Source organism: Gemmata obscuriglobus (assembly GCF_008065095.1).
GTDB classification, from domain to species: domain Bacteria; phylum Planctomycetota; class Planctomycetia; order Gemmatales; family Gemmataceae; genus Gemmata; species Gemmata obscuriglobus.
Genome location: NZ_CP042911.1, coordinates 2,583,756 through 2,698,613, shown reverse-complemented (window position 1 = coordinate 2,698,613; position 114,858 = coordinate 2,583,756). Strand labels below are relative to the sequence as shown.

At 67.3% G+C, this 114,858-nt stretch carries 101 protein-coding genes, 1 pseudogene and 1 riboswitch (2 of these 103 running past the window's edge); of the genes and pseudogenes, 47 read left to right on the top strand and 55 right to left on the bottom strand.

What is annotated here, in order from left to right:
- Together GobsT_RS11205 and GobsT_RS11200 are read left to right on the top strand one after the other, a co-directional pair.
- On the top strand, positions 1-928 hold the 3' portion of the coding sequence (locus GobsT_RS11205; RefSeq protein WP_010033936.1) for a hypothetical protein. 65 nt of this gene lie to the left of the window's left edge; the window shows 928 of its 993 coding nt (coding positions 66-993); its start codon lies off the left edge, out of view; its stop codon occupies positions 926-928.
- Between the two features lie 27 nt (positions 929-955).
- Positions 956-1,417, top strand: coding sequence for a DUF4328 domain-containing protein (locus GobsT_RS11200; protein WP_010033937.1), 462 nt, complete (start codon positions 956-958; stop codon positions 1,415-1,417).
- A 9-nt stretch (positions 1,418-1,426) separates the two neighbouring features.
- Here the strand turns inward: GobsT_RS11200 and GobsT_RS11195 are convergent, their stop codons facing one another.
- Genes GobsT_RS11195 through GobsT_RS11180 form a run of 4 tightly spaced genes read right to left on the bottom strand, consistent with a single transcriptional unit; the run spans position 1,427 to position 4,655 of the window.
- Positions 1,427-2,299, bottom strand: coding sequence for a DNA/RNA non-specific endonuclease (locus GobsT_RS11195; RefSeq protein ID WP_010033938.1), 873 nt, complete (start codon positions 2,297-2,299; stop codon positions 1,427-1,429).
- Positions 2,300-2,316: 17 nt separating this feature from the next.
- On the bottom strand, positions 2,317-2,691 hold the full coding sequence (locus tag GobsT_RS11190; RefSeq protein ID WP_010033939.1) for a nuclease A inhibitor family protein: 375 nt from the start codon (positions 2,689-2,691) through the stop codon (positions 2,317-2,319).
- An 11-nt stretch (positions 2,692-2,702) separates the two neighbouring features.
- Positions 2,703-3,545 carry a DNA/RNA non-specific endonuclease gene (locus GobsT_RS11185; protein ID WP_010033944.1) on the bottom strand — a complete coding sequence of 281 codons (843 nt, stop codon included), beginning with the start codon at positions 3,543-3,545 and terminating at the stop codon, positions 2,703-2,705.
- A gap of 33 nt (positions 3,546-3,578) precedes the next feature.
- The gene (locus tag GobsT_RS11180; protein WP_010033947.1) at positions 3,579-4,655 is read right to left on the bottom strand and encodes an NHL domain-containing protein; all 1,077 of its coding nucleotides are present in this window, start codon (positions 4,653-4,655) and stop codon (positions 3,579-3,581) included.
- Between the two features lie 100 nt (positions 4,656-4,755).
- Between GobsT_RS11180 and GobsT_RS40455 the strand changes: the two genes are divergently transcribed.
- The 5 genes from GobsT_RS40455 to GobsT_RS11160 all read left to right on the top strand — a co-directional run bounded on the left by GobsT_RS40455 (position 4,756) and on the right by GobsT_RS11160 (position 8,678).
- Positions 4,756-4,881, top strand: coding sequence for a hypothetical protein (locus tag GobsT_RS40455; RefSeq protein ID WP_010033950.1), 126 nt, complete (start codon positions 4,756-4,758; stop codon positions 4,879-4,881).
- Between the two features lie 301 nt (positions 4,882-5,182).
- On the top strand, positions 5,183-5,575 hold the full coding sequence (locus GobsT_RS11175) for a hypothetical protein (RefSeq protein WP_010033953.1): 393 nt from the start codon (positions 5,183-5,185) through the stop codon (positions 5,573-5,575).
- A 122-nt stretch (positions 5,576-5,697) separates the two neighbouring features.
- Positions 5,698-6,843 carry an ISAs1-like element ISGob5 family transposase gene (locus GobsT_RS11170; protein ID WP_010033957.1) on the top strand — a complete coding sequence of 382 codons (1,146 nt, stop codon included), beginning with the start codon at positions 5,698-5,700 and terminating at the stop codon, positions 6,841-6,843.
- On the top strand, positions 6,840-7,943 hold the full coding sequence (locus tag GobsT_RS11165; RefSeq protein WP_010033960.1) for a hypothetical protein: 1,104 nt from the start codon (positions 6,840-6,842) through the stop codon (positions 7,941-7,943). Before GobsT_RS11170 ends, GobsT_RS11165 begins: the two co-directional genes overlap by 4 nt.
- 255 nt (positions 7,944-8,198) lie before the next feature.
- A complete protein-coding gene (locus tag GobsT_RS11160) occupies positions 8,199-8,678 on the top strand; it encodes a hypothetical protein (RefSeq protein ID WP_010033962.1) in 480 nt (159 codons plus the stop codon).
- A gap of 241 nt (positions 8,679-8,919) precedes the next feature.
- On the opposite strand, the gene GobsT_RS37665 is transcribed toward GobsT_RS11160, so the two are convergent.
- Positions 8,920-9,096 (bottom strand): hypothetical protein, encoded by a 177-nt coding sequence (locus tag GobsT_RS37665; protein WP_010033964.1) that lies wholly within the window; start codon positions 9,094-9,096, stop codon positions 8,920-8,922.
- A 100-nt stretch (positions 9,097-9,196) separates the two neighbouring features.
- On the opposite strand from GobsT_RS37665, the gene GobsT_RS11155 reads away from it, so the two are divergent.
- The 3 genes from GobsT_RS11155 to GobsT_RS11145 all read left to right on the top strand — a co-directional run bounded on the left by GobsT_RS11155 (position 9,197) and on the right by GobsT_RS11145 (position 11,517).
- Positions 9,197-10,534 (top strand): Na+/H+ antiporter, encoded by a 1,338-nt coding sequence (locus tag GobsT_RS11155; protein WP_010033967.1) that lies wholly within the window; start codon positions 9,197-9,199, stop codon positions 10,532-10,534.
- Between the two features lie 52 nt (positions 10,535-10,586).
- A complete protein-coding gene (locus tag GobsT_RS11150; RefSeq protein WP_071529225.1) occupies positions 10,587-10,988 on the top strand; it encodes a TIGR03066 family protein in 402 nt (133 codons plus the stop codon).
- A gap of 124 nt (positions 10,989-11,112) precedes the next feature.
- On the top strand, positions 11,113-11,517 hold the full coding sequence (locus tag GobsT_RS11145) for a TIGR03066 family protein (RefSeq protein WP_071529226.1): 405 nt from the start codon (positions 11,113-11,115) through the stop codon (positions 11,515-11,517).
- 3 nt (positions 11,518-11,520) lie between these two features.
- Here GobsT_RS11145 and ltaE read toward each other — a convergent pair whose 3' ends face one another.
- Both ltaE and GobsT_RS11135 read right to left on the bottom strand, forming a co-directional pair.
- Positions 11,521-12,552 carry a low-specificity L-threonine aldolase gene (ltaE, locus tag GobsT_RS11140; protein WP_010033973.1) on the bottom strand — a complete coding sequence of 344 codons (1,032 nt, stop codon included), beginning with the start codon at positions 12,550-12,552 and terminating at the stop codon, positions 11,521-11,523.
- A gap of 35 nt (positions 12,553-12,587) precedes the next feature.
- Complete coding sequence (locus GobsT_RS11135; protein WP_010033980.1) at positions 12,588-13,772, bottom strand: sialidase family protein; 1,185 nt, start codon at positions 13,770-13,772, stop codon at positions 12,588-12,590.
- 148 nt (positions 13,773-13,920) lie between these two features.
- On the opposite strand from GobsT_RS11135, the gene GobsT_RS11130 reads away from it, so the two are divergent.
- Complete coding sequence (locus tag GobsT_RS11130; protein ID WP_010033982.1) at positions 13,921-14,307, top strand: hypothetical protein; 387 nt, start codon at positions 13,921-13,923, stop codon at positions 14,305-14,307.
- Positions 14,308-14,322: 15 nt separating this feature from the next.
- Here GobsT_RS11130 and GobsT_RS11125 read toward each other — a convergent pair whose 3' ends face one another.
- A complete protein-coding gene (locus GobsT_RS11125) occupies positions 14,323-15,366 on the bottom strand; it encodes an NHL repeat-containing protein (protein ID WP_029600633.1) in 1,044 nt (347 codons plus the stop codon).
- Positions 15,367-15,775: 409 nt separating this feature from the next.
- Here GobsT_RS11125 and GobsT_RS11120 point away from each other — a divergent pair, with 409 nt between their 5' ends.
- Positions 15,776-16,213 (top strand): hypothetical protein, encoded by a 438-nt coding sequence (locus GobsT_RS11120; RefSeq protein WP_010033987.1) that lies wholly within the window; start codon positions 15,776-15,778, stop codon positions 16,211-16,213.
- Between the two features lie 69 nt (positions 16,214-16,282).
- On the opposite strand, the gene GobsT_RS11115 is transcribed toward GobsT_RS11120, so the two are convergent.
- The 3 genes from GobsT_RS11115 to GobsT_RS37660 form a co-directional block, all read right to left on the bottom strand.
- Complete coding sequence (locus tag GobsT_RS11115) at positions 16,283-16,993, bottom strand: hypothetical protein (RefSeq protein ID WP_010033990.1); 711 nt, start codon at positions 16,991-16,993, stop codon at positions 16,283-16,285.
- 201 nt (positions 16,994-17,194) lie between these two features.
- Positions 17,195-17,617, bottom strand: a complete 423-nt coding sequence (locus GobsT_RS11110) for a hypothetical protein (RefSeq protein ID WP_010033993.1) — start codon at positions 17,615-17,617, stop codon at positions 17,195-17,197.
- Positions 17,618-17,627: 10 nt separating this feature from the next.
- Positions 17,628-17,780, bottom strand: a complete 153-nt coding sequence (locus tag GobsT_RS37660) for a hypothetical protein (RefSeq protein ID WP_010033995.1) — start codon at positions 17,778-17,780, stop codon at positions 17,628-17,630.
- An 88-nt stretch (positions 17,781-17,868) separates the two neighbouring features.
- Between GobsT_RS37660 and GobsT_RS11105 the strand changes: the two genes are divergently transcribed.
- The gene (locus GobsT_RS11105) at positions 17,869-18,864 is read left to right on the top strand and encodes an IS701 family transposase (protein ID WP_010033997.1); all 996 of its coding nucleotides are present in this window, start codon (positions 17,869-17,871) and stop codon (positions 18,862-18,864) included.
- Here the strand turns inward: GobsT_RS11105 and GobsT_RS11100 are convergent.
- The gene (locus tag GobsT_RS11100; protein WP_157506500.1) at positions 18,857-19,933 is read right to left on the bottom strand and encodes a TIGR02996 domain-containing protein; all 1,077 of its coding nucleotides are present in this window, start codon (positions 19,931-19,933) and stop codon (positions 18,857-18,859) included. The two genes, GobsT_RS11105 and GobsT_RS11100, sit on opposite strands and share 8 nt — an antisense overlap.
- Before the next feature lie 168 nt (positions 19,934-20,101).
- On the opposite strand from GobsT_RS11100, the gene GobsT_RS11095 reads away from it, so the two are divergent.
- Complete coding sequence (locus tag GobsT_RS11095) at positions 20,102-21,295, top strand: sugar phosphate isomerase/epimerase family protein (protein ID WP_010034003.1); 1,194 nt, start codon at positions 20,102-20,104, stop codon at positions 21,293-21,295.
- 337 nt (positions 21,296-21,632) lie between these two features.
- Here GobsT_RS11095 and GobsT_RS11090 read toward each other — a convergent pair whose 3' ends face one another.
- From GobsT_RS11090 to GobsT_RS39525, 7 genes are all read right to left on the bottom strand, one after another.
- Positions 21,633-22,265 carry an AbiU2 domain-containing protein gene (locus tag GobsT_RS11090; protein WP_010034009.1) on the bottom strand — a complete coding sequence of 211 codons (633 nt, stop codon included), beginning with the start codon at positions 22,263-22,265 and terminating at the stop codon, positions 21,633-21,635.
- Positions 22,266-22,472: 207 nt separating this feature from the next.
- Entirely contained in the window at positions 22,473-23,387 is a 915-nt protein-coding gene (locus GobsT_RS11085) for a DUF1559 family PulG-like putative transporter (protein WP_010034012.1), read from the bottom strand.
- Positions 23,388-23,589: 202 nt separating this feature from the next.
- Complete coding sequence (locus tag GobsT_RS11080) at positions 23,590-24,273, bottom strand: hypothetical protein (protein ID WP_010034014.1); 684 nt, start codon at positions 24,271-24,273, stop codon at positions 23,590-23,592.
- Positions 24,274-24,406: 133 nt separating this feature from the next.
- Positions 24,407-24,874, bottom strand: coding sequence for a hypothetical protein (locus GobsT_RS11075; protein ID WP_010034015.1), 468 nt, complete (start codon positions 24,872-24,874; stop codon positions 24,407-24,409).
- Positions 24,875-25,259: 385 nt separating this feature from the next.
- Positions 25,260-25,757 (bottom strand): hypothetical protein, encoded by a 498-nt coding sequence (locus tag GobsT_RS11070; protein ID WP_010034016.1) that lies wholly within the window; start codon positions 25,755-25,757, stop codon positions 25,260-25,262.
- A 144-nt stretch (positions 25,758-25,901) separates the two neighbouring features.
- The gene (locus GobsT_RS11065; protein ID WP_010034017.1) at positions 25,902-26,240 is read right to left on the bottom strand and encodes a hypothetical protein; all 339 of its coding nucleotides are present in this window, start codon (positions 26,238-26,240) and stop codon (positions 25,902-25,904) included.
- Positions 26,241-26,314: 74 nt separating this feature from the next.
- Complete coding sequence (locus tag GobsT_RS39525) at positions 26,315-26,515, bottom strand: hypothetical protein (protein WP_010034018.1); 201 nt, start codon at positions 26,513-26,515, stop codon at positions 26,315-26,317.
- Between GobsT_RS39525 and GobsT_RS39520 the strand changes: the two genes are divergently transcribed.
- Positions 26,478-26,705 carry an IS1 family transposase gene (locus GobsT_RS39520; RefSeq protein WP_417936404.1) on the top strand — a complete coding sequence of 76 codons (228 nt, stop codon included), beginning with the start codon at positions 26,478-26,480 and terminating at the stop codon, positions 26,703-26,705. The genes GobsT_RS39525 and GobsT_RS39520 overlap by 38 nt on opposite strands.
- 5 nt (positions 26,706-26,710) lie before the next feature.
- On the opposite strand, the gene GobsT_RS11055 is transcribed toward GobsT_RS39520, so the two are convergent.
- The 6 genes from GobsT_RS11055 to GobsT_RS11030 form a co-directional block, all read right to left on the bottom strand.
- Positions 26,711-27,853 (bottom strand): leucine-rich repeat domain-containing protein, encoded by a 1,143-nt coding sequence (locus tag GobsT_RS11055; protein WP_010034025.1) that lies wholly within the window; start codon positions 27,851-27,853, stop codon positions 26,711-26,713.
- Positions 27,854-27,974: 121 nt separating this feature from the next.
- Complete coding sequence (locus GobsT_RS11050) at positions 27,975-28,439, bottom strand: DUF7919 family protein (protein WP_010034028.1); 465 nt, start codon at positions 28,437-28,439, stop codon at positions 27,975-27,977.
- A gap of 137 nt (positions 28,440-28,576) precedes the next feature.
- Positions 28,577-28,960, bottom strand: a complete 384-nt coding sequence (locus GobsT_RS11045; protein WP_010034030.1) for a hypothetical protein — start codon at positions 28,958-28,960, stop codon at positions 28,577-28,579.
- A 337-nt stretch (positions 28,961-29,297) separates the two neighbouring features.
- The gene (locus GobsT_RS11040) at positions 29,298-29,912 is read right to left on the bottom strand and encodes a hypothetical protein (protein ID WP_010034032.1); all 615 of its coding nucleotides are present in this window, start codon (positions 29,910-29,912) and stop codon (positions 29,298-29,300) included.
- Positions 29,913-30,033: 121 nt separating this feature from the next.
- A complete protein-coding gene (locus tag GobsT_RS11035; RefSeq protein ID WP_010034033.1) occupies positions 30,034-30,471 on the bottom strand; it encodes a cell division protein FtsQ/DivIB in 438 nt (145 codons plus the stop codon).
- Positions 30,472-31,115: 644 nt separating this feature from the next.
- Complete coding sequence (locus GobsT_RS11030; RefSeq protein ID WP_148087697.1) at positions 31,116-31,391, bottom strand: hypothetical protein; 276 nt, start codon at positions 31,389-31,391, stop codon at positions 31,116-31,118.
- 972 nt (positions 31,392-32,363) lie between these two features.
- Between GobsT_RS11030 and GobsT_RS11025 the strand changes: the two genes are divergently transcribed.
- The 6 genes from GobsT_RS11025 to GobsT_RS11000 all read left to right on the top strand — a co-directional run bounded on the left by GobsT_RS11025 (position 32,364) and on the right by GobsT_RS11000 (position 39,659).
- Entirely contained in the window at positions 32,364-32,609 is a 246-nt protein-coding gene (locus GobsT_RS11025; protein ID WP_010034037.1) for a hypothetical protein, read from the top strand.
- Positions 32,606-33,187: a TIGR02996 domain-containing protein gene (locus GobsT_RS11020; protein ID WP_010034038.1), complete on the top strand. Its 582-nt coding sequence runs from the start codon at positions 32,606-32,608 to the stop codon at positions 33,185-33,187. The genes GobsT_RS11025 and GobsT_RS11020 overlap by 4 nt, the downstream gene beginning before the upstream one ends.
- Before the next feature lie 179 nt (positions 33,188-33,366).
- Positions 33,367-34,911 carry an NADH-quinone oxidoreductase subunit N gene (locus GobsT_RS11015; RefSeq protein WP_010034039.1) on the top strand — a complete coding sequence of 515 codons (1,545 nt, stop codon included), beginning with the start codon at positions 33,367-33,369 and terminating at the stop codon, positions 34,909-34,911.
- 103 nt (positions 34,912-35,014) lie between these two features.
- On the top strand, positions 35,015-35,878 hold the full coding sequence (locus GobsT_RS11010; RefSeq protein ID WP_232068345.1) for a TatD family hydrolase: 864 nt from the start codon (positions 35,015-35,017) through the stop codon (positions 35,876-35,878).
- A 740-nt stretch (positions 35,879-36,618) separates the two neighbouring features.
- Positions 36,619-38,331, top strand: a complete 1,713-nt coding sequence (locus GobsT_RS11005; RefSeq protein ID WP_010047198.1) for a DUF1549 and DUF1553 domain-containing protein — start codon at positions 36,619-36,621, stop codon at positions 38,329-38,331.
- A 56-nt stretch (positions 38,332-38,387) separates the two neighbouring features.
- Positions 38,388-39,659, top strand: coding sequence for a DUF1501 domain-containing protein (locus GobsT_RS11000; protein WP_010047196.1), 1,272 nt, complete (start codon positions 38,388-38,390; stop codon positions 39,657-39,659).
- A gap of 27 nt (positions 39,660-39,686) precedes the next feature.
- Here the strand turns inward: GobsT_RS11000 and GobsT_RS10995 are convergent, their stop codons facing one another.
- The 3 genes from GobsT_RS10995 to GobsT_RS10985 all read right to left on the bottom strand — a co-directional run bounded on the left by GobsT_RS10995 (position 39,687) and on the right by GobsT_RS10985 (position 43,931).
- Complete coding sequence (locus GobsT_RS10995; RefSeq protein WP_010047194.1) at positions 39,687-40,685, bottom strand: hypothetical protein; 999 nt, start codon at positions 40,683-40,685, stop codon at positions 39,687-39,689.
- Between the two features lie 212 nt (positions 40,686-40,897).
- On the bottom strand, positions 40,898-41,440 hold the full coding sequence (locus GobsT_RS10990; RefSeq protein ID WP_010047192.1) for a YceI family protein: 543 nt from the start codon (positions 41,438-41,440) through the stop codon (positions 40,898-40,900).
- Between the two features lie 223 nt (positions 41,441-41,663).
- Positions 41,664-43,931, bottom strand: a complete 2,268-nt coding sequence (locus GobsT_RS10985) for an ATP-dependent helicase (protein WP_010047189.1) — start codon at positions 43,929-43,931, stop codon at positions 41,664-41,666.
- Positions 43,932-44,060: 129 nt separating this feature from the next.
- Here GobsT_RS10985 and GobsT_RS10980 point away from each other — a divergent pair, with 129 nt between their 5' ends.
- On the top strand, positions 44,061-44,483 hold the full coding sequence (locus GobsT_RS10980) for a holo-ACP synthase (protein WP_010047186.1): 423 nt from the start codon (positions 44,061-44,063) through the stop codon (positions 44,481-44,483).
- A 108-nt stretch (positions 44,484-44,591) separates the two neighbouring features.
- On the opposite strand, the gene GobsT_RS10975 is transcribed toward GobsT_RS10980, so the two are convergent.
- Entirely contained in the window at positions 44,592-44,801 is a 210-nt protein-coding gene (locus GobsT_RS10975) for a hypothetical protein (RefSeq protein ID WP_029601184.1), read from the bottom strand.
- Positions 44,802-45,133: 332 nt separating this feature from the next.
- Between GobsT_RS10975 and GobsT_RS10970 the strand changes: the two genes are divergently transcribed.
- Positions 45,134-47,692 (top strand): TolC family protein, encoded by a 2,559-nt coding sequence (locus tag GobsT_RS10970; RefSeq protein WP_010047181.1) that lies wholly within the window; start codon positions 45,134-45,136, stop codon positions 47,690-47,692.
- A 314-nt stretch (positions 47,693-48,006) separates the two neighbouring features.
- Here the strand turns inward: GobsT_RS10970 and GobsT_RS10965 are convergent, their stop codons facing one another.
- Complete coding sequence (locus GobsT_RS10965) at positions 48,007-49,980, bottom strand: PAS domain-containing hybrid sensor histidine kinase/response regulator (RefSeq protein WP_010052730.1); 1,974 nt, start codon at positions 49,978-49,980, stop codon at positions 48,007-48,009.
- Positions 49,981-50,868: 888 nt separating this feature from the next.
- On the opposite strand from GobsT_RS10965, the gene GobsT_RS10960 reads away from it, so the two are divergent.
- The 3 genes and pseudogenes from GobsT_RS10960 to GobsT_RS10950 all read left to right on the top strand — a co-directional run.
- Entirely contained in the window at positions 50,869-52,233 is a 1,365-nt protein-coding gene (locus GobsT_RS10960) for an IS4 family transposase (protein ID WP_010041065.1), read from the top strand.
- Positions 52,234-52,364: 131 nt separating this feature from the next.
- On the top strand, positions 52,365-53,534 hold the full coding sequence (locus tag GobsT_RS39515) for a transposase (protein ID WP_010043403.1): 1,170 nt from the start codon (positions 52,365-52,367) through the stop codon (positions 53,532-53,534).
- Between the two features lie 303 nt (positions 53,535-53,837).
- Positions 53,838-54,135 (top strand): annotated as a pseudogene (locus tag GobsT_RS10950) (ISNCY family transposase); the annotation flags it as partial.
- Between the two features lie 563 nt (positions 54,136-54,698).
- Here GobsT_RS10950 and GobsT_RS10945 read toward each other — a convergent pair.
- Positions 54,699-55,367 (bottom strand): LON peptidase substrate-binding domain-containing protein, encoded by a 669-nt coding sequence (locus GobsT_RS10945; RefSeq protein WP_010043407.1) that lies wholly within the window; start codon positions 55,365-55,367, stop codon positions 54,699-54,701.
- Positions 55,368-55,411: 44 nt separating this feature from the next.
- Positions 55,412-56,959: a HoxN/HupN/NixA family nickel/cobalt transporter gene (locus GobsT_RS10940; RefSeq protein WP_010043409.1), complete on the bottom strand. Its 1,548-nt coding sequence runs from the start codon at positions 56,957-56,959 to the stop codon at positions 55,412-55,414.
- A 230-nt stretch (positions 56,960-57,189) separates the two neighbouring features.
- On the opposite strand from GobsT_RS10940, the gene GobsT_RS10935 reads away from it, so the two are divergent.
- Positions 57,190-57,372, top strand: coding sequence for a hypothetical protein (locus tag GobsT_RS10935; RefSeq protein WP_010043411.1), 183 nt, complete (start codon positions 57,190-57,192; stop codon positions 57,370-57,372).
- 74 nt (positions 57,373-57,446) lie between these two features.
- Complete coding sequence (locus GobsT_RS10930) at positions 57,447-58,469, top strand: WD40/YVTN/BNR-like repeat-containing protein (RefSeq protein ID WP_010043414.1); 1,023 nt, start codon at positions 57,447-57,449, stop codon at positions 58,467-58,469.
- A 9-nt stretch (positions 58,470-58,478) separates the two neighbouring features.
- On the opposite strand, the gene GobsT_RS10925 is transcribed toward GobsT_RS10930, so the two are convergent.
- The 5 genes from GobsT_RS10925 to GobsT_RS10905 form a co-directional block, all read right to left on the bottom strand.
- Positions 58,479-61,472 carry a PAS domain S-box protein gene (locus GobsT_RS10925; protein WP_010043417.1) on the bottom strand — a complete coding sequence of 998 codons (2,994 nt, stop codon included), beginning with the start codon at positions 61,470-61,472 and terminating at the stop codon, positions 58,479-58,481.
- A gap of 15 nt (positions 61,473-61,487) precedes the next feature.
- Complete coding sequence (locus tag GobsT_RS10920; RefSeq protein ID WP_010043419.1) at positions 61,488-61,931, bottom strand: response regulator; 444 nt, start codon at positions 61,929-61,931, stop codon at positions 61,488-61,490.
- A 3-nt stretch (positions 61,932-61,934) separates the two neighbouring features.
- The gene (locus GobsT_RS10915; RefSeq protein ID WP_109571149.1) at positions 61,935-63,584 is read right to left on the bottom strand and encodes a sensor histidine kinase; all 1,650 of its coding nucleotides are present in this window, start codon (positions 63,582-63,584) and stop codon (positions 61,935-61,937) included.
- A gap of 486 nt (positions 63,585-64,070) precedes the next feature.
- A complete protein-coding gene (locus tag GobsT_RS10910) occupies positions 64,071-66,128 on the bottom strand; it encodes an amylo-alpha-1,6-glucosidase (protein ID WP_010043422.1) in 2,058 nt (685 codons plus the stop codon).
- A 439-nt stretch (positions 66,129-66,567) separates the two neighbouring features.
- A complete protein-coding gene (locus GobsT_RS10905) occupies positions 66,568-67,293 on the bottom strand; it encodes a DUF72 domain-containing protein (protein ID WP_010043428.1) in 726 nt (241 codons plus the stop codon).
- Positions 67,294-67,663: 370 nt separating this feature from the next.
- Here GobsT_RS10905 and GobsT_RS37655 point away from each other — a divergent pair, with 370 nt between their 5' ends.
- The 5 genes from GobsT_RS37655 (at position 67,664) to GobsT_RS10885 (ending at position 71,942) form a co-directional block, all read left to right on the top strand.
- Entirely contained in the window at positions 67,664-67,840 is a 177-nt protein-coding gene (locus GobsT_RS37655; RefSeq protein WP_010043431.1) for a hypothetical protein, read from the top strand.
- A gap of 136 nt (positions 67,841-67,976) precedes the next feature.
- Positions 67,977-69,143 carry a hypothetical protein gene (locus GobsT_RS10900; protein WP_010043433.1) on the top strand — a complete coding sequence of 389 codons (1,167 nt, stop codon included), beginning with the start codon at positions 67,977-67,979 and terminating at the stop codon, positions 69,141-69,143.
- Between the two features lie 82 nt (positions 69,144-69,225).
- Complete coding sequence (locus GobsT_RS10895; protein WP_010043434.1) at positions 69,226-69,717, top strand: four-helix bundle copper-binding protein; 492 nt, start codon at positions 69,226-69,228, stop codon at positions 69,715-69,717.
- 417 nt (positions 69,718-70,134) lie between these two features.
- Positions 70,135-70,650, top strand: coding sequence for a thiol peroxidase (tpx, locus tag GobsT_RS10890; protein WP_010043435.1), 516 nt, complete (start codon positions 70,135-70,137; stop codon positions 70,648-70,650).
- A gap of 329 nt (positions 70,651-70,979) precedes the next feature.
- Positions 70,980-71,942 (top strand): hypothetical protein, encoded by a 963-nt coding sequence (locus tag GobsT_RS10885; protein WP_109571150.1) that lies wholly within the window; start codon positions 70,980-70,982, stop codon positions 71,940-71,942.
- A gap of 80 nt (positions 71,943-72,022) precedes the next feature.
- Here the strand turns inward: GobsT_RS10885 and rsmA are convergent, their stop codons facing one another.
- Both rsmA and GobsT_RS10875 read right to left on the bottom strand, forming a co-directional pair.
- A complete protein-coding gene (gene rsmA, locus GobsT_RS10880; protein ID WP_109571151.1) occupies positions 72,023-72,955 on the bottom strand; it encodes a 16S rRNA (adenine(1518)-N(6)/adenine(1519)-N(6))-dimethyltransferase RsmA in 933 nt (310 codons plus the stop codon).
- 188 nt (positions 72,956-73,143) lie between these two features.
- Entirely contained in the window at positions 73,144-73,746 is a 603-nt protein-coding gene (locus GobsT_RS10875) for a riboflavin synthase (protein ID WP_010044026.1), read from the bottom strand.
- A 95-nt stretch (positions 73,747-73,841) separates the two neighbouring features.
- On the opposite strand from GobsT_RS10875, the gene GobsT_RS10870 reads away from it, so the two are divergent.
- Both GobsT_RS10870 and GobsT_RS10865 read left to right on the top strand, forming a co-directional pair.
- Entirely contained in the window at positions 73,842-74,849 is a 1,008-nt protein-coding gene (locus GobsT_RS10870) for a Rieske 2Fe-2S domain-containing protein (protein WP_010044028.1), read from the top strand.
- Positions 74,850-74,943: 94 nt separating this feature from the next.
- Positions 74,944-75,531, top strand: coding sequence for a PEP-CTERM sorting domain-containing protein (locus GobsT_RS10865; RefSeq protein ID WP_010044030.1), 588 nt, complete (start codon positions 74,944-74,946; stop codon positions 75,529-75,531).
- 180 nt (positions 75,532-75,711) lie between these two features.
- On the opposite strand, the gene GobsT_RS10860 is transcribed toward GobsT_RS10865, so the two are convergent.
- Both GobsT_RS10860 and GobsT_RS10855 read right to left on the bottom strand, forming a co-directional pair.
- On the bottom strand, positions 75,712-77,481 hold the full coding sequence (locus tag GobsT_RS10860; protein WP_010044031.1) for an ArnT family glycosyltransferase: 1,770 nt from the start codon (positions 77,479-77,481) through the stop codon (positions 75,712-75,714).
- A 95-nt stretch (positions 77,482-77,576) separates the two neighbouring features.
- Entirely contained in the window at positions 77,577-78,281 is a 705-nt protein-coding gene (locus GobsT_RS10855) for a DUF4337 family protein (protein WP_010044034.1), read from the bottom strand.
- Positions 78,282-78,585: 304 nt separating this feature from the next.
- Here GobsT_RS10855 and GobsT_RS10850 point away from each other — a divergent pair, with 304 nt between their 5' ends.
- The gene (locus tag GobsT_RS10850) at positions 78,586-78,813 is read left to right on the top strand and encodes a BON domain-containing protein (RefSeq protein WP_010044037.1); all 228 of its coding nucleotides are present in this window, start codon (positions 78,586-78,588) and stop codon (positions 78,811-78,813) included.
- Between the two features lie 95 nt (positions 78,814-78,908).
- Here the strand turns inward: GobsT_RS10850 and GobsT_RS10845 are convergent, their stop codons facing one another.
- A complete protein-coding gene (locus tag GobsT_RS10845) occupies positions 78,909-79,412 on the bottom strand; it encodes a fasciclin domain-containing protein (RefSeq protein WP_162097381.1) in 504 nt (167 codons plus the stop codon).
- 106 nt (positions 79,413-79,518) lie between these two features.
- On the opposite strand from GobsT_RS10845, the gene GobsT_RS10840 reads away from it, so the two are divergent.
- From GobsT_RS10840 to GobsT_RS10825, 4 genes are all read left to right on the top strand, one after another.
- A complete protein-coding gene (locus GobsT_RS10840) occupies positions 79,519-80,733 on the top strand; it encodes a GIY-YIG nuclease family protein (RefSeq protein WP_010044042.1) in 1,215 nt (404 codons plus the stop codon).
- 144 nt (positions 80,734-80,877) lie between these two features.
- Positions 80,878-81,411: a hypothetical protein gene (locus GobsT_RS10835; RefSeq protein ID WP_148087696.1), complete on the top strand. Its 534-nt coding sequence runs from the start codon at positions 80,878-80,880 to the stop codon at positions 81,409-81,411.
- Positions 81,412-82,061: 650 nt separating this feature from the next.
- On the top strand, positions 82,062-84,137 hold the full coding sequence (locus GobsT_RS10830; RefSeq protein WP_071529312.1) for a serine/threonine-protein kinase: 2,076 nt from the start codon (positions 82,062-82,064) through the stop codon (positions 84,135-84,137).
- Between the two features lie 36 nt (positions 84,138-84,173).
- Positions 84,174-85,244: a hypothetical protein gene (locus tag GobsT_RS10825; RefSeq protein ID WP_109571153.1), complete on the top strand. Its 1,071-nt coding sequence runs from the start codon at positions 84,174-84,176 to the stop codon at positions 85,242-85,244.
- 162 nt (positions 85,245-85,406) lie between these two features.
- On the opposite strand, the gene ahcY is transcribed toward GobsT_RS10825, so the two are convergent.
- Together ahcY and GobsT_RS10815 are read right to left on the bottom strand one after the other, a co-directional pair.
- The gene (gene ahcY / locus GobsT_RS10820; RefSeq protein ID WP_010044048.1) at positions 85,407-86,828 is read right to left on the bottom strand and encodes an adenosylhomocysteinase; all 1,422 of its coding nucleotides are present in this window, start codon (positions 86,826-86,828) and stop codon (positions 85,407-85,409) included.
- 18 nt (positions 86,829-86,846) lie between these two features.
- Positions 86,847-86,935: riboswitch (S-adenosyl-L-homocysteine riboswitch) on the bottom strand.
- Between the two features lie 185 nt (positions 86,936-87,120).
- Positions 87,121-88,695 (bottom strand): deoxyribodipyrimidine photo-lyase, encoded by a 1,575-nt coding sequence (locus GobsT_RS10815; protein ID WP_010044050.1) that lies wholly within the window; start codon positions 88,693-88,695, stop codon positions 87,121-87,123.
- Between the two features lie 100 nt (positions 88,696-88,795).
- Between GobsT_RS10815 and GobsT_RS10810 the strand changes: the two genes are divergently transcribed.
- On the top strand, positions 88,796-89,779 hold the full coding sequence (locus GobsT_RS10810) for an ABC transporter ATP-binding protein (RefSeq protein WP_010044052.1): 984 nt from the start codon (positions 88,796-88,798) through the stop codon (positions 89,777-89,779).
- Between the two features lie 3 nt (positions 89,780-89,782).
- Entirely contained in the window at positions 89,783-91,402 is a 1,620-nt protein-coding gene (locus GobsT_RS10805) for an ABC transporter permease (protein WP_010044056.1), read from the top strand.
- A 278-nt stretch (positions 91,403-91,680) separates the two neighbouring features.
- Here the strand turns inward: GobsT_RS10805 and GobsT_RS10800 are convergent, their stop codons facing one another.
- Positions 91,681-92,475, bottom strand: a complete 795-nt coding sequence (locus GobsT_RS10800) for a 2-keto-4-pentenoate hydratase (protein WP_010047608.1) — start codon at positions 92,473-92,475, stop codon at positions 91,681-91,683.
- A gap of 177 nt (positions 92,476-92,652) precedes the next feature.
- On the opposite strand from GobsT_RS10800, the gene GobsT_RS10795 reads away from it, so the two are divergent.
- Positions 92,653-93,276, top strand: coding sequence for an RNA polymerase sigma factor (locus GobsT_RS10795; protein ID WP_010047606.1), 624 nt, complete (start codon positions 92,653-92,655; stop codon positions 93,274-93,276).
- Entirely contained in the window at positions 93,273-102,197 is an 8,925-nt protein-coding gene (locus GobsT_RS10790) for a VIT domain-containing protein (RefSeq protein ID WP_010047603.1), read from the top strand. Before GobsT_RS10795 ends, GobsT_RS10790 begins: the two co-directional genes overlap by 4 nt.
- A 527-nt stretch (positions 102,198-102,724) precedes the next feature.
- On the opposite strand, the gene GobsT_RS10785 is transcribed toward GobsT_RS10790, so the two are convergent.
- On the bottom strand, positions 102,725-103,513 hold the full coding sequence (locus GobsT_RS10785; RefSeq protein ID WP_010049916.1) for a hypothetical protein: 789 nt from the start codon (positions 103,511-103,513) through the stop codon (positions 102,725-102,727).
- Positions 103,514-103,820: 307 nt separating this feature from the next.
- Between GobsT_RS10785 and GobsT_RS10780 the strand changes: the two genes are divergently transcribed.
- Both GobsT_RS10780 and GobsT_RS10775 read left to right on the top strand, forming a co-directional pair.
- A complete protein-coding gene (locus GobsT_RS10780; RefSeq protein WP_010049914.1) occupies positions 103,821-104,165 on the top strand; it encodes a hypothetical protein in 345 nt (114 codons plus the stop codon).
- A 216-nt stretch (positions 104,166-104,381) separates the two neighbouring features.
- Entirely contained in the window at positions 104,382-105,917 is a 1,536-nt protein-coding gene (locus GobsT_RS10775) for a xylulokinase (protein WP_010049912.1), read from the top strand.
- 72 nt (positions 105,918-105,989) lie between these two features.
- Here GobsT_RS10775 and GobsT_RS10770 read toward each other — a convergent pair whose 3' ends face one another.
- The 6 genes from GobsT_RS10770 to purE all read right to left on the bottom strand — a co-directional run bounded on the left by GobsT_RS10770 (position 105,990) and on the right by purE (position 111,456).
- Entirely contained in the window at positions 105,990-106,373 is a 384-nt protein-coding gene (locus tag GobsT_RS10770) for a hypothetical protein (RefSeq protein ID WP_010049909.1), read from the bottom strand.
- Between the two features lie 130 nt (positions 106,374-106,503).
- The gene (locus tag GobsT_RS10765) at positions 106,504-106,989 is read right to left on the bottom strand and encodes a macro domain-containing protein (RefSeq protein WP_010049906.1); all 486 of its coding nucleotides are present in this window, start codon (positions 106,987-106,989) and stop codon (positions 106,504-106,506) included.
- Between the two features lie 64 nt (positions 106,990-107,053).
- Positions 107,054-108,820 (bottom strand): redoxin family protein, encoded by a 1,767-nt coding sequence (locus tag GobsT_RS10760; protein ID WP_010049904.1) that lies wholly within the window; start codon positions 108,818-108,820, stop codon positions 107,054-107,056.
- A 289-nt stretch (positions 108,821-109,109) separates the two neighbouring features.
- On the bottom strand, positions 109,110-109,538 hold the full coding sequence (locus GobsT_RS10755; protein ID WP_010052233.1) for a hypothetical protein: 429 nt from the start codon (positions 109,536-109,538) through the stop codon (positions 109,110-109,112).
- A gap of 246 nt (positions 109,539-109,784) precedes the next feature.
- Entirely contained in the window at positions 109,785-110,885 is a 1,101-nt protein-coding gene (locus GobsT_RS10750; RefSeq protein WP_010052234.1) for a 5-(carboxyamino)imidazole ribonucleotide synthase, read from the bottom strand.
- Positions 110,886-110,910: 25 nt separating this feature from the next.
- A complete protein-coding gene (purE, locus tag GobsT_RS10745; protein WP_010052236.1) occupies positions 110,911-111,456 on the bottom strand; it encodes a 5-(carboxyamino)imidazole ribonucleotide mutase in 546 nt (181 codons plus the stop codon).
- 139 nt (positions 111,457-111,595) lie between these two features.
- On the opposite strand from purE, the gene GobsT_RS10740 reads away from it, so the two are divergent.
- Entirely contained in the window at positions 111,596-112,063 is a 468-nt protein-coding gene (locus GobsT_RS10740) for a hypothetical protein (RefSeq protein WP_010052238.1), read from the top strand.
- Between the two features lie 124 nt (positions 112,064-112,187).
- Here GobsT_RS10740 and GobsT_RS10735 read toward each other — a convergent pair whose 3' ends face one another.
- The 3 genes from GobsT_RS10735 to GobsT_RS10725 all read right to left on the bottom strand — a co-directional run.
- Positions 112,188-113,234 carry an MBL fold metallo-hydrolase gene (locus tag GobsT_RS10735; RefSeq protein WP_109571155.1) on the bottom strand — a complete coding sequence of 349 codons (1,047 nt, stop codon included), beginning with the start codon at positions 113,232-113,234 and terminating at the stop codon, positions 112,188-112,190.
- 388 nt (positions 113,235-113,622) lie between these two features.
- Positions 113,623-114,012 (bottom strand): RNA recognition motif domain-containing protein, encoded by a 390-nt coding sequence (locus GobsT_RS10730; RefSeq protein WP_010049327.1) that lies wholly within the window; start codon positions 114,010-114,012, stop codon positions 113,623-113,625.
- Positions 114,013-114,327: 315 nt separating this feature from the next.
- Positions 114,328-114,858, bottom strand: the final stretch of a protein-coding gene (locus GobsT_RS10725) for a WD40 repeat domain-containing serine/threonine protein kinase (protein ID WP_010049326.1). Its footprint extends 3,018 nt past the window's final position; 531 of the gene's 3,549 nt are visible here — the last part of the coding sequence; the start codon falls outside the window, past its right edge — the gene reads right to left on this strand; the stop codon is at positions 114,328-114,330.

Below are 114,858 nucleotides of genomic sequence, written 5' to 3'. Positions count from 1 at the left end.
AATAGTGTCCGTCGCGGTTCTGTTCGTGGGGGCGTGCCTCGTCGGCATGGCCGGGGCCGCCGCCGCCGGCCCCGGCGGCAGGGGGAACGGCCCACCCGGCGCGCCGATGGCCGCGTTCGGCGGGATGATGATCCTGATGGTGATTTTCGCCGGCCTGTGGCTGCTCGGGGCCGTACTCGGGCTGATCGGCCGGGTGATGTGTCTCGCGGTGCCGCCGCAGGCAGCGTCGGCAAAGTCGCTCATCACCATCGCTGTGGTGATGGAACTCGGCAGCGTCGGCGCCAACCTGTTCAGCATCGCGGACAACGTCGGGGGCAACTTTTTGCCCCCGGCAGCGAAGCTTGTGCTCTCCGGGGTCACGTTACTGGGCGGACTGCTCGCGACGATCCTGTTCCTGCTGTTCACGCGGTCGCTGGCCAAATTCATCCGCTCCTCGGCTCTGGCCTCGCGGGCGATGCTGGTCATGTGGCTGGGCGTGGCTGCGGCCGTGTGTTACCTCATCGCCATCGTGACCATCTTCGCCGGGATGGGGGCCATGATGGCCGGCGGGGGGCCGGGGGGCGCCGGGGGCGGGGGCGGTGCCCCCCCCGCGGGGCCGATGGCGGTCGCCGTGATCGTCGGCGGGCTGCTGAGCATGCTCGCCTTACTCATCGCCCTCGTCGGGAGCATCTTTTACGTGATGCTGCTGGTCGGCATGTCTTCGGCACTCCGGACGTACGTCCGCCGCCGGCGGAGCGACTACGACGACGAGGACTACAGCGACGACGAGGATTACGACGACGAGAATTACGAGGACGAGGATTACGACCGGCCGCGGCGCCGCGCCCGTGATGACGAGTACGACGACGGGGATGACCGCCCGCGGCGCCGGGACCGTGATGATTACGATGACGACGACCGCAAACCGTGGGACCGCCCGCGGCGCTGACCCCCGTTCGCTCAGGTGAGCCCGCCCATGTTCGATAGCGATTTCTTCGAAGTGCTGTGCGGGCTCGGGTGCTTCGTCACCTCGGTCGTGCTGGCGATCGTTTTGGCGGCCGGGTTCTTGTCGGCGCTTCAGAAGGCGCTGCTCCGGGTGGAGCCGGAGAACCGCCGCATGTCGCCGGGGCAGGTGTGGCTGAACCTGATCCCGATCTTCAACTTGGTCTGGTGTACGGTGACCGTGGAGCGGGTCGCCGAGTCGCTGCGGAACGAGTTCCTGGCCCGCCAGATGCACAGCCGCCGCGAGACCTACGGGCGCACCCGGGGGCTCACCCTGCTCACGCTGCTGGCGAGCGGCGTGCTGTTCTACCCGGCGTTCATCACGTACCCCATCGCGTTCGTGTACGCGATCCTGTACTGGCGCCAGATCTCGCGGTACGCGGAGCGGCTGAAGCCGGGGGCGTACGCGCCGCCCCCGACCGACGAGGCGTGGTGACCGCGGGCGCTACGGCTCGCGGGCCTTCAGCGGCGCCGCGACATCATCGGGGACGAGCGGGAAGAACTTGTAACCGGTGCGCTGCTCGACCGTCGCCACGGACACCTGATACGGCTTCCACGCCTCCGGGACGCTCTGGTCGTTGGGCATCCAGACCGCCAGCATTTTGCTATCGGGGCCGGGGCGGGCGTTTCCGGCCGGGACCACCAGCACCACCTTCCAGGTCGCGCTCGGCACGTTCACCTTCGCGCCCCCGATGGTGTCGTGCGGGCCTTTCTCGCCGGTGCCGCCGGTGCCGTGCGGGCCGGCCGCGATGTGCAGTTCGCTGCCGTCCCGGGTGAGGTCGCGGCAGTGTGACTCGAACCGCTCCCACCCGCCCCGGTTGCACGCCGGCGACTGGGGGACGATGTTGGTCGTGTAGAACGTGGCCGCGTTGTTGTCCGCGCTGTCGGTGCGGTCCTTCGAGGGGCACAGGTGGCCGCGGTCGAACCCGCTGCCGGTGTAGTCGTCGTGCTTCACCTTGCGGAACGAGCCCGGCAACTCGGGATCGGGATCGAAGTGCGACAGCCGCGGGGTGTTGCCGATGTCGCCTTTCGTCAGGTTCCAGCACACCCAGTTCGCGGTCCGCTTCGTGTCGTTGTAGGACAGCGTGTACTGCGGCCGTTCGATGAGGTACGCGTCCCGGCTGTTCGGGTCGCGTTCGGCCGGCGCCGGCGTCCCGAACCGCACGTTGCGGTTGTCGCCGGTCGGCCCGCCCGGCGGCGCGTGCTTCTCCTGCTGAATCCGCAGGAGCGCGGCGATGCCGCCGATGATGAGGATCAGCACGCCGGCCACGATCCGTTGGGTCGGCGTCAGGGTATCCAGAAAGTTCTTCGAGGCCATTCCTCAGCTCCCGCGACTCACGTCTCCACGACCTTGGTCTTCACGCCCGCGTACCGGCCGTCGGTGGTGCGGCCCACGATGTACACGTCGATCTCGGTTTCGCCGACCTTGAACACCGCGGCGCCGCTCAGGTGGTGGGCCAGCACCGCGAACAGCGGCAGGAACGGGCCGCGCCCCTCGTCGGGGATGGTGCGGGTGAGGTCCGCCAGCGTGAGCCGCTCGACCGGCACCTCGGCATCAACTTTAGCGTTCGCACGAACGGCGGCCTCGTCGGGCGGGCCGTCGCCGCCGGGCCACGCGAACGCCTCCAGCGGCGCGTCCGTCTCGCTCGGGAACAGGAGCCCCTTGGCGGCCGACCGGAGTTCCTTCAGCACGGGGTCTTGCTTCGCCATTCTTCGCCTCGTTACTTTTTGTGTGGCGCGACCCGGACCGCGTCCGCCTTCTCTTTGAGCGCCGCCGCGACTTCTTCGGTGACCAGCGGGAAGAACTTCAGTTTCGTTTTCTTCTCGACTTCGGCCACGGGAACGCGGTACTTGGCCCAGTCGTATTCATCGACCGTGCCGTCGTTGGGCATCCATATCGCGATGGCGCGGCTGTGCCGGTTCGGGTTGGTGCCGCGGTCGAGCACCAGCACCACCTTCCACACGCTCGCGGGGACGGTGACGAACGGAGCGTGCTTGCCGATGGTGATCTTCCTGGTGCCGTCGCCGGCCGTGCCGCCGAGCCCATACGGACCGGCGGCAATGTACAACTCCTTACCGTCCTCGGCGAGTTCGCGGCAGTACCGCTCGAACTTCTCCCACGCGCCCTGGTTGCACTTGGGCGACTGCGGCACGACGTTGGTCATCACGAACACGGCGTCGTTGTCCGCCTCGGTGTCCGAGCGGTCCTTCGACGGGACCAAGTGGCCGCGGTCGAAGCCGCTGCCGGTGTAGACGCCGGACCCGATCGCGGCGAAATCCTTCGGCAGCCCCTTGTCCGGCGCGAACGCCCCGCGGGCGACCTTGCCGATGTCCTTCTTCGCGAGCTGCCAGCAGGCCCAGTTGGCGGTCTTGCGCTTGTCGTTGTAGGAGAGCACGTACTGCGGGCGCTCGATCAGGTACGCCTCTTTGTTGTCGGGGTCGGCCTTCGCCTCGCCCGGCATCCCGAACCGCACGTTGCGGTTCGCGAGGGGCTTGAGCGGTTGCGCGGCAGATGGCACCGCGGCCAACCCGACCGCGAGGAGGAGCAGGTAAATGCGTGTCATTGGCAACCTCGGTCCGGAGGGGCGCCGCGGGCTCTACTCGCGGGTGATTTTGAGCACGCGGCCGTTGTTCGCGTCGGAAATGTAGATGTCGCCGGTTTTCGGGTGAACGGTCACGCCGTGCGGCTGGTTGAACTCGGCCTTCAGCGGGTCGCCGCCGCCCAGGCTGTTACCCTTCTTACCGGTTCCGGCCACGGCGGTGAGGGTGCCCGCCTTCGGATCGAACCGCACGACCCGGTGGTTCTCGGTGTCGGCAATCAGGACCGTTCCGTCTTTATCGACGCAGAGGTGCTTGGGGCCGTTCATGGCGGCCTCGAGCGCCTTACCCGTGCCGCGGCCGGCCTTCCCGGTCCCGGCGACGGTGCGAATCGTCCCCTTCGGGTCCACCACGCGAAGCGCGTGGCCGCCGCGTTCGAGCACCCACAGGTTGCCGTCCTTATCCACCGCGTGCGCCCGCGGATCGACCAGCGGTTGCGTCCGCGCGTTCTCGCCGTCCTTCGGCACGCCCTTCTCGCCGTTCCCCGCGGCCGTGGTGACGGTCTGCGTCTTCATGTCGATTTTGCGGATGCGGCGGTTGTCGAGGTCCGTAACGTAGAGGTTCTTCTGCGCCGGGTCGAAGGCGACGCAAAACACGCCCCCGAACTTGGCGTCCTTCGCGGGGCCGCCGTCGCCGGAAAAGCCCTTCGTTCCGGTGCCGGCGAACGCCTTCACGGTGCCGGCTTCCGGGTCGAACACGCGGACGCGGTTGTTCCAGGTGTCGGCGAGGTAGACCGTGCCGCCGGGGCCAACGGCCAGCGAATGCATCCCGTTGAAGGTGGCTTGCGCGGCCGGGCCGCCGTCGCCCTGATCGCCCTTCTTGCCCTCGGTTCCGGCGAGCGTCACCAGCTTCCCACCTGTGACGGCGCGAAGCCGCTCGCCCTTCGCCATCTCGACGATGTAGGTGGTGCCGCGGGCGTCGAAGTCCACGCCGAACGGTTGGAGCAGCTTGGCGGTGTTTGCTTCTGCGCCGTCGGGTCCGTTACCGCCGCCGGCGACGAGGGTGATCGTGTCGGCCCACGCGGTTGACGCGGAGAGCAGCACGAGGAGCGGTGCGAGCGCGCGGGGGTATGGCACGGGAGAACCTCCGGGGTTGAGGAGAGGGTACGCGGGTCGGGCTGTCGGCGTCAACGCGCACCGGATATGCTCGTGTGAATGCGAGTCACGGAGGTGCGCGGTGTTTCACCCGGTCGAACTGGTCCTGGCCCTGCTGGCGGTCACGGCGGCGCTGGCCCTGATCGCGCGCAAGCTGAGGGTGGCGGAACCGATCTTCCTCGTCGTCGGCGGGCTCAGGGGAATGTGAGGTCAGTTCGCGGTTTGCGCGCTCCTACCCGAAACTGCCTGGGAATGCGAGAAACGCCTTGGAATCATACAACCAAGTTCCGCAACCCCACTCCGGAGCATCCGGCAGGCCGATTTCACAAATCATTATCAAAAAGCGATTTGCGACACTCGGCCACATCGAAGCGTGTCAACTGCGCAAACCGTGAACTGATCTCGTTCGCTCTGAATTAAAAAAACTTTCGTTGACTAGCTTCCGTGCGCCGGTACCATCTGACCGCTCCTCGCGGTTGCGGGGCGCATTTCACACAACGGGAACCTTAATGTTGACCTCCGCCCTGTCGTCCCTGGTTCGCCGGCTCGGCTTGAATTCCTCCCTGCCGCAAACGTCTGCCCGCAAAAGTCCCAGCAACCGGTTCCGCCCGCGCTTGGATCAGTTCGAGGCGCGCGAGGTGCCGGCGACGTTCACGTGGCTCGGGACCGTCGGCACGAACGCGCTCGACGCCGGCAACTGGGCTGCCGCGTTCGAATCTACGCCTTGGGACGAAGAGCCGTACCACCCCCTGCCCATCGCCGGGGATAGCGTGATCTTCGGGGGCGGATTGGGCGCAGGTGCGGCACCGAACTGCGACGGGTTCATTGTGTCCGGTGGCGGGACGCTCAAATCGGTCAAGATCGACTACACGAACACAGGGCAAACGCACTCAATCCCCTAGGAATCGCTGGATTCTAGCTAATTTTGAGGCGTGTGATCGAGCGGCCATCGCTCGCCTCCTGCGCATGTGCGGCCCCGCCTCCATATGATTCTGGCGCGCCCTCACCGCCTCGGAGTCTGCCGATGAGTGCCGCCCCCGGCCCACGCCCGTTAATCGAGTACCTGTCCCAGATCCCGGATCCGCGGGTCGAGTTGAAGTGCTTCCACGACTTGATTGATGTACTCATGATCGTGACCTGTGGGACGATCGTCGGGGCCGATGACTTCGTGTCGATCGCCGAGTTCGCGCGGGCCAAGGAGTCCTGGTTCCGGGACCGGCTGGGGCTGACGCTGCGCAACGGGATTCCGTCCCACGACACCCTCAACCGGGTGTTCGCGCTGGTCCGCCCGGAGGCGTTCGGGCGGTGCTTCCGGGCGTGGGTCGCGGACGCCGCCGAGGGCCTCCGGGTGCCCCACATCCCGATCGACGGGAAGACCATGCGGGGGTCCAAGCGGGTCACCGGCACGGGGGCTCGCAAGGCCACACACATCGTCAGCGCATGGGCTCAGCAGTTGGGCCTCACGTTGGCCCAGGTGAAGACCGACGAGAAGTCCAACGAGATCACCGCGATCCCGGAACTGCTGGAGCGGCTGGACCTCGCGGGGGCCCTGGTGAGCATCGACGCGATGGGCACCCAGAAGGACATCGCCCAGCAGATCGTGGCCGCCAAGGGGGACTACCTGCTGGCGGTCAAGGACAACCAGCCGCGGCTGCTCGAGGACATCCAGCGGTTGGCCGAGGGGGCCCTAGAGGCGAGCTACGCGGGCCGCTCGACCGACCTCAACGAAGGAACGGGCCACGGGCGCGAGGAGATGCGGTTCTGCTTCGTGATCGACGACCTGGAGTCGATCCGGGACCGGAATGTGTGGCCCCGGTTGCGGTCCGTCGTGGTGCTCGTCAGCAGCCGCACGGTCGCCGGTAGGACGAGCGACGAGGTGCGGTATTACATCAGCTCGCGGAAGGCATCGGCCAAGCGGTTCCAAACGTGGATCCGGGCTCATTGGTGCATCGAGAATTCATGCCATTGGGTGCTGGATGTCGCGTTCCGAGAAGACGACCACCGACTCCGTGAAGGGCACGGCCCGCAGAATATGGCCCTCGTGCGCAAGATCGCCTTGGCGATGTTGAAGAAGGCAAACGCCAAATGTGGGATCAAGAACCGGCGACTCAAGGCCGGATGGGATAATACCTACCTCGAACAGGTACTACTGAAAAATCCCGAGGATTGAGTGCGTTTGCCCTGTACACGAACACGGTCACGTTCGGCGGCCCGATTGCGACCAAAGAGTTTCTGATGGCTAGTGGAGCCATCTCACAGCCCACCTCCGGCACCGACCTCACCGTCACCGACACCTTCACCTGGACCGGGGGTACGCTGAACAGTGCGAGCACGGAATCAACCGTCTACCTGAATGGGGCGGTCGGCACGATCAGCAGCGCCGGGACGCTTACCTTGGGTAGCGCGTTGGTCGTGAACAACGGCGCCACTCTTGCCTCGGATGCGTCACTGAATTTTTCGCACGGCAGCCCGGTGACGGTCGATAACGCCACCATGACTATCAGCGCCGTCCCCATGGGCGGCATTGTATGGTCGGGTCCTGCTGGCAGCTACGATGACGGCAAGGCGAAAGTTGAACTGAAGACCAATGGGACGATCACTATTGGCACTAATGTTCAGTTCGATGCCAAGAATCGCACGTTTCTGAATAACGGCGGAAACTTGAATATAGAGGATGGTGCGTTTGCCAGCTTTGGTGCGAACCTCGCTCCTGCGAACCCTACAGCTCCGAAAAAGATCGATATCGTACAGAACAGTGGTACGATTACGATTAGCGGTGCCAATGGCACTCTCAAGAGCAAGTATGGCTCGATGAAGGTGAACGGCGGCAATCTAGTTGTCGATGTGGTAGGAGCCAATTCATCCACGGGGAAGGTGGATGCTCAGCTAACCATTGCTGGCGGGACTGTTAAGATGCTGGGTGGATATGGCACCTTGAAAGTCACCAAGGATTTGTATTGGATTGGCGGGACATTTCTATGCGGGCTAAATGTTGGCAATCAGGTAGCAGACAAGATAAGGGCCGATGAGAAGTTCTACATTGGGGGAAACGTCACTATTAGCATATACATCCCAAACTGGAACACGTTGCCACTGGGAGTGACCTTTACTGCCCGCGTTCTGGAAGCTGGAGGGGGCTTCAAGCCTGTGGTGGCGAATGAGGACATCGATATCACACTGGCTTTGCCTCCGGGGGGGCCTGGCTTGAAGCTCCAAGGCAGCACGCTTGTAATGGACGGTACAGAAGTTTACGATCTTGTGCCTGCCTAAGCTGGGAGTGATGCGCGATCTGGAGTAACTCGTATGCTGACGGGATTAACTGTTGCGATTATGTTTTTTGCCCTCCCGGTACAGGTTCCGGGGGGGCAAAAACAAGCGAGGCCGCAGGTGGAAGACCCCTGGGACTCGGGACCTCCGCCTGATCCTTCTGTTCCGTTCACGTGGAATTACTCAGGCCGTCATACTTCTGGATTTGTCCAGAAGGCAGACGCCCAAGGGATTACATTGTATTGGCCTGAGCGCCGGGTGCTCATCGAGGAGTTTAACCCCAGGACGGGTGCCCAGTTGTCGTTAAAGGAGAAGCACTATCCAGAGGTTCCGGCCAAGACATTCGCACTCGCTAGCGAGCTGGCCAAGGGTGGGTATGCCAAGACTTGGTCTGCTGACACCTACCGCATTACTGATGTTAAAGTTGGCGACAGGGTTTACATCCACTACGATCGCAAGGATGGCGTTGACACATGCAGAACCATTCGTATTCTTCGGCGGCCTGGCGGGGTTGTCCCCCCTCCGCCTGGAGAGAAAGCGTTGGACAAGGGTGAGCACCACGGTCGGATGAATGCTCACCAAGCGTGGGAGGAAAAAAGGACTCCCTACCCCCGGGAGTACATGCCCAGCTTCCTTGACAGAGATGGCCTCCTGTACGACAGCCCGTATCCGAGTGAGTCTATGACGATTGTAATCATTCCGCCCAAAGCGCCGATGCCGCGTTTGGTTCGGCCGTGATTGCGCCCATTAACCACAGTGGCTAATTACACTGTCCCGGTAGGGCAATTACCCTACCGAGTTTTTCGTTTTATTGGCTTGAGTCGAGCCTTTCGCTCGACGTGTTGTGAAAAATCGGAGCCCGGCAAGAGTTGTGATCTTGCCGGGCTCCTGCCACAACACATTGAAGCGAGCAAGAATCACGTCTGAAAAGCTCAACACATCCACGTACCCGCCGCCCCACAGATCTCCGCACCTGCCGTCAAATACGCTTCCGCCCACACCTCGCACCGCCGAACGGTTGGAGCAGCTTGGCGGTGGTCGCTTCCGCGCCGTCGGGTCCGTTACCGCCGCCGGCGACGAGGGTGATCGTGTCGGCCCACGCGGTTGACGCGGAGAGCAGCACGAGGAGCGGTGCGATCGCGCGGGGGTATGGCATGGCGGAACCTCCGGGGTTGAGGAGAGGGTACGCGGGTCGGGCTGTCGGCGTCAACGCGCACCGGGTATGCTCGTGTGAATGCGAGTCACGGAGGTGCGCGGTGTTTCACCCGGTCGAACTGGTTTTGGCCCTGCTGGCGGTCACGGTGGCGCTGGCCCTGATCGCGCGCAAGCTGAGGGTGGCGGAACCGATCTTCCTGGTCGTCGGCGGGCTGCTGCTGGGGCTCCAGCCGTGGGTGCCAGGGTTCCGCATCGACCCCCAGGTCGTGTTCCTGCTGTTCCTGCCGCCGCTGCTGTACGCGGCGGCGTTCCGGACCCCGTGGCCCGAGTTCCGAGCGCAACTACGGGCCATCACGCTGTTGGCGGTGGGGCTCGTGCTGTTCACCACGGCGGCGGTCGCGGCGGCGGCCCACTACCTGCTCGATCTGCCGTGGGCCGTGGCGTTCGTGCTCGGGGCGATCGTCTCACCGCCGGACGCGGTCGCGGCGGTCGCGGTCACCCAGCGGCTCCGGGTGCCGCGGCTGATCGTTACCATCCTTGAGGGCGAGAGCCTCGTCAACGACGCGACCGCGCTGGTCGCGTTGCGGTTCGCGGTCGCGGCCGTGGCGACCGGCGCGTTCTCCCTGGCGGGTGCCGGCTGGGAGTTCGTGCTGGTCAGCGCCGGCGGGGTCGGGGTCGGCGTGGCGGGCGGGTGGCTCGTGTACCGGTTCCACCGGTGGCTCGATCGGAGCGGGGTGGCGGACAGCAAGCTCGTGATCACGGTCACCCTGCTGACGCCGTTCGCGGTCTACCTGACCGCGGAACACCTCCACCTGTCGGGGGTGCTGGCGGCGGTGTCCGCCGGGCTGTGGATCGGGAACCGGTGCGAGGAGGTGTTCACGCACGAACTGTTCGAGGAAGCCCGGGCCGTGTGGGAGTGGATCGAGTTCCTGCTGAACGGGCTGGTGTTCATCCTCGTGGGGTTCGCGCTGCGGCAGATCCTGGAGCAGTTCGGGGACACCACCCACACGCCCCGCGAACTGGCCATCGGGGCCGCCGGCGTGTGCGGGGCGACGATCGTCGCGCGGCTGCTGTGGATGTTCCCGGGCGCGTACGTGCCGCGCTGGGTTGACAACCGGCTCGGGTGCGCGGGGCCGTACCCGTCGTGGCGGAGTGTGACGGTGGTGGGGTGGACGGGGATGCGCGGCGCGGTGTCGCTCGCCGCGGCGCTGGCGCTGCCGCTCACGACCGAAGACGGGAGACCGTTCCCGGGGCGCGACCTGATCCAGTTGCTCACGTTCGCGGTCATCTTTGCCACCCTCGTCGGTCAAGGGCTGACGCTGCCCCTGTTGATCAAGGGGTTGGGCGTTTCGGCCGTGCCGGCGCCGCGGACCGAGGACGCGGACGAGTCGGAACGGGAGTGGGAGGCCCGCGCAGACGCCGATTCGACGGACACGTAATGTGTGCTCACCGGCGCGGCACCGCGCGGCGCCCGTACACAGGAGCACGTTGATGCGGACTTTACTCGGAATCGGGATGGCACTCGCGCTGGCCGCCGGAACCGCGGCGGGAGCGGCCGACGAGAAGTTTGACGCCAAGAAGCTGATCGGCAAATGGCAGCCGATCAAGTCCAAGAAGGGCGAGGACAAGTCCAAGAAGAGCGAGAGCATGGTGGTGGAGTTCACCAAGGACGGCAAGGTCGTCCTCACCGACGGGGCGGAGGGGAAGGAAGTCAAGATCGAGGGCACCTACAAGCTGGAAGGCGACAAACTCACCTTCGCGCTCAAGGTTCTGGGTGAGGAAGTGAAGGACACGGTTACCCTGACCAAGCTGACCGACGACGAAATGGCGGGCAAGAGCAAGGACAACGAAGAGGCGGCGTTTAAGAAGGTGAAGGCGAAGCCCGAGAAGTGACCGCGGGTGACGTGAGCCCGGCTGTCGTTCCAATCCGGCGCGAGCACTTGTTCACCACGCCTCCTCGCCGCTTGACAGGAGGCGGCGGTTTGCTCCAGACTGGAGTGCCCCACTGGAGCCGGTTATGCGACACGCCTTCGTCGTACTGTGTGTGGTGTGCGGTGCTCTTGGAGCGGCCCCGGTGCCCAAGGAGCGGTCCGACGCCGAAAAGGTGGTCGGCACCTGGCGGATGACACTCGACTCGAGTGGGGGCACGAGCACCGACGTGGAACTCGACTTCTACCAGGGCGGGAAGATGGTGATCCGCCAGCGGCTCGGGAACGGCCGGGTGTCGCTGTACGAGGGCTCGTATCGCGTCGTCGGCAACGAACTCCCCTACGAGGTCAACCAGGGCGGGGCGGTGAAGAAAGAGACGCTGACCATCAAGAAGCTCACCACACACGAACTCATCGTTGTGGACCCCGACGGGTTGAAGGAAGAGTTCGTCCGGATCAAGAAGAAGCCCGATCCGAACCCGGGCGACAAGTAGCCCTCAGCCCGCGAGCGCCCGGATCGCGTCCGCGGCCTTCTGGCACTGATCGCGGGACACGTCGAGGTGCGTGACGACCCGCACCACATGCGCCCCGAGCGGGGCGACCAGCACCCCCTTCGCCTTGAGCCGTTCCGCCACCGCCTTCGCGTTCCCGTGGCGTGCGTCCACTTCGAACCACACGAGGTTCGTTTCGACCGTGCGCGGGGCGAGTGTGAATCCGGGCACCTGTTCGACCGCCTTCGCGATGACCTGGGCGTTCTCGTGGTCCTCGGCGAGGCGCTCGATGTGGTGGTCGAGCGCGTACAGACACGCGGCGGCGAGGAACCCGACTTGCCGCATCGCGCCGCCGAACAGCTTGCGGACCCGGCGCGCCTGCGCGATCAGGTCGCGCGGGCCGAGCAGCATTGATCCGACCGGCGTCCCGAGTCCCTTGCTGAAGCACACGTTGACCGTGTCGAACATCCGGCCCCACACGTCCGCGGGCACGCCGGTCTTCACGATCGCGTTCCAGACCCGGGCGCCGTCGAGGTGCATCGCGAGGTTGTGCTGCCGCCCCCAGCGGGAGATGTCGCCGATCGCATCCGGAGAGAGCACGGTCCCGCCGCCGCGGTTGTGGGTCACCTCCAGGCACACGAGCCGCGTGCGCACCGAGTGCATGTCGTCGGGGCTCACCCGGCCCGTGAAGTCGCTGGTGCTGAGCCGCCCGTCCCGCGTGGGGCTGTCGATCGGGGTGAGCGTGACCCCGCTCAGCGCTGCGGCGCCGCCCGCCTCCCACAGCCGGATGTGACTGGTGGTTTCGAGCAGCGCCTCGTCCTGCGGGCGGCAGTGGACCCGCACCGCGATCTGGTTCGCCATCGTCCCGCTCGGGACGAACAGCCCCGCTTCGAGGCCGAACAGCGCGGCCGTTCGGCGCTCCAGTTCGTTGACGGTCGGGTCTTCGCCGTACACGTCGTCGCCGACGGGGGCGGCCATCATCGCGGCCATCATCCCCGGCGTCGGCCTGGTCACGGTGTCGCTGCGGAGGTCGATCATCTGGCGCTCGCGGAAAGAGGGCGAACTCACTCGTTCTACTTCCCGCGGACCCATTCGACCGGGAACCGCGTGACCGTGAGCCGCCCGTACTTGGTTCCCTTATCGTCGGCGCGCTCGTAGAAGAGCAGCACGGTGCCGTCCTTCGCGAGCGCGAGGTCGGAGTAGGCGCTGAACCCCGCTTCCACGCTCCGCTTCGCGGCCCACGTCTTCCCGCTGTCGTCGCTAAGGCGCACGGTCAGGTTCTTGCGGTCGCGGCCGGTGCCGGGTGCCGGGGGCGACTTGGCGCCGGCCTTATCGAGGTTGTCGGGGTTGCTGAATAGCACCAGCTTCGTGCCGGGTACGCTCAGGAGCGACCCCATGCAAAGGGGTTCCGGCAGCGCGTCGTCGAACGTCGGCTGGCTCCACTTGGTGGCGCCGTCGGCGCTGATCGTGACCAGCCGCCGATTCGCCTTCGACGGGCTGCGGGCGTTGAGCATCACCGACCCGTCGGTCAGTTCGCACACCGTCGATTCGTTCGGGCTGAGAATCTCCGCGGTGCGCGGGGCCGCGACCTCGCCCGGTTTCCAGGTTTTGCCGCCGTCGTCGCTGGAAATGGTCGCCGCCACGCTGTCGCCGTGGCCGCCCCCGCCGGTCCCGAGCGCGAGCCACACCGGGACGACCAGCCGCCCGCCTTTGAGCTGAATGCCGTGGCCGGGGCCGGTCGCGATAACCTTCCAGTCGTGGGCTTTCTTGAGCGGCTCGAAGGCGGTGGCGGTGATCTCGGCCGGTTCGCTCCAGGTCCTGCCGTCGTCGCCCGACCGGGAGTGGAAGCACCGCATGTAATCGAGGCAGAACAGCAGGTGAACGGCGCCCGACCGGTCCGCGATCATCACGGGGTTGTTGTACGTGATGTCGTCCGGCTTCCCGAGTTTCTTCGCGACCGCGACCGGGTTCCGCTCCTTCGGCCCCTTCACGTCCGCGACCTTCTGCGGATCGTCCCACGTTCTGCCGCCGTCGGTGCTGCGGCGGAGCAGGATGTCGATGGTGGCCCAATCGCTGCCGGTCTTGCGGGCCTCGCAGTACGCGAGCACCGTGCCCGCTTGGGTCACCACGACGCCGGGGATGCGGTACATCGCGTACCCGCCCGTGCCGGCCGCGAACACGTCGATTTTTTCCGGCTCGGCGGCGGTTGTGGGCGCGCTGCACAGGGCCAGCGCGAGCACGGGCAGGAAGCGTAACATGGTAGCATGCTCCGTGAATCCGTTACGACCGGAACAACACGTATAACGCCCGCAGTTCACCCGCTTCACCGCCGCGAAGTGCTGTGGACCGGCCCGGCCTCGCCGCGAAATAACAAGATGGACACCCGATTCTCACGAGGTCGAACCCATGCGGCTGTTTCTGGCGGTCTTCGTGTCCGGCGTGCTGCCCGCGGCGGCACTCGCGCAACCGGCGCCCGAGCTTTCGGGGAAGTGGTCCGGGTACTGGGTGAGCGACGCTAACGGCCACACCGGCCCCCTTCACGCCCGGTTCACGCCGCAGGGTGACGACGCCTACCGTGTGACCTACCGCGGTCGGTTCGCGAAGGTCATCCCGTTCCGCTACTCGACCACGATGGACGTGGTCGGGCGGGGCGATGGCGTTGTGCTCCTCTCGGCCGAAAAGCCGCTGGGGCCGTTCGGCACGTTCCGCACCACCGCGGTCGTCACCGGCACGACCTTCGATGCGACCTTCAACAGCCGCCGCGATTCGGGCCGGTTCGTCCTCCGGCGGTGAGCGGCGCCGGCGCGCTCACACCTTGCGCAGGAGCGTGATGCGGCCGGTGCTGACCCACTCGACGACGAAGATGTTGCCGTCGGCGTCGAACGCGGCGTCGTGCGGGTGGACGAACTTGCCCGGCAGCCACTCCTTCGGCTTGGCACGGATGTTCTCGCCGAGCACCTTCTTGCGCCACGCGGCGTCATCGCCCAGGTGAACAATCGGCTTGTTCTCCTTGTCGAACAGGCTCACGCGGGCGTGCAGGTCGGGGACCAGCAGCACATCGCCTCGGGTCTTCGCGTGGGCCGGGAACAGCACCACCTTGCCGCCCTCGGTGGCGTCGATCGCCGTTCCGTCGGGGGTGAACCGTTGCAGGCGCGCGTTCGCCCGGTCGCACACCACCAGCACCGGGTTCTTGGGGTCGCGCTCGTCGAGCCACTGGCCGTGCGGGGTCTTGAACTTGCCCGGCTCGGTGCCCGCGCCGCCGAACACCTTCTGGAGCTTGCCGTCCTTGTCGTAGTTGAACATGTAGTGCGAGCCGTACCCGTCGCCGACGTTGAAGCCCCCGTCCGGCAGCCAGCAAATGTTGGTGGGGTCGTACTTCGTCGAGGGGTTCTCGTACTCCTTGCACTCGGGGCGGCCCTTTCGCCACACCTCCTCGCCCTTCAGGTTGGTCTTCACCAGCTTCGGCTGTTCCCAGGTGTTGGACAGGTAGATGAACTCCTCGCCGCCCTCTTTACGGATGGCGATCCCGTGCCCGCCGTTGATCCACTCCTTGCCGAACGACCGGATGAACTTCCCCTTGGGGTCGAACACCATTACCGTGTCACGGCTGGCCTTGGTGGCTTTCGACCCCTGGTGCGTGATGTACACGTTCCCCGCGGCGTCGAGCGCGACGTTGTGGGTCGTTTGCCACTCGTAACCGCCCGGCAACTCGCCCCAGTTGTGGACGCACTCGTACTTGTGCCCCTCAACCCCGATGACGGGGTTCTTCTCTTCCGCTTTGCGCGTCATGCCGAGCAGGATCGGGCCGGAAGACGCAGTGGCTGCGGCGGCCAGGAATTCGCGACGGTTCATGTGGAGAGCGTTGGTTGTTGGGTCGGTGGGCGGGACGGCCGAGTGTAAACGCCCGCTGCGGCGGACGCAAACGTTCGAGCGGTCGGTTTTGCCCCCCCGACCGGAACCGGTTTGCACGCTGGCGTTCCGGTGCCCACACTTCGCGGCACCTCACCCGTGGAGCCTCACCATAGCGTTGGCCGTTGCGCCCGCGCCCACGGGGAACGCGGGCGCGGCCCGGAAAAACGTCGTGCTACTCGTCGCCGCCGACCTCGGCAGCGGTCGGCATTCACTTGCCGGAGGGAAGTCCAGTCGTTGTGTTCCCTCTCACGGGCGACCTGACAAAGCAGCCAAGGGTTGGAACTCTGCGCTTGCGTCTGGTTGGCAATGTGTTACTCTACTTAATGAATTAACTTAGTGGAGTATAGGCATGGCGGCACTGACGACCCCGTCCGTTCGGCCCTCGGTTTCGAACCAATTGCCCCAGCGCGGACTGTCGGTGCTGGTGGCCGCCGACCGCGAGCGCGACTCCGAAGTTCTGGCCCTGACGTTGGAAGCTGTCGGGTGTGAAGTAGTTACGACGACCGTCGGCCCGGGGGCCGTGGACCTTGCCGTGCTCGCCCAACCGGATGCCGTTGTGCTGGTCCCGACGGGGCCGGGGTGGGAGTCCGTGCCTGCGGCGATTGCGGAGCGGTCGGCGTGGCGAAAGCCGTTCGTGGTGACTCTCACCGCCCACGGAGAGGGTCTGGCGGTGCCCGGGGTTCACGCGGCTCTTGAGCGACCGGTTTCACCCGATGTGCTTGCCGGGTTGGTGCGCCGGTTCCGCGAGTTCCTCGCCGGCCTCGACGGGTTCGATCCGGCCATTTGACCGGTGGACGTGGTTCCGAGCGGCTTGGGGAAGGAGCTGCCGGTGGTCGGTCTTCGACGACCGTCATCGTCAGCCTGTCTGTCGGATACGCAGGTCCGCGCACGCGGCGGTGTAGCTCGCTTCGAGGTCGAGCGGCACCGCGAACTCGCCCAGCCACAGCGGGAGAGTGGGCAGCGATTTCCCGATCGTTAACTCGGATGGCCACACCTGAAGCCGACCAGCTACCGCGCGGCCGATTGAGCGGTAGGAAACGGCACTCAGCCCCTCCGGCGTCCCCGCAATTTCCTTCACGTCGAGCGTTGTGAGCAGTTCGGCCTGTAGGTCCGCTCGCCGTGTGGTGACGATGTCGACCACGACCAACCCCCGCCCGTGGTGAAGATGGTCGGCGCATTTTGCCGCGAACGCTTCTCGGGCGGACGCTCGATCTTTGTTTCGCGGGCTGACCAACTCGATTGCGGCGGCCAACGGCGGGTCGCCGTCCTCGCTGCGCACCTCGACCCGCACGTCATCCGTTTCGGGCCAAGCAACCGCGACCGCGAGCTCCGGTTCGGGAGCCCACCGCGGGGCACTTTCCTGCGCGACGCTTGAGACCGAACTGCCGAGCGTGGCAACGTCGATTTCGATCGGGCCGTCGCGGTCACGGAAGGGGGCGGCGTAATACCCTGGCGGCAGCACCCCCGCGTTGAGTATTCGTGCGATCGCAACGGCCCAGGTTCCATGAAACGTCCGCCACGTGTGCGTGAGCGTTAGCGGCGGGCGGAAATGGTCGAGTAGCGGCACGGTAACCTCCGCGGAGTGCGAACGTTATTGTAACGAGAGCACGGGAGGGCCTGACAACCCGGTCAGTTGCGCCCACCGGGCTTCGAGCAGTTCGTCACGCTCCATCGCCTCCAAGCAGTCGGGGTGCCGACCGAACGGTCGTGAGAGAACAGAACGCGCGTCGCTCGTGACGGAACACCGCGATGGTCGGGCGGGCACCACTCAAGACACGGCCGTGCCGGTCCGACTTGCGCGCCGGTACAAGAACAGCTTGACCAACCCGAACGCGACCACCCCGGGGCCTTCAGAGGCCGCCCACCACCAGGGCACGCCGGCGTTCAGGTCCGCGAGGAACACGCCCGCGCCGAGGGCCGTGTGGAGGTACGCGAGGACCGGCACCATCGACCGGTACTCGCGCCAGCGGACGGTGATCGTGAACACGACCGCGCCGTGCAGCGCGTACAGCAGCGACAGCGACCGCGCCATGTACCGGGTGATGACGGCGTCGGGCAGTTCCCCCAACCCGAGCCAGTCGCGGTGAACGGTACTCATCCATTCAAACGGCAGCAGCGCGCACGGGGCCGCGCACAGCACGACGCACGCATCGAGGCGCATCAACCACCAGAGCAGTCGGTCGGCAGTCATGTGTTTTCATTCACGCGGGAGTGAACTCGAACCGGCTACCGAATCGGGCGCGAAGCGCGGCCACCATACTTTCGGACAGCGGATTGGAACTCAGGTCCAAGTTCTGGAGGTACTCGGGGTTAACCGCGGCGGCCAGCGCGGCAGCTCCGGCGTCGGTTATCATTTTGCCTCTCAGGTATAGGTAATAGGACTTACGCAGTTGCGCTGGCGCAGGATTTGCGCATGGTGTGTTGTTGGTCTATGATCGGGCCATGAACGCACCACGTGCGAGCGCCGAGGACTACATCCAATTCCTGATCGCCACCCCCAAGGTGGCGTCGGCCGCGGAAGCCGCGCGAGCCCAACCGGACCATCCGACGGCGCCCGCGCATGATGCGTTCACCCGACTGCTGCACCGGCTGGAACCGGACCCAGCGGCGTTGTGGGACGAAGCCCGGTCGTCGGTCCGCCCGGGCGGTGCCGTGGTGCTCGACGACTCGGTGCTGGACAAGCCGTTCGCCCGGCACATGGGGCTGGTGCGCCGGTGCTGGTCCGGGCGGCACCGCCGGGTGGTGAGCGGGATCGGGCTGGTGACCCTGCTGTGGACCGACGGGGCCGCCCTGGTACCGTGTGATTACCGGCTCGCCGACCCGGCCCGAGCCGAGACCAAGAACGACCACTTCCGAGCCATGCTGGCGGTCGCCAAGGGACGGGACCTGTCGCCCCGGGTGGTACTGTTCGACACCTGGTACTCGGGCAAGGACAACCTGAAGGCGGTGCGGGCCCTGGGGTGGCACTTCCTGACCCGGGTGCGGAGCAACCGGCGGGTGAACCCGGATCGCACGGGCAATCGGGCCATCGAGGGGTGCCCGATCGGGGCCGCCGGTACGGTGGTGCACCTGGAGGGGTTCGGATTGGTGAAGGCGTTCCGGATCGCCACCGGTGATGGGGGCACGGAGCATTGGATCACCAACGACCTCGACATGGACGAGGCCACTCGTGCGGTTCTGGCCGGGCACGCGTGGGGCATCGAGGAGTATCACCGGGGCCTCAAGCAGCATTGCCACGTGGACCGGTGCCAGGTGCGCATGAGCCGGGCCCAAGCGGTCCACATCGGGCTCGCGATCCGCGCGTTCCTGCGGCTCGAGTGGCACCGGCTCAAGTCCGGCGTCAGTTGGTTCGCGGCCAAGACGGCCATCGTGCGCGAAGCGGTGCGAACCTACCTCGCCGCACCTACATACCTACTTACCCAAAAGTCAACTACGTAAGTCCTAGGTAAGTGAGTTGAGGAACGAGAGGTAGCAGATGACGGACGCTGGCGTCGGTCACCCCCTCAAGCATAAGAATACGTAGCTTCGGCCACGGAGCCGAGGCGAGCGCCTCGACACTCTCGTCAAATCTGTGGCACGTGAGTGCAAGTATAATCATGTCCACGTTCGGCCGGAACGACGCATCACGAAGAGCACGAAAAACCGCGTCAGCAGGTTCACAGCCCAGGGCGGTGAAGCAGCGGAGTGACGTCAACCGTGGCGAACATACCAGGGGTATCAGGTCGTGTTGCGTGTCACGGAGCCAGAGCGTTTTGAGGCCTGACAGTAGTGGCGCCCGTAGCAGCCGGGCTGCGTATCCGCCCTGGAGTTCAAGATCGGCGTCTGAGCACTCGAGGTGGAAGTCATGCACTCCTGACCAGTGCTCTCCCGCGAGCACTTCGTCGAACACTTCAATTGCTTGGGGGGTAGGTTCGGGCGGCGCTTCGACGGCGAGCTTTTGGATGCGGGCCAGGGACGGTACGTTCAAGCGGCGCCACTGGTCCGGGGCGGTGGCCGTTCGGATGGTCAACTCCTCGACCGGCTCGCATCGTAACGCACCTGCCACGTCACCAACAGGGTACTCGGATGCGAGAAGGACGGTCGCCTGCTGCACAAAGCCGTGCCGCAGTTTGATGCCCGAGAACACGCCGGCCGACAGTTCATTCAGGTCGATTTGGCCCGAATCGAAATCGCGTTGGTAAGACGGATTGTCGAGGCGTAGTCGGCCCGTCCAATAGGCCTGAGCCGAGCGCCGCCCGCGGCGGCCGAAAACGGATTCCTGACCGAGCGCGCGACAGAACGGGTCGAACCACCGCGGGCCGTGGGTCTCCAGCAGGTTGAGAACCTGTTTTCGGAGCTGCCGGAGTTCCGCCTCGTGGGAACACGCGGCGAGTTCGTGCGACAGTCGCACGAACTCAGCGCGGTCTTCCTCGCCGTGCTCCTGGAGCCAGTCGGCGAACGCCAGCCGCACGGTGCCGTCGTCCCGGCGGGCGGCAATGGCTTCGATGAACGCTTCGCGGTCGGTCATGCGGGCTATTGTGCCCGGTCGCCGCCGCCGGTGCAATGCGATGAACCGGTCCCGGGCCGGCGGAAACCGCACCGCGGCGCGCTTGCCCCGCACCCGCGCCTGCCGTAAAGTCTGCGGTGCGTTGACACGCTTAAACGTCATCGAACACTCACTCTCCGGGGGCACCTCATGGGATTCGCGCAGACCGTTGACGAGAGCGGCAAGCCGGTTCACCGGCCCGGCAAGGGCAGCTACCACCAGATCGGGCTCGTCCGCGGCCAGTTCGGCGGGGTGCCCGAGTCGGAGTGGCTCAAATTCATCGCCGGGGCCGGCTTCGACGGCTGGGAAGAGGCGTCCTGGGAACTCGACCTGCGCCGGTGCGACACCGACGCCGGCGCCGCCGAGTACGCCAAGGAGCGGGTCGCGCTGGCGAAGGCGCACGGGCTGGAGATCTTCACCGTCGCCACGCACCTCCAGGGGCAGGTGCTGGGCGACGAGCCGAGCGCCAAGACCCTCAACTTCTGCTCCGGGAAGGGCGAGGCTCGGGGCGCGTACAAGGCGTGGCGTGCCGCCGGCAACAACCCGCCGCGCACCAACCCGATGTACGTGCCCGACGAGGTCGGCGCGCTGATGCACAAGGAGGCGCAGCGCGACCTGCTGGCCGCGGTGCGGTACGCCGGGCACCTGTCCAAGTTGCAGAACCGCCGCGTCGCGGTGCCCGGCTTCGTGGGCAGCCCCGCCCACTGCTGGAGCCACTGGTTCCTGTTCCCGTGGCTCCCCGGCGAGATCGACGGCCACGCCCTGCCGGACGTGTACCAGGTGTCGCTGGAACTGCTGGTGGAGCGGTTCGGCCCGGTGTGGGACGAGTGCAAGAAGCAGGGCGTGACCTACGACCTGGAGTGCCACCCGTCCGAGCGCGCGATGGGCGACCTCGAGAGCGCCGTGGATTACATCAACCACATGAACAAGGCTGGGTACGAGGGCGTCGTGGGGTTCAACCTCGACGGCTCGCACATGGAATGGCAGAACGTGTCGGTGATCCAGTTCATCCGCGAGTTCCAGAAGTACGTCCACTGCGCGCACGTGAAGGGCGTGCAGGTGGAGCGCGAGCACTGCCGCGGCGGGCTGCTGGGCGGGCACCGGTCGATGGGCCACTGGACCAACGGTTGGAAGTTCGTGACCGCCGGCACACAGCGCGACGCCAACTCGCTGGAGGAGATCTTCATCGAGCTGAACCGGGTCGGGTACGAGGGCGCGGTGAGCATCGAGTGGGAGGACAACGACGCGGACAAGTTCGCCGGCGCGAAGACGGCGCTGGCGAACTGCCGGAAGGCCGACCTGCCGCCGAGCTGGGGCCGCCACGACGACGCGCTGAAGGCGTAACGTGGTTCGCGACGGGGGGGTTCGGCCCCCCGTTCTGTTGACCGCGGGTGGCATCGTGCGGTCAGGAGGCGACACGCGAGCAAGGTGATTCTCGACGCCGCGATGCGGGGCAAACTGAGCGGGCTGGGCCAACCGGTTCAACTGTGCGACGAGTCCGGGGCGGTCACCGCCTGCGGTTCCTCGACAGCATCGACGCGATGTTCTCGCAAGCGGTGATCCACGGGACCCGGTCCGAAGGGATCGAACCCCTGTTCGGCGTGGGTGCGTGAGAGGCGGCGACGAAAAGCGATGCGGCCCAGGCCGGTGCGGTGCCGGGTTCGACCTACGAGCAACTCGGCTACAAGCCTGCCTCAGCAATCCTCAACCGCTCACGGCTGGCCTGATACATCGGGCGCACAAATGCAAGCAACTGGTCTGCGGCCCCTTTGTACGCAGGCCGATAGTCTGTTATTGGGCTATCCAGAGCCTCGCACACTCGGTTCATCAGCTTGCCGAGAACTGCGAGCACAGTGTTGACCGCTTCACGATCGACCTGAGCGATCGGTTCGAGCCCCATTGCCACCGCATGATCACGATGCGCGTGATACTTGTCGCGCCACCGCCGCAGAGGTTCGAAGTGGTTGCGAGCCTCTGCGAGCTCAACCCGCATGCCGTCTGCTTGCTCTGGCCGCAGCGTCTCAACGTGGCTGACCATCCGCTCTACAGTCAGGTTGTGCCTCGGCTGCTTCTTGACCCGATCAACTGCAGGGTCCAACAACCTGCCAAGACCGACAGCGATCTCGGTACGCACCGCTTGGTGGATCAAGCCACCGGCACCGCGGTTGAACGCCCAGGCAAGGATCTTCACCGTGTCTTGATCCGCGAACAGGCCGGTGAAAAGGTTCCAATGCCCGAAGACGTCCCAGACTTGGTCCCGGACGTTCTTTAACTCTACTAGGACAACGGGGGGGATCGGCGAAGGTTCAGACATCGGCGAGCCTCGGGGAGTCGCAGGTAACCAGAGCAAGATCTAATGACCCGCAACAACGTTTTGAGGTTCGCACCGGAGATTCGTCAGCGGCGGCCGAACAATCAAACTCACCTGCACCGGCATCACCGGACGAGCGATGCGGCCCAGGCGGGTGCGGTGCCGGGTTCGACGTGCCTGTGCAGCGGCCCGCCCGGACGTTCGGCCCGCTCACCAGTCGCTGCCGATGACCTCGCCGCCGGCCGGAGTCACCGCCGCCCAGAAGGTCTCCACGCTGGCCGATCGGCCGACGGTGCGGACGCTCCCGTCGCCCAACCCGACGAGCATCCCGCCCTCGTGCGGCGTCTGCGGGAGGGATGGGTCGCAGTCCCCGGCGCCGGGCGGCGGAGGCGGGCTTGCGCTCAACGGCTTCTCAGAGGCCCAGAGTCGGGGCCGAACCTGGAACGTCACGCCGTCCCGGCTCGGCCGGGTCACGGCGGGTGTGCCGGAGGTGACGGGATACACGTCACCGGGGTTGACCCCCGCCAGGACCGGGCCGCCGTCTGCGAACGTCGCCCGCCGGATGAGGTGCCTATCGGGATCGGCGGAGCTGTACGTGAACGAGCTTTTGGCGCAGGCCAGGTAGTGTTCCGCGAAGAACATGGTCTGGGACAGGCCGTCCGGGGCGACGCGGTCGAGCGACGTGCGACCGACGAACACCTGCGCGTTGGCCGCGTACGACGTGTGGTGGAACAGGGCCGCCGGCCCGTCCGGTGGGTAGAGGGCGGCCGACGGGTCGGCCGGGCTGCGGTACATCGGCACGCTCGGGTACGCCTGGTCCTGCCGATAGCCGGAGGACTCGATGTGCGGCAGCAGCGCCATGAAGACCAGCGGGTCGGACTGCCTCCCCCAGACGCCGAGCGATTCGATGTAGACCGGCCGCGGGTTGCCATCGATCGTCGGCAGCACCCGGCGGTCGCCCGCGTAGTTGTGCAGTGCGAGGTTGATCTGCCGGATGTTGTTCGCGCTCCTGGTCCGGATGGCGGCGGCCCGGACCTTCTGCACGGCCGGCAGGAGGAGCGCAATGAGGACCGCGAGGATGGCGATCACGACGACGATCTCGATCAGGGTAAACCCGCGCCGCATGGGATCTCCTCCGGTCGCTGGAAGTGCAAACGGTAAAACGGCGGCCGGTCTCGCGCGCCCCGGGCCACGTCGGAGTGCGACACCCATTCCGCACCAGCGACGCGGTCACCCGTCTGCCGCGTCGCCCCTCCGCGGGGCTCGCCACACTGCCGAACGATAGCCCACTGGCACCGCCACCACCGGACGAGCGCTGCGTCCCGAATTAGTCGGCGGTGCCCGGTGCAGCGCCGGGCTCGGCGTCTTGTCGGCCGCTCGGGGCAGGCGTCACCCGCGACCGCAAGTCCGCGATCGCGTGCCACACCTGTTCGTTATCGGCGTCTTGATCCGCGGCGATCTGCGCGAGCGTGTTGGCTCGCTTGAACACGATGAGCAGCGCCGCGTTGACACAGAAGGCCAGCACGCCGGCCACGACAACCGCGCCGCGAGCGACCGAAATGCCCGCTGCCGCTTGGCCGACCCGAGTGTCGCCGGCCCGGCCAGCGCGCTCGATCACCTGCTCGGCCTCGGACAACTGCCCAAGTTGGTACACCACGCCGATCGGGACGGCGATACACGCCAGCGCCGCCACGAACTGCCCGACCACCAACAGCAGCCAGGACGCCCCGCCACCGATGAAGTACGAGGACAGCCACCGGCCGGGGCCGGGCGGCCGAGCGGTTTCGGGATGAACCGGCGACGGGGGCTCCTCAAGCAGTTCTGCCAATGTTCGCCAGCGGGCCTGAGCCCCGGATCGTTGGAACCGGCTGAAGCTGCGCCCATCGGATTCGGTGGCGAATAGTGCCGCCCGGAGCTCGCCCGACGCGAGCCGCGCTCGAATCTCGCCGAGCGTCCATGCGCCCACGAATTCGCTGTTCGGACGCCGCGTGACGAAGTACACGGTACGCAATCGCCGCACCCTCGTGTTGCCGAACGGGCAAAGAGACCGCCTGCCGCCGGTGCGCCAATCACCGACCCTAAAACAGGTAATGCTGCAAAGCGCCGATGAGCCGGCGGTCGGGGGCAGTGTCCGGTTCGGCGGGTCAACTCCACACCCAGCGGCAAATCGTCACGACCCCGACCCCGAACACGAACAGCAGGGCTCCCCCCGCCACCACGCACCCCAAGAGTGCCCACCGGCTCAGGGGGGCCGAGGAGTTGCGGGCCTGCCACGCCGCGGCCTCCTCCTCGCTGGGCATGTCCTCGGGCCGGTTGAAGAACTCCCCGTGCCCGCTCTGCACCCGCGCCCCAAGCCGGCGGGCCATTTGCAACATCTTGGCGACCGTCGGCCGGTCCGGGCCCTTGGTGTAAACCGCCCCCTCACTCCAGGCGAACCACGTCCCGTCCGGATACTTGCACGGGCCGGGCCACAGGGCTTGGAACTCGTGGTCGGGGTCGGGTCGCAACTCCGGGTCGGACGCGATGACCGCTAGCCACTCGTCCGGAGTGATCGGGTAACGATCGCTCTCGGCCCACGTGTCGGCTCGGTGGATGTACACCTCGTGGCCCACTGCGTCCCGCCTCCCTCGCCGAACTTGCCGCTCGCCTGCACCGCCATCACACGATGAGCGGCAGGCCCCGGATCAGCGGCGGTGTCGGGTGCCGCGCCGAGTTCGGCCTGCCTTTGTGTGTCCAGGACACGGCGCACCCGAACTCCGGTCGAGACAGACGGGAATGAGGGTTGCGGGCTACAGGCTCAATCATCGAATCGCTCGTCACCAGTCGGAGCGGGAACCTTGCGGCTTGAGATCGGTATCCGCGTCCGGATCGGGCACGTTACGATTGTGAGGTTGCCACGTGGCCGGCGGTTGCCCGCCGACGGCCGCCCGCGCGGGCGGCCCAACCTCGATGCCTGCCCCGGCCTTCGTCCGACGAACGCCGTGCCTGGCCGGTGGATCACCGGATCGCGTCCGGTGGCGGATCGGAGTCCGCCAGCAGGGACGCCTCGACGGCGATCAGTGTGCGGTGGTTGAACCGGTCCAGTTCGTCCTGGAGACGGTCGATCTCCCTCTCCACCCGCCGGACTTCCGCGTCGATGTCCGGCTTGCGGAATTGGGCCACGTAGTTCGTCCTCGCGCCCGTGAATCCCTCGACCGACGGCCCGTGCCGGGTGTTCACCTTACCGAGCATGGCGACGAGCGCCTTGCACTCGGCCAGTTCAAAGATCAGACCCTGGATCGGCTGGTTGGCGGCGTTGATGGCCACCTTCAGCTTGACCAACTGCTCGGCCAGCGCCATCCGGGCTTTGTAAAGCTGACGCACATCGTACTCTTGGTTGTCTTCGATCACGCTGTTGTACGTCGCGATCTGGGTGTCGAACTGCGACAGCCGGTGGACGACGCGGTTCTTGAGCTTCAACGCCCGCGACAGGTTGATCTGCGTCGGCTCGGCCACGTGCGCCCCTCCTTCACCTTCAGCCGCCGAACTTAAAGCTCACCGGCCCGGCCGGGATCACAACCGGCTATACCGAAGTGCGGTGAGCAGCGAGAAACGAATTACGTGACCGGGTCAGGTGCAGCGACCGGTTCGGCGTTTGGGTTACACCCCGTCGTAGGTGAGCGCGAACCCAAGCAGTATCCACAAGGCAATTCCGATCCCACTGACCAGCCCGGTAAGCCCGCCCGGCCGCGCCGGGTGACAGACGATAGCCAACCCGCAAGGGATGGCCCACCCCACCGCGTCGGCCATCCCCCACCCCGTCGCGAACCAGAGTCCCGAAAATGGCCCAGCCAGGACCGACCCCCACACGAAGGCGAAGTCGCCGAGCCCCCAGCCCATCTTGCTCGCGCCGCTGGCGGCGGCCAGGGCGGACAACGCCGCACCCACCCCAAACGCCGGACCGATGATCTTAACCCGTGACGCCAGCGAGCGCCCCATCGGTGCCTTCTCCTACGTCGCCGAACTAGCAGCTCACCTGCATCGCCATCACCGGATGAGCGGCGCGTCGCATATCAGCCGGCGGTGTCCGGTGCCACGCCGGGTTCGGCAACCGGCGCCATGGAGGGGCTGAGCCATCCGACCACACCCACGACGAGGCCGATGGTGACCGAAACGGCTCCGATCGCCTGGCGGCTCTTGGGGGCGTTACCTCGGGGGTACCGGGCCGGGGTCACCGTGTACACCGACTTGCTGCCCGCGTGCCGGGCCGCCATTCCCCGCGCCCGGCATCGAGCCGTGCGCAAGGTCACTGGCCTCACCGCCCACATCGAGCGATTCTGGCTCACACTGCGGCAACGGTGTGCCCGATTCGTGCGGAAGACACTCACCTTCTCCAAGTGCCCCAGGAACCACTTGGGCGCCTTATGGTACTTCGCACGCCGATATAACCTGTGCCGCCAGTAGGGCCATTACCACTTCCCAAGCGCGGGCTGGCCTTTAAGACTCAGGGTGTTCCAGACATCGCATTTGGGCGCGGCTTTTTGGAACTCTTTAATTCCGGCGAATGTGGTCTTCGTACTAATCAGGAATAGTTTGGTGAGCTTCTTGAGTGATGCCAGCTCCTTCAAGCCGACATCCGTTACCGCTGTGGAGGACAGCTCGAGGTGGGCGAGGTTCTTGAATCGCGCCAGTTCCTTAATTCCCGCGTCTGTAACATTCGTGCCGCTCAGGTCGAGTAGGGTGAGGTTCTGAAATGGCGCGAGTTCCTTTACCCCCGCGTCCGTAACCTTCGTGCCGTACAGGTTGAGAGCCGTGAGGTTCTTGAGTGGAGCCAGCTCCTTCAATCCCGCATCCGTAACCTCCGTTTCGCCCAAGACGAGGACTGAGAGACTCTTTAATGGAGCCAGTTCCTTCAGCCCCGCGTCTGTGACCTTCGTGTTGTACAGGAGCAGGACGGCGAGGTTCTTCGACGGAGCCAGTTCCTTCAATCCGGTGTCCGTGACCTCCGTGTTGTACAGGTAGAGGTTCGTCAACCGCTCGAGCGGTGCCAGCGCCTTCAGACCGGCGTCCGTAACCTTCGTGTCGGACAGGTCAAGGGTGGTGAGATCTTTCATGGGTGGCAGTGACTTCAGGCCGGCGTCCGTGATCTCTGTCTTTCGCAAGTGAAGAGCGGTGAGATTCCTGATTGCTGTTAGTTCCTTCAGACCGGTGTCCGTTACCTTCGTGTTGGACAGGTTGAAGGCGGTGAGGTTCTTGAGCGGTGCCAGCTCCTTCAAACCGGCGTCCGTGATCCCGGTGTCGTGCAAAGATAAGGTCGTGAGGCTTTTGAAGGCTACGAGCACCTTCAGTCCCGCGTTTGTCACGCCCGTGTGGGAAAGGTCGATGGAGGTCAGGCTCTTGAGGGGCAGCAATTCCTTCAGCTCCTCGTCCGTCACCCGGTGCCCTTGGGCAGCTCCCGCAGAGAGATCGACACCTGTGATGACCTGGTTGGCGTCACGAAGCACTTTCCCATAGACCTTTTCCACAGCCTTGACCGCAGCGTCTTCGCTCTCGTCCGCGCGTGCCGCGACCGGGGCGAACAGAAGCGCCAGAGCAAGTAGGCCGTGTCGCATGGTGCCCCCCCCATTGGTTGCCGAACGAACAATAGCTCACCGGCACCGCCACCACGGACGATCGGCACGTCGCATATCAGCCGGCGGTGTCAGGTGCCGCGCCCGGTTCGGCCGGCCTTTGCTACGCTCGCGGTGGCTGACCCGGCCGATACAGCTCGCCGAGTTGTTGCTGGAGCGCGACGGCTCGGAACGCCGCCACCGCCACCGCGTACTCCCTGGTGCCGGGCAGCGGCGCCGACAGCACGGCCGCTACGAACTCGGCCGGCGGGGCGTACTTGTGAACCTCGACGTAGTGGGCGATCATCTCCGGGGCGGCGAACAGCACACCCCCTGCCGGCACCCCGATGTTGCCACTGGCCACGCACCGGCCGCACAACTCGCAGCGGTGCGGTCCCATGAAGACATCCCAGACCAGCGGCCCCAACCCTTCGTCCCACCGCCGGCAGAACTCCTTCAGCCGCGCCAGGAACTCGGGCGGTGTGTCGCCCGTCGGGAACGGGTGCTGGTCGGACAGCCAGCCGACCGCACGGACGTGATCCCCGTGGGCGATCATGCAAGCCGTTCCCATGTCCGGGAACCACGACATCCCCGAGCCCTCCTGTGGCCGAACGAATAGCTCACCTGCACCGCCAGGATCGAGTGAGCATCATAACGCAGATCCGATGGCGGTGTCAGGTGCAGCGCCGGGTTCGGCGTGCCTTTGCGACCCACCCCGCCACCGCGTCACTTGTCGGACTTCTTCCCCCGCGACTCCGGCGGGCAGCCGTAGAAGCGGAGCTGAACTGGCGCATCATTCTTTTGAGGATCGGTCGTCACCTCGACGCGCGGATACCTCTGATCGGACACCCACCCGATGACCTCAGCCCGTGTAGCCGCTTTACCATTGATGGTGAGCCGGACGCTCTTCAGGTCAGGCACGGTGACGGTCCTGCCGTCCTTCTCTCCCTCTTGGGGTTCAGCGCGGAGGAGAAATCCGTCTGCACCGGCGTGCTTCCCGCTGGGGACAGTGACGGACTGAACCTCGTAGATGACAGCCTTCAAGTCGCTGGCCATGCCCGGCGAGGCGGACAGCGAGAAAACAACGAATGCCAACAGGGGCCGAGGCATGGGGATCAACCCTCCCACAAGGGCTATGCGAAATGGACCATTCACGGCCTCGGTTTCTGCCGCCGAACCTGTGTTTAGTGTGCGAGGCTTCGCGCAATAACACGGGGCCATTTCGCCCGGCGCGCCACGCGCTCGGGCTGGACTCGGTGCTCTTACTACGGCAGCTCAAATGCGATTAGACCAGCACGCGGCCGAGGCGCCAAGCGGCAACCAGGCCCTGTTGCTGAACAACGAGCGCCGGCACCCGGTCAACAAGGACCGCGCCTCATGGGTCCGCGCGCGGGTGTCAGATTGTGGCATGGCCGTGGCCGGTGCCGCGCGGGGTTCGGCTCGGTTGTTACTCGCCCTTCAGCCCACAACCGGCGAACAGCCGGCAGAGGGCAAGTCCGTCTGAGTCGAGCCGCCGGTACCTCACCGGCACGAGGTTTACGACACTGAAGAACAGGGACTGAACGGCGAATAGCCCCGCCCAGCAGCGCGGCAGCGCGGGCGATCCGGCGTCGGCGAACCACACGGCCGCGGCCACACCCGTCACCAAGTTGGCCGACGGCCCAGCCAAGAGGAAGGCCGCAACGCGAGCCCGGCTCCCCGGCCGGCGGGCGCAGACGGCCCGACCGCCCAGCCAGGACTGCCGCCCGTCCCACCCGAGCCTCCAGCGCCCCGCCCGCCGGGTGAAGGTGATCGGCCCGATATGGGCGAACTGGGGGCGGAACCCCGCGCACGCGCCCGCGAACACGTGCCCCAATTCGTGGGTGGCCACCGCGAGCACGAACGAGATCGGCAGGCCGACGCAGAGCAGGGAAAGTCCAACCGCGGTTCCGTACTCCTCGCCGAGCACGGGGGCGGACAAGACCACTACGGCGAACGCACCGACCGTGAATCCCAGTAGGAGGAGAGAGACGGCCGCGCCGAGCGCGATCCACCCCAAGCCGAGTCCCAGCAACCGCAACACGGGAAAGCGACTCCTGGAAAGAAGCTTGTCGCCGAACTGACAGCTCACCTGCACCGCCGTGATGCAGTGAGCACCACAACGGTGGCCGGTGGCGGTGTCCGGTGCAGCGCCGGTTTCGGCTCTACGGGCACTCCAGTGGAACCGCGACCCCGAACCGCCGCATCGCGTTCACGAACGCCGCCCGTGGAACTCGGTACGGCTTGCCGTCGTAATGGAACTCGTACCACTCGGCAGAGTGTCCGGGTAGGAACTCGACCAACAGCGGGCGACCGAACAACCGCCGCACGATGAGCCCCCCGCGCGACCCGCACTTGTGAAACTGGGCCTCGGTGCCAGCGCGGAGCACGCTTACCAACTCCTCAATCGCGGCAGAGTCGGTAGACGTTGTTCCGGGCGGTGCAGTGGCCTCGTGGCCCCACGGGTACATGTGCACTTCGACGGAGCGGATCGCGGTGGCGTCGAGGGCGTTGACGGCAGGCGGACGGCAGTACGCCCAACCGGCCAATGCGACGAGGCCGAGCGCCGCGACGGTGAGTGCAAGCCAGCGCTTCCGACGCATGGGGCCTCGGGTTGACGAACATCCAGTTCACCGGCACCGCCATCATACCGTGAGCGATGCCATCCAAGTCAGCGGGCGGTGTCAGGTGCCGCGCCGGGTTCGGCCTCTTGTTTCGCCTCATCGCGATTGAACTCGGCCATTCCGGAAAGATCGGCGCGCCGGTGTCGATGTTACTGAACCTGTGCCCGACGCGGCCAATGCGCGGGCGGGGCCGGTACGCGGTGCGTCACTTCTGCTTGCCGGTCGCGAAACCAAACAACCGTGGCCGGCTCGCACTCGTCCCAAAGTGTGCTTTCCCGTCCCCGGGGCACACAGAGCCGTACCGCATTCCGAGCATCTGCCCCGGAACAACGTGTTACTGACTACCCTCATCTGATCGGGTTCGAAACCGGCCACATAACTGGCCACCCACTCACCGACATCGGTGCCGGCCGCTGGGAACGGCGCACCGCAGCACGGGCACTGCGCGGGCTGACCCTGGAACGGGTCAGAGGAAACACGCGGCTCTTGCGATTCCATCCGTGATGTCCTCGGGTGGCCGAACGTACAGATCGCCTGCACCGTCCCTCCAAGGGCGCGATGCCGTCCAAACTACATGGCGTTGTCAGGTGCAACGCCGGGCTCGGCGGCCCCCTCGCGACGAGCTAAACGGGGGAGCCCGCAACCGGGCCGAAAGGGCCGCCGAGGATGTCCCGCACCAGTCGCGGTGCCACGTCCTCGGCCGACGGGAGGTCCTCCCAGAGTTTGCGCCCGACACGGTAGCGGGCGAGATAGACCACCTTGTCCCAGTTCGCCAGCCTACCGAACAACCGCAGTTGGTGGTTCGTGAGAACCGTTGTAAGTGCAGCTCCCGCGGCATCCAACTCATCGGTGTCGTACGTTCCGGTGGCCTGCTCCGCACGTTCGATGTCGCCAAGCATCGCTCTGGCGGCATCCGAGGCCGCCCGATACGCACTCCTGCGTTTCCGGTCCGAGGCGCGGCCGTCGGCGTACCGTTCTCCGATCTCCACGGCGTTGCGACTTCGTTGGTCGGTCAGAAGATCCCATCCGTGGCGGCAGCAAGCACAAGCGAGCAACCGAAGTTGCCGAGAGCTCGGCCGACAGACCGGCTGGTCACGAAGGAACTGCAACATCGCCATCGCGTCGGTGCAGGACAGCCATTCATCCTTGGTCATCGCCCGCCGTTTGCGTCCTTCTGGTGCCGAACCGGTGTTTAATGTGCGATGATTCGTGCACTAGTGCGGCAATTTCGCCCGGCGCACCGCGAGTCAGGAACCGAACGACTCAACGGCCTTATGTTACCATGTGACGGCATATCTCCACAATATGCGACATAACACGGTAATGGGCCGTGCGAAACTGAGCCCTACCCTTCACGGCTCGCACAATAACACGGTAACGGTTCGCGCGAACGTCATTCCGATGCTGCGCCCGGTGACCTTTGCATCCGACTTTCGTGAGCCAGCGCGTTCTCTCGGGCCAACACGCCCGAAGTGTACCCCCGCACGTCTCCCGTGCTCAAGACCCTTGTCCCTTTTCGGTCCACTGACCGCGTGCGCGTTCGCCCGTCTCGTTCCGCCGGCGCCGCACTCGTCGCACCGCTCGCGATTCCATCCGGGCGACCCCTTCCCACACACTGGGCTCGTCAGTTGCGCGCGCCCGCACTTCTGCTCTGCCGTTCACCCAGGGGCTCGACTGTGCCGAACCTGAAAGCGATCTTCACCGCCTCGCCGGCGCGAAGACGGCGCTGGCGAACTGCCGGAGGGCCGACCTACCGCCGAGCTGGGGCCGGCACGACGACGCGCTGAAGGCGTGGCGCGGTTCGCGACGGGGCTTCGGTCCCCGTTCTGTTGACCCGCCGCGGGTGGTATCATGCGTGGAGGAGGTGACACATGAGCAAGGTGATTCTCGACGCCGCGACGCGGGCCAAACTGAGCGGGCTGGGCCAACCGGTGCAACTGTGCGACGAGTCCGGGGCGGTCATCGCTTACGCGCTGTCGCCGGCCGCGCTGGACCGGCTGATGGGCATCCCGATTGAGGAGCCGTTTACGGAAGAAGAGTTGAGGGAAGCGTTCGATCAGACCGGCCCCGGCCGGCCGCTCGAAGACATCCTCCGCGATTTGCGGGAGGGGCGATGAACTACACCGTGCGCTGGCTGCCGCTCGCGGAGGCGCGTTTGCGCTGGTTGTGGGCGCGAGCGTTTCTGAAAGAATCGATCGCCGAACTGGCCGATGTCGTTAACCGGTTGCTCCGCGACCGGCCGTTCGACCTGGGCGAGTCGCGCGAGCGGGCTGACATCCGGTTGTGGTTCCATCGCCCGCTGTGCGTCGCGTTCTTCATCGACGACGCAGCGAAGGTGGTGTACGTTGCGGCCGTGAAGTGGGTCGGGAACTGTTCGCGTGAGGGTGCTCGCGTGTCCACCGAAGCCGCGCTGCTGGCCGCCGTTACTGCCGACCCGGACGACGACACCGCGCGGCTCGTCTACGCCGACTATTTGGAAGAGAAGGGCGGTGAGAGCGACGCCGCTCTGGCGCAATTCATTCGTCCACAAATCGAACTGGCCCGCTCCCCACAAAGAGGCGAGAGCGGGGGTGCGGCGGGAGTTGCTCGTCACCGCCAATGCTGGGTGGAGTGCGGTCGTAGCAATTCCAGTAGTTCCAGATTCCAAGTCGGCCCAGGGCTCGTCAAAAGTTCCAACGGTTCGTGCGGCTCGTGACTCTACTTGGAACTTGGAACTACTGAAGTCGGCCGACGCAATATTGGCCTGCCCAGAAGGGTGAGCAAAACCCCGGCTTCTGATAACCGCGCTTTAGCTCCGTCGGTCGGCGAAGCACTTCCCGTTGCGCCGGCACGCGGGTAGGCTACGCTTCTCCCCTCCGCCAGGAACGACGCGGCATGTTCCCCACGCACGACGACATCGTCAAACTCCAGTCCGCGCTGGAAAACGACCTGCTGCTCTTCCTGCCCGAACTGAGCCTGTGCGTCGGGATCGTCGCTCTCCTGCTCGCGCGCCTCCTTCCTGCGCTGGACCGCGTTCACCTCGGCGGGGTGGCGGTGATCGCGGTCGCGGTCAGCCTGTTCGCCGGCGGGTATCAGGTGTACGAACCGCCTGCGGGCGGGGCGTACTTCGCCGGGATGCTGCTCTCGGACTCGTGGGGCCGCTTCGTGCGCTTGATCGTACTGGTGGCGGCGCTGGTTACCGTGCTCCTCACGCTCGCCACCGGTATTCCGGACCGCGACGATTCGGCCGACTTTTACGTCCTTCTCCTCGGCGGCACGCTCGGGATGTCGCTGATGGCGTCGGCGGGGCACCTGCTCATGGTGTTCATCGCGGTCGAGATGGCGAGCCTACCGGGGTACGCACTGGCCGGGTTCCTGAAGGGCCGGCGCACCGGGAGCGAGGCCGCGCTGAAGTACGTTGTGTACGGCGCCGCGGCGAGCGGGGTGATGCTGTACGGGCTCACGCTCCTTGCGGGCGTGTTCGGCACCGGAACGCTGCACGACGTTGCCGCGGGGATCGCCCAGCGCGGGCCGGATTTGCCGGTTCTCGCGGGTCTGGCGCTCGTGTCCGTCGGGTTGGGGTTCAAGCTCGCGGCGGTGCCGTTCCAGTTCTGGTGCCCCGATGTGTTCGAGGGCGCCGCCGCCGAAGTCGCCGGGTTCCTGTCGGTGGCATCGAAGGCGGTTGCCATCGGACTGGTAGGGCGGGTGCTGCTCACGCTCCACGCCGCACAGCCGGACACCGCGGCGGTTCCCGCGCACCTCGGGGCGATGGTCGCGGTGGTCGCGATGCTCACCGCGACGTTCGGTAACCTCGTCGCGTTCGGCCAAACGAACCTGAAGCGCCTGCTGGCGTACTCCACCATCGCGCACGCGGGCTACATGCTGATGGCCTTGGCGGTGACAAGTTCCGCCGGCGCTGCGGCGGTGCTCTACTACCTGTGCGCGTATGTGGCGATGAACCTGGGGGCGTTCGGCGTGGTCGCGCTGGTGCGCAACGCGACCGGCAGCGAAGACCTCGGCGCGTATCGCGGACTGGTGCGTCGGAATCCGATCCTCGCGGTTACGCTCGCGGTGTTCCTGGCGAGCCTGCTGGGGTTGCCGCCACTCGCGGGGTTCGCGGGGAAGTTCCAGGTGTTCGCCGCGGTGTACGCCGCAGCGGATGCGACCCACGCGAGCGGCCCGCCGGGGCTGGGAACGCTGTTCTTCGTGCTCCTGGGCGTCGGGGCGGTGAACACCGCGCTCAGCGCGTACTATTACCTCAAGGTCGTTCGGGCCATGCTGCTCGACGACCCCGAACTCGGGGTCGCCCCCGTGGCGTGCCCGCCCGGCGCGGCGCTTCTTCTTCTGGCCCTCGTGGCGGCCCTGATCGCGGCCGGCGTCGTGTGGGACCCGCTGACGGCCGAAACCGCTCGCGCTGCCGCGACGTTCGGCGTGAAGTAAACGCATTCACGGTTCGGTTCGAGCGTCTGTTTCGGATTTTGTTTTTGTGGCACAGACATTCCTGTCGGTGCGGGATCGCAAAGCTGCACAGACAAGAATGTCTGTGCCACAAGAAGCAGACACCACCCCCCACCGGATCGTGTACCGGACGGTTCCACAACAAGACGCCATTCCTTCACACACGCACCCAACACCGATGCTGATCGACACGCACGCGCACCTGTTCGACGAGAAGTTCCGCCACGACCTGCCGGCGGTGCTGGACCGCGCCGCGGCGGCCGGCGTGGAGCGGATCGTGTGTCTGGGGATCGATCTGGAGTCGTCGCGCGCGTCGGTCGAGATCGCGAACAAGTACCCCCTCGTGGTCGCGGCGGTGGGCATTCAGCCCAACCACACCGCCGAAGCCGGCGCCGGCGATTGGGACGAGATCGTGAAACTCGCCGAGCGCGAGCCGCGCGTCGTTGCGATCGGCGAAACCGGACTCGACCGGTACTGGGACCGGGCACCGTTTCACGTGCAGGAAGACTACTTCGCGCGGCACATCGAACTGGCCCGGCGGCTGCGCAAGCCGTTCGTGATCCACTGCCGGGAGGCCGAAGCGGACGTTGTGAAGGTGCTCCGCGGTCAGGAGCAGAACGGACCGCTGGCCGCGGTCATGCACTCGTTCAGCGGGGACATCGACACCGCCCGCGCGTGCCTCGAATTAGGTCTGTACGTGTCATTTGCCGGGATGGTCACTTACCCCAGTGCCCAGAACCTTCGGGATGTGGCGAAGGAGGTGCCGCTCGACCGATTGCTGGTCGAAACCGACAGCCCGTACCTCGCCCCGCAACCGGTCCGCGGCAAGCGCAACGAGCCGGCGCACGTGGCACACACTGCCGCACTTCTGGCCCAGGTGAAGGGCGTGAGCGTTGCGGAACTGGAAGAGCACACCACGCGGAACGCGAAGACGCTGTTCGTCATCTGATGCCGTCGGCCTGATACACGTATCCGGTAATGCTACCGCTGTCTTAACGAGCCGCGACCGCCAGGGAGCGTTGCCACGTATCCCGCTCCCTGGCGGTCGCGGCTCGTCAACACAAGCGACACCGCAGGTGGTCGTGTGGTCATGTATGGGCCGCTGCGAGTCGTCCCTCCGGGCGCGGGGTTCACGACCGATGATGACCGCGGCAGCACCCGAATGCTCTCGCTGTTCGCAACGAGTGCGCGCTGTAACCCCCGTTACAGCCTCGCCGTGCCGGTCGCAACTGATAGAGCGCCGACGGGACATTCGCTGGCTTCGGGCTGGCGATTCGCTACCGGGTCGCTGGGGCGCTGCTACCTTCCAATCACGGACTTTTACCTCTCGGGAGCAACTCGCGCAGCGAGGAGAGAACGCCTTCGGGGCCGCCGTCGGCAAAGTGTAACGGCTTGTCCCGATACTGTTTACGATGGGTTCTTGTTGTGATTCCCGTTCGGATTTATGGGTGAGAAGCTCCTGCCGGCTCCTCGTGAGAGTTGGGGTTTGGGCCGGGAAGAAACATCCGGTAGTCCGATGTTGAGAAATCAGGTGGGGAAATACCTGATACGCGGGTCGCACGACTGCCGGTGACTCGGCGGCCGGAACGAGTCTCTCTCGTGTTGGTCTTATCTCGATCCGCGCGGAACTTGCACCAGTTTGTGGGGGTTTGATCCGGTATCGCTGCTTCGCCCCGTCGGAGGTGTCCCATGCGGTTTCGCTCGCTGGCACTGTTCGCGCTCACCGCCGGCCTGGTCGCTCTCGCCGGTGATTTGACACTCGCCGACGCGCAGGACAAAGCCAACAAGAAGGGCAAGAAGAACAAGAAGGCCGATCCGCCCGCCGCCGTGCCGCCGGCTCCCGTGGCCAAGCCCGCGGTTCCGGTCGAGGTCAAGCCGGTCGTTATCACCGTCGCGACGCCCAAAACGAAAGACGCTGCGGCGCTGGCGCGGGTGATCGACGACGAGATCAACAAGCGACTCGTGGCGTCGAAGCTCGTGGCTTCGGCCCGGAGTGCCGACGACGAGTTCCTCCGCCGCGTGTCGCTCGACATCGCCGGTGTGATCCCGACCGCCGAGCGCGCGAAAACGTTTCTCGACGACACGAGCCCCGACAAGCGCGCCCGGCTGATCGACGAACTGCTCGCCGACCCGCACTTCGGCCGCCGGATGGCCGACATCTGGGCCGCCAAGCTGTTCCCCCGCGACAGCGCGAACCGGTTCGTACTGAAAGAGCCACTGTACAAGTGGCTGGAGGAGCAGTTCAACACGAACCCGGGTTGGGACAAACTGGTCGCCGCGCTGGTGACCGCGACCGGCACCGTCGCCGACAACCCGGCGACCACGTACTTCCTCGCGAACCGGTCGGTGGACAAGCTCACCGACACCACGTCGCAGCACTTCCTGGGCATCCAGCTCCAGTGCGCGCAGTGCCACAACCACCCGTTCACCTCCTGGAAGCAGACGGAGTACTGGGGGATGGCGGCGTTCTACAGCAAGGTGAAGGCGGACAACCCGAAGAACGCGAACAAGGGCGGCGACAACACCCAGATCGGCGTTCAGGAGGGGCGGGTGACGACCCGGCAGAAGGACTTCTTCCCGGAGTCGGCAAAGACGGTCCCGGCGCGGTACCTCGGCGGCGAGCAACCGGCGCTGGGCGCCGCGGACCCGTACCGGCCCGCGCTGGCGAAGTGGATGACGAGTTCGACCAACCCGTTCTTCGCGAAGGCGCTGGTGAACCGCACCTGGGCGCACCTGTTCGGCCGCGGGTTCGTGAACCCGGTGGACGACATGCTCCCGGAAAACGAGGCGACGCACCCGGACCTGCTCAACGCGCTGGCCCACCACGTTTCGACCGCCGCCGAGTTCGACCTGAAGTACCTCATCAAGGCGATCTGTCTGAGCGAGACGTACCAGCGCACGAGCAAACCCACCGCGGACAACAAGGCCGATCAGGCGCTGTACAGCCACCCCGCGGTCAAGGTGATGTCGCCCGAGCAGCTTTACGACTCGCTGGCCCAGGTGACGGGGAACAACGCGGCCGTGATGGACAAGAAGGGCGCGAAGGCGCAAAGCGCGCAAAAGGGCGTGCGGCTCGGCGCCCGCGACCAGTTCGTGAACTTCTTCCTCGCCGGGGCGGACTCGGCCAGCGCGCTCGACTACGAGGCCGGCATCCCGCAGGCCCTCAAACTGATGAACGCGCCGGTTACGAACAGCCCGGCCGCGGCGCGTGCTGTCATCGGACAGGTAGGGCGGTCCGAGGAGGCGTTCGAGCGGATCTACCTCGCGTGCCTGTCGCGCCGTCCGACTTCGGACGAGGTGAAGAACTTGAACGCCTACGTCGCCCGCATCGGCACCCCGACGGCCTACGGCGACATCCTTTGGGCCGTGCTCAACAGTAGCGAATTCACACTGGTGCGATAAACGCGACCCGCTCGCAAGGGCGGTGCGCCGAACACAACATTCATCCCGGAGCGGCCATGTTCTCGACCAAGCTGCAAGAGAAGAGCCGGCGCGACGTAATGAAGCTGGCCGCGTCGGGCGTGTTCGCCCCCGCGCTGTCCGGCTGGTTCCCGCTGCTCGCCAAGGCGGCCCCGACCGGTGGTCGGGGCAAGGCGAAGTCGTGCATCCTGCTGTGGATGGACGGCGGCCCGAGCCACAAGGACACCTGGGACCTGAAGCCCGACAGCAAGGGCGCCGGCGAGTTCAAGCCGATCAAGACGGCCGCCCCGGGCGTGGAGATCAGCGAGCACCTGCCGAAGGTGGCGCAGGTGATGAACCACGGCCTGGTCGTGCGCGGGATGACGACGCCAGAGGGGGCGCACCCCCGGGCCAAGTACTACATGCACACCGGCTTCCGCGAGGGACAGGGCGGGGTCGTGTACCCGTCGCTCGGGTCCATCGTCTCGCAGGAAATGGGCAAGGCCGACAACACGGTGCCGAACTACGTCGCGATCGGCGGGCGCAGCTACGGCTCCGGGTTCCTCGGGCCGAAACACCAGCCGCTTTTGGTCACCGACCCGGCTCGCGGCGTGGAGGACCTCAAGTCGGCCGTGTCCGCGGCCCAACTCGGCAACCGCACCGGACTGCTGGAACAGATGGAGAAGGCGTTCCACCGCGAGCAGAGCGCCGACTCCATCACCGATCACAAAACCACCTACGAACGCGCCGTGCGCCTGATGCAATCGAAAGAGGCGAAGGCGTTCGACATCGCGGGCGACGGGACCAAGGGGAAGTACGGCTCGGGCCGGTTCGCGGACGGCGTTGTGATGGCCCGGCGGCTGGTCGAAGTGGGCGTGCCGTTCGTGGAGGTGTCGCTGGGCGGCTGGGACACCCACCAGGACAACTTCGAGCGCGTGAAGTCGCTGTCCGGGCAGGTCGATTCGGCGCTGTCCGCGCTGGTGACCGACCTGAAGGAGAAGGGACTGCTGGATAGCACGCTGATCGTGTGGATGGGCGAGTTCGGCCGCACCCCGAACATCAACACCCGCGGCGCGAAGCCGGGCCGCGACCACTTCCCGCGGGCGTGGAGTCTGGCGATGTTCGGCGGCGGGCTTAAGGGCGGTCAGGTGCTCGGTAAGACCGACAAGGAAGGGGCCAGCGTCGAGGACCGGCCGACCACGGCGCAGGACTTCCTGGCGACGGTGTGCGAACTGCTCGGCATCGATCACACGAAGAAGAACGAGACCCCGACCGGGCGCCCGATTCAGATCGTGGAGAAGCCGAAGCCGTTCACGAAGGACGTTGCATAAGCCCAGTTCCGGAAGGGGGAGGGCCGGTTACCACTCCGGCTCTTCCTCGTATGGGAACTTTTCGTGCTGCCCGGCGAGTACGACCGCGATCACGAGCGGTGCGAGAATCAGCAGCGTCCGCAGGACGATCAGCACCCACCGGTTCTGGCGGCTCACCCGCGGAATCAGGAACGGCGCGAGCACCAGCGGCGCGAGCGCGATGAGCCAGAACGACAGGTCGGGCACTTTGTTCTCCGCGTGCGACGGTCGCGTACCGAGCAGCAGCCCGGGCAGGAAGAGCGCCGCCGCGGGGACCGCGCCGCTCGCCAGCGCCTTCGGCGCGTCGTCGAGGTGTTGTCTCGTGAGCACTGCCGCCGCGATTCCGAACATCGCGGAACCAAGTATCACCGCCAGTTCCATGAACTTCGCGTTGTGCGAATACAGCAGCACCGCCGAGCCCGCGAAGAACACCGCCGCGAGTTGAGCGGAGAGTTCGCCGCTCGCGCCGCCGCGGGCGACCCCGTCGAGGACCAGCCACACGAGCGCCGCGGCGCCGGCGAGCTGCCACCGTAACCCGGCCCACTGCGGGTCCGCTGCGGCGTTGCCGAGTACGAGCCACCCGCTGACGATGCCGATGGCCCACAGCCGGGGCCACCACACCGCCACGTTCGCGAGCCACCACACCCGCTCCGGTAGCACACGCCCCAGCGCCAGCCCGAGCCAGCGTGTGAGCAAGCCGGTCACGACGAGCACAAGTGCGGCCCGTGCGAGCCACTGGTAGCCCGGCGCCTCCGCACCCGGCTGCCAGGGCAGAAGGCGCGACGTGTTCTCCCAGGTCGGCGCCGGCTGCTCGGTGTTGAGATTCGCGAGCGTGAAGTTCCCGCCCATAAAGGCGAACACCACCGCGACCGCCGAGCCGAGCGCGGCCGCCCGCCACCGTCCCACAACCAGGAACGCGCACATCACGACCGCCGCCGCACCGGCGCACGGCAGTACGCAGAGTGACATCGCGTCGAGAACGTCTTTGATCGGTGGGGGCGGGGGCATAGGTCGTGTTGATGTTTAGGTGCCCGGGCGCGCGGCGCCCGAGTGCTGCCACCGTTGGTGGCGCGCGGGGTGTTGCCTGCTATTTCGTGTGGTGCGGCGTCGAGTTGTTGAGAGACTGTGTGCGTACTGTAAGGGTTGCGCTTGAGGCGCACGGACCGATCGCCGTCACGTCGGGCGCCGTTTCACAAAACGGCGCCCGGCGGCGAACCGGGTCACTTCTTGGCTTCGACCTTGATGCCCAGGTCGACCTTGTCGTCGATCTTGCCCTTGCCGTAGTTCATGCCCCACTGGGTGCGGTCGATGGCGAACTCCGCGCTCACCTCCAACTTGCCGTCCTTCTCGGTGATGGTGGCCGGGAAGCTCACCGGCTTCGTCTTGCCGAGCAGGGTGAGGTCGCCGGTCACGGTGTAGCCGGCCGCGGTCTTTTCAACCTTGGTCGACTTGAACGTGGCCTTCGGCTGGTTCTTCACGTCGAAGAAGTCGGCGTTCCGGAGGTGCCCGGTGAGCTTCGCGTCGTCGGAGTAGAGTGACTCCGTTTCGATGTCCACGGTCACGGCCAGCTTGCTCGGGTCGCCGTCGGTAACCGTTGCGGTGCCCGACACCTTGCCGAAACCGCCGGTGTGCTTGCCGTCCGGCTTCTTGCCGACGAACGTGACCTTCGTGTTCTCGCCGGTGAGGGCGTACTTGGTGTCCGCGGCGGCCGCGGTGACGCTGAGGGCTGCGAGCAGCGCGACGGCGACGAGGCTCTTCGGCATGGGTCGGTTTCTCCGCGTGAAAGAACGGGACGTTCGCCGGCCACTCTGGCCGGCTCCTTCGCGACCGCGGTTGATGTGGGCGGTCGAGGGAAGTGTAGGGACTACCGGCCCGATGGTAACGGGCTTACATGCGAGCGGACGCGAGATGCCCCAACGGCCACGCGCAGCGAAGGGGCGGCGGGCGCCGCGAGCCCCGCGTCAGCAGGCAGGGCTAGCGGTGGTCTCATTCCTCCGCCTTCTTGCGGACTATCACCTTCAGTTTGATCTTGTCGCCGACGAACAGCTTCACCCCGTGGGCGGCGAACCGCACGCGCACCTTGCGCAGGGCCCCGAACCCGGACACCTCCGCCACGTTGCCGATTCCGAACTCCTCGTGTTGAACCAGTACCCCGACGGCCAAACCGGTATCGGGCGCGTCGGGGATGGTCGGCTTCAGCCCCGGGTTCGGTTTTCGTGACGCAGGCGGGATGAGTGGCCGCAGCCCGGTGTCCGCCCAGTCCTTGGCCGCGGCGCTCGATTTGACGCGCCATTCGTCGGCCGCGGTGCGGGCCACGTTCCGCGCCATCGACGGGTCGATGAACCGCACGTCGCGCGGCAGCTCCTGGATGAACTGGCTCACGATGCAGTAGTTGAGCTGGCCCCGGAACTCGCGCATCCGCGCGTGGCACAGGTACAGCTCCTTCATGGCGCGGGTCATGCCCACGAAGCACAGCCGCCGCTCCTCCTCGATCTCCTCGTCGTTCGCCAGGCTGCGCTCGTGCGGCAGGAGCCCCTGTTCCACCGCGAGGATGTACACCGCCGGGAACTCCAGCCCCTTTGACGCGTGCAGCGTCATCACGGACACGTGATCGGCCTGCTCGTCCCAGCCGTCCGTGTCGGACGCGAGCGTGATCTGTTCCAAGAAGTCGGTGATCGTGCGCGAGTTGTCCTCGTCCCAGAACTGCTTCGCGGCGGTGACGAGTTCGGACACGTTCGCGAGCCGGTCCGCGTCCTCCTCGTCGGTCGAGTCGCGGAGCATCGCCTCGTAGCCCGACTTGTCCAGCACGAGGCGCACCAGTTCGTGCGGGGGCTGGTCCATCTTAGAGCGAAGGTCGGTCATGAGCCGGTGGAAGTCCCGCAGCCCTGTCGCTGCTTTACCTTTGATCTCGGTGATCTTGGCGATCTGCCCAGCGGCGGCGAGGAGCCCGATTTCTTGGCTCGCGGCGAACGATTGCAGCTTGTCGAGCGACACCTTACCGATGCCCCGGGCCGGCGCGTTCACCACGCGCAGGAAGCTCACGCCGTCGTGCGGGTTGGTCAGCAGCCGCAGGTACGCGAGCACGTCGCGGTTCTCCTTGCGCTCGAAGAACGCCAGCCCCTTTACGATCTGGAACGGGACGCCGTGCTTCACGAACGCGGACTCGAGCGACCGCGTGAGCGCGTTGATGCGCATGAAGATGGCGTGGTCGCGGTACTTGAACGTGCCGGCCTTCACGGCCTCCTTGATCCGCACCACGACGCCCTCGGCCTCGTCCAGGCCGTTGTCGAACGTGATGACGTTGACCGGCTCGCCCTGCGGGTTGTCGGTGACCAGGTCCTTTTTCTTGCGCTGCTTGTTGTGGTCGATCAGCACGCTGGCGGCGCGGATGATGGATTTCGTGCTGCGGTAGTTCTGCGCGAGCGTGATGGTGCGCGCGTTCGGGAAGTCGCGCTCGAAGTCGAGGATGATTTTGATGTCCGAGCCGCGCCACTTGTAAATGCTCTGGTCGGGGTCCCCCACCACGCAGACGTTCGGGTTGTTAATGCTCAGCTGCTTGACGATCTGGTACTGCGCGGAGTTCGTGTCCTGGTACTCGTCGATCATGATGTATCGGAACCGCGAGTCCAGTTCGGCGCGCAGCTCCTCGTTCTGCTTGAGCGCCATCGCGGGCAGGTACAACAGGTCGTCGAAGTCCATCGCGTTGGCGCTGCGGAGCCGCTTCTCGTACCGCGGGTACACGGCGGCCACGGTCTTCTGGAAGAAGTCGGTGGCGGTGCGCTCGTACTGCGGCGGGGTGACGAGCTGGTTCTTTGCCTTACTGATGGCGCCGGCGATGCGCTCCGGGGTGAACTTCACGTTGTCGATGCCGGCCGCCTCCAGCGCGTCCTTGACGAGCTTGTTGCGGTCGTCGGTGTCGTAGATGGTGAAGTTGCGGTCGAACCCGAGCCGCTCGGCGTACTGGCGCAGGAGCCGGGCGCCGAGGCTGTGGAACGTGCTCACCCACACCCGGTTGCCGGGCGCGAGCTTCTCCACACGGTTCTTCATCTCACCGGCGGCTTTGTTCGTGAACGTGATCGCCAGGATGTTGTGGGCGCGCACGCCCGCCCGCAGCAGGTACGCGACCCGGCGGGTGATGACGCGGGTCTTGCCGCTGCCGGCCCCCGCCAGGATCAACAGCGGCCCCTCGCCGTGCATCACCGCCGCCCGCTGGTCGGGGGTCAAATCGGCGAGCAGGTCGGCGTCGTCGGACATGGCGAATCCTTCGGTGAGTACAAAGAGACCTACCCCGTCCGGTCCCGATCGGGACCCGGACGGGGCGGGGCTCGTCCCGCGGATTTTACCGACTCCCGCGGACGGTGCGAAGCTCAGCCTGGGGGGGGGATGGAAATACTCGGACTCGGCACCCAGGTGCTGGAATGCGCCCGGGTGCGGCAACTACTTGACGAGCACGCTGACGCGTTCCTGCGGCAAGTGTACACGGACCGCGAGGTGCGGTTCTGTCACTCGCGCCGGCAGACCACCGAGCAGTTCGCGGCGCTGTGGGCGGCGAAGGAGGCGGTGCTCCGCGCGCTCGGCACCACCTGGAAGCGGGGGATGAGCTGGACCGATGTGGAGGTGCTGTGCGAGCCCGGGCAGACGCCCCGCGCCGTGGTGATCGGGGCGGTCGGGGAACTTCAGGCCGCCCGCGGGGTTAACCAGGTGCTGCTCACAATGGCGTTCTGCCGCTCGTTCGCGACCGCGACCGCGATTGCCGGTCGCGTCGCCGGCCCGCCGGTCCAGGAGGACACGGCGCTGGACGACTGACGGGAGAAATGTGGAATTCGGAGTGCGGAACGGAAGAACAAAGAACACCGGCCGACAACGACGTCCGACTGTCTTTATTCCGCACTCCGAGTTCCGCGCTCCGCGTTTCTAAATCCCGTCTCCCACTTCTCGGATCAGCGCGCGGGCGGCTTTGTACGCGGTCCGGAGGCTCATCACCCGCCCCTCAATCTGATCCCCCGAGAATGGCCGGGCCGGGTCCGCCTTGGGCAACCCCGCCAGTTCTAGCGTGAGGGGCAGTAACCGCAGGAACTCGGTCATCCGGGCCTGCTTCTGTTCCGGGGTGGCGGGTTGGTCCATGGTGACCTCCTCGGTGCGGGACTCGTTGACGACTCCGCTCAGCCTATCGCGAACGGGCCGGCGCCTCAAGCGTACGGTTCCCTACTCTTGCCCGCCGCACCGGAGCGCCAGGGCTGCCGCGCTCGCGGAACCTGCCCACCTCGCGGCGCTTGCCCGGAACTTGAACGAAAACAAAGAAATTTCCGATTCGACCGACAAACTAGCTAAATACTTCCGCGCGACCCGTCGATTGGTTCGTTGAAGGCACCTCCGGATCGACTCGGGCCGCTCGCACCGCGGGCGGAGGGACCGGAGCGGGCTGTGGCGGATCAGGGTGGGAGCGGGGAAAACACATGAGCCGGAGCCGTTGGTTCAAGCGAGCGCTCGCCGGGGTGCTGACGATCTCCGCCGCCGGTGGGTGTAAGCAGCAGCTCTTCATGGATCCGGCCGACTACAAGGACGCCGCCCAGGTCGCTCTGCCCAAGTCGCTGGAGGCGAACCCGCACGGCACGATCGCGCCGGGCCAGGTGGACAAGCTCGGCGGCCCGGTCAACACCGTGACCGACTTCGTGCGCCCGCCGCGCATGATGAAGCTGTCCGAGTGCATCGCGCTGGCGATGGAGCAGGGGAGCGTGGGCAGCCAGTCTCCCAACAACCCCGGGTTCAAGAACGACTCGCTGCAGCAGTTCTCCGGCCGCGGCGTGGGCGGGTCCGACGCGATCCGCTCGTTCGCCATCGACCCGGCCATCGCGGCCGCGGAGATCGAGCGCTCGCTGAGCAAGTTCGACGCCCGCTGGATCACCTCGATGCAGTGGCAGAAGATCGACCAGCCGGTGGCGGCCCAGTTCCTGTCGTTCCAGCAGTCCCGTGACGCGGCGAGCTTCAGCAGCACCCTGGCCAAGCCGCTGCCCACCGGCGGCGTCGCCGGGATCACGTTCAGCACCGACTACTCCAAGTTCTCGCAGCAGGCCACAACCCAGACCCAACTGGTGAACCCGAACTACACCCCGCGGGTGCAGCTCACCGTCGAGCAGCCGCTGCTGCGGCTGTTCGGGGTCGAGGTGAACCAGCTCAGCCCGACCCACCCGGGGAGCTTGCTGATTACCGGGCTGCAGTCCACCGGGCAGGGCACCGAGGGCATCCTCATCACCCGCATCCGGATGGACCAGCAGCGGGCCACGTTCGACCAGCTGGTGAACACCATGCTGCTGAACGTGGAGGCGGCGTACTGGAACCTCTACGCCAGCTACTACAACCTGTACGCCCAGGAGGAGGGCCTGCGGCAGGCGTTCGAGGCCTACCGCTACACCAAGCTGCGGGTGGACGCCGGGGCGCTGAAGCCGCAGCGGCTGGACCAGGTCCAGGCCCAGTTCGAGCGGTTCCGGGCGGGCGTGTACCAGACCCGCGGGCAGGTGCTCGAGAGCGAGCGGCAGCTCCGCGGCCTGATCGGGCTGCGCAGCGACGACGGGGTGCGGCTGGTGCCCATCGACGAGCCCAACCTGGCCCCGTACCAGCCGGACTTCCACGAGGCCGCCAACGACGCCATCGCGTACCGGCCGGAGCTGCTGATCGCCCGCCAGGACGTGAAGTTCCGGCAGCTCGACCTGCTGCTCCAGAAGCAGCTCCGGCGGCCCGACCTGCGCGGGTTCGCGCAGTACGACATGGCCGGCCTGGGTACCCGCCTGGACGGCCGCGCCGAGGACTTCGGCCCCACCGGCGCCAGCCCCGGGAACGCGTTCGGCAACTTCATCGACAACCGGTTCAACAGCTGGACCCTGGGCGTGCGGCTCGACATGCCGATCGGGTTCCGCGACGCCAACGCCCTGGTGCGGCAGGCCCAGTTGAACATGGAAAAGAGCTACCTCCAGCTCCGCAACGAGGAGCTGCGGGCGATCGAGAACCTGACCCTCCAGTACCGGCGGGTGAACGAGCTGCACGCCGTGATCGCGCCGCGCAGGGCCGAGCGGGAGGCGAACCAGAAGTACGTCGCCCGGGCCCGCGCGGCCGTGGACATCGGCGGCCCGGACCCGAACGAGTTCCTCAACGACCTGACCGTGCAGCAGCAGCTCGCTCTGGCCGTCGCGGCCGAAACGCAGGCGATCGCGAACTACAACATCGCGCTGGCCCAGTTCGAGTACGCGAAGGGGACCATCCAGCAGTACAACCGCGTGTCGGTCAGCGAGGGGGCGCTGCCGCCGTGGGTGTCGAAGCGGGCCGCGGACCACATCCGCGAACGCACCGAGGCGGCGCTGAAGCTGCGGGAGCAAGCGCCCCCGCCGGGCGGGACGGCGGTCGGCGGGCACCCGATCGCCCCGGCGGGCGGCACCACCTCGCTGCTCCAGTTGCCGCCGTTCGCGGAGAAGCGGGACCCGCTGCCGATGGAGCTGCCGAAGACGGACGACGCGGTCCCGACGCGGCCGGGCTCGGACACCCCGCCCGGGGGCCGGGTGCAGCCGGGCGCCGGGCCGCTGGGGGCCGGCCCGGTGGGGCAGCCGCGCCCGCTCCCGACCTTCGGGACCGGCTCCGGGGCCGAGTTCCAGCCGAACGGCCGGGCCACGCTCCCGCCGCTGCCCCCGGGCAGCCGCTCGGTCGGGTCCGGGTTCACCCCGCCGGCCGGCGGGGGGGCCACGAGCAACCCGGACGGGTACTTCCGCTCCGAGGGCCGCGCGCTGGTTCCCGAACCGCCGCCGTACCGCAGCGCGACGGACGCGCCGGCGCCGGGCGCCACGCCCCCTGCGGGCACCGCCGGCGCCGCGGGCGAATCGTTCCGCTCGGACGCCCGGGCGACACTGCCGCCCGAAACGAAGAAGTCGAGCGACCCGGTTTGGAGCCCGCCGGCGCTGCCGACCCCGCCCGCGACCGGCGGAGTGACTACCCCGCAACCGCCCACGATTCCGCCGACGCTGCCGTAAATGTCGGGCGGCCTGTAAGCAACACGCGCGGCGGTGCGGTCGGAGGCGTGAGCGGCGAACCGCTCACGCCTCCGACCGTTTCGGCCTGCGCGGGCGGTGTTCCGCGGGGCGCATGGGGCACGGCCCCGCAACGCCGCCAGCACCCGCGGCGCGTTGTTCCGCCGGCCCTACCGGACCGTCTCGTCCCGCGTCGGGACCGGCCCTGTTGCCAGGGCCGGTACATCAGATCGTGACTGCCGCCGGGTACGGCAACGGCACCCGCGCCAGGAGTACCGTAGTAATAATGACGGCCGCACGATCACACCAAGTCGGTGCTACTTCTGTGCGAGCCGGCGCACGGCGTTCATCAGGTCTTCGGGGTGGAAGGGCTTCTGGAGGAACTCGGTGCGCGCGCCCAGGTCGGCCGTCATGATCCGGCTGTCCGTGAAACCGCTCACCAGCAGGACCGGGAGCCCCGGGGCGAACAGCCGGAGCGTTTTGAGCACCTGGTCGCCGGTCATCCCCGGCATCACCACGTCGATCACGGCCACCTTGATCGCCTCGCGGTTGCGGTGGAACAGCTCGACCCCCGACGCCCCGTCCGCGGCCAGCACCGGGGCGAACCCGAGCTCCTCCAGAATCGACGCCGTCACCTCGCGGACGAACAGTTCGTCGTCGATCACCAGTGCGACGTTGGCAACGGCGGGTACGACCGCCGGGGGCGGGGCCGCGAGCTGCTCCGCCGGCGCGGGCCAGTACACGGTCACGGTGGTGCCCGCCCCCGGCGCGCTCTCGACCCGGATGCCGCCCCGGTGCGCGCGGACGGTGCCCAGCACCGCCGCCAGGCCCAGCCCGCGCCCCGTGAACTTGGTCGAGTAGAACGGGTCGAACATCTTGGCCCGCACCTCGGGCGACATGCCGTGCCCGGTGTCTTCGACCGTCAGGCACACGTACCGCCCCGGGACCGGCGCGAGGTGGAACAGGCCGTCCGGCACGCCCGGGGGCACCTCCTCAGCCGACGTGCGCACGACGACCGCGCCCGCGCCGGCGTCGAGCGCCTCCACCGCGTTGGCGACGAGGTTCATCAGCACCTGGCGCACCTGCGTCGCGTCGGCGGGCGCGAGCGGCAGCGCGTCGTCCAGCTCGTACCGGACCGGGGCCGCGCCCTCCGGCCCGGCCAGCAGCGGAGCGGCCTCGCGCACCAGCGGCGTCAGGTCGATCCGCGCGGCCCCGCCGTGGTTGCGGCCCGAGTACGCCAGCATCTGCCGGCACACCTCGGCCGCCCGGCGGCACGACTGCTCGATCTGATCCAGGTACGCGACGGTCGAGGAGTTCGGCGGCAGGCCGCGCCGGGCCAGGTTCGCGCTGCCGAGCACGACCGTGAGGATGTTGTTGAAGTCGTGGGCCACGCCCCCGGCGAGCACCCCCAGGCTCTCCCACTTGGCCGCGTCGCGGAGCTGCCGGTTGAGGGCCTCGCGCTGCTCCTCGGACCGCTTCCGCTCGGTGACGTCGCTGGTCACCGCGACGATCCGCTCCGGCCGCCCGGTGCCGTCGTAGAGCACCGCGCCGTGGGTGGCGAACCACCGCGGGCCGCCGTCCGGGGCCGGGACGCGGCCGCGGAACTCGTACCGCAGCGGGGCGCCGGTGTCGATGGCGTGCTGCCGGCCGGCCAGCACCGCCGGCACGTCGTCCGGGTGAACCGCCCGGAGCGCGAACTGCGGGTCCGAATAGTCCGGGCCGCGGGGCAGCCCGTAAAAGTCGGCCACGTCGACGGTCGTTTCCCACCGGTTCGTGAGCAGGTCGAGGTCCCAGGCCAGCATCCGCGCGCCGTCCAGCGCGGCGCGGAGCCGGGCCTGGCTGCGCTCGAGGGCCGTTGCCGTGGTGCGGTACGGGGTCACGTCGAGCGCGAGCGAGAGGGACGAGACCATCCGCCCGTCGCCGTCGTAAAAGATCGAGCTGTGCCACTCGCACCAAACGACCTTGCCTGCCTTGGTGTAGTTCGGGCTGACGGTGACGCTCCGCGGTTGTCTCCCGGCCGCCGCGTCGGCCACCATCTGCTCGACCGCTGCGGTGGCGCTTTCGTGGAGGAACGGCCAGTCGAACGGGCGCTTACCCAGCACCTCCGCGGCCGACCACCCGAACACGCGCTCGGCCTGCGCGTTCCAACTGCACACCCGGCTCTCGTGGTCCCACTCGATGACGATCAGAGGGGTGTTTTCGACGTGCGCGGCAAGACGCTGGCGGGCGAGGCCGAGCTGGCGCTCAGCCTCGACGGAGGAATCGTCGGACACATCGGGCGACTGGGACATCGTTCGCTCTGGGCGGTAACTGGGCGGAGCGTGAGCGCCTGAATCGGTGGCATTTCGCGTGCCAAATCGCCCCCGGGGCGTCACCACTCCTTGCCGCGTCCGGCGAGTCCAGTCGTTTCAAGTTCGCGCGTGGTTCGGGCCTGGGGTGTGGTCCGCTCCGGCCGTGAGCGGTCGCTTCGCGTAACCGAACCGCTCCCGGTGTCGGTGTCATTCGCTCCGTCGTTGTGCGACACGCGCATCCGAGGCGCCGATGGACCGCTCGCGGCGTGAGCGGACCACAATCCGAACTAACACACCGGTCCGAGGTGCGAACTTGAAACGACTGGGATCGCTCCGACCAGTCCCGGTTCCGGCGCTGGCCAACGATCGCGGCAGCAGCGTAATCCAGAATAACGTTCTTACACAGCTTGTACAGCAATTTCCTGCGGCGGCCGGCGGACTTCAATCGCTTCAGATGGACGAGTGACCGGTCCGGCCGCACCGCGATTCTACTACGGGGAAGTGATCGCATTTCTTCACGAAAATGTGGTGAAATCCTGACGACATCGTTTTTGCTGTCACGCGAACCGCCTCGGTTGGGGAACATCGGACGTTGTGGCGTGCCCTCAAACGTGGCCGGGTATCGATCGGGGCAGAACTGAACGCGGGGCATCCCGCAGGACTTGACGTAAATTTTGTATCTGGCGATTGCTCGGGTGATGTCGCGAAGTAGCGGAGGGGCGATTGTGGCGCCGGCGCCTGATACATGAACCCACCCGCGGTGTCGCTTTGTTGACGAGCCGCGACCGCCAGGGTAATGGCACTCGTTTTCAGTTTTGGTGTGTTTCGGGTGCTCGTTGGCACGGTTATTGCGCACTGGTTGTGTCATCCACCGACGGAACCGTTGCCATGACCGAGCCTTCCGGACCGACGGGCGAGGAGTTCGAGCGCGCGTTCGACCTCCTCGCCGCTCATTTCGACCCATCCGAGGCCGATGCCCGGTTCCCCCGGCGGGCCAACGCCGTGTATACCGCCTCGGTCATCCTCTGGATGCTCGTGTACCAGCGCACCCACCCCGACAAGTCCCTGGAAGCCACCGTCAAGCATCTGCTCGACGCCCGACCCGATTTGCTCCCTAACACCAAGCGGGTGCGCGAGAACGCGCTGTCGTCGAATACCAGCAGCTACTCCGACGCCCGCCAGTGGCTACCGCTCGAAGCGGCCCGATGGTTCGCCGACCATGTGAGCCGCGCGCGCATCGACGGTGCCCCGCCCACGTGGTCCGGGCGGCGCGTGTTCCTGATCGACGGCACCACCCGGACCCTGGCCCCCGAACCCGAGCTCCGCGAGAAGTACCCACCGGCCACGAACCCGCACGGCCGCGGGGTGTGGCCGGTGGCACTGCTGGTGGTCGCCCACGAGTTGAGTAGCGGGGCCGCCGTGGTGCCCGAAGTGGGGGCCACGTTCGGCCCCCACGCGGTGTCGGAAACGGCACTGGCCGGGGCCGTCATGGACCGCCTGCCCGCCAACGGGGTGGTGATGGCGGACGCCGGGTTCGGGATCTTCGCGGTGGCGCTCGGGGCTCGCGCGCGGGGCCTGGGGTTCGTGTTCCGGCTGACGGCGGCGCGGTTCACCGCATACCGCCGCACGGCTCGTGAGGTGGGCCGTGGGGACGGGTGGTGGACCGGGGAATTCGCGTGGCGCCCCAGCGCCAAGGAGCGGCGCAAGCACCCGGAGTGGGCGGCGGACGCCGAGCTGAAGGCGCGGGTGCACGAGGTGAGCATACCGAACGGCGGGGCGCTGGCGGTGGTGACGGACACGGACGCCACGGCCAGCGACGTGGGCTCGTGGTACCGGCAACGGGGCACCGTGGAAGTGGACATCCGGAACGTGAAGGTGGTGCTGAACACCGAGCACATGGCGGTGCGAAGCGAGGCGATGTTCCGTAAGGAGTTGCTGATGTCGGTGGTGTCGTACAACCTAGTGGTGCCGTTCCGCCGGCAAGCGGCCGAGCGGGCCAAGTGCCGGCCACGGGAGCTGAGTTTTAAGCGCGTGTGGACCACGTTCCGAACGTTCTTGCTGGGAAAGATGTTCACGACGGCGGGGCAATGGCGCGCCGGTTACGAGCGGGCGCTCGGGTACGCCATGCGCGACCGACTACCCCAACGCCCGCCCGATCGCCGGTACGAGCGAGAGGCGTACCCGAGGCGCCCGAAAGCCGACCAGTTCAAAAAACGCAAACCGCGAACCACCACCAACCACACACCAACATAAAACGAGTGCCATTAACCGCCAGGGAGCGGGATACGTTGCACCGCTCCCTGGCCAGTAGTTTCAAGGGTTTTGAAGTGCCGCATGGGAGTTCCTAAGTTCAAGGTTCTCAGGCACTTGAACGGGAAGCTCCCATGCGACGCGGTTACTCTACGATCACCCCGGCGGTGGTCCATGCGTTGTCCCGGCGAACGTTGGCTCGGGCACTCGGTTGGACCGACTACAAGCAGTCGGTGACGCGCACCCAGTTGTTGGACCTGGTGCTGTTGATCGCGGGCACCACCCGCACCCTGTTCGCGGTGGTCACCCGGTACTTCGGGTTCTCCCACCAGACCGCGCGGCAGGCGCTGCGCGCGAACCTGGGCTCCCGGGACCAACTCACGACCCGGTTGGTGGACGCCCTTCACGACGTGGCGACGTTCACCCGCCGGGACCGGACCCGCCGGTGGACGTGCGCCATCGACGTGCATTACGTGCCCTTTTACGGGGACCGCAGCACCCCGGGCATCATCGGCGGACCCAAGAAGGCCGGCACCTCATTCTTCCATGCGTACGCCACCTGCGTTCTGATTCATAAGCGACGGCGTTACACCGTCGGGCTGATGAGCGTAACGAAGGGCGTCAAGCCGCACCAGCAGGTGCAAACCCTTCTGGATCAAGTAGTTGCCCGCGGGCTGACGGTCCGCGGGGTGGTGCTGGACGCCGGGTTCGACAGCGGGGAAACGTTGCTGCTGTTGCAGCAACGGAACCTCAACTACACGGTGCCGATCCGCAAGAAGGGCAAAGGGACCAACCGCCGCAACGAGTGCTACACCCAACCGTCGGGCACCATCACCACGATGGAACGGGTGACCGAGAAGACCCGTCAGGCGGTGTCCACCCGGGTGTTGGTGTGGGAGCGCACGGGCGAAGGGGCGGCCCGGGTGTACGCGTTCCGCGGGTGGGGCGATGCGACCGCCGTGTCCGAGGCGAACCGGGCTCGGCTGGGCCGCCGCCGGTACCGCGAGCGGTTCGGGATCGAGACCAGCTATCGGCAAAAGAATCAAGCCCGCGGGTGGACCACCCGCACCGACCCCGAGTACCGACGGCTGCTCGAAGGGGTGGCGTTGCTGTTGCGACAAGTGTGGGTGTGCCTGACCCTCCGGATCGCGCGCGCACAACGGCTCGCGCCGAGCGCGTGGGTGGCCGAGTTCCCGTTGGCCGAGATGCTCGACTGGCTCACACAACGCATCCGCGCCCGGTACCCACGCACGCGATGTATCACACTGCCGAACAAAACACTTACAACCACCGCAACCACTTGAAACTACTGGCCAGGGAGCGGTGCCACGTCTCCCGCTCCCCGGCGGTCGCGGCTCGTCAACAAAAGCGGCCGCATTACCGGGTACGTACATGATAGTTCCTGCAAAAGCAGGGTGTTCCGACCCGAAAATTTAGCGTAGGCAGAGCACTCGGCCGGCAAACCTGACTGGATCGGAAGTGTCGTCGGGGTTAGCCTTTAGGTAACGCCTGAAGTGCGTCTCATGAAGAAGGTGAAGACCGCGGAGCCGACGATCACCTACGACCAGGCGCCCGAGCGTGCGACGTGCGCCAAGTGCGGGCACCCGGTGACCGCCGATTACGCCAACCGGCGGACCGTTCACACCCTGGCCGGGGTCACCCGCCTGAACCGAACCATCCGCCGGCGCCACCACGTCGGGTGCGGGCTCCACAAGCGGCCGTACCGGCCCGAAGCCGAGGGGGCCTTTGCGCTCCCGCGGCACGAGTTCGGGCTCGACGTGGTGGCCCTCATCGGGCGGTTGCGGTGCGCCGAGCACCGGTCCGTGCCCACCTGATGGGGCGCCACGTGCCGGTATCCGAGCGACCGTGACCAATCTCCTGGACCGGTACGACGAACGGCTCGCCGTGTCCCCCGCCGATGACCGCCGTTTGTGCCAGCTCCACTGCCTGCGCGAGACCCGGGTGCCGATCCCCGCTACGAAGGAGCCCCGAGCGCGTCGAGTACGAGTACGAGCGCAAGGGCACGGCTAGCATCTTCCGGTCCGCCGAGCCGCCCTCCGGGTTCCGCCGGTCCCGCCACGCCACGGTCGATTGGGCGATCGAGGTGGCTCACTCGCCGGAAGCGCGGTACGCTCGGGTGCCGCGAATCGCACTCGTCTGCGATAACTTGAGCACCACACGCGGTGAGCAATCCCGCCCGTCATGGCCCCCCCCCCTACGTGCGCCGAATTGGCGTCGTCGCCCCCAAACGCGGCCGTGGGATCCACGCGGCGGGGTGCAAAGTCCTTTACCTGACATGCCAGTACCTCGGGGATCGACGCACCGAGGCGCGCGGTTCGGTGGCCGAAAGGGCCGCCGGGGCGATCCGCACCAATGACAAACAACGAGCCGTCAATTCGCAACTCACCATCGCTTAATCCCATGTTAACCGAAGCAACGCCACCCGAATATTTAGATTGGGTGGGACATTAGTTCGCGCTGAACGGCGGCGGGAACGGGCGCTCGGCACGCGCCGCGGAGACCCGCAGCGCGTCCGCGATGGCCGTCGCGCGGCGGTCCGCGAGCGGTTCCGCCAGAAGTGCGAGCTTCAACTCGGGGGGCAGGGGCAGCGCGAACGCCAGGACGTCGCACACCTGCCCGAGCGGGGCGTCCCCGTCGAACAGTTCGCCCAACTGCCGCTGGGCCGGCGAGTCGTCCTCGAACCGCGGCAGAACGGCCGCCGCGAGGTCGCGGCGCAGCTCGGTCAGTCGGGAGAGATTCACCGACGCGGTGTCGGGGATCAGTTCCACGCGGGCGGTGCGGTAGGGCGCGTCGGAATCAAGCTCCTCGACCACCCGCGCGCGGCTGAGGCCGCGCAACCGCAGGTCGTACTTCCCGCCGGGGTGCTTTTCGTGCCAGACGATCCGCCCGACGCACACGATCGGCTCGATCGCGGGGCGGTCGGCGGGCTCGTCGGCGTTGGCGCTGAGCGTGGCCATCGCGATGAGCCCGTCGCCCGCGAGCGCGTCGGCGGTCATCCGCCGGTACCGCGGCTCGAAGATGTGCAGCGCCTGCACCACGTGCGGGAACACCACGAGGCTCGGCAGCGGAAACAGCCGCACCGTGCCCGAGAAGCCGTCGATTTCGTTCGCGCTCATGGTGGCGCCGCCGAAGGGAGAAAGGGCGTTCGTGTAGGGCCGCTCTATTGGACGCCGGCGGTGAAACCCTTCCAGGCGTCGCGCGCCATCCACAGCCCCATGCCCATTAGAAGGACCGCGCTGGCGGTGGGGAGGAACCGGAACCAGCCGTTCTCGCCCGACACCCGGCGCCCGGTCCGGTGGATCGCCACAACGAGCGACCCGACCAGCACCAGCACGCTCGACAGCCCGACGCTGAACGCGACGAGCAGCGGCAGCGCCAGCCCGAGCTTGCCCGCGGACACCGCGAGCATCAGTAGCAGCACCGCGTCCACGCACGGGATGGCCCCGGCGCCGATGCCGAGGAGCACCACGCGGACCCAGCTCAGCGGCGTCTTCGCGGGCGCGAGCTGGAGCACCTGAACTTGCTCACCGGTCGCGTCCCGGCCGCGCACCGGGGCGCGGCACTCCGGCACCCGCGGGGCGGCGGCGTGGTTCCCGCACATGTCGGCGCACCCGCCGAACAGGTGGACGTGATCGACCTTCCCGCGCAACCGGCGCATGAACAGCCACATCCCCACGAACAGCACGAGCAGCCCGCCGAACAGCCCGAGCCAGTGCTGGGCCTCCTCCGGGACGGACTCGCGGTAGCGGAAGTAGAACACGCCCGCGATCAGGATCACGCTGCCGGTGTGCGCGAGCGTGGTGCTGAGCCCGAGCAGCGCCGCCTGCCGGTACGTCCCCTGCTCGCCCACCAGGAACGCCGCCGCGACGCTTTTTCCGTGCCCCGGCGCGAAGGCGTGGAACGCGCCGAAGACGGCCGCCGTGAACAACAGCATCCCGAGGCCGAAGTTGGTGTCAAAGAGGGCCTTCGGGCCGCGCTCGAACAGGAGCGCGAAGAAGCCCTCGTCGGGCGCCCGCTCCACCACGGCCGGGGCCGGTTCGGGTTCCGGGGCGCTCCCGGGTGCCGGAGGGGTGGGCGGCGGTTCGGCCCCGAGCGGCGGGAGGCCCGGGGCGGTGAACACGGCGGACGCCCGCCGGGCGCGGGCCGCGTCGCCGGGCTTGTACTGACTCGGGTCGCGCTTGCGAAGGTCTTCCGGCTCGACCAGTTCCTTGACGTCCAGCGCCGACTCGTCGGGCTTGACGACCAGCCACACGGCCCCCGTCTCGCCCTCGAAGTTGCGGTCCTCGAACGTGAAGGCGTTCTCCGGCCCGCCGCCCGCGGGCCGCCACGGGGCCTGGAACACGAACCGGAACCGGGCGTGGTCGCGGTCCTGCTCAACGTCCAGCTTCGTGGCCCGGAACTGGAGCGCGGCGCCCCCCAGCTTCGCCTCGAGCGCCTGCGCCATGAGCGGCGCCATCTTCTCACAGTACCGGCGGCTCACCTCGCGCAGCTTGCCGCCCATCTGCTCGATCTCTTCGGGCGTGAACAGCTTCTGGCTATCGGTGAACATGGTCCAGAAGCTGACGAGCAGCACGTACCGCACCTCGACCGTTCGCGCGCTGAGCCGCACGTCGAGTTCGCGGTCGTACCGGAAGTTCGGCAGCGGGTGCGCGAGCGCCGGGGCACACGACGCGAGCAGCACCAGCAGTGGGAGGATGAAGCGGGTCATGACGCTATTTAAGCACATCGCGCGCGAGGGGGGAACGAGGCGCGCGAGGATACCTGCGGGCGGGCGGGGGCTTACGCGCCCCTGACGGGCCTGCGGGTCGTACCGGCGGCCACCCGCGGAAGTGCGCGAACTTGTCCGCAAGCAATTCACCAACCCGCACGATATAAGAGGTGCCGGCGCCGTGCCGGCGGGACGCCCGAAGCCAAGCTAACCTCGTCGGAGGCGATAACATGCGCGATGAAACACGAAGCGGCACGCCCGACGGGGCGGGCGCACAGCCGGCGGGGTCACAGGACGGGTACGCCGGCCACGACACCCGGCAGCCGAGCGCCGCGGCGGTGCAGCCGAGCGCCCACGTTCACTACTCGGTCGAGTGGGACACGAGCGAGTGGGGCGGCGGCGACGCCGATTGAGCCTCGGTTCCGGCCCGCGGGTGCGGTAGACTGAACGCCGAAGTCTGTAACACCGTCCCTTCGGGAACCGCTTTATGAAACTGGCACTCGGCGCCGCGGCGCTCCTCGGGCTGTGCGCGCCCGGCGCGTCCGGGCAGTGGCAGCCGCAAACGATCAAAACGGACGCCGACTTCCGCGGGCTGTGCGTCGTGGAGCCGAAAGTCGCGTGGGTCAGCGGCACGAAGGGCACGTTCGGGCGCACCACGAACGGAGGGGCCACCTGGACCGCCGGGACCGTTCCCGGGGCCGAGAAGCTCGACTTCCGGGACGTAGAGGCGTTCGGAGCGGGCACCGCCTATCTGATGAGCGCCGGCCCGGGCGCGGACTCGCGTATCTACAAAACGACCGACGGCGGCAAGACCTGGGTCCTTCAGTTCAAGAACCCCGAGCCGCAAGGGTTCCTCGACGCCATCGCGTTCTGGGACGAGAAGACCGGGATCGCCTTCGGTGACCCGGTGAACGGGCGGTTCCAGTTGCTCACGACCACTGACAGCGGCGCCACCTGGGAGCCGCTACCGGAGAAGAGCCGGCCCGAGGCGCTGGCCGGCGAGGGCGCGTTCGCGGCCAGCGGCACCTGCCTCATCGCCCGCGGCGAGAAAGACGTTTGGTTCTGCACCGGCGGGGCCAAAGTCGCGCGGGCGTTTCACTCGACCGACCGGGGACAGACCTGGACCGTCGTCGAATTACCCCTCCTGGCCGGGGGCGCGTCGGCCGGCGCGTTCGGGCTCGCTTTCCGGGACCGGGACCACGGGGTGATCGTCGGCGGCGACTACCGCAAGCCCGACGACACCGCCGGAACCGTCGCGGTGACGAGTGACGGCGGGAAAACGTGGGCGGTCGTCAAGAAGCCGCTGCCGTTCCGGTCCGCGGTCGCCTGGGCGAAGGATCGGTGGGTCGCGGTGGGCACGTCGGGCGCGGAGGTGTCACCGGACGACGGCGCGACCTGGGCGCCGCTCGACAAGGAAAAGTACAACAGCGTCGGGCTCACGGCGACCGGTGAAGGGTGGGCCGTCGGGCCGAAGGGGCGAATCACACGGTTCACGGTCGCCGAAAAGTAGCCGCGCGCGTCATTCCAGAACGGAGCGGACCTTTTCGGCGAGCGCGGCGGGGGTGAACGGCTTCTGGAGGAACGCCACCTCGGCGCGGAGCACCCCGTGCCGGACCACCGCGTCGTCCGCGTACCCGCTCACGTACAGCACCTTGATCCCGGGGCGCAACCGGGCCACCACCTCCGCCAGCTCGCGCCCGCCCATCCCGGGCATCACCACGTCCGTGAGCAGCAGATCGATCGGCGGCTCCGGGCGCTCGCACACCCGCAGGGCCTCCTCGGCGCTGGGCGCGTCCAGCACCGTGTACCCGAACCGCTGGAGCGCGATGCGGGCGAGCCGCCGCACCCGGTCGTCGTCCTCCACCACCAGCACCGTTCCCCGCCCGGTCGGCCCGCCGGGCTCCGCCGCGTGCGCCGCTTGTGCGTCGGCGGGGTCCCGGCCGGCCGACGGGAAGTACACCTCGAACGTGGCCCCGCGCCCCGGGGCGCTGGTCACGCGGATGTGCCCGCCCGTTTGCTGGACGATCCCGTACACCGTGGACAGCCCGAGCCCGGTGCCCTGGCCGATCGCCTTGGTGGTGAAAAACGGTTCGAAGATCTTGGCCTGGATCTCCTCGGTCATGCCCACCCCGGTGTCGGCCACCGAGAGCCGCACGTACCGGCCCGCGGGCACCCGGCCGGGGCCGCTCGGCCCGTCGGACGTGACGTTGGCGGTGCCGACGGTCAGGGTGCCGCCGTGCGGCATGGCGTCCCGGGCGTTCACCGCGAGGTTCAGGATCACCTGTTCGACGTGCCCGGCGTCGGCCCGCACCCGGTCCAGCCTCGGGTCCGACTTTACCACGAGCCGCACCCCCTCGCCGAGCAGCCAGCGGAGCATCCCGCGCGCGCCGTCGACGGTCGCGTTCAGGTCCAGCACCACCGGCTCCACGACCTCCTTGCGGCTGAACGTGAGCAGCTTGCGGGTGAGCCGGGTGGCCCGCTCGCCGGCGTCGCGGATCTCGGTCACGAGCGGCTGGCAGGGGTCGTCGGTGGGCAGTTGGCGGAGGGTCAGCTCGCTGAACCCGTTGATGACGGTGAGCAGGTTGTTGAAGTCGTGCGCGATGCCCCCGGCGAGCTGCCCGATGGCCTCCATCTTCTGGGCCTGGCGGAACTGCTCCTCCAGCGCGCGGCGCTGGGTCACGTCGGTCAGCACCCCGACGAACTGGGTCACCCGGTCCCCGCCGTCCCGCACCGGGGACAGCGACAGCTCGTTCCAGAACGCGGTGCCGTCCTTGCGGTAGTTGAGCAGCTCCACCGTACACGCGCGCTCGTCCCGCAGCGCGTCCCGGAGCCGGTCCACGGCCGCCGGGTCCGTGTCTTTGCCCTGGAGGAACCGGCAGTTGCGGCCCAGCGCCTCGGCCGCCGAGTACCCGGTGAGCCGCTCGAACCCGGGGCTCACGAACACGATCGGGTGGCCCGGCCGCCGGGCGTCGGTGATGACGATCCCCTGGGTCACGGCGTGGATCGCCCGGTCCCGCTGCCGCAGCGCCTCCTCGGCCGCCACCCGCGCGGTCACGTCCTGCCCCAGGCTCAACAGCCCGGTGTACCGCCCGTCCGGGTCCATGAGCGGGGTGTTGTACCACTCGCACACGATCACCCGGCCGTCCTTGCGCACGTTCTCGCCGACCGGGTGAACCGTCATGTCCCCGCCCCGGATGCGGCCGAGCAGCCGTTCGGCGGTCGGCCGGAAGGACGGTGCGGCCAGCTCGAGTCCGTCGCGCCCGAGGGCCTCCTCCCGCGTGTAGCCGAACATGCGCTCGGCGGCCGGGTTCCAATCGACTATTCGCAGGTCCGTGTCGAACAGCACGTACGCGAGCGGCATCCGGCCGATCTGGAGCTGGAGCCGGGCGAGGAGCGCGTCCCGCTCGGTCGCCAGCCGGTTTCGCTCGGTCACGTCGCGGGAAATGCCGATCACCCCGACCACCGCCCCCGAGGCCGTGCGGTAGGCGGCCTTGGTGGACAGGAACGCGTGCCGCGTCCCGCCCAGCACCAACTGCTCCTCGATCGACACGGCCCGGTCCGCGGCCATCGCCTGGAGGTCGTGCGCGCGCACCTGGCGCGCCTCGTCCGGGGGCATCAGTTCGGCGTCGGTGCGGCCGATGATGTCCTCGGCCGGGCGCCGCAGGAACGCCGCGGTGGCCGGGTTCGCCAGCAGGTACCGCCCCTCCCGGTCCTTGACGAACACCGCGTCCGTGGTCCCCTCGACGACCGCGGACAGCAGCCCCGCGGTGCGCCGCAACTCGTCCTCCATGCGCACCCGGTCGGTCACGTCCCGCACGATCAGCGTGTAGAACCGCCGCCCCCGGTCGTCGCCGCGCGACACCGACACCTCGACCGGGAACCGCTTGCCGCCGGCCCGCACCCCCCACGCCCCCGGGCGCGCGGCCAGCGGCGGCGTGTCCCCGGGGGCGCCGGCGGCGAGCGACTCGTCGGGTACGAACTCGGTGACCGGGCGGCCCAGCGCGGCGCCCGCCGGGCACCGGAACATGCGCTCGGCCGCCGGGTTGAACACCGTCACCCGGCGGTCCAGATCGGTGCTGATGATCGCGTCCCGGGCCGACTCGATGATGCCCGCCAGTTGGTGCTCGGTGCGCACCTGCCCGAGCACGCGGCCCACCGCGTCCGGCAGGTAGTCCAGGTACTCCAGCGACTTGGTGACGAAATCCCGGACCCCGACCCGCAGCGCCTGGATCACGGTGGCCTCGTTGCCGAACCCGGTCACCAGGATCACCGGCTGGTCGTACCCGGCGGCCCTCATCCGGTCGTAAAACTGGAGCCCGTTCATCCCGCCCGGCAGGCGGTAGTCGAGCAGGATCAGGTCGATGCCCTGGGACCGAAGGGCCTCGAACGCTTCGCCCGGGTCGGCCGCCGTGACGCACTGGTACCCGGCCTCCTCGAGCCGGTCCAGTTCCAGCGCGGCAATTCCGGGATCGTCTTCGATGATTAGTACGGTGGCGGAGAGGGTGGCGGGCACGGGCGGCTCCTGACTTCAGCGGTCTTCTCGGGGCACTTGAACGATGGCCAGAAACAGGCCCAGGCGCCGCACCGCCTCGACGAACCGGTCGTACTCGACCGGCTTGGTGACGTAGCACGAGCACCCCAGCTCGTAGCACCGCTGCACCTCGCGCGGGTCGTCGGTGGTGGTCAGCATGATCACCGGGATCTGGTCGGTGCGCGGGTCCGCCTTGAGCCGGCGGAGCACCTCGACCCCGTCCACCCGGGGCATGTTGATGTCCAGCAGCAGCAGCAGCGGCCCGTTCGGCACGCGCCCCGCAAACGCCCCCTCGGCGCGGATGAAGTCGAGCGCCTCTTGCCCGTCGGGCACGTGGACCACCGGGTTCGAGATGCCCGCGTCCTCCAGGTTCTGCTGGATCAGGTACGCGTGCCCCGCGTCGTCCTCGGCCATCAGGATCATCAACTCGCGTGAGGGCATCGGTCAGCCTCCTTTGGCTTCGGCGGGCGCGGGTGCGGCCCCGCCGCCGGCCCGGCCGGGCGGGGCGGGAAGGGCGAGGAAGAACGTGCTGCCGGCGCCGGGCCGGGACTCGACCCACACCCGCCCGTGGTGCCGCTCGGCGACCCGCGCGACGATCGCCAGGCCGAGCCCCTCGCCGGCCCCGACCCCGGGGTGCGCCCGCTGGAACGCGTGGAAGATCTTGTGCTGGTGGCCCTCGGCGATGCCCAGCCCGTTGTCCCGAACGAAGTACGTGCGCGGCCCGTCGGCGCCCGCCTCGGAGGCGCAGCCGACCTCGATCAGCCCCGGGCGCGCCGGGTCCAGGTACGTCAGCGCGTTGCCGATCAGGTTGGCGAACGCCTGCTCCAGAGCGGTCCGATCGCCCCACGCGGGGGGCAGCGCGCCGACCCGCACGGTCGCGCCGCGCTCGGCGATCGTCCCCTGCGCCGCCGCCACCACCCGGGCCACCACGCGGGGCAGGTCCACCACCTCCAACCGGTACTCGACCCGCCCGGCCCGGGACAGCCGCAGCAGCGCGTCGATGATCGCCGACAGCCGCAGCACCGCGGTCTGGATGAAGCCGATGGACTTGGCCATCTTGCCGCCGAGCAGCCCCCGCCCGCGGTCCCGCACGTCCGGCGGCACCGCGGCGTCGTCCAGCACCGCGGCGAGCTGCTGCCCGGCCTTCTCGAGTTCTTTGCTGAACCCCTGGAGGTTCACCAGCGGGGACCGCAGGTCGTGCGACACGCTGTACACGAACATCTCGTTCTCGGCGTTCTTTTGGGCCAGGTCGCGGTTGACCGCTTCCAGCTCGGCGGTCCGCTCCAGCACCCGCCGCTCCAGCACCTCGTTCACCTCCCGAAGGGCGCCCGAGGCGCGGCCCAGCTCAGCGGCCATTGCGCGTAAGGCCCGGTCGACGTGCGCGATCTCGTCGCTCCCGTCGAGGGGGGCGGGGGTGCCGCCGGCGCCGAGCGCGCGGGCGTTCGCTTCGAGGGTCGCGAACCGCCGCGCGATGGTGCGGCGGAACGCGAGGATGAGAGCGGCGGTGCAGCCCACCGCGGCGGCCCCGCCGGCCGCGAGCAGCCAGTTGAACCGCGCCCGCGTTCGCTGCAGCGTGATGCCCCGTTCGTGGTCGAGGCGCTCCTCCTCGGCCAAGAACTGAGCGACCTCGGACCGCAACGCGTCGGCCCGCTCGTTGCCCCGGCCGCTTTGCACCCGCGCCACCGCCTCCGCGGCGTTGTCGCCCGCCACCAGCCCCGCGACCCCGTCCAGCCAGGCGAGCAGCCCCTCGGCGTGCGCCCGCACGACCGCGACCCGGGCCTGCTGACCGGGGTTGTCGGCGACCAACTCGCTGAGCGCGTTCAGGCGCTCCGGCAGGTCGCGGCGGGCCGCCTGGTACGGTCGGGCGAACACGGGGTCCCGGGAGATCACGTACCCGCGCACCGCGGCGTGGGCGTCCAACACCGCCGAGTTGACCTCGTGGCCCTGGGTGATCGTTTCCTTCGTGTGCGCCGCCCACCGCTCGGCCTCGATCTGGTCGCGCTGGGCCTGGAGCACCAGCGCGACGAACGCGAGCTGGAACACCAGCGGCACGAGAGCGAGGGCAAGGCCCTTTTGAGAGACGGTCAGATTCACGGCACCACCCGCCGAACGCGCCCGCGAGGCGCTCCGGGCCGCACGCGCGCCGGCCCCGATGATATAACTACCGCTAATTATACTAAACTATTTTAAACTTTTACGAGTCTTAACAGTCCCGACAGAGGGGGCGTTCGCCCGTTACTGGCTCCACGTTAAGCGATGCGCGGCGCTCGCTCAACCGTGTTTAACCGGATTCGCGCGTCCCCCCATTTTTGCTCCCCTCGCACAAACGTCACGGCACGCACCCGCGCTCAAAATTGGTAACGTGAGCAGCGGGCCGGACCGGACAGTTCGCCATTGATGGAGTTCGCAAGTTACTTCCGAATGGGGTTTGACAGCGCCGGTCGGGCTGGGTAGCTTCCCCTTCAGTTCGCACAAGAGCTTTCAGCTCCGGGTTCCAAGCGGCGCGGCGACCGAATGCGTCGTGGCCCTGCCGCTGCCAACTTGTGACCGCGGTTGGCGGCGGTCCGTCCGCTGCCGTGCTCAGGCGCCGATTTTGGCGAGGCACCGGAGCACCTCGGCCACGCTCCACGCTTGCGCGACGCAGCCGCGCGGGGTGTGCGGCGGTTCGGCGTCGAACACCTCGCTGATCGAGGCGACGCACGCCTCGACCATGTGCCGGCGGAACCCGGCGAGGAACTCGTGCGGCGCGGCGCGGTCGTCGGGATGGGCCTTCATCCAGGCGTCCGTGAACGGGCCGATGAGCCACGCCCACACGGTCCCCTGGTGGTAGGCCGCGTCCCGTGCCCGGAGGTCGCCGAAGTACTGCGGCTTGTAGTCCGGGTGCCCCGGCGCGAGCGACCGCAGCCCCACCGGGGTGAGCAACTGCTCGCGTACCACGTTCAGCACCGCTTGCCAGCGCTCCCCGTCCAACACCGGGTGATCGAGCGCGATCGCAAACACCTGGTTCGGCCGCAGGGCCGGATCGGCGGTCCCGTCCGGCCCGTCGAGTACGTCGTACAGGTGTCCGCCGGGTTCGTACCAGAACCGGCGGTTGAACGATTCGCGGCACCGGTCCGCGTGCCGGGCAACCGCGTCGGCGCGCGCTTGCTCACCTTCCTCGCGCGACCACTGTTCCAGGAGCCGCAGCGCGTTGTACCACAGCGCGTTGATCTCCACCGCCTTGCCGCGCCGCGGGGTGACGACCCAGTCGCCCACCTTTGCGTCCATCCAGGTGAGTTGGTACCCTTCCGCGCCCTGGCGAAGCAGCCCATCGATCGGGTCCACACCGATGCCGAACCGCGTCCCGCGGACGTGGTGCTCGACAATGTCGCGGAACGTTGGCAGCAGTTGCTTGAGTGCCCCGCGGTCGCCCGTGGCCTTGAGGTACCGGTTGAGCGCATGGAAGAACCACAGGGTCGCATCGGCAGTGTGGTAGAGCCCCTCGCGCGTGCGCTCCGGAAACAGGTTGGGAATGAGCCCGTCCTTGACGTGCCGCGCGAACATGTGGAGGATGTCCGCGGCTTCCGCGTGCCGCCCGGTGGTGAGCGTTAACCCCTCCAGGCTGATCATCGTGTCGCGGCCCCAGTCGGTGAACCAGTGGTAGCCGGCGATGATCGACCGCGCCTCGTCGTGCGCACGGACTTCGCCTGTGGTCCGGGCCGCCGGTGTAAAGATGAACTGGTCGGCCGCGAGCACCAGTTCCGCCGCGAGCCCGCTCCGGGCAGTGGGAGCGGCCTGTTCGATCAGTTGTCGGCGCCGGATCTGTTCCGCCGCCAGCACCTCGGCCGGAGACACGGCCCTGATCTGCTCCCACGGATCGGTCGAACAAATCAGCGTGGCTTCCTGCCCCGGTGCCAGATCGAGTCGGAAGAACCCGGGCGCGTCCAGCACGCCGCGGAACTCGTACCCGCGTGACTCTTCGATGCGGTACGTCACGTCCTCAACGCGCTCGCCGCGGACCGTGAACCCGCCATTCGTACCGCCGTCGAGGAACAGCCTGAGCACCGGGAACGTGTCCCCGCACGAAAACTCGTACCGGCCGCCGACAGCGGTGAGCACCAGCGGTGTGCAGTGTGGTGTGCCGACGTTGTCGTCGTGCCCGCGGAAGTGGACCGCCGGTTTTAGCTTCAGCCGGACGGTGCCGGCCCCTTTGGTTAGCCGGTATCGAACGAACACGGTGTTGCGTCGGTGGGCGAAGTAGATCCGCTTTTCCAGCTCGAACCCCTCGATCTCGTACCGCCACACCGGGAGCCCAGCTTCGAGTCGGAACTCGACGAGGTGCTCTGCGCCGGGGATGTTCGGTCGTGCGCCGGCCTTCTCTTCGCTGCCGAGCGAAATCGTGCGGTCGTCTGGCAGGCGGAGGGATTCCCAAAGGTGGTTCACCGTCATCATGCGGCCGAGCGGCGCCGGGTGCGCGGCGACGAGGAGCCCGTGGTACCGCCGCGTGGCGACTCCGGAAACGGTTCCCGACGCGTACCCTCCCAGCCCGTTGGTCACCAGCCACTCGCGTTCGAGCAACCCGTCGAGCGGGCGGCGCTCGCCCGGCGTCCACGGGCGGGTGATTGCCCCATCGCGTACCTGCTGTGGTGCTTCCGACATCGCGCGCTCCGTCAACTGCACCCGCCCCTGATGCACGCGCTCCGCAGCCCATGTGAGGTGGAGTGCGAGCGCCGTTATGCCAGGGGCGTGCAACTCCGGGACCAACGCGCCTGGCACGGCGGTCGCGTTACACCGGTCGAGCGCTCCACCGGAAATCAATCCGTCGCCGCACGAACGGGGCGCAAGCGGTGAAGATGTGAAGAGCAAGTGATTCTTCGACACGCGTGTGTCGAAGGAGGTCCAGGCCGGCGACGGGTTGCACTCGGACAACGACTTCGACCGCGAGCACCTCACCTGCCGGGCCGAGGGGCAGTTCGAGTGAAGGAAGGGACCGACGCCGTTCAGATCAAATCGCTGGAGGACGTGGTTTTGTGATTCGCGACCGTGTGCCGGCCACCGCGTCCGAAGGCACTTCGGCGCGCGCTGGCATTGCGGCCCTTTACGCGCTCCGCTTTTGGGGCGCGGTGCCCTCTGCAAACAAGTCCAGCAACCGTGACGCCAGTCGCGGTCCGGTGCCGGCGTCCTCGTGCTTGAAGAACACGTACCCTTCGCGCCACCCCGCGCCGCGCAGCTTCGTCGCCCACCCGCGCAGCGCGGCATCGTCGTATTCGGCGCGGCGCAAGCGCACGTAGCCCCAGTCCGCGGTCGGGACGAAGGGGACTTCTAACCCGTCGTCGGCGTCGGCGACGCAGAGCGCGGCCTGGTGGTCACGCAGCAGGTCGAACACGTCCTCTTCAAACCACGACGGGTGGCGGAACTCGAACGCCACCCGGCACGCCGGCAACCGGCCCAGGAACTCGCTCAGGAGCGGAACGTCCTTGCGGAACGGCGGCGGCAACTGGAACAGCACCGGGCCGAACCGGTCGCCGAGTACGTCCGCGGTCGTGACGAGGGACGCGACCTGGTCGCACGCGCCGGCGAGGCGCTTCACGTGCGTGATCTCTTGCGGCGCTTTCAGTACGAACCGAAAGCCCTCGGGCACCTGTCGCGCCCAGCCCTCCAGCAGCGTCGCGGTCGGGGGGCGGTAAAACGTGTTGTTGATCTCGACGGCGCGGAACCGCCCGGAGTAGTAGCCCAGCATCTTGTTTGCCGGGCACTTGGGCGGGTAGAAGCGTCCTTTCCACTCGGGGTACGAGTACCCGCTGGTGCCGACGTAGAAGTCCATTTCTGTCCCGTCCGTCCTGGGAAGGCCGCCCCACATAATCGGCACCGTACCCGCGTCACGGCGGGCGCACAACCGCCGTTTGCAAAATTGCCCAATCGGCCCAGGTTTCCGCAACTCGTCACATCCGATTTTGTGGAACTTCTCTTAAGCTGTGTGTGGCGGAACGTTCGTCCCGGTTTGCAGATAAAATTCCCCGCTCGCGTTGCCGAGCTTTTGGGGGTCCCTATAACTTGCTCCGCTCAGAATTTTCTTGCTCTGCCGGCGCTCCGGCAGTACCTCTCCTCACCGACCCGCTGGCGCCCGTGACGGCACCGGCTAAGCGGTGAGGCCCGCACGGTGCGGGCTAACAGACCGCGAAAGGGCCAGGGTCATGTACACCAGCGGCGCCGCTGACAGCGTGGATTTCATTGAGGAGCTGCGGCTCCGCCGCTGGGCACGCGAAAATTATGTCCCCTCCGATGAGCGCGACGCCGCCTGGCATCCGATCATTCTGGAGGAGATGCGCCGCAAGGACTGCGAAGTGAGCGAGGCCGTGCTGGTCGGCTGACCGCCCCGCTTCGCGGCGGCGTGTGGGTGCGAGTGCGGGTGCAGGAGCAGCGGCGGGCCGGCGTGCGAGCCCGGCGCCTGCCGCAGGTTTCGCGCCCCGCTCGCACCCACACCGCTTTCGACACGGAGGTTGGACGATGGGCTTTTTCGCAGGGCGCGTGACGTGTCTGCGCTTCAAGGTGAACGGCCCGGCGCCGCGCCAGTTCGACGACGAGCACCTCGCCCGCCTCTCCGACCACCAGGCCGGTCGCCAGCGGATCGCGTCCGCCGACGGGGTCGAAACCGGCTGGACCGCCGGCGAACACATCCTCGACACCGACTTCGGGTTCGAGAAGAACATCATCAACGACACGCTCAACTTCGAGCTGCGCGTCGACACCGAGAAGCTCCCCGGCGACCTGCTCCGCGCGTACACCGCCGTCGAGCTCAAGGCCCTCTCGAAGGACAACCCCAGCGGGTTCGCCAGCGCGCGCCAGAAGCGCGAGGCGAAGGAGATCGCCCGCCAGCGTCTCGAGCAAGAGGCCAAGGACGGCCGCTACCGCAAGCGGAAGTGCGTGCCCGTCCTGTGGGACCGGCAGACGAACGAGGTGCTGTTCGGCGCCACCTCGCTCACCCAGGTCGACCGGCTCACGAGCCTCTTCGAGCAGACCTTCGGGCACGAGCTGGAGTGCGTGACGGCGGGCCGGCGCGCGTACCAGCTCGCGGAGCTGCACTCGCTCACCCGGTCGGTTGATGACGCCGCGCCCAGCGCGTTCGTGCCCAACGCGTCGCCCGACATCGCCTGGATCGCGGACGACAGCAGCCGGGACTTCATCGGCAACGAGTTCCTGCTGTGGCTCTGGTACTACACCGACATCGAGTCCGACACGCTCAAGCTCCTCGACGGCTCCGAAGTGACGCTGATGCTGGCCCGCACGCTCAACCTGGAGTGCCCCCGGGGGCAGACCGGGCACGAGACCATCACGCACGAAGGCCCGACACGGCTCCCGGAGGCGCGGCGCGCGATCCAGAGCGGCAAGCTGCCCCGGAAGGTCGGGTTGACGCTGGTGCGGAACAGCGACCAGTACGAACTGACCCTGCACGCCGAAACGCTCGGTGTGGGTGGGGCGAAACTCCCGCCGCCCGACGAAGGGGCCGACGCCCGCGGGAAACTGGACGACCGCGCGAACCAGCTCCGCGAGTTGGTCCAGACGCTCGACCTGCTGTACGACGCTTTCGGGCAGAAGCGGTTCAGTGGCGCGTGGCAGGCCGAACTGGAAGGCATGCAGAAGTGGCTGAAACGCGGCGAGCGGAACGCCGCCTGACGGCGGCGCGACGTTTGCACACGACTCCCTCCGTGCCGCCGCCGCCTGAGCGGTCCGGCGTTCCGTTTACAGAGGGGGAATCATGATCCGCACCAAGCTGTTCGGGGCTCTGGGTCTGTTGGCGGTGTCTTTCGCAGTGGCCGGCACGGCCTTGTCAGTGGGTGGCAAGCAGCCGGACAACGCGACGAAAGAGCAATCGAAGGCCGCCGACCCGCACATGTCGCACTTCATGGACTGTGCCAAAGAGTGCGACGACTGCGCGCGGATCTGCAACATGTGCGCGGCCCACTGCACAAAGATGGTTGCGGAGGGGAAGAAGGAGCACCTCGAAACGGTTCGCACCTGCATCGACTGCGCGACGCTCTGTCAGTCGGCGTCAGCGATTGTGATAAAGAACGGGCCGTTCTCGGACCTGATTTGCACGGCGTGCGCCGAGGCGTGCAAGCGGTGCGGCGATGCGTGTGAGAAGCACGCCGAACACGACGCGATCATGAAGCAGTGCGCGGCGGAGTGCCGGAAGTGCGAGAAGATGTGCCGGGTGATGATGAAGCACACCATTAAAGGTGACAAGTAAAGGCCCGCGAAGCGCGTTCGAGACGCCCCCAACCGCGGCCCGGTCGCGCGGCGGCCTTCGGTCGAGTGCCACGTCCGGTCGTCAAAGTCGAGTTGCGCGGAGGACCTCACGATTCGCCGGTGGAGGTCGCCCGCGATCTCCACCGAAACACGCCCGACCCGGTAAGCAGCAATGAAGGGCGCCCCGCTTCTTCTTATGGTCTGCCAGTACGTGCGCCAAATCCCCGTCGTCGCCGCCCCAAGCGCGGCCACAGGCTCCATGTTGCCGAGTGCAAGCTCCGTGAAATTGAGATGAGATGAAGCACTCGCCTTCAGCGCCCGGCGCTGAGTTTTTGGTGTTCGGTGCGGGCGGTTTCGCGTAAACCACTGTCGGCGGTGTTCCGAACACCGAACACGACACACCGAACAGGAGCACACGATGGCCCGCACCGTCACGTTCAAGGGAAACCCGGTTCAACTGGCCGGCAACGAACTCAAGGCGGGCGACACCGCCCCGGACTACAAGGGGCTGCAAGGGCTCAGCGCGGTCACCCTCGCGGACACCCCGGCGAAGGCCCGGCTGTTCAGCGTGGTGCCGTCGCTGGACACCGGCGTGTGCAGCATGCAGACCAAGAAGTTTGACGAGGGCATCAAGGCGCTGGGCGACGGCGTCGCGTGCTACACGGTGAGCCTCGACCTGCCGTTCGCGCAAGGGCGGTTCTGCACCGCCGAGGGCGTGAGCACGATGAAGACCGTGTCGGACGTCCACAACCACTCGTTCGGCAAGAACTGGGGGGTGCTGATCGAGAGCGGGCTGCCGCTGCAACTCCTCACCCGCGCCGTGTTCGTGGTCGATGCGGCCGGCAAAGTCACCTACGCCGAGTACGTTCCCGAAGTGACCAGCCACCCGAACTACGACGCGGCCATCGAAGCGCTCAAGGCGGCTGCGAAGTAACCGCGCGTCGGGCGTAGTAAGGTCCGGAAGGCATGAAGCCCCTCAACATTGAGGGGCTTCATGCCTTCCGGACCTCATCCATTTCCGAACCGCTGTGGCCACTTTTTACAATTCAATTTTCGCCCAGTCTACATTGCCCATTTTGACTGTAAGTTAGCGAAAGACGGCCAGACGCAACGACTTTACCGGCTGTAACGACGGAGGGCAGCTCTCCGGATTGTGCCATCTTCTGAAACCGTTTGTGTGCCAGGGGGGGCGAATTAGTCTAATGTGTGATGTTCGCCCAGCGCCTCGCGCCCGAGGCGATGGACACACCCGGAGATCGCACCATGAACCTGACCCGCTGTGCCGGGCTGCTGCTCGCCGCTCTTGGGGCCGTCAGCACCCCGGCCCGCTCCGAGGCCGCCTGGGACAACGTGTTCCAGGTGTGCTGCAACGACTGTAACAAGCCCCGCGTCAGCTACTACGCGCCTCCCCCGCCCCCCTGCCCGCAGCCGGAAGTGCGGGTGAACTACGTGCAGCGGAGCTACTACCAGCCCGTTACCGAGTACGTCCGCAAGAGCTACTACGAGCCGGTGACGAAGAACGTCACCAGCTACTACTACGAGCCCGTCACCGAGTACAAGTACAGCACCTACTACGACCCGTGCACCGGCTGCCCGCAGCGGGTGTCCACGCCGACGACCTCGTACCGGCTCCGCAGCCAGTGCAACGCGGTGACCAGCTACGTCGAGCGGTCCTCGCTGGTGCCGGTCACCTCGCTGCGGCAGGTGAACTACCAGCAGCCGGTGGTGAGCTACTACTACCCGCCGACCCCGGCCAGCGTGAGCTATTACCCGCTGCCGCCGGTGATCGCCCCGGCCGGCCCGAGCGTCGAGCAGCTCCGCGAGAACAACCCGGGCGTGATGCCGGCGAAGCCGGGCGGGTCGGACAACGCGATCCCGCCGACGGACCTCCCGAGCACCCCCGGCACGTCGAACCCGAAGTCGGGCACGGCGAAGTTCCGGCCCGAGAAGACCGTCAGCCGCAGCAGCGTCGTGTCGGTGCGCGGCGAGGTGGTGCAGAACGACCTCATCACCCCGCGGGCGAACGCGAAGCTGGTGTTCATGAACGCCAACAAGCCGGAGCAAAAGGAGTACACCACCGCGAACGGGTTCGGCGAGTTCGACGTGCGGCTCCCGGCCGGCGAGTGGTACCTGTACGTGGGGGGCGAAGCCGGTAAAGCGGCCTACCACAAGAAGATCAGCATCGGCGACCGCGACACCGTGGACTACAAGGTGGTCTCGCGGTAACGAGAAGTGCAGAGTTCCGAACGCGTTGGGGCGGCGAAGCGAAGGCGATCTTCGCTTCGCCGCCCCAACGCGTTCCAATCTCACCCAAACACTGCGGCCAGTCGGAGGTGCTGCTCGATGTCCAGCGCCTCACTGCGCAAGGTGCCGTCGATCCCGAGTTCGGCAAGTTTGGCGTCCACGTCCTTCTTCTCGCGCGGCCCGGTCGGCCAGCCGACCAGTGCCTGCCGCAAGTTCTTCCGCCGGTGAACGTACAGGTCGCGGAGGAAGATCCGGAACTTCATCACGTCGCCGACCTTCGCCCGCTTTTCGGCGTTCGGCTTGATGAGCACAATCGCGGAATCGACCTTCGGCCGCGGGTGGAAGTTCGTCGGCGCCACCTTCCGCACCGTCTCCACGTCGGCCACGCTCTGCACCAGCACCGAAAGGGCGTTGTAATCCTTCGTGTTGGGGACCGCCTTCATCCGCTCCGCGATCTCCCACTGCACCATCACCACCATCCGCTCGATTTCGGGGTGCCCGATCAGCAGGTTGCTGATGAGTGGCGTGGCGATGACGTAGGGGAGGTTCGCGACCAGCTTTTTGCGTGTGCAGCCGACCTCTTTCGCGGCGGCGTCCCAGGTGGAAAGCATGTCCGGGTTCAGTTCGCTCTTCTTCGCGAGCGCGTCCCCGAACACGAACCGCACGTTGGAGCGACCGCCGACGATCTCTTTTGCCACGGGCTGAATCGAGCGGTCGACTTCGACCGTAACCACCACACCCGCGGGGTCCGCGAGTTTCGCAGTCAGCGACCCGGTACCGGTGCCCACCTCCAGCACCGCGTCGCTCTTGTCGAGTTCGGCGGTGCGCACGATCAGATCGAGCAGGTTGAGATCGATGAGGAAGTTCTGACCGAGTTTGCTCTTGGGCGATAGGCCGTGCGCCTCGAACAGCCGGTGCAGGTACGACAGGGTCTGACGCGGCGGCGGGACCGGCGCGGCGGGAACGGGGAGCGGTTCTTGCGGGGTTTCGGACATGTGTCTCCGGCACGCGAGCGTCGAGAAGAATGTTGTCAGGATTAACAGGACGGACAAGGCCCAGATACAGCAACGAACGCCGCGCTTGTTTTCTGATCCTGCCAAAGCGTCTTCCGCCTCACGGGACGCCTTCGGAGCGCCACCACAGGCGGTTGATCCCGTCAAAGCTCTTCCGCCTTCGCGCGGCCTTAAATCGTGAGGTTAATGCGGCCGAACAGTTTTTTCACGTGCTTGGCGAGCAGGTCGAACTCCAGGTTCACCGCGTCGCCCGGTTTCTTGTAGCCCAGCGTCGTGTGGGTGCGGGTGTGCGGGATCAGCATCACGCTCAGCCGGTCGGCTTCGGCGTCCACCACCGTGAGGCTCACGCCGTCCACCGCGACCGAGCCCTTGGACACCAGCAGATCGCCGAACTCCGCCGGGAACCCGAACCAAATGGTGAGCCACTCCCCGGTCACCCGCTCTTCGAGCACCCGCCCGACACAATCGACGTGCCCGGTGACGAAGTGCCCGCCGAGCGCGTCCCCGACCCGAAGGGCGCCTTCCAGGTTCACCCGGTCGCCCGGGGTCAGCCCGCCCAGGGTGGTTTTCGCCAGCGTTTCCGGCCCGACCTCGAAGTCGAGCGCGGCGCCGTCACGCGACACAACGGTGAGGCACGCCCCGCACACGCTGACGCTGTCGCCAATCCGCAGGCCCGGCGCGAGGGCGGGTTCGGCGACGCTTAGCCGGCGCCCGCCCTGCCCGTCCGTGACCGCCCGCACCGTCCCGAGCGCCTGAACCAGCCCCGTAAACATGGGCACCTACATAAGATAGCAGTACCGGCGCAGTTGGGATGCACGCACGCACCGCGAACGACCGATTAAAGGGTATTCTAGCAGAGGGCACGTGGATGGGCATGTTGGACCACTGGCAACCGGTGCTCCTGAGCCGCCGGCTGCGCCGCGACCCGGTCGGCGTTGTGGTCGCGAACCAACCCGTCGCGCTGTTCCGCACGTCGGGCGGCGAGGTCGCGGCGCTCTCGGACGTGTGCCCGCACCGGCGGCTGAAGTTGAGCGTCGGCAAGGTGGTCGGCGACCGGTTGCAGTGCAAGTACCACGGGTGGACGTTCGACGACTGCGGCAACGGCGAGAGCCCGGCCGCGCCGAAGCTCACCGCCTGCACCGCCAGCTACGACGCCCGTGAGGCACACGGGCTGGTGTGGATCAAGTCGCGGACCAGCGCGCCGCCGTTCCCGGATGTCACAGCCCCCGGGTTCTACCCCATCTGCACGCTGGAACACACCGTCCCGGCCCCGCTGGAACTGGCCGTGGACAACTTTAACGAGATCGAGCACAGCGCCACCGTTCACGACACGTTCGGCTACGACCTCGACCGGCTGAGCGAGGTGAAGGTCGCGTTCGAATCCACGGACGACATGGTAAAGGTGACCAACGCCGGCCCGACGAAAACGCTGAACCGGGCGTTCGCGTGGCTGCTGGGCATCCGCAAGGGGGACACGTTCCACGACCACTGGACCACCCGGTTCTCGCCGGTCCACTCCGTGTTCGACCACTGGTGGACCAGCCCGGACGGCGCCCGCGAGGCGATGGTGCGGTGGCGGCTCTACATCTTCTTCGTGCCGCAGGACGACAAAACGACCCGGGTGTTCTCCGTGACGTTCGCCAAGTCCCGGTACCCCGGCCCGGCGGGCGGGCTGCGGCTGTTCCGGTGGCTCTTGCGGCGCGAGATCGACCGCGAGGTGCGGTCGGACGTGTCGATGCTGTACCACATGGCCGATTACGGCACCGGCATTGAGGGACTGAAACTGAGCCGGTTCGACAAGGTGCTCGGGCTCACCCGCGACCGGATCGCGCGGATCTACCGCGGCGCCCCCGCGGGCCGTGTCACGCTGGTGTGACCTCCGGCAGGGTCACGCAAATTCGGATTGTAGCGTTTCCCATTATTGGCTAGCCTCTGGCCCCGCGGTTCGTCCGCGGCAAGGAGGCCCTGCTATGCTCCGCACCTTCCGGGCAGTTCTCACCGTTGCGGCCCTGACCTGCGCCCCCGCCCTCGCCCACGCCGGACCGGTTCAGTGGGGCTACCGCGCCGAAGCGCCCGACGGCACCGTCCTCCGCGAGATGAGCGGGCTCACGGACCTCAACTGGTCCGACTTCTTCCTCCCGGACCCGATGCTGCACGGGACCCCGATCCTGGACCCGGACTCGAACAGCTACTACCACTCCGACATCTGGCGGTCAGCGTCCACGGTCACCATCATTGATGAACGGACCGGTTGTTCGGGCTCGCTCCCACTGTACCTGGACTTCATCCAGGAGTACGCACTCGGCGCCAACGGCGAGCGCGAACTGATCTATGAGGGGTACGAGTCGAACCTGTGGCCCAACGCGAGCACGTTCACGCTCGGCGGGAACACGTACAGCGTCCGGGCGCCGGGCGGCGAACTGCAAGTCAACGTGACGCCCGGGGTGACGACCCCCGAGCCGGGTTCGCTGGCGCTCGCGGGCTTCGGCCTCGTCGCGGTGTTCGCCCGGCGGCTACGTGGGATGCGTTTGTCGCACGAAGTGACCGCGCGGCACTGATTTGTTTCGGCCCGTTCACGCGGGGCGAGACAGCGTCTGCCAATCCGATCGGGTGAGATGAACTGGCCAACTTCCGGACGAACGGTAGCGGTCCGACCTCACCGCCACCAACCGCGTGTCCGTGCAAGTCGGGCCGGTATCCGCTCTCGCAGCGACAGACTCTTCGACCCCAAGGTGGTGCTAGCGGAAGATGCTGATGCCGCCCAATTTTGGGGGCCGTGGCATCAGCAGTTCGTCCAGAGAGTTCCAGTCGGGTACGCGGATCTCGCCGAGCGGAACGGAGGGGTCGATCCGGTGAACGACGTAGCGCCCTGAGCGGAAGACGACCGGTTGGTTCCAGGGGAACTTCTGGCGCTCGTGGTCCGGGAGCCACACCGGGAGCGGATCACCGTTACGCCACGACTCGGACCGGTACGGCGCTCTCGGGTCTTGGTTCGTGCGCAACAGGTCGCTGACCACGTACCGTTGGCGGCTGGCGCGTACGGCGTCGGCGATCTGTTCCCGTTTGGTCTTCTGACCGGGTGACAGGGGTCCCAACTCTTTGATGTCGAACGCGGTGCCGTAGTGCATGTACCGCGTCGCGGGGTCGAGGTCGAGCATCAGGTACAGCGGGTGCGTACTGTCGTGCCAGCAGTTCAGTTCGCCGGCCCGGAGCGGCGGCTCAATGGCACGCAGGTGGCTCGCGACGCTGGTCAGGTCTTCCCAGTTGGTGCCGCAGTGGACCCCCGTGTATTGCCCGATCCGGTCGCGCAGCTCGGGCGTGTCCCCTTCGGTGAGAGCCCGGCCCCACAGCTTCATGATCTCGCCGTCCGCGAGCGCGTGCTTCTCGAACTTCCCCTTGGCGTCTGCGGGATCGAGTTTATAGACCCACGGCGCAATGTCGTTCGGGTACGTGTCGGCGAGGTTCAGCAGCGCGCCGACCGCGACGAACCACACGAGATAGAGGAACCCGAAGCACCACCGCTGCGCCGCGACAACCGCGAACGCGAGCAGTGTTACCGGGACGTACACGTAATCGAGGCTCTTTTGCAGCCCGACGGCTTGAGCCGCCCAGCCGAGATACAGGGCCGCCAGGATCGCGCGCGCCGCCGCCGCTCCCTCACTCTCCGCGGGCGTGTACCAGAGTTTCGGGCGGAACACGCCGGCCGGCGGGCCGGGCGTGCGCGACCAGACCCGGGCTTCCCAGAGCGCCAGGAGCGCGAGCGGCAGCGCCGCGAAGTGCAGAAGGCCCCACGGGCGGTGCATTTCAAACAGACCGCCGATCCGCGCCGCGAGCGGCGCGTTGTCCGCGAGGTACGCCGGGTTCCAGTTGAGAAAGATATCGAGAAAATGGGGCCAAGCCCCGGTCGCGACCAGCCACACGACACCAGGTGCGCCCGCGACCGCGCCGCCGCAAACGAGCGCGGCCAAATCCCTCAGTACGTTCCTCCGGGGTTCCTGCCGCGCGAGCAGGACCGCAGACACCGCCCACACCGCGAGCGCGGGAATGACGATGTGCGGTTTGAGCCACAACGCCGCTCCCCACAGGAACCCTTCGAGCAGGGCGGCGTTCGTCCCATTCTGCACCCGCCGGAACCGCAGCCACGCCGCCAGCGTCGCCGGGAGCAGCATCCACGGGTCACGCTGGATGTGGTTGAACTCGGACGTGAAGGGGTAGAAGAGGGCAACCGCCGCTACGAGCCACGCGACCGTGTAGCGTGTTCCCCCGCAGCGCCGCACGAACCGGCACAGCGCGGCGGTTGCGCCCGCGATCACCATAAGGTCCACGGCCCGCAGCGCACCGGTGCTCCAACCGAACAGGAGCTTCGCCCCGGCCATCAGCCACACGAACCCCGGCAGGTTCGTGTCAAATATGTCGCGGTAGTGGGTGCCGCCCCGAAGTACGTTGCGGGCCGCCATCTGGTAGAGCGTGACATCGCACCACGGCGGCATCACAAGGAACAGCGGCACACCCGCTATGAGCACGGCGCCGGTTACAACCCAGCCCGCAGTGCCGGACCGCCACGGGCGCCACCGGGAAGAAACGACGGGTTCGGGCGCGGCGCTCAGTGGGGCTTCCCTTGATCGGTCGAGGCGCCGTTCGGCGCGTCGGGGTGTTCGGTCGGGTGGTGCGGGATTGTATACGCGGTGACCACGAGAACGACCGCCAGCGCCGCCGCCTTCAGGCCCGCGAACCAGAACGCCTTGCGCTTGGTCAGCAGCGCGAGGGAGCACAGCACGATCCCGATCTCGGCCCCGAGGTGCGCGACGTCGAGCCGGCTGGCCTGGTGGTGCGCGTGGTGCGCCTCGTCCATTTTCCGAAGCGACTCCGTCTGCTTCCCGCGGCCCGTGTGTGCGAGCTTTTCGGCCTCGGCTTTGACCTCCGGCAACCGCGCCGTGTACTTCACGTGCTGGCCGTCCGCCCTTTTGATCGAGTCCTTGAACGCCGCTCCGTACTTGGGCTCGACCTTCGCCACCTCTTTCAGCAGCCCGCCGGTGAACTCGTACCCGTGGTCGCGGACGTTCACCGCCTGGTACTCGCTCCACTTGTCCGTGGACTGCGTGTGCGCGATGCTGGCTTCGGTGGTGAGGCGGTTCGCCTCGCCTTGAAGTTGGAGCACCTCGTTGTGTTTGCGGTGCCCCAGCATGCTCACCCCCGCGAGCAACGCCGCGACCACCGCGACGCTCACCGCGACCCGCTGGTTGAACGGATCGGCCGCGTGGTGGCTGGCGTGTTCGGCGTGTTCGAGATGCTCGTGCGTGTTTGCCATGAATGCTCCGAGAGGGTGGCGGCAGCGGCGGAAATCTACGAGCACCTGCGGCCCACCGCAAGGGTCAGGAAAAAATGGAATAAGACGGAAAATCGTTGCAGTCCGCAAAAGGGCCGTCTACGATGCGTGGAAGAATGGAAACGAGCCCTTCGCCCTCGCACTTCGGACGGATCCGCGGTCGCATTTCGTTGCGCTAACTGGCTGTTGGCGAGGGCCGCGTTTTCGTTACTCAGTCGCTGGTTAAATCCGGGCTCGCACCCGGTTAGAGAGTTCGCGCCCATCTCCCATTCGCCGGAGCGACATCATGAACGCCTGCCCCTCTCTCGCGCCCGACCTGGCAGACTTTTTCGTCCACAGTCCGATCGGCCAGCTCCGCCGGTTAGTCGTCATCGACAACGACACCGAGGTGCTCATCACCGGGCAGGTGTCGAGCTACTACCACAAACAGCTGGCACAGGAGTACCTCCGCCGCATTCTCGGCAAGCGGGTCATCGTGAACCACGTCGAAGTATGCGCGGGCGAGAGTCGCTGAACCGCCCCGGCAACATGCGGCCCACAGCGTCTCCCGACCTATCAGCTCCGGTCGGGGAGGCACCGTGGGCCGCCGAATTTATGTGCCACGGGTGGTCACTTCGGTACCGTCTGCAACGTACCCAGCAAATGAATCACGCCGTTGCTGCACCCAAGATCCGCTGCGTCCGGTTCGAGCTTGACCCCACCGACATACAGCCCGTCTTTGCGCTCCTCGATTTTGAGCCGCTCGCCGCCGACCGTTGTAAGCGATTCGCCCGCCTGTGCCTTCTTTTTCAGTGCCGCGGTCGTGTGCTTCCCTTTCACGAGGTGCGAACGCAACAACTTTTGAACCACCTGTTCGTTCCGCGCGACGGCACCGATGCCGTCGTCGTCGAGCTTCAGGAAGGCCGCATCGGTCGGGGCGAACAGTGTGTATTCGTCCTTCCCCTTGAGGATCGCGGTCAACCCGGTTTCTTTCGCGGCAACGGCCAAAATCGCCGTCTGTTCGTTAGCGGCGAGCGTGTCGTAGATGGTCCCGCGGTCCGAAGCACGTGCGGGTGGCGTTTGGGCGCCGAGGATGACCGACACCACAAGAGCAGCGATTCGGCCCGTTCTCACGATTCGCTCCGGCGGTGAGATGCAGTGGTTTCGGAGTTCTCACGGACAAGATGGCGCTGTTAGAATACGCGAGTACACCATCCCGCACAAGTCGCGAACAGCACTTATGAGCCGCACACCCAAGGACGGGAAGAAACAGGGGACGCTGTTCGCGGACGATTTCGACGGCTTCGGGCCGAGCCGGTTTCGCCCCGCCGAAGAGGTTCCGCCGGTCTTCGAGGTGCGCGGCAAACGGCTCAGCAAACTTAAACGCGGCGCCAAGAAGAACGCACCGAAAGTGCCCGGCGTGTACGGGATGCTTGACAGCCGCGGGCGGCTCATTTACGTCGGGAAGGCGAAGAACCTGCGCGCCCGGCTGTTGTGCTACTTCCGCGAGAACAGCCGCGACCCGAAGGCGGGCAAGATCATTGAGCAAACCAAGCGGCTCGTGTGGGAGCAGTGCGGCGACGAACTTGCGGCGCTGCTGCGCGAGCTAGAGCTGATCCAGCGTCTGCGCCCCCGGTACAACGTGCTCGGCGTCCCGGGCTTTCAGCGCCACCATTACATCTGCGTGGGGAAGAGCCCTGGTGCGCACGTGTACGTAACCGCCGCGCCGACCGGAAAGGAGCAGGGCGTATACGGCCCGTTCGTGAAACGGCACCGATCCGAGGACGCGGCCCGGCGGTTGAACGACTGGTTCAAGCTCCGCGACTGTCCGCAAACCGTCCCGCTGACGTTCGCCGAACAGGGCGCGCTGTTCGACCCGGCCCGCAGCGCAAAGTGTCTGCGGTTTGAACTCGGGACGTGCGCCGGCCCGTGCGTGGGCGCCTGCACCCGCCAAGACTACGCGGCCGGGGCGCGGGCGGCGAAAGCGTTCTTGGACGGGCGCAACCGATCGATCTTGCAGACGCTTCAGGAGCAGATGGGTGTCGCGGCGGAAGAGCTTCAGTTTGAAAAGGCGGCGTCGCTCCGCGACAAGCTGCACGCGCTTCAGTGGCTCGACGACCGGCTCAACCTGCTGCGCACCGCACGAGACCGCAACTCGTTCGTGTACCCGCTTGAGGGCACGGACGGCCAGACCCGCTGGTACCTGATCCATCGCGGCGAAGTGCAGGCGGTGTCGTTTCCGCCCGACGCAGAATCGGCCACCCGGGTTGCGAGCCTGCTGGGCGCCACGTTCGCCGATCGCCCGGCGCCGGCGGTGCTTTCGGACGTGGCCGTCGACAGCGTACTGTTGGTTGCGGCGTGGTTCCGCAAGAGCGAGGATGAGCGGTCCAAGCTCCTGACGCGGGCGAAAGCCGAAGCCGCGTGCGCGATGTTCCCGTCGGCAGCGCCGGCGTGAGAGGCATTGTTGCCGACCGCGCGCGGTTAAATCGGGCGCCCCGGCGCCCGTTAATCGGACAGTTCGTCAAACGCCCTCTTGCTGACGAACCGGGAGTATGTTGTATGATGGCATTGCGCCTGCCCAGCGCCTGGAGGTTGTCAGATGGGAGTGCCGACCGGGGAAGTCGTTGCGCGGCCAATGGTGGCCCGTGCCTGCGGCTGCTTGCGCGAGTTCCAGCATTACGCGGTGGACCGATACCGGGCTCAACGGCTGGCGAAGTTTCAGAAAACCCGTTGCGAGGTGTGCGTCGCGAAGCTCAATGAAGAGCAGCGGGTTGCGGCCTCTGCGGTGCCAAAAAAGGGCGAGGCGTTCAAACTTCTGCCCGCTGATGCCCACTTCTCATTAACACGCAAAGCGGATGCCAGTTGGACCGGCACCCTCGCCGCTGACGGTTCGACCGTCGAGGCGACCGGCGACGGCCCGCACGGGTTGACCCTCGCACTGGCGCGAGCGTGGCTGGCGGGGCGGGGCATCACAGCATCGCCCGACGATGCTCCTGCTGACAAGCCCACAGCGGCAGCTCCTGAAGCAAAACCGGCGCCCTCAGGGCCGGTGTCAAAGTTCCCGGCCCCGAAGCCGCCCCCGCCGTCCGCACGGCCGAGTCTGACAAACTTCCCACGCCCGAAGCCGAACTGATCCGGCCAGTTCATGTTGAGGACCTGGCGCCCGCGGACCGACCACTGAGACCTCCCGGTGGTCGGTCCGCGGGCGATGCATTGGAACAGCACGATACAACAACTATCTGACAATAAACCAACTCGACCGACTGCCTGACAAACAATCTGTTTCACCCTGTTTTCGTGTGTCCCCGTGTTATTCGGGTCAAATCTGCGATGTTCGCAGTGACGAGTTCTCGCCTCGTCCTCACTTGACTTGAGCCGGGTATTTCTGCGAGGTGTTGCAGAGCCGTTACCATCGTCCCGCGTCCTTCCGCGGATTCGAACGTATATTGCAAACAATTCAATTCAACACATTTATTTAAATATCAAATACGTCAAATCAGTATAACCATTGCAAGTTCGTACTCCGGCCCACGGCGTTCAGGCGCCTCCAACCAGAAGCTCACTTGCTGGAGGCACCCGCGTTTGGTGTAATAATTACATAACGGGGATCGGCAACGGACAGCCGCCGGTGGGTAACCGACTCACCGAACCAACCGAGGAGGATCCGTGGGTCCCAATTCACCGTCGGGAACGGGCACCCGGGAATTTCCGCGGGGCGGCTCCCGAACCACCATTCAACACACCCACAATTCCGACCCGAACCCAGACGGCTCGTCCGTCATCGTGGGCCCACACGACCTCCCGACCGTTCCCGGTTACACGACGCGGCGCCGGCTGGGCGGCGGGGGAATGGGCGTCGTGTACGAGGCGGTTGCGGTCGATCTCAAGCGGTCTGTTGCACTTAAGGTGCTCCGTGAAGAGTTGCTCGGCCGGCCGGACGCGCGGAGCCGGTTCCGGGACGAGGCCGAGGCGATCGCCCGGCTGTCGCACCCGAACGTGGTGCAGATCTACGAGGTCGGGGTTCATGACGGGCGGCCTTTCCTGGCGATGGAATTCGTCCCCGGCGGCAGCCTTGCGGACCAACTCGATGCAGGCCCGCTGCCGGTCGCGGCGGCCGTCGATCTCGTTCGAACCCTCGCCCGCGGCGTTCAACACGCCCACGACCGGGGCGTCATCCACCGCGACCTCAAACCCGCCAACGTGCTGCTCAGCGCCGGGGCGCTCGACGCCCCCAAGCTGACCGACTTCGGCATCGCCAAGCTGCTGGACCGGCACTCGGACCGGACCCGCACCGGCATGCTGCTCGGGACCCCGGCTTACATGGCTCCGGAGGTCGTCGTGAACGGCCCCGCCGCCGTCACCCCTGCCGCCGACGTGTACGGGCTCGGGACCATCCTGTACGAGTGCCTGACCGGCCGCCCGCCGGCCGACGGGGCGAACACCTGGGCGACGCTCTGGCAGGTGATCCAGGCGGCGCCGGCGCCGCCGGGACGTTTGCGGCGGAACGTGGCGCGGGACCTCGACGCGGTGTGCATGAAGGCCCTGGCAAAAGATCCGGCGGAGCGGTACCCGTCCGCCCGCGCCCTGGCCGAGGAACTCGACCGACTGGCCGACGGGCGGGCGGTACTCGCGCCCCGCCGCCCGCGCGTTCGATGGGGGGCCGTTGGCCGAACGGCCCGGGGGGCGGCGGTGGTCCTCGCGGCCGCCCTGCTGCTGTTCGGTGCGTTCGAGTACCGGGCGCGGTGGCGGGACGGGGCCGCAGCGGAACAACTGGGCCGCGATCTACTCGCCCGCGGCGCGCACGACGAAGCCGAGCGGGTGCTGACGCTCGGGCTCGCCCGGGTCGAACCGTTGCCCGGCACCGCCCGGCTCGTGCGCGATCTGGACCGCGGGGTGCGGGAGAGCCGGCGCGGGCGGCAAGCCTCCGAACTGCACGAGTTGGTGGACCGACTCCGGTTCAGCTACGACCCCAGCGCGTTGGCCGGGCCGGACCTCCGAACGCTCACAGACGCCTGCGACGCCCTGTGGCTCGCCCGGCCGGCACTCGCCCCGCCCGCAGGGGCGGAACTGAGCCCCGAAGCCGAGCGCCGGCTCCGCTCGGACCTCCTCGACCTGGCGCTTCTGTCCGCCGACCTCCGGACGCACAACGGAGCGGGCGGTGCGGAGGCCATGCGTCGGCTCGACGAAGCCGAGGGCTTCTTTGGTCCCGACCCCGCACTGGCGCGGCTTCGAGCCTATTATCGCGACGAACCGGGCTGGGACCGGTTCGCACCGGCCGACCCGACCGTGACGGCGTGGGAGCTGTACGCCGTGGGCCGCGCCCGGCTGAATGCCGGCGCGCTCGAACGCGCGGCCGAGTTGCTCCGCCGTGCCGTCGAGCGGGAGCCGCAGGGCTTCTGGCCGCACTTCCACTTGGCCGTTTGCGCGCACCGGCTGGGCCGGGCCGAAGAGGCGGTCGCGGGGTTCTCGGCGTGCCTGTCGCTGGCCCAGAACCGCCGCGGGCTGTGCCACTACCACCGCGGGCTCGCCTACGCGGCCATTCGCAAGGAAGGGGCGAACGAGAACGCGCTCCGGGATTTTAACCGGGCGCTGGAACTCGAACCCGCACTCGCCGCCGCGGCCCTGCACCGCGGGTTGCTCCACCACAACGCGGGGCGGTTGCCGGAGGCCGTCGCCGATCTGGAACTGGCCCGGCGCAACGGTTACCCGCCGGCGGTGGTGGAGTACCACCTTGCGGGGGTGTCCCTGGCGTCCGGAGACAAGTCCGCGGCCCTGGCGCACGCGGAACGGGCGCACGCGGCCGACCCGACCGACGACATGGCCTTGGCACTGCTGAACCGGCTCCGGAGCGGAAACTGACCCGAAGCGGTCGGTCTCAAGGAAGAGGCACCGAAGATGTTCAACTGGCTCTGCTCGTTGTTCTCCTCGTCCGAACCGCCGGACCGTTTTTGCCCCGCACTGGAGCCGCTGGGCGGTCGTGTGGTGCCCGCAGCCGCGACGGCGCCGGAACTCGCCCGCGAGTCCGGCGCGGACGCAGCGACTACATTCCTGACGGAACTCGACGGGACGGGTGGAGCCGCAACAGAAGCGGCCATGCCGACAGACGCGCGAACCGTCGTGTGGGGCGGGGTCGAAACACGAGGGTCATTCAGCGGAGCAGAACGCCAGTTCGTGGACGACATCGCCCGGCTCGCCGAATCGCTTGGCACCGTGGATTTGGGCACACCGGTCGCTGGGCGGGAGCCGTTCCGCGAGGCGAAACTGGCACTGACGGGCGACCTGGTCGTCGAGATCCGGGAAGCTCTGCGAGCGGCCCCGGGGGCGCACACCTGGGCAGCCATTCAGCGGCTCTGGCTCGAAGGACACCTGTTCGGGTTCGAACCGGAGGGCCTGGAACAGCCCTTCGCCCCCCCGCCCCCGTCGGCACAACCGGTCGGCACGCCTCGCAGCACGGAGGCGCCACACCCGACCGCCACGGCGCCGACCGGACCGGTGACCGACACGGCGCCCGCGACCGCTCCGAGGGCGCATTACGACTGGTGGCCGATTGTCGTGCTTGACAGTAACGAGTCGTCCGGGCCGTCATCCGATCTGGCACCGCAGCCGCCGGCTCCGAACACGTCAGAAGGGGCACCGCGGCCCGCACCGAGTCCCACCCCGGTCCCGGCGGCCACCGGAGCCCGCGAACCCGCCGCTACGGCGGACATCATCGCCCGGTTCCTTCCGTTCGATACGGCCGACTTACGAAAAGGGGTGGACGATTTTCTCTACGGCCTCGAGCCGGCCATCCGGGCGGTCCCGGCCGAACTACTAATCGACGAATGGGAGCTGGGAGCGGCGCTCCTGGCCGGCGCCGGTGCGGCCCTGGTGGCCGGGAAGTTGTACGCGCGAACGCGCGGGGACAAGCCGCGCGGGCGGACCTTTACCGACACCGATCACGAACGCCCAACCGTTCTCGGAGAATAAACGCCGTTGCGTCGGGCACACGAAGCGCCCGACGCAACGGCAGCCGCTAAGCACGCGGCCGGGACATTTGCAACGTTCTTGACGAGCCGCGACCAAGGCCGCCTGTTCGGAAGGCGACAACATGCCGGCACCGGAAAAGGTTCTCCGGCGCCGGGACGCCGATCAATAGCGGTAGTGGTCGGACTTGTAGGGGCCTTCCTTCGGAACGTGGATGTAGGCGGCCTGCTCCGCCGTCAGCTCCGTGAGCTGAACGTTCAGCTTCTTGAGTTGCAACCGGGCGACGTGCTCGTCCAACTTCTTGGGCAGCACGTACACGCCGACCGGGTACTTGTCGTTGTGCTGCCAGAGCTCGATCTGCGCGAGGGTCTGGTTGGCGAACGACGAGCTCATCACATACGACGGGTGCCCGGTGCCGCAGCCCAGGTTCACCAGCCGGCCCTTGGCCAGCAGGATGATCCGCTTGCCGTCCGGGAAGATCACGTGGTCGACCTGCGGCTTGATCTCCTCCCAGCGGTAGTCTTCCAGCGACGACACGTCGATCTCGTTGTCGAAGTGGCCGATGTTGCAGACGATGGCTTGGTTCTTCATCGCCTTCATGTGGTCGTGCGTGATGACCCGGAAGTTGCCGGTGGTCGTCACGAAGATGTCGGCCTTGTCGGCGGCGTACTCCATCGTCACGACGCGGTAGCCTTCCATCGCGGCCTGGAGCGCGCAGATGGGGTCGATCTCGGTCACCCACACCTGGGCGGAGAGGGCGCGCAGGGCCTGGGCCGAGCCCTTGCCCACGTCGCCGTAACCGGCGACGACGGCGATCTTGCCCGCGATCATCACGTCGGTGGCGCGCTTGATCCCGTCCACCAGCGACTCGCGGCAGCCGTACAGGTTGTCGAACTTGCTCTTGGTGACCGAGTCGTTCACGTTGATGGCCGGGAACTTCAGCTCCCCGCGCTTGTGCATCTGGTACAGGCGGTGGACGCCGGTCGTGGTCTCTTCCGTCACGCCCTTCACCGCCGCCAGCCGCTCGGAGTACCAGCCCGGCTGCGCCGCGACCCGCTTCTTGATCGCGGCGAACAGGATGCGCTCTTCTTCGCTGCCGGGCTTATCGAGGACGGAAATGTCCTTCTCGGCGCGGGCGCCGAGGTGCAGCAGCAGCGTCGCGTCCCCGCCGTCGTCGAGGATCATGTTCGTGAGGCCGCCGTCGGTCCACTCGAAGATCCGGTGGGTGTAGTCCCAGTACTCGGCGAGGGTCTCGCCCTTGTAGGCGAAGACGGGAATGCCGGCGGCGGCGATGGCGGCGGCGGCGTGGTCCTGGGTCGAGAAGATGTTGCACGACGCCCAGCGGATCTCGGCCCCGAGCGCCTTCAGCGTCTCGATCAGGACCGCCGTCTGGATGGTCATGTGGAGCGAGCCGGTGATGCGCGCGCCCTTGAGCGGCTGCTTCGCGGCGTACTCCTCGCGGATCGCCATGAGGCCCGGCATCTCGGTCTCGGCGATGGCGATCTCGCGGCGGCCCCATCCGGCCAGCGAGATGTCGGCGACGTGGTAGTCGGTGAAGGTCGCGGTCTTTTGCGCAACAGTACTCACGTTCAAAGTCTCCTAAACGATGAACGGGCGCCGTTGCACGTGAATGCCCATCCCCGCGAGCCTGGCAAGTACGCCCAGTGCGTCCCGTTGCAGCGCCCCTCACGGAGGTGGTGTTCGCTTACCGGCTCCAGGTGCGGGCCGTCTGGGCGCCCGCCCGCGACCGGAGCCGTTCAGAAATTATCGACACAACGACGCCCGTCGTCCACCTCGGGGCGGCTGCCGCTTCCCGGCTCCCGGGTCGGCCGAACGCCGTCGCGTCCGATGTCTGTTGTAACAAGTATAGAGCACAACATTACCGGCGCGGAGCGGACTGCGAGATCCCGGCGACATAATCGTAATATCCGTCGAGGTCGAACTTCTTCGCCGTGTTAGCGCTCGACATGTACCGGAGCGAGCCGAACACCGGGCGCTCGGGCGGCCACGGGCGGTCGAACAGCCCGAAGCACCAGTGAATGCCCGTGTACGAGTTCGGGTCGCGGCCGTCGAGCGCGTACTTGTTGTTCAGGTGCTCCAGCGTGCGATACGCGTCCGCGGGCGTGGCACTCCACTCAAGCACCTTCTTGGCCCAGAGCATCCGCAGGTAGTTGTGAATACGTCCGGTGCATATCAGTTCGGTCTGTGCCGCGTTCCAGAGCGGATCGTGGGTCCGGGCGCCCTCGAACTCGCCGAGCGAGTAAATGTGCTCGCGCGGGTCGCCAGCGTGCTTCTTCAAGGAGGCCCGCGCCCACTCCGGCAGAACCACGTCCAGGGTGAGCTCGCCACCGGAGGCGAAGTCCATCGTCTCGAAATTGAACTGTGGCACGGCAGAACTTGAAGCCCCACTCCAACTCACGTTCTTCAATTCCGCATCCCGATTGTCACACTCCAAATTTCTCCGGAAGTGCCAGTGGTAGCCGACGTCGCGCCAGGTGATCGCCTCGTCGAGGAAGTCGTTGACGTTCGGGTCGCGGCAGAAGAAGTCGTCCTTGTTGCGGGTCTTCGGGTTGATCTCCTGTTCGCTCCACGAGTCGCCAAGGACGGCCTGCGTCACCTGCTCGATTGAAATGTGCCCGTAGTGCAGATACGCACTGAGCGCGCTGGCCGCACTCTTGGCCGGGTCGTCGGGCGCGTTGCGTTCTTCGGAGTAGCGGGGGAGTTTGTCGGACACGAAGGCTTCAAGGGCGGCGGTTCCTGCGGCCGCGCCGCCCGTCGCGCCGGCGACTGCGGGGACGCTCTGGTCGATCGGCAGTCCGGCAACGAACTTGGCGATGTCTTGGGTCGCGTCCCACGGCTCGAACGGCGGCGCGAGTGTGCTCCGGGCGACCTTTGGCACGTCAGGCGCATTTTTCGCACGATGCCGCCACGCCTCGGCGAAGAGCTTGTGAATTCGAGGCCGCAGGTGCGCGGCTGCGGCGACCGGCGCCCCCAAGCGGGACAGCGGCACCACGCTGCTGCCGTCCACCAGGACCAGCGGCACGTCGATCTTGTCCGCGAGAGCCCGGTTGTGCGCGGGCACGATGTACGCCGGGTAGTCGTCGGTCACGACGCACACAGCATCCTTAGACAGCCGTGCCACCAGCCCGCGCCCCGGGTCGTCGGGCGTCTCCACGAACGGCCAGTACGCCAGCCCGAGTTTCTGCGCCGCGCGGGCGTTGTCTCGCATCCCCTGGAGAATGAACGTGTGGTGCCGCGCGTTCGCCCACGGGTAGTTCAGCTTCAGCCCCTCGTACACCACCAGCGGCTTCTTGTGCTCCCCCGCCAGTTTCAGAGCGTGGTCGAGGGCATGGTTCGAGTGCAGCCGACGAAACATCTGCGGCCAGTACAGCACGTACCGGCCGTTCGGGTTCGGGCGGGCGGCGTTCGCGAAGCGGATGCGGTCGTCGGTCATGATCGGTCTCGCGGCGGGGGCGCGGTCACTCTGCCGGCCCGGCCCGATGGAACCGCGAAGCGAGTGCCGCACATAACCGGGGCGCCCTACGATAGGCATCATGGGCGAACCGGTGCTCGAAATCGCGAACCTGCGCAAGCGGTACGGTGGCCTGATCGCGCTCGACGGCGTTTCGCTGACCGTTCGCAAGGGCGAGGTGTTCGGGCTCCTCGGCCCGAACGGGGCCGGGAAAACCACCCTGCTCTCGATCGCGGCCGGGCTGGCCCGTTCCGACTCGGGCCGGGTGGAACTGTTCGGAAACGTGTTCACACACGAGTCGCGCGACCTCCGGCACCTCGTTGGGATCGGCACGCAAGACCTGGCGATTTATCCGGACCTGACCGCGCGCGAGAACCTGCGCTTCTTCGGAAAGCTATACGGGTTATCGGGCCGGCACCTGACGGCGCGGGTGGACGCGGTGTTAGCGGCTGTCGGCCTCACCGACCGCGCCGGCGACCGCGCCGGCACCTTCTCGGGTGGCATGAAACGGCGGCTGAACCTCGCGGTCGCGGTGGTCCACGACCCGAAGCTTCTGATCCTCGACGAGCCGACGACGGGCGTGGACCCGCAGAGCCGGAACCACATCTTCGAGCAGGTTAAGGCGCTCAACGCCGCCGGGCTCACGGTGATCTACACCAGCCACTACATGGAAGAAGTGCAGGCGCTGTGTAACCGCATCGCGATCATCGACGCCGGGCGCCTGCGGGCCAGCGACACCCTGCCGAACCTGCTCAAGCGCCTGGACGCCACGATCCACATGACCGTGGCGGGTGCCACAGCCGATTTCGCGCAGGTGCTAGGTGCGATCCCGAGCGTGAAACGGGTGCAGGAAAGCAATCCGCCCACCACGCCTTCCGTGCCAGTGAGGGGGGGCGAAGGTGGGCACTCTACCTTCGTGCTCGTGGTAGACGAAATCGGCCCGGCGCTGGCGCGGGTCGCGTCCGAGTGCGCGGCCCGCAGGGTGGCGCTTCTCAGCGCCGCCACCACCGAACCGACCTTGGAGCGCGTGTTCCTGCACCTCACCGGCCGCGGGCTGAGAGATTAGCCGATGCCCATTCTTACTATTGCGGCCAAAGACCTGCGCCTGCTCCTGCGCGACGCGCGGAGCGCGGTCATCCTGTTCGTCACCCCGCTGGTGCTCATCCTCGTCCTGGGCCTCGCGCTCGGCGAGGGGTTCGGCGAGAAGCCCGACGAGCGGCTGCGCGTCTCGATCGTCAACCTCGACCGCGGGTTACCCGAGCAGGCGCCCTTCCCCGAAAAGCCGTGGTCGGAGGTGGTGATCGACGACCTCAGCGCCACCCAGGACATCCGGCTCGAAATCATTTCCGACCGCGCCTCGGCCGAGAAACTGATCGCGAAGAACCGGCGGGCGGCGGTGCTGGTGTTCGAGGAGGACTTCAGCGCACGGATGCACCGCTGCTCGTTCCTGAACCAGGGCGGGGCGGTCAACCCGTTCGGCCGCGACGGGGTGCGTATGGACAAGCTCGGGGCCGCCCTCCTGCGCGACCCGACGCAGCCGGTGTCGGCGTCCGTCATCGAGCAGGTCACGCAGGTCACGCTGCTCCGCGTGGTGATCCCGTGGATGATCGGGAAGGCGTTCCAGCGGGTCGGCGACGAGAAGTTCATGGAGCTGGTCGCCGAGCGGCTGAGCACGAGCACCGTGCCGCCCAAGGTGATTGAGGAACTCGACCCGGTGGTGCTCGACGTGCTCGACGCCCTGGTCGCGGACGAGAAGTTTCAGAAGCTTATGACGGACAAGTTCGGGCGCCTGCCGGCTCAGGTGATCAAGGGCCAGATGCCCGGCTTCCGCGCGGTTGTTGACGTCGCGCTCAAAGACCCCGAGATCGCGCGCCGGGTCGGGAAGAAGGTGCTGTTCGGTAAGGTGCTCACCCCGGCCGTCCGCAAGGAGATCGGGCCGACCGTGAAGACGGGCGTGGGCGACCTGTTCTCCGATTACAACTTCGAGGCCTCGCGCTGGACCGATCTGGTCAAGAGCGAGGCCCGCGAAGGCAACACGGCGAACCGCGACGAGTACCGCGACGCGGCCGGGAGCGGCCCGCTGAGCCGCGGCGCGCTGCGGTACCAGTTCCTGGTGCCGTCCTACACGGTGATGTTCGCGTTCTTCCTGGTACTGAGCGTGGGCTGGCTGTTCGTCGCGGAGCGGAAGCACGGGACGCTAATGCGGCTGCGGGCGGCTCCACTCACGCGCGGTGAGATCTTGCTCGGGAAGCTGCTCCCGTGCCTCGTCGTGTCGCTGTTGCAGGGCGCGTTTTTGCTGATCGCGGGGCGGGTCATTTTCGGGATGACGTGGGGGCACCGGCCCGAGTTGCTGCTGCCCCTGGTGGCGAGCACGTCGTTCGCGGCGGTCGGTCTGGCGGTGCTCGTGGCGAGCGTCGCGCGGACCGAAACGCAGGTGGCCGTGTACGGGACGTTACTCGTGCTGGTTCTGGGCGGGGTGAGCGGGTCGCTGATGCCGCGCGACCTGATGCCCGAACAAATGAAGACCGCGAGCCTCGTCACCCCGCACGCGTGGGCGCTCGACGCCTACAACCAGCTCCTCACCGTTCCGGAACCGAACATCACCGTCGTGCTGACCGCGTGCGGGGTGCTGTGCGCGTTCGGCGCCGCGTTCACGGCGCTCGCGTGGTGGCGCATGGACCTGGAGTGAGCGTGCAAGGCGGCTGATCTGTATCCCCGCCCTTCCCTTCTGCGGTGGCCTTTGAGTGTGGTCCGCTCACTCCGTGAGCGGTCGCTTCGGGTATAGGATTCGCTTTGCGCACAACGACGGGACTGGTCAGCCCGCGGGGCGGGTCTGATGCGCCAAGCGACCGCTCACGGAGTGAGCGGACCACACTCAAAGGCCAGCACCACGAACTGGTCAGCCCGCGGGGCGGGTCTGATGCGCGGAGCAACTGCTCACGGAGTGAGCCGACCACACTCACCTCTTCAGTCCCCGCTCAGCGTGAGTGCCACGCGCCCAAGCGCCCCGAAGTCGGCTTCGAGGCGGTCCCCCGGTTCGGCCAGGTAAACGGCAGTCGTGAGGCCGGTGGTGATACGGTCGCCCTTGCTCAACTTGCGGCCGAACTTGGGCAGTTCGTTCGCCAGCCACGCCACCACGTTCAACGGGTTCCCCAGCACCGCCGCGCCCGAGCCCGGTAAAACCGTCGTTCCGTTCACGATCAGCGCCGTGGCGTGCGCGGCGAGGTCGAGGTCGCGCCACCCGTCCCGGACCGGCTCGCCGAACACCCATGCTCCGTGAATGGCGTTGTCCGCGAGCAGCGACGCCGCGTCCACGGTTTTCCAGTCGTGATAACGGTGATCGACGATCTCCAGCGAAGGGAGCACCGCGCCGACGAACGGCTTCACGCTCTCGGCGGTGTACGCCACGCCGCCGGGCACGTCCGCCGCCATCTCGAAACCGAACTCGGCCTCCGCACAACGAACGGTGAACTCTGCCCCGGGGCGAATCGCCGGGGACGGGTGCGACGAGTGCGTCAGCATCACCCCGAAGAACGGCGCGTCCACCGCGAGCGCCTGCTGCGCGAGCGGACTGGTACACGCGATCTTGTACCCGATGGGCCGGCTCCCGAACCGGTCCATCAGCTTCTGCACCAGTACGTCCTGAACCGCGTACCCCTCGGCGAGCGTGCGCGGGGCGATCTCCGGCGGCAGCGCCGCGACCCGGCGCCGGTGATCGCGCAACTCGAACAGGTACTCGGCCGCCGCTTCGACGCGATCCATGATCCCACCCGGTGTTGGAAGCCGCGCTGTAACGGGGGTTACAGCGCAGGGGCACAGTCCCACAAATTCCGCGACACATTCCCGCCCCTCGGCGCAAATAGGATAGCGTCGGCCCGGGCCAACGCGAGTGCGGTGGCGGGCTCGCGCGAACCGGAAGCCCCGCGGACACCCGGCTTTATGGACGAACACCTCGCGCGCGAGGTCGCCCGCGGTCTCCGCGACGGGCGGCCGGACGCCTGGCGGGCGCTGTACGACGCGTTCGCGGAGCGCGTCTGGTGCCTCGTCGCGCGACTCGTCGGCCCCTCCTCGGCCGATGTCGCCGACGTGGTCCAGGAGACCATGCTCGCCGCCGCCCGCTCGGCCCGGACCTACGACCCGGCGTGCGGGCCGCTCTGGCACTGGTTGTGCGGCATCGCCCGGCTCCAGGTGGCGTTGCACTTCCGCAAGCTGAAGCGCCAGGACCGGTTCAAAAGCGCCGACGGGTGGCTCGCACCGCACCGCGACCGCCTCGCCCGCTGGCTCGACGGGTCCGAAGACCCGCCCCCGGACCTGCTCGAAACCGGCGAAACGATCGCCCTCGTCCGGCTCGTACTCGCGGAACTCCCCGACGAGTACGGGACGCTCCTGACCGACAAGTACCTCGACGGGGTGGCCGTCGAACAGCTCGCCGCCCGCAACCAGACGACCGAAACGGCCGTGCGCTCGAAGCTGGCCCGCGCGCGGGAGGCGTTCCGAACCGCCTTCCTGCGGCTCTCCCACAGCTCGACCGACGCCGAACCGCAATGCGGAGGCGTACCGTGAACGAACCCGAACCCCGGCCGACCGACGACCCGCTCGCCGACCTGCTCGGCGCGACCGCAAAGGACGCTCCCGAAGTGGACCGCGCGTTCCTGGACCGACTGCGCGCGCGATCGTGCGCCGCGTTCGAGGCGGCCGGACCGGCCGCCCCCGCAACACACCACCAACCGAAGCCCAAAACCATGTTCTCCCTTCGCTGGATCGCCACCGCCGCCGCCGCGGTGCTGGTCGCCGGCCTGGTCACCGCGTACTGGATCGCGACCCAGCAGCCCGCGCCCGAACCGCCGCCCCGGGAACAGAAGTTCGTTTTTGAGGACAAACTGACCGACGACGGGCGCATCGGCAAGGTGGCCGACGCCCAGGGCGTCGTCGCGGTGAAGCCGGTGCAGGCCGAGCGCTGGTCGCCGGTTCAGGCGGGCCTGATGCTCAAACCCGGCGACTGGGTCCGCACCGACGCCCGCGGCGCCAACGCCGCAGCGGTGAAGTTGCTGAAGTCGGCGCAACTGGTCGTCGGGCCGCACTCACTCGTCGAACTCGTCACGACCAACAAAATCCACCTCCTCAATGGCGAACTTGAGGTCAGCGCGACCGAGGCCGCGCCGGTGGAACTAACCGGTCCCGACAAGCAAACGGTCACCGTAAAGTCCCGGCAGCTCTTCCGGATCGAAAAGGAGAAGCTCGTTCGCACCGAACACGAGCCGCGCTGGCTGCAAGGGTTCCGGGGCACCGCAACGACCGAGTCCGTCGGCTCGCTGATCGCCAAGGTCGACGGCCGCAACGTGCCGCTCACGGTCGGGTATCACCACGTCACCGTGGACATCCGCGACCAGATCGCGCGGACGACCATTGAGGAATCGTTCGTCAACACCACCGGGGACGTTCTGGAGGGCGTGTTCCACTTCCCACTGCCGCAGGATGCCTCGATCTCGGGGTTCGGCATGTGGATCGGTGACAAGCTCGTCGAGGCCGATGTGGTGGAGAAGCAGCGGGCGCGCGAGATCTACGAAGAGATCCTCCGCGAGAAGCGGGACCCGGGCCTGTTGGAGTGGGCCGGCGGGAACATCTTCAAGGCGCGCGTGTACCCCATCCCGGGCCGCTCCGAGAAGCGCATCAAGATCACCTACACGCAGGTGCTCCCGCTCCAGGGGAACCGCTACCGGTACAGCTACGCCCTTCAGAGCGAGTTGCTGAAGCAGCACCCGCTGCGCGAACTCAAGATCGACGTGACGGTCAACTCCGCCGCCCCGCTCAAGGGCGTAAGTTCGCCCACGCACCCGGCCCGCGTCCGCACGACCGAGCACTCGGGCCGCGTCGAATTCGCCGCACAGGAGTACACCCCGACCCGTGACTTCGAGGCGGTGGTGGAAGTCGAGCCGGGGCGCCCCGACGTGGTCGTGGTGCCGCACCGCCGCGGCGACGACGGGTACTTCATGGTGCAGCTCACGCCGCCGGGCGCCGCGGCCGACTGGGAGCGGCCCCTCGTTCCCGGAGGCACGCCGATCCGGTTGCTGGTCGTCGCGGACACCTCCGCGTCGATGGACAAATCCCAGCGCGCGAACCAGACCGCCCTTCTGAATGCCCTGCTGGGCGCGCTGACCCCGAAAGACACGGTTAACGTCGCCGCGTGCGACGTGGGCTGCGAATGGGTGTTTGAAAAGCCGGTGCCGGCCGCGCCCGCGAACGTCGCCGCGGTCCAACAGTTCCTGGAGAAGCGGTCGGCGCTCGGGTGGACCGACCTCGATCAGGCGTTCGCGTCGGCGCTCAAGATGACCGAGCCCGGGACGCACGTCGTTTACCTGGGCGACGCGGTCCCCACGACCGGCAACGCGGACCCGGTCGCGTTCGCCCAGCGGTTGCGGCGCCTCTACGAGGGCAAAACCGGCACCTTCCACGCGGTCGCGCTCGGCAGCTCTTACGAGCCCGCGGCGCTGAAGGCGATCGGCAGCCTGGGCGGCGGATCGGTGCGCCGCGTGTCCGCGGACCGGCCCCCGCAGGCCACGGCGCTCGACCTGCTCACGGAGATCGCGGCCCCGTCGCTGCGCGACCTGAAGGTCGAGTTCCGCGGGTTGCGAACCGCCCGCGTCTACCCCGAGGTGCTGCCCAACGTCCCGGCCGGGACGCAACAAATCCTGCTCGGCCGTTACCTACCCGAAGGCAAAGACCAGAGCGGAGAAATCGTCGTGACCGGCACGCTCGGCGGGAAGCCGGTGCGGTACACATCGAAGGTGGCGCTCAAGGACGCCGAGCAGGGCAACTCGTTCGTCCCGCGCCTCTGGGCGCGGATGCACCTCGACGCGCTGCTCGAGCAGGGGCGCACGGAGAACGTGAGGCAGGACGTGATCGCGCTGAGCGAGGAGTTCAACATCATCACGCCGTACACGTCGCTGCTGGTGCTGGAAACGGACGCCGACCGCGAGCGGTTCGCGGTGAAGCGCCAGTTCCAGATGCGGGACGGCGAGCGGTTCTTTGCCGATGGGCGCGACAACGCGGCGTTCGAGCTGCGCCAGAAGCAAATGCGGCTCGCGGCCGAGTACCGCACCGCGCTGCGCCGCCGCGTGCTGTCGGAACTCGAATCACTGGGACGAAACGCGCACGCGTTCCACCGCCCGCGGCCGGACCTACGCGCTTTCGCCCAGTATGACGTGGCGGGCCTGGGGGGAGGCGTTTTTCAGACGGAAGTCGATCAGCCTGGCTATTCGATGAACTCATACGCAGGGCTCGGGGTGGCCGTTGATGACCTCACGACCGACGGAAGTCGACTCGCAGAATTCGGAAAAGCGGACAGGGAGCCTCACTTCCTGAAGTTTCTCGAAGACCGTGAACGTCCTGTCCTGCGTGGGCTGAACGATGCCGAAGCAAACCCTCTCGGTTACTTTGACGGCTTCGACATAAGTCCACGGACCGATTACTCACAAATGGCGTCAGATTTGGGCAAAAGGCTTCTAGGCGAAAATGGCCGAACGGGGCTGTATAGCGGGAATCTATTAATCACAGGCGACCACGGACTGACTGACGGCCTCGAAACCAACACACCGTTCAACGCGTGGACGCTCGGGCTCCGTCTCGACATGCCCACTGGAACGACAATCGATCGGGACGGTCTCCTAGAACTCAAGGGGCGTGCACCAGCCGCACAGCCGTACTATGCGAACCCGTACTCTCGCTACGAGCGCCGCGTCCGGCCGACACCGCTTTCGTGGGTCGGCACGCTCTTCCCGCGACTCACGAGCATCCCGCACACGCCGAAGGAACCGAAATCGCTCTGGCCCGCACCCGTCGTTGCTCTGTCCCAAAGCCTGCTCCGGGCCAACAAGCTGGCCCAACTGAAGGGCGGGATCGTCGTCACCCGCCAGAGCGACACGTTCGACTCCCGCGGCGAGTTGAGCGGGCGGCGCAGCGGCACGGAACTCGTTTCGCCCGGCGCGTGGCTCGCCCGCACCGCACCGGACGGCGGTCAGGTTACGGTCGAGTGGTGCGACGCAAAGGAGCGCGGCGTGTACGTCACCGGGTTCCAGCTCGGCAGCGTCCGCCCCTCCCACCCGAACGACCTGAAGCGACCGTCACTCGGGCTGACCGATCACTCGCTCTCCGCGCTGCACATCGTTTACGCGCGCATGGTCCCCGCGGTGGAAACCATCGCGAAGGACCGGGCGCTTCTGGTTCTGAAGGAACCGGAACACCCGGATTACGAAACCCGCGTGCTGATCGACACCGAGCACCGGGTGGTGCTCAGCGTCGAATCGCGGCACAAGAACAAAGTGACCGGCCAGACCCGCTTCAGCGATTTCATTGAGGCCGGCGGACAGTGGTGGGCGCGACGGGTGGAGACGCTTAACGCCGACGAGCGCCGCACCGCCCTGACGACGCAAACGGTGACCGCAGTTCCGGACGCCGACTTCGCCCGCGCGCTGGCCCGGGAACTGGAAGGGCGGGCAAAGGTCCAGTTCCTCCGCGCGCCGCTGCCGTCGGTCACCGACGCGAAAAAGCGGGCTGCGGAGGGGAAAGCGACCTTCGACGACCGGGCCGTGCTCACGCTGCACTTCGCGGCCACGCAGCAGTGGGACCGCGCGGCGACTCACCTGCAAGAGTTGGAGAAGCTCGCACCCCGAAAGGTCGGCGTGCGGTGGCTCAAAGACGCGTTCCTGCTCGCCGCCCGACGGCACGAAGAACTCCGCCAGCGGCTCCTCGCCGAGGCCGCGGCGCTCGTCGCGACCGACGACCCGGACACCCGGGCCAACGATTACGCCCTGGCCGAACACCTCATCAGCACCGCGGTGCAGATGCTCCAGGCCGACGAGCGGCTCGCACTCAACGACCGGCTTCTCAAAGTCTACGAGCGGCAGCCCGCGCACCTGGGGGCGGTGAAGAGCTGGCGCAACCGGCGCCTCGGGCTACTCGAAGAGACCCGCCAGGCCGATCAGGCGCGCGTGCTCGCAAAGGAGATCGCGACCGATTACCCGCGCGACCACTCCGCGCAGTACCGGTACGTTCAGATGCTAGCCGGCAGCGGCGACTACGCAGCGGCATACGCCTGGCTCGACCGCGTGCTGGCCCCGGAAGTCAAGTGGGACCACCCGCAGTACGAGTACACGCTCCGCGAGCAGTACGCGCATCTGCTCCGGCAGCAGGGTCGGTACCGCGACCTCGCCGACTACCTCGGCGCCTGGGTCGAAGGGTCACCCGAAAGCGAGAGCCCTTACGCCCGGTACCTGTCGGCGCTGGTGTGGAGCAGCCGGTCCGAACGGGCGGAAGCCCTGACCGCGCAATGGATGCGGGAGGCGCAGAAGGAGGGCGAGTTGCCCCCCGCGGTGGCGGCCCGGCTCGGTGCGGCGGTCAACTTCGCACTCGGGCGCGGCCACGAACTGTCCACGAACCGGCCGGACGAACGGTGGAACGCCCCGCTCGCCGAAGTGGCCACGTTCTTCGTCCGCCGCGACGACCAACTCGGCCTCGTCGCCAGCATCCTGAACTTGTCGCGGTTCGGCTCCACCGACACCGGCCGGGCACTGCGTAAGCAGTTCGCGGAGAAATTCGTCAGGAGCATCGACGCCCTCTCGCTCGCGCGGGTCTCTTTCCTGCTCGATTACCTCTTGCCCCACGCCGACACCGACGGGGCCACGTGGCAAGCCGTCGCCGCGGCGCTGCGCAAGCGGTGGGAGGCCGAGAAGGAACCGCACCGCAAGCACCAGATCGGGCAACAGGTCGCGCGGGCGCTGACGGCCCTCGAAGGCGGCGGGTTGCTGGACTTCCGGCGCCGCCAGCTCGAAACCGCCGCGGAGGGGTACCGCTCCCGGTACGCCCAGCAACTGTTCGACGCCCTCCTCGAACGCGACTGGACGCCGGCCGCCGAAGACGAGCTGTTCTCCCTGCTCGACACGTTGTCCGACGGCGACGAGCCGGCGGGCGTGCTGTTCACCAAGGTTGCGGCGCTGCACCGGCTCACGGATGTGATCACGGAACACCGCTTCCGGGCGCTCATGAAGGCGGTGGAGAAGCCCGAACAATTGCCCCGCACGGAGCTACTCAAGAAGCAGGAAGAGGCGCGGAAGGCCGCGCGAACGGGCTTCGCGGACCGGCTCCGCAAGGAAGCCGCCAAGCAGCCGAAGCCGTTCGCGGACTGGATCACCGCCGAGCGCGTGTGGCTGGACGTGCAACTCGACCGCGACCTCAAGTCCGCGGCCGACGACTGCTGGGCGATCGTGGCCCGGCCCGTGACGAAGCGCACACCGCACCCGGCCGAGGGCAACAACCTCGCCGCAATGCTCGACGAAATGCTGCACGCGCGTGCGGTCGTGACGCTGGAACACCTCGCGGCCCGCAAGGGTGCCGACCCGGCGCTCGTCGAGCGGCTCGTGAAGTACGTCGACCGGCAGACCGCGGACGCCCCGGACGCGCCGCGGTGGCGCGGCGAGAAGTACCGGTTGTACATCGCCCTCGACCGCTCGAACGAACTGGAAGCCGAACTCGTCCGCTGGACCACCGGCCCGGAGTCCGAGAACCGCTGGCGCCTCGCGCTCGGCTACCTGCTCGCCGAACGCGGGAAAGTTGCGGACGCGATCCGACAACTGGAAGCGGTGGAGCGCGCCGACGAACTCCCCGCCTCCGCCCACCGGAGCCTGATCGAGTGGTACACGGCCGAGAACCGCCGCGCCGACGCCGACCGGGCGCGGACCGCGGTCTACCAAACGACCGACGAGTACCAGCTCAGCGCACTGCTGAACGCCTACCTTGGTCCGTGGCGCGTTTCGGGCGGCCCGCTTCCCACCACGCTGGCCCCCGAGGTGCTTGAAATCTTCAAGGTGCTGTTCGCGAAGTCGTCCGCTCCGCAGAATTACCTTTCACAGTTGCAGCAGTTCTACGGCGCGTCGCGCGACTTCCGTCTGCTTCGGGCGCTGCCCGACGCCGTCGTCGGGCACACCGCGGAGCGCGTGTACCCGTTCCTCCAGGGGATGAGCGGCGTGCTGGGCGAGGTGCGCGACGAGGCCGTCGCCGACGAACTGATCGCACGCCTCGCCGAGGTGCGCAAAAGCGCCAAAACGCCGGTCGATCAGCGCGCCCTCGATCTGCTGGAACTGAGTGTGGAACGCCGGGCCGCGGACCTGCACAACCAGCCCGGACCGCACACCGAGACGGCGCTCGCGGCGCTTCAGCGGGCGTTCAAACGCGAGTGGGCGGCGGGTGAGCCGCGGCTCATGGCCGACTTCCTCGCCCACCTCGGCGCGGTCCCGCAACCGGCGCTCGCGGCGGAACAACTGCGGCAGTTCGAAGCGCTCCACCGCGACGCCCCGCAGGGTTCCTACGACCGGTTCCACATCGCGACCCGGTACGCCAGCGCACTTAGCGCGCATGCCCGCACCCCGGGCGCTATCGATGTTCTTTCCGCCGCGCTCGACGAATTCGAGGAAGCCAGTGGTGGGGTGCTGCCGAACTCCGCGAACGATGCGATCGCGACACTCGTGTGGATGCACTCCAATGCCAAGCACTACGACCGGGCCGAAGGCGTCCTCCGCACCCGGCTGAAGCACCCGGTTCATTTGGAACAGCAGCGCTGGCTCACCAACCAGTTGTTCGACCTGTACCAGACCGCGCTGAGCAACCGCGGGACCGTCTCGCTGGGTGAAGGCGCGACGCTGTATCGGGCGCTGGAAGCCAAGCTGCTCGCGGAACTGACCGAAGCGGATCAGAACCACCGGTCCGGCACGATCGGGCGACTGATGCAGCTCTACCGCACCGCGCACAACCTCCAGATCGATCAGGCGAGCGACGATCTGCGGACGAGCGCGTTCACCCGGCTGCCGAAGCTGCTCCGCGAGCAGGTCACGAACCACTATTCGACGCTCGGGAGCATCGCCGGCACGCTCGGCGACGTGATCGGGCCGCGCGAGGCGCTCCGGTTCGTTCTGGACCGCGCCGACGAGGAACCCGAATGGGCACGGTACACGGACCAGAACACCTGGAGCCAGTTCCGCGACGCGCTCGCGCGGTGGCGGGAGCAGGCGAAGCCGCTCGGCGATCTCGAACCGCGCCTCCTCAAATTGGTGCTAGCCGAACTGCGGCGCGACCTGCGTTCGCGCGCGGTCCGCAGCCGTACCGGGTACGACAAACGGTACAGCTACTTCTGGACCGACAAGGGCGACGAGTTCGCACGGGTCGCGGAGGAGGTGCTTGCGGAGCAAAAGGGCTCCGGCGCCGCGGCCGAGTACGTCGCCGAGTACCTCTTCTGGGGCCTGCCGCATGAGGCGAAGGCCGTCGCGGTGTTGCTCGCGGCTTACGAACAAAAGCTGTTGAGCGAATCCGGCCGCTCGCAACTGGCGGACTACCTGCACCGCCGGGAGCGGTTCGCGGAGTCGGTGCCGGTGCTACTCGCACTGGTCGCCGATCGCCCCGACCAACTCGCATACCGCACCCGGCTGATGCACGCGTACTTCCGCACCGGGCGCCACGCCGAACTGCACGCGCTGCTCAAGGCCACCGACACGCACTTCCACGAGAAGGACCGGTGGACCGAGAGCGCGCTCGCGGCGGTCGCGTACAGTTGCCTGGAGAACCGGCTCTTCGAGCAGGCGGTCACCTACTACCAGGAGCTGATCCCGAAGCGCCAGGGCGGCGCCGCCCGCCGCGGCACCGGCGACTCTGAGTTGTCGCGGTACTACTCCGAGGCGGCCCGCGCCTACGCCGCGCTCGGCAAGACCCGTGAGGCCGTCGATATGGCGAGCGGGGCGGTGGTGACGTGGGGTCCGCACCACGAGCAGCGGGAGCGGGCACTGACCGCGGTCGTGGAGGTGCTGGCCGGCGCGCCGGACCTGGCCGGCTACCTCGCGTGGCTCGACCGGGAGCCGCTCCAGAGCGCCGTGATCCGTAAGGCCGTGGGCCGGGCGTTCATCCAGAAGAACGACCACGCGCGAGCGGTCCCGCACCTGCGACTCGCGGCCGAGCTACAGCCCGACTCGAACACGTACGAGTTGCTCCTCACGTGTTTCGACAATATCGGGCTCCAGACCGAGGCCGTGCAACTGCTGCTGGACGCGGTCGAGGTGTCGCGCCGGGACGCGAAGCTGTACGAACAACTCGGCCGCCGGTACGCGCAACTGGACCGCCCCGCCGAGTCCGAGCGGGCGAACACGTCGATCGTGGAAGCTCTACCGAACGAGTCCGAGGGGCACGCGCGGCTGGCCGAGGTGCGCGAGCGACAGGGCCGCTGGGCCGACGCCGTCGCGCACTGGAAGCGGGTCGCCGAGCTGCGTGCGCTCGAGCCCACCGGGCTGCTGAAGCTGGGGGCGGCGCAGGTCGAGGCCAAAGAGTTCGCCGCCGCCACGGGAACACTCAAGAAGCTCCGCAGCCGCACCTGGCCGCAGCGGTTCAACGAGGTCGACAATCAGATCCGCGAGCTACAGCAGAAGCTCGACGCGCGATCACAAAAGTAAACGCGTGTCGTGCCGAATTCCGACGTCAAGACGTTAACGGTGGTTTCAAGTTCCAGGTTCCACGTAAAGTTAGAGGCAGACGAATCGCCTGGGGCTTTTGCCGAGCCGGTTCCCAACTTGGAACTTGGAACCTGGAACCTGGAACTTGGAACTAGTGGTAACGGAATGAGTTCCGCTCGGGGTAGCGCGGCCGGCCCGCGGCGAAAGCCTGGGTCACCAACGCTCGATGAGAGACCAAGCAGCTTTTGACAGGATCGACCGGATCAACAGGATGAAGACAGATCTGCCTTCATCCTGTTGATCCGGTCGATCCTGTCAAAAGCTGTCTTCGTGAATCATGCGGCCGGCACGGGCCGAAACGAAACCGCGACCATCCCACCGGTCGCTCAGACCAAATAACAGCACCGCCGGCCCTCTGCTCCATCGTTCCCTTTATAAGCCGTCGCGTGAACCGCGGTAACGGAACAGGGCGGCCCGCACGAACTCGTGCGGGCCGCCCTGTTCCGTTCCGTTACTCAGTTGTCGGTTCAAGCCGTTGCAGAGAACCGTCGGACGAACCGGGCGCGGCCGATAAGTGCCAGCACCCCAATCCCCGCGAGCAGCGCTGCCGGCGGTGCCGGAATCGGCTTCGGCTTCAACAGGAGTTGGTCCTGGATCTGGTTCTGGGGCTTCGTCGGCTCGGACGTTGCCGGGGCGAGCAGCGCCACCAGTTCGTACCCGCCGAGGTTCGTTTCGAACGCGTTGCTCCCGTTGAGGCTGTTCAGCATGTTCTGGGCGGTCGTCGTGTAGGACCCCAGCCCACCCGCCTGGAAGGCGCCAGCGCTCAAGTTCTTACCACCGACACCGTCGTAAACCAGTTCCCACAGGGCCAGTTGGAAGGCCGCCGACTCGACGGAGCCGTGGAACGTGCTCTTGTCGTTCCAGGCGAAGTCGTAGTACCGGCCGTACAGTTCGGCGATGGCCGCGATCTTGAGCGGGTCGTTACCAATGGTCGGCGAGGCGCTCGGTGGCACCACATCGAACACCACGTTCGAGCCCAGAGGCGGCAGAAGCTGCGAGGCCGACAGCTCGATACAGAACGTGGCGATCGGCGGCGGGAAGTTCGCGTTCGGTGGAGACTGGTTCTGGCTCCAGTAGAACGGGCCGGGCGGGGTGTGCGAGAACGATTGGCCGTTAAGGCTCACCGCCAGTGTCGGGTTACCAGGGCTGGTCGTCTCGCCCTGGTAGTTCAGCGTGAGCAGTTCAGCGGATGCGCGCGGCGACAGGTTCAGGAACCCGGCGACCGCAATCACCGCCACCAATAGGCGGATTTTCATGGGGCGTCTCAACAGGGAAGACGGAACCGACACATTCATTGCCAGTATCGGCAGAGTGGATGCAGTCACTACATCCGAATTAGTTGTACTCTCCCATGAGTTCGGTGTAAACGGCAGAAGCCGCCCAATCTAGCACATAGTACAAAGGAGAAAATACAAGATGGGAAGATTGTAACGATTAATTAGTTCGGGGTGTCGGGAATTCAAGCGCGCCGCATCGGGTTATCGCCCCAGCGCAAGTTCGAATTCGCCCGGCGGCGGTTCGAGCGGTATACTGAGACGCGCCTCCGCACCGCGAGACCCACGCATGTCCGCGATCACTCGCCAGATGCTGCGCGACTATATGCACGACGCGCTCCCCGACGCCGAACTGGCGGCCGTCGAGAAGGCGCTGCGCGAGTCGGCGGAGTTGCGCGCCCTTTACAAAGAAGTGATCGAGCACGAGGACCGCGGCGAACACACGGTCGGCGCGATCTGGCGCCGCGAGCGGATCAGTTGCGTCTCGCGGGAACAACTGGGTGGCTACCTGCTCGGCGCCGGCGACCCGGAGATGCTCGACTACATCACCTTCCACCTCACCACCGTCGGGTGCCCGTACTGCCAGGCGAATCTCGACGACCTGCGTAAGCCGGCCAAGTCGGCGAAAAAGTGAGCCCGCCGTTCCGTGCGCCGCGGCGCACGCCCGCACCGACATTCGGAGCGCCCAACGCTCTGGCACGAAGACGGCGCCGGCACAGCGTGCCGACCGGACCCAGCGCGCGCCGGCATTCAAACGTTTCGGTACAGCAACGCCGGTTTCCGGGACCACGGCCGAGTCGCTACACTTCTCGTTAACCCTTCTTACCCCCGTCACCGGGAGCCTCTCCAGATGGCCGAACAGCTTCGTTGTGTCAGCCCGCACGCGATCATCGTCGGGTACGACTTCAGCACCGGCGGCGTGAAGGCGCTCGCGTTCACCGTGGGCGGCCAGACCTGTGCGGCGATCCGCCTGACAACGGACCTCTGGACCGAAGGCGGCGTCTCCGAATTGAACCTGATGCAGCTCGAAGGGCAAGCCCGCGCCGCTACTCGCGCGCTCACGAAGGCTCTGGACGGCGGCGGGGACAACGGTGCGATCGCCGCGTGCGGCATCTCCGCCACGCACCACACAGCCGGGCGAATCGATTGGACCGGCAACCAAGTTCGCCGGGCGATCTGCTGGAACGACCAGACGCTCGGCAAGTATCACGCCGAAGGGCTCGCGCGGCTCGGGGGCCAGGAGCGCGCGAAGGAGTTGACCGGCGGCCCGTGGGCCGTGCGGTATTCGCTCTCGCACCTCGTGAAGGACGAAGCGGCGCTGAGCGAAGCGGACTGGAAACGAACCGACCTGATTCTGCCGCACGGGCCGCTCGCGGCCGGCTACCTCACCGGCCGCTTCAACGCGACCAGCGTTTCGTCCGCCGCGTCCACCGGCCTGATGGACCTGCGCACGAACCAGTGGCGGCGGGAGATGCTCGACGCACTCGCGAAGCCCGAGTTGCGCGAGCTGGCGTGGGACTGTCTGCCCGACATTATCGACATGAACGAACCGGTCGGGCCGCTCTCGGAGTCGGTCGCACTGGACGCGGGGTTGCCGGCCGGGGTGCGGCCCCTCGTGTTCCCGACGCTCGACGACCAGGCGGCCGGGCTCATTGGGGGCGGCGCGGTCGAGGCCGGCCAGGTGGCGATTATTCTCGGCAACTCTGCGGTGGTGAACTCGTCGTCCGCCCGGCTCCCGCAATCGGGCACGCTCGACGCCATGAAACTCAACTGGGGGCCGTACCTCTGGATGCGGTGCTATTCCAACGGGGCGCTGTTCCTCGATGAGGTCGCGGGCAAGGACTGGTTCAAGGTCGAAGAAGCGGCGAACGTACCGCCGCTGTGCGGCGGCACGAGCGTCCTACCGTTCCTGCTCTCCGAACCGTCGGTGGGCGTGGACGCGCCGCGAATCGAGTGGTCCCCAAGCGTACCCGAGAACCGCGCGGTGAAGGTGCGGGCGTGCGTGGAGGCCCTGGCGTTCCTCCTCGCCCGGGCGGTGAAGGAACACGAGTCCGCCGGTCAGGTGGTGACGCGCATCACGGTGTCTGGTGGGATGGCGAAGAGCCAGTTGATGTGCGAGGTGCTCGCGAGCGTACTGAACCGGCCGCTCGAACGGCTCGTTTCCGACGAAGGGCCGGCGCTCGGGGCCGCGGTCGGCGCGCTCGCGGGGTTGGAGAGCCACTTGCGGAAGCAACAGGGCATCGCCGAACCGTACACCGCGGTCGACGCGGTGGCCGCGATGGTGAAGTTCCGCGACCGCGTCCACCCGCGGCCGGAGTGGGCCGCGGCGTATGCCGGCGGGTTGGAGACCTTCGAGCGTTGGCTCGAAGGCCGGCGGCCGTGCTGAACGTTCCGGGTTACGCCGTTGGTTTGCGTAGTCACGCTCTTGGCCCGGCTGAGCAAACCGACGGCCCGGCGGTCATTTCCGGTTCGTGAGTTTCGCGTTCACCTCGGTCTTCTTCAGCGACCAGAACACGACCTGCACCTCGACGTTCGCGGGCACCTCCACAGCGAACGTCTCGCTCTTGCCCGTTTTGGTCGCAAGGGCCTTATCTTTGTACTTCTCAGGCTCTTCCAGTGCGTCGGCGTCGCTCGTCTTGAACACGTAAACCGACACCTCGCTGGCAGACGAGGTGTACTCGATAGTTACTTTCTGGGGCTTCTTCTGCACCTCCAGTATTTGCCCCTTGGGCCTTCCGGCTTCAAGTGAGAGTGTTAGTGTGACGTCCAGTTTCGCCGGGCCGCAACCGGCGAACGCGAGCAGCCCCACCGCGCACAGGATAGGAACGAATCGAACCGACATAGGCGATCCTTTCGGAGACAGTGGCCCGGCTGATCGTGGCTGTGCCACAGATACAGGAAGCGAGCGGCTTCAGCCACTACGCGCGGCACGTACTCAAGGCCGGGTCCCGATTCCACCGGTCGGGCCGGACTCACGCGGGCGCGTTCGGGCCGCTCGGCTTGTACCGCACGACGACAACCGTTCCGTCGAACTCGGTCCGCCGCAGTTCGTCCAACATCCACGCTTGCACCCGATCGGCCTTACCGCCGCCCGATCCGGCGCCGATGAGCGGAAGGGCCACGGATCGGTACCCGCGCCCTGTCGCCAGGGCCAGCGCGTTGCGCACCGACTCCCGGACGGACCACTCCGACGCGCGCCACAGCAGGTTGATCCCGGCGACGTGAATGATGGCCTTGAACGGCAGGTCGCCGGCCCCGGTCTCGACCGCCCCGCCGAGCGGAATCGCGCCGTTGCGGGCCACTTCGCGGAACGGCCCACGCCCGGCACGCCGCTTGATGGCCCGCGACACCCCCTGCGGGATGAGCAGCCACCACGGGATCACGTTCCGGTTCCAGGCGTTAACGATCACCTCGACATCCTGATCGAGCAGATCCCCCTCGACGACGCGCAGGTCCATCGCAGCCCCTCCTTGCGGCCCGAATGGTACACGTGTGCCGCTTCGGTCGAAAACGCCCGCCCGGTCACTTCATTTCCTTCACCCGCCCGGTTTTCGCGTCGATGGTCAGGTTCAGTTTCTCGGTCGCGTGCGTGTAGAAGAAGAAGCCGATCATCATCTCGTGGTGCGTTTGCGGGCCGTTACGGACGGTCGCGCGGGGGTCCGGGTTGTACGGGTTGAACGACGAGTTGTCGAAGTGCGCCACGCACTCCAGTTTCGTACCCTTCGCCAGCTTCATCTGGCCCGGTTCCCACCGGTACGGGATCTGCCACGAGAAGTTGTAATTCGGAATAACCAGGAGCGGTTCGCTCTTCCCGGCCGGCGGGTGCGCGGTGAAGGTCATGTCCTTCCCGCGAAGGTGCATGTGCGCGAACAGCCCGACCCCGACGGCGTCGGCTTCGAGGGTGCGGCTGGCAGCGACTTTGTGGGCGGGCGCCCCCGGAGGGACGGCGAAGTCGCGCCGGGTGAGCTGCATGTTCCGCAACTGTTTGTCAACTACCCCGCGGGGGTAGCGGAACCCCACCGACACGCGACACTTCTCCGGCTTGCCGGTGCTGACGAAGTGCATCTGGAGTACGAGCAGCGCCCCCTTCGGAATCCGACACCCCACGCCGGGATCGAGGGTCATCGGTTCGCCGCCTGGCACCTGCCCGGTGATGAAGTTCTCTTCCTTGAACCCTTCGGTCAGCGTGGCGAAGGCCATGTTGCAATGGTGCAACGACTGCGGGTTGTCCGGCAGGATTTGAACGTCCTGCAACCACGTTTCGTCTCTGAAGATGTGGGGAAGAACGGCGTACCGGTACGGGATGTCACCCCTCGCAGGCAGGTCGATGACGCCCGTCTCCAGAACAAGGTCGGGGGTGCCGATCTGCCATTTGCCGGTGAGCGGTTCCGGCGGCGCGGGTGCCTTGTCGGGGTCGCCCGGTTCCGCCCCGGTCCGCGCCCAGTCGGCGAGGGTTTCGCGTTCGGCATCGCTGAGCGCGCGGCGATTCGCGAACGGAACCGACTCGTGGCCGGCGAACCACGGCGGCATCCGCTGGGTGGCCACCGCCTCGGCTACCGATTTGGCCCGCGCCGCCGCTTGTTTGGCGGTGGTGAGCGCGAACGGAGCCGAGCCCCCCGATCGGTGGCACTCCCAACAGTGCTTCTTCAGAATCGGCGCGACGTGTTCGGCGAAGTTCACCCCTTTCGCCTTCCGGGGCGCCGCGAACTCGATCGGGCAGCCGTCGACCTCGGTCTCGGCGACATCAACCGGCTTGTTCGCGAGAACAGCTTCGATGGCGTCTTTCAGTTCTTGCTTGGTCGGCTCCTTCCGCGATCCGCCGAGCCGGAACTGGTCGTCGATCCGGCCGCGGTAACGAACTTTGTTCTCCGCATCAAGAACGACCGCTTCAGGGGTCCTCTTGACGCCGAGCGCCCGCGCCGCGTTCCCGCCGAAATCCTTGACGGTCGGAAACTCCACCTCGTACTTCACGGCGTGCGTTGCCATTGTCAGAAGTGTGTCGTCCTCGGCGGCGTTCACCGCAACGAACGGCACGCCCTTGTCGCGGTACGCTTTCTCAAGCGACTTCAGGGTCGGCAGGTAGCGCTGGGCGAGCGGACAGGTGGTGTTCGTGAACACGAGAACGAGCGCCTTCCGCTCGCCAAAATCGGCCAGCGTCCGGGGTAGGGCGCGGATGTCGGTGAGCGTGATCTTCCCGACCCGTTCACCGATCTTCGCGGCATCCTGGGCCGACGCGGTGAGTGAGAAAACGGCTGCAACGGACAGCACAAGCGACAAGCGGTGAAACACGACAGGGCACCTCGTGTTGGTACCGATCGGTCCGGGTTGGTAAGTTCCACCAGGGAGAATAACCTGTTCGCCACTCGGGGTGTATCGGCGAGCGAAAATTGTCCGAGCGGATACACGTACCCGGAAGTACCGTTGCTTGTGTTGACGAGCCGCGACCGCCAGGGAGCGGGGTACGTGGCACCCCTCCCTGGCGGCCGCGGCTCGTCAACACAAGCGACACCGCAGATGGATTCCTGTATGCGGCTAATGAAGAGCAGTTTACCTGTTCCTGCCAGCAACACGCTCCGCATCAGGCGGCAGCGCCAGGGGCTCCGCCGTGTTCGACCCGCCGGGTCGCGCGGCGCCAGCACCGGGCCGAGCCCTCGGCCGCGGCCAGCAGGAACACCACGGCCGCGCCCCAACCCCACGGACCGAACCGCACCAACCACCCTGCCCCGCCGACCGCATGTGCGACGGTCACCAGCGCCGCCACCCACACACACGCCGAACGCCACCAGCATACCACCGCCACAACCACAGCCGCATACGCGAACCCGAAAGAGGCGAACGTTACCGGGCCACGCGCCAGAGCCGGACGCGCGAACGGGTTCGCCTCGTGTGCCGACTCATACTGCCCCAACCAGTATTCGCCCGACTGCCCGACGAGTGTCAGCCCGATGTCAACGGCGCATAACGTCACGGCCGGGAGTAGTAACCACAACCGCGAACGGATCGTCACACGCCCCTCCAGTCTCGAAGCTGCACTGCAAGCTCACGACCGGACGTCACCGAGACTTGATGGGCAAGCCCAGAAGATTTCTGACAGGATTCACAGGATGAACAGGCTTTTGAGCCAAACAGTCTTCATCAGGTGAATCCTGTTCATCCTGTCAGAAATCTTTCTTTGTGAACGCGAGGACCGTGTGGGTCGGAACGAAGTCACGACCCCTCTACGCCGCCAGCAGTCCCAAAGCCGCGCCTTCGCTCACTGCGGGCCGCGGGCGAACTGCGCGTCCCACTCGGGCAGCTTCTCTTGCAGCTCGGCCGCGCTCGCCGCGCGTAACGTGACGTGCCCGACCTTCCGGCCCGGGCGCGGCCCCTTGCCGTACAGGTGCAGGTGCGCGTCCGGGTTCGCCAGCACCTGCTCCGTCGGCGGCACCGAGCCGATGAAGTTGTACATCACCGAACAGCCCACCGCGTCGGCGCGCCCCAGCGGCAGCCCGCACACCGCGCGGACGTGGTTCTCGAACTGGCTCGTCAGCGCCCCCTCGATCGTCCAGTGGCCGGAGTTGTGGACCCGCGGCGCCATCTCGTTCGCGAGCAGCCGCGCGCCCTCCTGGAACCACTCGATCGTCAGCACCCCGACGTAATTCAGTTCGGTCAGCACGCGGGCCGCGAACTCCGCGGCGCGCTCACTCAGCTCTTCGCCCAGGTCGGGCGCGGGCGCGACCGAGCGGTGCAGGATGCCGTCCTGGTGAACGTTCTCGATCAGCGGGTACGTCACAATTTGCCCGTCGCGGCCGCGCACCGCGACCAGCGACAGTTCGCGGTCGAACGGTACGAACCCTTCCAGGATCAGTGGCCGGCCGCCGAGCTTCTGCCACGCGGCGTCGGCGTCCTGCGGCGTGCGGATCACCGCCTGGCCCTTGCCGTCGTAGCCGAACCGGCGCGTCTTCAGCACCGCGGGCAGCCCGATCTCGGCGACCGCGGCGCGGAAGTCGGCCTCCGTCTCGATGGCCGCGAACGGCGGCGTCGGGATGCCGAGCCGCTGGAAGAACTGTTTCTCCGCGAGCCGCTCCTGCGACACCTCCAGCGCCCCGGGGGGCGGGTACACCGGCACGCGCTCCGCGAGCCACCGCGCCGCCTCCACCGGCACGTTCTCGAACTCGAACGTCACCACGTCGGACGCCTGCGCGAGCCGGTACAGCGCCTGGAGGTCGTCGAACTCGCCCGGGAGGTGGGCGCACACCTGCCCCGCGGACGAGTTCGTGCCGGGCTCCAGCACGGTCGCGCGCGCCCCGAGTGGGTAGCCGGCCAGTGCGATCATGCGGCCCAGTTGACCGCCGCCGAGAATGCCAAGGTTCATGGGTCCGGGGGTGTTGAGTCGCGCGTCAGGAGGCGGCCGGCTGCCGCGGGTTCGGGTGGTCAAGCACCTTCTGCGTTTGCACCTTGCGGAAGGTGCGCAGGGCCTCGCGAATCGCGGGGGTGTTAACCGCCAGGATCGAGGCCGCGAGCAGCGCCGCGTTGACCGCGCCGGCGGTGCCGATCGCCAGCGTCCCGACCGGCACGCCGGACGGCATCTGCACGATCGAGAGCAAAGAATCGACGCCCCGCAGGACCGCGGACTCGATCGGCACGCCGAGCACCGGGAGCACGGTCTTGGAGGCGCACATCCCGGGCAGGTGGGCCGCGCCCCCGGCCCCGGCGATGATCACCTCCAGCCCCCGCTCCTCCGCCCGCTCGGCGTAGCGGAACAGCAGGTCCGGGGTGCGGTGCGCGGACACCACCCGCTCCTCGTGCGGGATCTGCAGTTCCGTGAGCACGCGGGCCGCGTGCTGCATCGTGTTCCAGTCCGAGTGCGACCCCATGATGATGCCCACCCGCGGGGGCGGGTTGGCGGAGGACGGCGAGTTCGGGGTCGGGTGCTCGTCGGTCATGGGGTTCGGGTCCGTCGGAAGGTGCGAGCGCTCAGTCGGCGATTGTATCGCGAACGCGCCCCGCGGGAAGCGCTTGGGGTTGTGCCCGGGGGGCGGCGCGGTATAGCGGCGGCCTTCTCACACAAGCCAGGGGCGGGTCATGCGCGGGTTCACGCTTCGAGCGGTTCCGGTGTGCGTCGTGGTGTTCGCGTGCGGGTGCTTCCTCACCAAGCCGGTCACGCTGACCGAGACCGCGAACCGCACCCCGACGCACGCCTACTGGGGCCAGGTGAGCGGCATCCTGGCCCAGAAGCCCACGGGCCAGGACATACCGGCGTACGTGAGCCTGGTGCGCACCCAGACCGAGGCGCTGCGCGGGTTGAACCCCGAAGGCGTGGACGACGCGCTCGTCGCGGCCGTGCAGGACCTGATCCGGTGCGAGGCCGAAGTGCTCCGGCGGGCCGACATGGTGGACAGCGACCCCGCGATGCTGCGGGGGTCGAAGGAAATGGCCAACGCGTTCGCGACCTCGAACCGGGCCGCCGCGGAGTCGAAGAAACGGCTGCGGGCGCTCCAATCGGGGCTGAACGAGCGCCACGGCGGCGGCTTCGCGCCAATGGGCGGCTAAAACGTCGAGCGCCTCCCGCCTGCCGTCGGAAGATGCATGGTTCGTAACGAGTCGGGCGGGTGGGTGAGCAACGTTGCCCCGGCCCCCACCCGCCCGACTCGTTACGAGAAACGGCCCGCCGCCGTTAGCGCGACGCGATCCCGGTCGGGGGCTGGCGCCAGTTGAGCGGCGCGGAGGTGGCCCCGAGCCGGTCGTGGTCGATCTTGCCCTGTAGCTCGTTGTACACGTGCTTCACGCTGTCCTTGTTCATGTCGGTTTCGACCACGCCCACGCCGGTCCACTCCTTGTACCACGCGAGGTCCAACCCCTTCGTGATCTCCTCGACGGACTTCTTCGCGTCGATGCCCTTTTTCACCGCGTCGCGCAGTTCGGTGAAGTAGCGCGTTTCCTTCGCGAGCAGGTCCTTACGGGCCGGCTTGCCGTGCCCGGGGCAGATCAGGTCGATGTCGAGCTTGTCCATCGCCTCCAGACACTTGATCCAGCTCGCCGAGTTCGAGTGCCCCATGTAGTTGAACGCCCCGTTCACACACGCGTCCCCGGTGCAGAGGATCTTGTGCTTGGGCAGGTAGGCGCTCGCGTCGCCGGCGGTGTGCATGTGCCCGAAGTGCATGAACACGACGTGCTGTGTGTCGTCCTTCAGCTCGTACTTGTCGTCGAACGAGATGTCCACCTGCTTCAGTTCGCTGTCCTTGATGTCCTTGCGGTCCTTGGCGGCCTCCTCCCACTGCTTCGGGCCGTTGGTCTTCATCAGCCGCGCCGCGTTCGTGTGCGCGATGATCTTGGCCCCCTCCTTGGCCCAAACCGCGTTGCCGTAGGCGTGGTCGCCGTGGTGGTGCGTGTCCAGCACGTACTTGATGGGCTTGTTGGTGGTCTTCTTGATGTCCGCGATCACGTCCGCGGCTTCCTTCGGGAAGTTCGCGTCGATCACCACCACGTAGTCCTTGAACACGACCCAGGTGTGGTTGCTGCCGCCGAACGGGATATTCTTGTCGTTGGCCGAGATGGACGAGTAGCGGAAGAACACGCCCGGCGCGATCTCCTTAACCTCGTTGAACTTCATCTCCGGCACGGGCAGTTGTTTGGCCCCTTCCGCCGGTTTGTCTGCGGCCGCGTACACGGCCAGCGCGAGCGCGCAGCCGACGACGGCGAGAAGGGCAAATCGCTTCAGCATAATGAGGCTTCCTGAAGTGGGCGGGGAGGTGAAGCCTAACCGAGGCGCGATCGACCCGCAAGGGTGGGGCGGCAGCAGACGTTAGTCGGCGACGTGCAAACGCACCGAGGGCCGGCGCCTCGCCGACTACTCGCTCTCGACCGCTCGCGGGACCGGCGCTGCGGGCGAACGGGAATCTTCCCCGTTGGTCCCGCGAGTCGGTTTCCGCTCACACGTCGCGGCCGTGGACTACACGGGCCGCGAGGCGCGGAGGAGATGGAGTAGCCAGTGAGCCGCCGGCCCCGGCTGATCGGAAACGTGTTCCTTCTTTCCCCTTCACTTGCGTCGGAAGGGGCGGGCGAACATACTACTTATCGAACGGGTTCCGGAATATTTTGCCGCGTGCGACTTAGTAGCCGCCGCGACGGCCGCCACCACCGCCACCGCCGTAGCCACCACCGCTGCGGCCGCCGCCACCGCCGTAGCCACCACCGCCGCCGCCGTACCCGCCGCCGCCACCGCCGTAGCCACCACCGCCGCCGCTACGCGGCCGCTCTTCGCGGGGCTTGGCTTCGTTCACGGTCAGGGTGCGGCCGGAGAGCTGGGCCCCGTTCAGGGCCGCGATCGCCTCTTCCGCGCCGTCGTGCATTTCGACGAACGCGAACCCGCGGCTGCGGCCGGTTTCGCGGTCGGCAACGATCTGCGCGCCCAGCACGGTACCGTACTGGGAGAACGCCTGGATCAGGTCGTCGCTGGTGGTCTGGAACGAGATGTTACCGACGTACAACTTCTTCGCCATAGGTCTTCAAAACTCTGGGCGTGCTGCCCGCATAGGACACGCGCGGAACCCCCGCGCAAAGGACAGGAACGGACCGGGAACGATCACACCACGCGGCTTCACGCGCGGGGACGCCCCACTACACACTCTGCGAGGCCGGCTTGACTGTCTTGGAGGCTGTGAGGGTAGCTCAGAGTCGAAGAACCAAGAAGTGTCGAAGCAGATAGCAGCAAAGCGATTCGTAGCTCCTGAGTAGGTGGCACCCGCCACCCGTCAAGGAATAATACGCTACGCGATGAGAATAAAAAAGCCCAATTCACTTCACCGACGAAAATATCACTCCCCGGTGCCGGATGCCGCTCTCAGTTCGTCGGCCGTTCCGCCCAACGGGGGCGGGGGCACGTCCCACAAGGTGACGTGCCCGGCCCCCGTGCCGGTGGCGACGCGGCGGCCGTCGGGCGCGTACGCGACGTGCGTCACCGGGCCGGCGTGGAGCAGCGACGGCCCCAACGGGAGCCCGGTGGCGGCGTCCCAGAACCGGGCCGTGCCGTCGCGGCTGGCGGTCACGAGCGTGGCCCCGTCCGGCGCCACGGCCACGCCCGTGATCGTGCCCTTGTGCGGCATCGGGGGCAGTACAAGGGTGCCGGTCCGGGCGTCGCGCAGCTCGGCGGCGCCGGTCCGCCGGCCGAGCAGGATCTTCGCCCCGTCCGGCGTGTACCGGGCGTCCAGCACCTCGTCTCCGATCGCCCACTCGCGGAGCGGCGCGAGCGTGTCCCCCTTCAGAACCGCGGCGCCGTCGCCGAAGGACACGAACACCTCCCCCCCGTCCGGGCGCACCGCCAGCGCGCTCAGTTCCACACCCGCCGG

Bases quoted from the DNA above. Each gene is read 5' to 3' on its own strand.
- GobsT_RS11200 (WP_010033937.1), top strand. From the start codon at position 956: ATGTTCGATAGCGATTTCTTCGAAGTGCTGTGCGGGCTCGGGTGCTTC.
- GobsT_RS11195 (WP_010033938.1), bottom strand. From the start codon at position 2,299: ATGGCCTCGAAGAACTTTCTGGATACCCTGACGCCGACCCAACGGATC.
- GobsT_RS11190 (WP_010033939.1), bottom strand. From the start codon at position 2,691: ATGGCGAAGCAAGACCCCGTGCTGAAGGAACTCCGGTCGGCCGCCAAG.
- GobsT_RS11185 (WP_010033944.1), bottom strand. From the start codon at position 3,545: ATGACACGCATTTACCTGCTCCTCCTCGCGGTCGGGTTGGCCGCGGTG.
- GobsT_RS11175 (WP_010033953.1), top strand. From the start codon at position 5,183: ATGTTGACCTCCGCCCTGTCGTCCCTGGTTCGCCGGCTCGGCTTGAAT.
- GobsT_RS11170 (WP_010033957.1), top strand. From the start codon at position 5,698: ATGAGTGCCGCCCCCGGCCCACGCCCGTTAATCGAGTACCTGTCCCAG.
- GobsT_RS37665 (WP_010033964.1), bottom strand. From the start codon at position 9,096: ATGCCATACCCCCGCGCGATCGCACCGCTCCTCGTGCTGCTCTCCGCG.
- GobsT_RS11150 (WP_071529225.1), top strand. From the start codon at position 10,587: ATGCGGACTTTACTCGGAATCGGGATGGCACTCGCGCTGGCCGCCGGA.
- GobsT_RS11145 (WP_071529226.1), top strand. From the start codon at position 11,113: ATGCGACACGCCTTCGTCGTACTGTGTGTGGTGTGCGGTGCTCTTGGA.
- ltaE (WP_010033973.1), bottom strand. From the start codon at position 12,552: ATGATCGACCTCCGCAGCGACACCGTGACCAGGCCGACGCCGGGGATG.
- GobsT_RS11135 (WP_010033980.1), bottom strand. From the start codon at position 13,772: ATGTTACGCTTCCTGCCCGTGCTCGCGCTGGCCCTGTGCAGCGCGCCC.
- GobsT_RS11130 (WP_010033982.1), top strand. From the start codon at position 13,921: ATGCGGCTGTTTCTGGCGGTCTTCGTGTCCGGCGTGCTGCCCGCGGCG.
- GobsT_RS11125 (WP_029600633.1), bottom strand. From the start codon at position 15,366: ATGAACCGTCGCGAATTCCTGGCCGCCGCAGCCACTGCGTCTTCCGGC.
- GobsT_RS11120 (WP_010033987.1), top strand. From the start codon at position 15,776: ATGGCGGCACTGACGACCCCGTCCGTTCGGCCCTCGGTTTCGAACCAA.
- GobsT_RS11110 (WP_010033993.1), bottom strand. From the start codon at position 17,617: ATGACTGCCGACCGACTGCTCTGGTGGTTGATGCGCCTCGATGCGTGC.
- GobsT_RS37660 (WP_010033995.1), bottom strand. From the start codon at position 17,780: ATGATAACCGACGCCGGAGCTGCCGCGCTGGCCGCCGCGGTTAACCCC.
- GobsT_RS11105 (WP_010033997.1), top strand. From the start codon at position 17,869: ATGAACGCACCACGTGCGAGCGCCGAGGACTACATCCAATTCCTGATC.
- GobsT_RS11100 (WP_157506500.1), bottom strand. From the start codon at position 19,933: ATGACCGACCGCGAAGCGTTCATCGAAGCCATTGCCGCCCGCCGGGAC.
- GobsT_RS11095 (WP_010034003.1), top strand. From the start codon at position 20,102: ATGGGATTCGCGCAGACCGTTGACGAGAGCGGCAAGCCGGTTCACCGG.
- GobsT_RS11090 (WP_010034009.1), bottom strand. From the start codon at position 22,265: ATGTCTGAACCTTCGCCGATCCCCCCCGTTGTCCTAGTAGAGTTAAAG.
- GobsT_RS11085 (WP_010034012.1), bottom strand. From the start codon at position 23,387: ATGCGGCGCGGGTTTACCCTGATCGAGATCGTCGTCGTGATCGCCATC.
- GobsT_RS11065 (WP_010034017.1), bottom strand. From the start codon at position 26,240: ATGGGGCGCTCGCTGGCGTCACGGGTTAAGATCATCGGTCCGGCGTTT.
- GobsT_RS39525 (WP_010034018.1), bottom strand. From the start codon at position 26,515: ATGGCGGCCCGGCACGCGGGCAGCAAGTCGGTGTACACGGTGACCCCG.
- GobsT_RS11055 (WP_010034025.1), bottom strand. From the start codon at position 27,853: ATGCGACACGGCCTACTTGCTCTGGCGCTTCTGTTCGCCCCGGTCGCG.
- GobsT_RS11050 (WP_010034028.1), bottom strand. From the start codon at position 28,439: ATGTCGTGGTTCCCGGACATGGGAACGGCTTGCATGATCGCCCACGGG.
- GobsT_RS11045 (WP_010034030.1), bottom strand. From the start codon at position 28,960: ATGCCTCGGCCCCTGTTGGCATTCGTTGTTTTCTCGCTGTCCGCCTCG.
- GobsT_RS11035 (WP_010034033.1), bottom strand. From the start codon at position 30,471: ATGCGTCGGAAGCGCTGGCTTGCACTCACCGTCGCGGCGCTCGGCCTC.
- GobsT_RS11030 (WP_148087697.1), bottom strand. From the start codon at position 31,391: ATGCTTGGCGACATCGAACGTGCGGAGCAGGCCACCGGAACGTACGAC.
- GobsT_RS11025 (WP_010034037.1), top strand. From the start codon at position 32,364: ATGAGCAAGGTGATTCTCGACGCCGCGACGCGGGCCAAACTGAGCGGG.
- GobsT_RS11020 (WP_010034038.1), top strand. From the start codon at position 32,606: ATGAACTACACCGTGCGCTGGCTGCCGCTCGCGGAGGCGCGTTTGCGC.
- GobsT_RS11015 (WP_010034039.1), top strand. From the start codon at position 33,367: ATGTTCCCCACGCACGACGACATCGTCAAACTCCAGTCCGCGCTGGAA.
- GobsT_RS11005 (WP_010047198.1), top strand. From the start codon at position 36,619: ATGCGGTTTCGCTCGCTGGCACTGTTCGCGCTCACCGCCGGCCTGGTC.
- GobsT_RS11000 (WP_010047196.1), top strand. From the start codon at position 38,388: ATGTTCTCGACCAAGCTGCAAGAGAAGAGCCGGCGCGACGTAATGAAG.
- GobsT_RS10995 (WP_010047194.1), bottom strand. From the start codon at position 40,685: ATGCCCCCGCCCCCACCGATCAAAGACGTTCTCGACGCGATGTCACTC.
- GobsT_RS10990 (WP_010047192.1), bottom strand. From the start codon at position 41,440: ATGCCGAAGAGCCTCGTCGCCGTCGCGCTGCTCGCAGCCCTCAGCGTC.
- GobsT_RS10985 (WP_010047189.1), bottom strand. From the start codon at position 43,931: ATGTCCGACGACGCCGACCTGCTCGCCGATTTGACCCCCGACCAGCGG.
- GobsT_RS10980 (WP_010047186.1), top strand. From the start codon at position 44,061: ATGGAAATACTCGGACTCGGCACCCAGGTGCTGGAATGCGCCCGGGTG.
- GobsT_RS10975 (WP_029601184.1), bottom strand. From the start codon at position 44,801: ATGGACCAACCCGCCACCCCGGAACAGAAGCAGGCCCGGATGACCGAG.
- GobsT_RS10970 (WP_010047181.1), top strand. From the start codon at position 45,134: ATGAGCCGGAGCCGTTGGTTCAAGCGAGCGCTCGCCGGGGTGCTGACG.
- GobsT_RS10965 (WP_010052730.1), bottom strand. From the start codon at position 49,980: ATGTCCCAGTCGCCCGATGTGTCCGACGATTCCTCCGTCGAGGCTGAG.
- GobsT_RS10960 (WP_010041065.1), top strand. From the start codon at position 50,869: ATGACCGAGCCTTCCGGACCGACGGGCGAGGAGTTCGAGCGCGCGTTC.
- GobsT_RS39515 (WP_010043403.1), top strand. From the start codon at position 52,365: ATGCGACGCGGTTACTCTACGATCACCCCGGCGGTGGTCCATGCGTTG.
- GobsT_RS10945 (WP_010043407.1), bottom strand. From the start codon at position 55,367: ATGAGCGCGAACGAAATCGACGGCTTCTCGGGCACGGTGCGGCTGTTT.
- GobsT_RS10940 (WP_010043409.1), bottom strand. From the start codon at position 56,959: ATGACCCGCTTCATCCTCCCACTGCTGGTGCTGCTCGCGTCGTGTGCC.
- GobsT_RS10935 (WP_010043411.1), top strand. From the start codon at position 57,190: ATGCGCGATGAAACACGAAGCGGCACGCCCGACGGGGCGGGCGCACAG.
- GobsT_RS10930 (WP_010043414.1), top strand. From the start codon at position 57,447: ATGAAACTGGCACTCGGCGCCGCGGCGCTCCTCGGGCTGTGCGCGCCC.
- GobsT_RS10920 (WP_010043419.1), bottom strand. From the start codon at position 61,931: ATGCCCTCACGCGAGTTGATGATCCTGATGGCCGAGGACGACGCGGGG.
- GobsT_RS10910 (WP_010043422.1), bottom strand. From the start codon at position 66,128: ATGTCGGAAGCACCACAGCAGGTACGCGATGGGGCAATCACCCGCCCG.
- GobsT_RS10905 (WP_010043428.1), bottom strand. From the start codon at position 67,293: ATGGACTTCTACGTCGGCACCAGCGGGTACTCGTACCCCGAGTGGAAA.
- GobsT_RS37655 (WP_010043431.1), top strand. From the start codon at position 67,664: ATGTACACCAGCGGCGCCGCTGACAGCGTGGATTTCATTGAGGAGCTG.
- GobsT_RS10900 (WP_010043433.1), top strand. From the start codon at position 67,977: ATGGGCTTTTTCGCAGGGCGCGTGACGTGTCTGCGCTTCAAGGTGAAC.
- GobsT_RS10895 (WP_010043434.1), top strand. From the start codon at position 69,226: ATGATCCGCACCAAGCTGTTCGGGGCTCTGGGTCTGTTGGCGGTGTCT.
- tpx (WP_010043435.1), top strand. From the start codon at position 70,135: ATGGCCCGCACCGTCACGTTCAAGGGAAACCCGGTTCAACTGGCCGGC.
- GobsT_RS10885 (WP_109571150.1), top strand. From the start codon at position 70,980: ATGAACCTGACCCGCTGTGCCGGGCTGCTGCTCGCCGCTCTTGGGGCC.
- rsmA (WP_109571151.1), bottom strand. From the start codon at position 72,955: ATGTCCGAAACCCCGCAAGAACCGCTCCCCGTTCCCGCCGCGCCGGTC.
- GobsT_RS10875 (WP_010044026.1), bottom strand. From the start codon at position 73,746: ATGTTTACGGGGCTGGTTCAGGCGCTCGGGACGGTGCGGGCGGTCACG.
- GobsT_RS10870 (WP_010044028.1), top strand. From the start codon at position 73,842: ATGGGCATGTTGGACCACTGGCAACCGGTGCTCCTGAGCCGCCGGCTG.
- GobsT_RS10865 (WP_010044030.1), top strand. From the start codon at position 74,944: ATGCTCCGCACCTTCCGGGCAGTTCTCACCGTTGCGGCCCTGACCTGC.
- GobsT_RS10855 (WP_010044034.1), bottom strand. From the start codon at position 78,281: ATGGCAAACACGCACGAGCATCTCGAACACGCCGAACACGCCAGCCAC.
- GobsT_RS10850 (WP_010044037.1), top strand. From the start codon at position 78,586: ATGAACGCCTGCCCCTCTCTCGCGCCCGACCTGGCAGACTTTTTCGTC.
- GobsT_RS10840 (WP_010044042.1), top strand. From the start codon at position 79,519: ATGAGCCGCACACCCAAGGACGGGAAGAAACAGGGGACGCTGTTCGCG.
- GobsT_RS10835 (WP_148087696.1), top strand. From the start codon at position 80,878: ATGGGAGTGCCGACCGGGGAAGTCGTTGCGCGGCCAATGGTGGCCCGT.
- GobsT_RS10825 (WP_109571153.1), top strand. From the start codon at position 84,174: ATGTTCAACTGGCTCTGCTCGTTGTTCTCCTCGTCCGAACCGCCGGAC.
- GobsT_RS10815 (WP_010044050.1), bottom strand. From the start codon at position 88,695: ATGACCGACGACCGCATCCGCTTCGCGAACGCCGCCCGCCCGAACCCG.
- GobsT_RS10810 (WP_010044052.1), top strand. From the start codon at position 88,796: ATGGGCGAACCGGTGCTCGAAATCGCGAACCTGCGCAAGCGGTACGGT.
- GobsT_RS10805 (WP_010044056.1), top strand. From the start codon at position 89,783: ATGCCCATTCTTACTATTGCGGCCAAAGACCTGCGCCTGCTCCTGCGC.
- GobsT_RS10800 (WP_010047608.1), bottom strand. From the start codon at position 92,475: ATGGATCGCGTCGAAGCGGCGGCCGAGTACCTGTTCGAGTTGCGCGAT.
- GobsT_RS10795 (WP_010047606.1), top strand. From the start codon at position 92,653: ATGGACGAACACCTCGCGCGCGAGGTCGCCCGCGGTCTCCGCGACGGG.
- GobsT_RS10785 (WP_010049916.1), bottom strand. From the start codon at position 103,513: ATGAAAATCCGCCTATTGGTGGCGGTGATTGCGGTCGCCGGGTTCCTG.
- GobsT_RS10780 (WP_010049914.1), top strand. From the start codon at position 103,821: ATGTCCGCGATCACTCGCCAGATGCTGCGCGACTATATGCACGACGCG.
- GobsT_RS10775 (WP_010049912.1), top strand. From the start codon at position 104,382: ATGGCCGAACAGCTTCGTTGTGTCAGCCCGCACGCGATCATCGTCGGG.
- GobsT_RS10770 (WP_010049909.1), bottom strand. From the start codon at position 106,373: ATGTCGGTTCGATTCGTTCCTATCCTGTGCGCGGTGGGGCTGCTCGCG.
- GobsT_RS10765 (WP_010049906.1), bottom strand. From the start codon at position 106,989: ATGGACCTGCGCGTCGTCGAGGGGGATCTGCTCGATCAGGATGTCGAG.
- GobsT_RS10750 (WP_010052234.1), bottom strand. From the start codon at position 110,885: ATGAACCTTGGCATTCTCGGCGGCGGTCAACTGGGCCGCATGATCGCA.
- purE (WP_010052236.1), bottom strand. From the start codon at position 111,456: ATGACCGACGAGCACCCGACCCCGAACTCGCCGTCCTCCGCCAACCCG.
- GobsT_RS10740 (WP_010052238.1), top strand. From the start codon at position 111,596: ATGCGCGGGTTCACGCTTCGAGCGGTTCCGGTGTGCGTCGTGGTGTTC.
- GobsT_RS10735 (WP_109571155.1), bottom strand. From the start codon at position 113,234: ATGCTGAAGCGATTTGCCCTTCTCGCCGTCGTCGGCTGCGCGCTCGCG.
- GobsT_RS10730 (WP_010049327.1), bottom strand. From the start codon at position 114,012: ATGGCGAAGAAGTTGTACGTCGGTAACATCTCGTTCCAGACCACCAGC.